Source organism: Nocardiopsis oceani (assembly GCF_054777395.1).
Genome location: NZ_BAAHAR010000024.1, coordinates 1 through 112,171, shown reverse-complemented (window position 1 = coordinate 112,171; position 112,171 = coordinate 1). Strand labels below are relative to the sequence as shown.

Here is a 112,171-nt window from a genome sequence, read left to right as displayed (position 1 = left end):
TCGGCGCTGCCAACACAGTAGCGGCAGCAGTTGTACGCTAACGCCCTGTGTGCCCGGGGGGACCGGAAACGGCCGGACGGGCACAGTGGTCACAGCCGCGGGTCGACGGTGAGAGGTGCGGGTGCCGGAAGAACGGGTCCTGGACGGCCGCTACCGACTCCTCTCCCGCCTTGGCGCGGGCGGCATGGGGGAGGTCTGGCGCGCGGTCGACGAGCTGCTGGACCGCCCGGTGGCGGTGAAGCTGATCCGGCCCGGCAGGGTGGACTCGGCCCAGGTCGTGGCCCGGTTCCGCCGTGAGGCCCGGGTGACCGCACGGTTGGCGGGGCATCCGAACGTGGTGATCCTGTACGACTTCGGCCAGGGCGCCGACGACGGGCGCGGTGCCGGGCCGGTCTTCGCCGTGATGGAGCTCGTGCCCGGCCGTCCGCTGACCTCGGTGCTCCGGGAGGACGGGCCGCTGCCGGTGGGCCGGGCCGCCGCGCTGGTGTCCCAGGCCGCCTCGGGCCTGGGTGCCGCGCACGCAGCCGGGATCGTGCACCGCGACGTGAAGCCGGGCAACCTGATGGTGGTCGAAGAGGGCACGGGTGACGGCACCCTCAAGGTCCTGGACTTCGGGATCGCGGCGTTCACCGCGGCCACCCGCAGCGAGCGCATCACCCGGACGGGGCAGGTGGTGGGCACCCCGCTGTACATGTCGCCGGAGCAGGTGCGCGGCGACCGGGTGGACCGGCCAAGCGACCTGTACTCGCTGGGCGCCATCCTCTACCAGCTACTGACCGGGGAGCCGCCGTTCCGGGACCCCAACCGCCTGGCGGTGCTGCGGATGCACCTCGGTGAGCCGCCGCCCTCGGCCGCGGCTGTGCGCCCCGACATCCCGGCGGACCTGTCCGATCTGGTCAGCGCACTCCTGGCCAAACGGCCCGAGGACCGTCCGGCCGACGCAGAGGAGGTCCGGGACCGGCTGGCCCCGTACCTGCCACCGGTGAACCCCGCCCGCGGCCCCGTGCCGGGGCTGGCCCGCACGCTTCCGTACACGGAGGAAGCGCCGCAGCGGTCCTCCTCGGGCACCGACGCGCACCCGATCCGGCTGCGGGAGCTGGTGGAGGCGGCACGCGAACGGGCGGACGCGGGCGACTACGACCGGGCCGCCGCGGAACTGCGCACCCTGTTGCCGCTCCTCGCCTCCGCCTTCGGCCCGGACCACCCCGACACCCTGCGGGCCCGCCGCCGGGAGGCGTACGCGACGGGAAAGAGCGGTGGCCACGCCCGCGCGGTACGGACCTTCGAACCGTTGGTGGCGGACCTGGTCCGCGTGTACGGGCCCCAGCACCCGGAGTCCCTGGCGGCCCGGTACTACCTGGCCACGAACGCCGGCCGGGCCACCGACCACGGGCTGGCCGCCCGGACCCACGCGGACCTGGTCCCGGACCTGGTGGCCGCGCACGGTGCGGATTCGGACAAGGTGCAGACCACGCGGCTGTACCTGGCCTTCGAGCTCGGCGAGTCCGGCGATCCGCAGCGTGCCGTGGAACTCCTGGAAAAGCTGGTCCCGGACCTGGTCCGGCTGCGCGGCGCCAACGACCCGGCCACCCTGCGCGCCCGCCACTACCAGGCTGCGTATCTGGGCCACTCCGGAAAGGTGACCGAGGCGGTCCGCCACTACGAGGCCCTGCTGGCCCACCACGAGGGATTGCACGGCACAGACGCGCCCAGCACCCGGGGTATCCGCTCCCACCTGCACCGGTGGCAACTACGCGCCCGCCACTGAGTGGGGAATCGGCTGTTTGGCCCCGTACGCCCAACGGGGAGCTCCGGGGCAGTGTGGCGGAGATCTTCGGACGGATGGTCCGAAACGGGTCTGGGTGTCCCTGTCTGGCGCTAGGGTGCTGGCCATGCCGACACGGGACCTGAACGAGATCATGGACAGCGGTTGGGCGAAGGCCCTGGAGCCGGTCGCCCCGCAGATCGCCGCTATGGGCGACTTCCTCCGCCAGGAGGTGGCCGCCGGACGCACCTACCTACCCTCCGGGGACCACGTCCTCCGCGCCTTCCAGCAGCCCTTCGAGGACGTGCGGGTCCTCATCGTGGGCCAGGACCCCTACCCGACCCCCGGCAACGCGGTCGGGCTGAGCTTCTCCGTCGCCCCGGACGTGCGGCTGCCCGCCAGTCTGCGCAACATCTACCAGGAGATGGGCGACGACCTCGGGGTACCCATGCCTTCGAACGGCGACCTCACGCCGTGGGCCCGGCAGGGTGTGCTGCTGCTCAACCGGGTGCTGACCGTCTCCCCCGGCAACGCCGGTTCGCACCGGGGCAAGGGTTGGGAAGCCGTCACCGAGCAGGCCATCCGGGCGCTGGCCGAGCGCGGCACCCCGCTCGTCGCCATCCTGTGGGGGCGCGACGCCCGCAACCTGCGGCCGATGATGCCGGGAATCCCGTGCGTGGAGTCCACGCACCCGAGCCCGTTCTCGGCGCGCAACGGCTTCTTCGGTTCCAAGCCCTTCAGCACCACCAACGAGCTGCTGGCCAACCAGGGCGCCGAACCGGTGAACTGGCAGCTGCCGTAAGGCATCACACGCTCCGTGAGCACCCCTCACCACATGCATTCATAGTCGCGAAACCCCTTCTGACGTGCGGACTCGGCCCTCCCCCCGGTGCCGGGTCCGACCGCGTTCCCCCACCCCTGTCACGTCCCCCCGGATGCGGAAGAGGCCCCGAACCGATGGCGAAACGGCTCAGCTACAGCGACGCGCTGAGGATCCTCGGCAAGAACGACTCGAAGGTGCTGGACCTCGCGGAAAAGGTGGCTGACGGAGGGTTGGGGCTGGTGGGCGTTCCCGGACTGTTCGGGGTGCGCGGGGCGCTGGTGAGCCAGGGACGTAAGGCTCTGGAGGGGTTGGGCGGCAAGCTGAGGGGCGAGAGTCGGCTGTCCCGGACGGAGAGGATCCAGGCGGCACACCAGATCCTGGTGGTCTCGACCTTCTTCGAGGCCGCGGAGGACATATTCGAGGAAGTCGCGATGCCTTTCGGGCTGAACGATCTGGAGATCACTTCGGAGGAGCAGTACTCGCTCTTGCGCGACCACTTGGTCGCGCTCCCCGGACCGCACCCATCGTTTCCGATCACGCACACCGGCAACCGGAAATCACATAGCTCGGTGGCGGTCATGCCGATGAGAGGTGCCGCTGCCTCCTTCACCGACTTCGTCTGTGCACTCGAAGTGACCGAACGGCATCGGATCACCCGGGAACATCCCCTCATGAGGCGCTTCCAGCGTGTCCTGCCCAGTAGGGCTGCCGAACGTCTGGTCGGGAACATGCGACGGTTGGGGGGCGAGGTCCCGGAGTTCGGGATGTGGCTGGACGCGAGCGAACACGAAAACACCCGGGAGGAGATCGGTACCGGCCTCGCGGAGCTACACGAACAACTATCCCGTATCGGTTCCAGACGCCCCGTCTCCCGACGAAGACAGGAACTCGCGGCCTCATACCAGGCGGTACTCAACCGACCTGTCCTGCGCTCCGATGACGTTCCTTCCGGTCTGGCGCTTCCCTCTCTCCGCCAGGCCTATATCCCGCCGCAGGGGCGAATCGCCCTGATCAATGAAAGCAGTAGTCCGGCACGCGATGACTGGTGGCTGGACTTCCCCGTCCAGGGCGACCTCCAGTCGCTCGTGGCGTCCCTGGTTACGCACCCGCGAGCCACTGAGCATCCGCTGGTCATCCTCGGCCACCCCGGTGCGGGCAAGTCCAAGTTCACCGAGATGCTCGCCGCCCAGCTGCCCGCCGAGGACTTCCTCCCCGTCCGGGTGGAGCTTCGAGCGGTCAGCCCCAACGCCCCGCTGCACACGCAGATCGAGGAAGGGCTCGCCGCCGACCTGCACACCTCGGTTTCCTGGCGGGACCTGTCCGACGACGCCGACGGTGCGCTGCCGGTGATCATCCTGGACGGCTTCGACGAACTCCTCCAGGCCACCGGGGTGGACCGCTCCGACTACCTGGAACGGGTCCAGGAGTTCCAGGAGAAGCAGGAGAACATGGGCCAGCCGGTCGCGGTGATCGTCACCAGCCGTACCCTGGTAGCCGACCGGACCCGCTTCCCGTCCCTGACCACGGTCATCCGCCTGGAGCCCTTCGACGACGGCCAGATCGAGCAAATGCTGGCCGTGTGGAACCGGGCCAACTCCGGTGCCCTCGGTGCGTCCGGGCTGAGCCCCCTCACCCCGCAGGTAGTGCTCCGTTACCGCGACCTCGCCGAGCAGCCGCTGCTCCTGCTCATGCTGCTCATCTACGACGCCCACGGCAACGCCCTACTCCAGGCCTCGGAGGCCCTCTCCCACGGCGAACTGTACGAACGGCTCCTCACGATGTTCGCCCGGCGCGAGGTGGACAAGCACCGGCCCCACCTGGGCGGCCGGGACCTGGAGCGGGCGGTCGAGGACGAGCTGCGGCGCCTGGAGGTGGCCGCGATGGCGATGTTCGCCCGGGGGCGCCAGAGCGTGCGCGCCGAGGAGCTGGACCAGGACCTGGCAGTCCTGATGCCCGAGGCCGCCGAGAGCCCGGACCACCCCGACCTGCACGGCCAGATCGCCCCCGCGCACCAGGTGCTGGGCCGGTTCTTCTTCGTCCACGAAGCACGCTCCCGGACCACCGACGGCACCAACAGCGCCTTCGACTTCCTGCACGCGACCTTCGGCGAGTACCTGGTGGCCCGTACGGTGGTCGCGGTGTTGGAGGAGCTGGCCGAGGACCGGTCCCGAGCGTCCCGGCGCCGGAGCCGGGCGGCCGCGCACCTGGACGACGGCGAGCTGTACGCGCTGGCCTCCTTCGCGGCCTACGCGGGCCGGGACAAGGTGGTGGCCTTCCTCGACGAACTCCTTGGGCGGCGCTTCGCCGTGGAGCCCGGACTGGCCGAGGAACTCGGGGAGTTGCTGCTGGATCTCTTCCGGGAGGCGCCCTTCCCCGCACCCAACCGCTCCTTCGCCGAGTACGAACCGCGGCGCCTGCCCGTCACGGAGCGCCAGGCCCGCTACACCGCGAACCTGGTCACCCTGCTGGTCCTGGTTCGGGACGAGCCCATCGAGCTGGCGGACCTCTTCCCCGACCGGCAGGACCCCTGGCAGGACTGGCGGCGCACCGTGTCCCTGTGGCGCGCCCTGCCCGCCGCCCAGTGGTTCGGGGTCCTGGACACCATGCGCCTGCGCCACCTGGGCTACTGGGAGGGCGAGACTCCCGTGACCGTGCTGGAACGCGAGCGGGGCGAGCCCTTCAACCTCGGCGAGTGCGTGGGGTTCGAACTGCGCTCGGACACCGACGGTGAACCGGCCAACATCAACCCGTACGAAGTGACGGTGCCCAGCGGGACGGTCACCGCCCGGCTGCTGCGGTCGATGGCGATGCGCGCCAACGGCACGGCCTCGCGGCTGGCCCTGATCCTCACCCCGTACCTGCGATCCGTCTCCGACGACCTGGCGACCTGGTACTCGGACCGGGAGACCAACCAGTCGTGGGTCGAGGCACACGAGGTGCTGCGGCTGCGTTTGGAGCCGATCGGCCTGGTCCCGGCGGACCGGATCGGTGAGCGGATCCGCGGTTACGAGCGGCTGCTGTCCACCTCCGGGCTGGGCCGGGTCGAGCTGACCGTTCTCCGCCAGGCACTGGAGGACCTGCACCTGTGGCCCGAGGACGGGGCAGGAAAAGATGATCTGAAGCAGGCCGTGACCGCATACCTGCGCGGCTGCGAGCGGATGGTCGAAGGGCCGCAGGTCGACCGGGTCTCCGTGCACACCCTCTTGGAGGCCTTGGAGCCGCACATCGGGATCCCCGCGTGGAAGCTCCTCGGCAAGTGGGAGGCCGCGGAGCGCGCCGCTTCGTCCACGCCCGCCACCGACCCCTCGGTCCCGGTCCGGTCGGAGCGCCTGTCCGAGGCACAGAGCGGCTCCGCCGGGCCCTGAACCGGCCCCGGTGCACGCACCAGCCTCGGGGCCAGCACCCCATACGCACTCGGCTATGGGGTGTATAGGCAGTTTCCGGGTTCCGCGCGAAACCCCTGGCTGTTAGACATACAGCAGGTCAGAGATGACAGCGTTGGGTTTCGCACGGGACCGGACCGGCATTGGCATGAGAATGCCCCTTTCCGTGCGCACCCCCTGGTGAATCCACAGAAAAGGTGCGCGATGCCCGAGAAGTCAGTGTCCGTCAATGGTCGAAACTACCCGTTCCCCACCGCGCCGACCGTGGTGGTCTGCATCGACGGGAGCGAACCCGATTACCACGAGAAGGCGATCGCCAACGGACGCATGCCCTTTCTGGCCGGCCTCCGGGAGCAGGGCGGGACTTTCCTGAACGCGGAATGCGCCATGCCCTCGTTCACCAACCCCAATAACCTCTCCATCGCCACCGGTGTTCCGCCGTCGGTGCACGGGATCTGCGGCAACTACTTCTTCGACTCGGGCAGCGGCGAGGAAGTGATGATGAACGACCCCTCGCTGCTGCGCGCGCCCACGCTCTTCGCGGCCTTCGCCGACGCCGGGAGGTCCGTCGCGGTCGTGACCGCCAAGGACAAGCTCCGCAGGCTGCTCGGCCAGGGGCTCCAGGGCAAGGGGGTCTGCTTCTCGGCGGAGAAGGCCGACACCGTTACCCTGGCCGACAACGGGATCGAAGGGGCACTCGACCTGGTGGGCAAGCCGCTGCCGTCGGTCTACAGCGCCGACCTCAGTGAGTTCGCGATGGCCGCGGGCACCGCGGTACTCGAACGAGACCGCCCCGACCTCACCTACATCTCCCTCACCGACTACATCCAGCACAAGCACGCACCGGGTTCACCGGTGGCCGACGACTTCTACGCGATGCTCGACGTCTACTTCCGCCGGATCCACGAGCTCGGGACGGTCCTGGTGATCACCGCGGACCACGGGATGAACCGCAAGTCCGACGCCGACGGGGTCCCCAACGTCGTGTACGCGCAGGAACTGCTGGACGGGTGGTACGGCCCCGGAAGCAGCCGCGTCATCCTGCCCATCACCGACCCCTACACCGTGCACCACGGCGCCCTCGGCTCCTTCGCCACCGTGCACCTGAGCGGGGCGGCGGCGCAGGACCCCGCCGGGGTGGCCGCCCGGCTGGCCGAGCTGCCCGGAATCGCCGAGGTGCTGGACCGGGACACCGCCAGCACGGCCTTCGAGCTTCCCGCCGACCGCCTGGGCGACCTCGTGCTGGTCGCCGAGATCGACACCGCGATCGGCACCACGCCGGACCGGCACGACCTGACCCAGCTGGACGAGCCGCTGCGGTCCCACGGCGGGCTCACCGAGCAGAGGGTGCCGTTCATCGTAAACCGTCCGGTGGCCGACCTGCCTCCCGGGCACCGCCTGCGCAATTTCGACGCCTACTGGGTGGCCCTGGACCGGGTGGTGGACGCGGAGGCGGCCGCCGCCGGCTGATCCCAGCACGGTCGCACCCCGGCAGCCGCCCACACCGAAAGGCACTCGCCATGAACAGCGCAACCCCCACGGGCCTCCCTCGCCCCTCGGGACGGACGAACGAACCCGACCACCGTGACCGGACCGCCGACGTCGCCGTGGTCGGCGGGGGCATCGTCGGACTCGCCCACGCGCTGGCCGCGGCCCGGTCCGGAGCCCGGGTCGTCCTCTTCGAACGCGACGAGCACGCGGTGGGTGCCTCCATCCGCAACTTCGGCCTCGTCTGGCCGGTCGGACAGCCCGCGGCACTGTACGAGCGGGCCATGCGCAGCCGGGAGACCTGGTTGGACGTGGCCAAGCGCACCGGCATGTGGTGTGCGGAGAGCGGGTCGCTCCTAGCGGTTCGCTCCCCCGAGGAACAGGCCGTCGTGGAGGAGTTCCTGGACACCTCTCCGCACGCCGTGGAACAGGGCAGCCGGATGATGACGGCCGCCGAAGCCGTCGCCGCCAGTCCCGCCCTGCGCCCGGAGGGACTGCGGGGCGCGCTGTGGAGCCCCACTGAGCTCAACGTGGACCCGCGGACCGCGATCCCGGCCGTGGCGGAACTGCTGGAGCGCGAGTACGGGGTGGTGCTGCGCTTCGGCACAGCGGTCACCGGGATCGACCTGCCCGGGATCGAGACCACGGAGGGTACGTGGCGGGCCGACCGGGTCTTCGTCTGTTCGGGGAGCGATTTCCAGACGCTGTTCCCGAAGTCGTTCGACGGCACCGGCGTCCAGAAGTGCAAACTCCAGATGATGCGCACCGCGGCGCAACCCGAGGGGTGGGCCCTGGGCCCGGCCCTGTGCGCCGGGCTGACCCTGCTGCACTACGACTCCTTTACGCATTGCCCGTCGCTGGCGGCGCTGTGCGCCCGGTTCGACCGCGAACTGCCGGTCCAGCGGGCCGAGGGCGTGCACGTACTCGTCTCCCAGACCGCGGACGGGCGGATCACCATCGGGGACAGCCACGATTACGCGATGACCCACGATCCATTCGAGCGCGAGGAGGTGGACCGCGCCATCCTGGACTACTTCGAGGGCTTCGCAGGGGTCCCGCGGCCGCGCGTCACCGAACGCTGGCACGGCATCTACCCGTCGATCCCCGGCGCACGGGCGGACCTGGTGCACCACCCGGCGCCCGGGGTCACCGTGGTGAACGGCCTGGGCGGCGCGGGAATGACGCTCTCCTTCGGGCTGGCCGCCGAGACCGCGGCCGCCGGCTGATCCCGCCCCGGTCGTGCCGCCCGCCGGGCGACGGCCGGGCCACACGTACCCGCCACCAGCCCGCGGAGCACCGCGGGAAACACGGACAGGAGACAGACCGTGCCCGAACACCCCACCACCGCCGAACACGGCGCCTACGAGGCCGACCCGACGTCCCGGCCGCACCTGCTGGGCAACTTCATCGACGGCAGCTGGCGCCCCGCGGAGAGCGGTGGGGCCCGCACCAACACCTCGCCCGCAGACACCGGCGACCGCATCGGAAAATTCGCCGAGTCCGGCGGGGCCGACGCCGAGGAGGCCGTGGAGGCCGCCGCGCGGGCCTGGCCGGACTGGCGCGGCGCGGGACCGATCGAACGCGCCGACTACCTGCGCCGGGCAGAGGGCCTGTTGCGCGAACGCAAGGAGGTCATCGCCCGCGCGCTCACCCGCGAGCAGGGCAAGCGTGTCCGCGAGGCGCGCGCGGAGGTCGACCGCGCCCTGGCCATCCTCGACTTCACCGCCGGGGAGGCGCGCCGGCTCAACGGGGTCACCACCCCGGCCGAGGAGCCGCGCACGTTCGCGTTCACGTTCCGGCAGCCGATCGGGGTGACCGCGCTCATCACGCCGTGGAACTTCCCGTTGGCCATTCCCATGTGGAAGGTGGCGCCGGCGCTGCTGTCCGGCTGCACGGCCGTCCTGAAACCCTCGCCGCTGACCCCGCTGACCGGGGCCCTGCTCACGGAGGTGTTCGTGGACGCGGGCCTGCCCCCTGGCGTGTTGAACCTGGTCCAGGGCGACCGGGCGGCGGGCGAGGCGCTGGTCGACCATCCGCGGACTGCGGGGGTGTCGTTCACGGGCTCGCTGCCGGTGGGCCGGGAGATCCAGCGTGCCGGGGCCGAACGCCTGCTGCGCACCCAGCTGGAGCTGGGCGGCAAGAACGCGGTGGTGGTGCTGGACGACGCCGACCTGGACAAGGCGGCCGACGCGATCGTGCACGGCGCGTTCGGGCAGTCCGGGCAGCGGTGCAGCGCCACCAGCCGGGTCGTGGTGGACTCCTCGGTCAAGGGCGCGCTCCTGGAGCGGCTGCGCAAGCGCGTGTCGGCGATGCGGGTGGGTCCGGGCCAGGACCCGGACACCGACATCGGACCGGTGATCTCCGCCGCCCAGCGGACGGCCTGCCTGACCGCGGTCGACCGGGCCCGGCAGGCGGGGGCGACGGTGGTGTGCGGGGGCGACCCGCCCGCCGGTCCCCTACCGGAGGGGCACTACGTCGCGCCGACCATCCTGGCCGACGTGGCCTGGGACGCCGAGATCGCGCAGGAGGAGGTCTTCGGGCCGGTGCTCTCGGTGATCGAGTGCTCGGGTTTCGACGAGGCCCTGCGGATCGCCAACTCGGTGCGCTACGGGATGTCGGGGACGGTGTTCACGGCGGACACCGCGCGGATCTTCGAGGCCCTGGACCGGTTCGAGGCGGGGATGCTGCACGTCAACCGCCCCGGGGTGGGTGCCTACGCCCACCTGCCGCACATGGGGTCCAAGCTCTCGCAGTACGGTGCTCCCGAGTGTTCTCCTCAGGTGTGGGACTTCTACACGGAGTGGCGGTCGGCCTGCATCTCCTACTGAGGTCGGGCCCGGTTCCGCCGGCGGCAGAACGGGCGGTCCCGTCGGCGGCGCGGCCCGGCGTGCCGCCGTCGGGGTGAGGGAGGCTGGGGACGGTGGCGCAGTTCAATCCGCACAGGCTGGAAGTGTTCCTCAAGGTCGTGGAGGAGGGCAGCTTCTCGGCCGCGGCACAGCAGCTGTACATGAGCCAGCCTTCGGTGTCCACGCAGGTCAAGAAATTGGAGGCGTCGCTGCGGGCGACGCTCGTCGATCGCTCCGGAGCGCGGATCCGGCCCACCGCCGAGGGGGAGGTGCTGGCCCAGTACGCGCGCCGCCTGCTGCTCCTGAGCCAGGAGGCGGTCACCGCGATCGAGCAGGTCCAGGGGTTGCGGGCGGGGCGGTTGCGGGTGGGCGGCACGACGACGGTCGGCACCTACCTGCTGCCGGCCCTGACGGCGGGCTTCCGCGAGGACTTCCCCGAGGTCGAGTTCGACCTGTTCGTCGGCAACAGCGGGCAGGTGGAGGACGCCCTGCTCAAGGGCGACATCGGGCTGGCCGTAGTGGCCGGAGACCCGTCCGACGGCCGCTTGGTGACCGAGCCGGTGCTCTCGGACCAGCTCCTGCTGTGTGCGGCACCGGGGCACCCTCTCGCCGGGACCGCACACCTGTCGCCCGAGCGGCTGTCCGAGGAACGGTTCCTGGTGCGCGAGCCCGGCTCCTCCACCCGCGAGGAGCAGTGGGCCGCCCTGGAGTCCTGGGGTCTGGCCGGGGCCGCCACAGCCGAGATCTGGGGTGCGGAAACCGCCAAACAGGCGGTGCGGGCGGGGCTCGGGCTCGCCCTGATGTCGGAGCACGCCGTGGCCGGAGACGTCGCCGCGGGGCTGCTCAGTGTGCTGGACGTGCAACCGTCGCGCGAAGGGCGGCCGATCACGGCCTGCCACCGCCGCGACCGCGTCCTGTCGCCGGCCGAGTCCGAGTTCCTGGGTCGCCTGCGGGAACTGCCCGGCTGGCCGAAGTGATCCCTCGGCACCCTTTCCCGCGCCCGTGTCGTCACGTATGGCGGACCTGAACCCTCCGCGGGGCTGAGCAGTGACCGCACCCCAGCCGGCGAAGAACGCGCGAACGGGCCCCGGCCCGAGGTTTGGACGGTGACGGCTTCCAGGACCCTTCCTCTAACCCGCCAGGGCCCGCTTGACCAGGGACGGGACGACTTCGCCGATGGGGTCGTGCAGGACGGCGCCGGCGTAGTCGTCGTAGGGCGTTGGCTCGGCGTTCACGATGAGCAGCGACGCCCGCGCCATCATGGCGACGTCGCACAGTCCGGCCACCGGGTGGACGGTCAGGGAGGTGCCCACCGCCACGAAGACGTCGCACTCGCGGGCGGCCAGGGTGGCCCGTTCGATGACCTCGGGGTCCAGGAGCTGGCCGAAGGAGATGGTGTCGGACTTCTGGATACCGCCGCACTCCACGCAGCGCGGGTCGGACTCCTCGTCGAGCCGGTCCAGCACCGTGGCGCTGGGGGTGCGCAGTCCGCAGGCCATGCACATGACCCGCAGCATGGTGCCGTGCACCTCGATGACCTCGTCCTCGGGTACCCCGGCCCGCTGGTGCAGGCCGTCGATGTTCTGCGTGACGAGCGAGTGCAGCCGCCCGGACGAGGCGAGTTCCGCCAGCGCGCGGTGGGCGGCGTTGGGTTCGGCCTCCCAGACCCGGTGGGCGCGGCGGGCCAGCCACGTCTGGCGGCGCACGTCCACATCGCCCATGTAGGTGTCGATGTCCGACATCGCCTGGGCGTTGGGATTGGTGGTCCAGACCCCGTGCGGGCCGCGGAAGTCCGGGATCCCGGAGTCCGTGGACACTCCCGCGCCGGTCAGGACGGTGATGCGTCGCGCGGACGCCAGTAGTTCAGCGGCCTGTTCGAACCCCTCCGGGTCGGCGAACGGCACGGTGTCGTCGGTCATCGAGGCCATACCCCATTCTTACAGCGGCCGTGGCACGGCTTTGCCCTGGCTTGGCCGGAAGCGACCTTCCGGCGGCCATTCCACACCGTAACCTCGGGAAACGCGTGGGACGCACGGGCGGATAGCCCGACCGATGCACACGAGAAGGGCAAAGGGTGCAAAAATCGACACAATCATGAAGCAGCCCTCCTACATCCTCGTGGTCAACGGGACCAAGGTCCAGCGTCCTGTGTTCGTGCTGGGCGCACCCCACTCCGGGGTTCCGGTGATCGCCCGCGCCCTATCCCGCGCGCCCGGCTTCCACATGGGAGCGGGTTCGCAGGGCGTGCTCAACGCCGTCTACGCCGTGGCCAGGCGCCCGTCCCTGGCGCTGGAGAAGGTCTCGGGAACAGCCAGCCTGCTCCGCGAGGCCTACGCCGAGACCTGGCACCTCACCCCCCTGACCTGTCCACAGTGTCCGGGCCCCGGCGCCCGGATCCCCGCCAACACCGCCGCCGAACCGTGCGAGCACAGCGCCGAAGCACGCCGCTACGGTGACGCCAGCCCCGATCTCCTCTACTCGGCGAGCGCCCTGCACGCCGCGTTCCCGGACGCGCTGTTCATCCAGATCATCCGGGACGGCCGCGACGTCGTGGCGGACATGATGGAGGACGAGCGGTCGCTGGCCTGGCTCAAGCCCAGTTTCATGAAGCTGGAGCACGAGTTCCCCAACCACTTCTTCGGGTTGGAGGAGGAGTCGGACCTGAGCGGCTTCACCGAAGGCTCGACCGCGACCAAGTGCGCGATGCGGTGGCGGGGCGCGGTGCGCATGTCCGCGCGGCTGCGCAGGGAGATCGGGACCGACCAGTTGCTGACCGTGCGCTACGAGGACGTCCACGGCGGTGAGGTCGAGACCGCAGGGCGGCTGCGCGAGTTCACCGGTGCCCGGGTGTCGGCGAGCGAGCTGCTCACGGAGGACTCGTGGGGGGTGGGTTCGTGGCGGGAGCGGTTGAGCCGGAGCAACCACAGCGACGTGCACGAGGTGGCACGCAGCGAGCTCTCCCGCCTGGGCTACCTCTAGGACCCTCGCTCCGGTTCCGGCGGCTGCTCCGAGGACACCGGAATCAGGTGCGGGCCCGCTCCCGGATGTCCGCGGGATCTCCGGCGTCCTCGGAAGCGTCGGCGAAGGCGTTGTCGACGTCCTCCACCAGTTCCCGCGACGCGTACCGTGACAGCTCCGCACTGTCGGGCTCGTCCGGGGCCACCGCCGTGCACTCCAGCTCGACCTGGGCACCGTCCTCCAGGAGTTCGGTGACGCCGACGACCGTCATGGGCGGGTAGTAGCGGCCCATGTGACGCCGGTACACCGATCCCAGAGTCTTGAGGTTGACGCGGTAGACGCTGACCGACGTGGTGTACACACGCATGCTGACCACGTGCACGGGTTCGGCACCCGCGGCACGCAGGGCCTCGACCATGTTGGCGAGGGCCCGGTCGAACTGCTGCACCACCGAATCCCCGGTCAGTACCCCGTCGGAGCGGCGGGAGGTCTGCCCGCCCACGTACACGGTGCGGCCGGGGGTGACCACGAGAGCGTGCGAATACCCCACCGGATCGGTCAGGGTGAGCGGGTTGATGATCTGGTGGGGTGTGTCCATGTCGGCCCTTCCCTGTACCTCGCGCTCAGACCGCTTCGAGCTTGCGCGCCGTGCCCCTGGGAGAGCGCCGCCGGAGTGGGCGGCTAAGATGAGCGCATGATCTCTTCCGTGCTGTCCGTCCTGGCCCTGACCGCGGTGGTCGGGCTTGTCCTCGCGATCTTCGTCGGCGGCGGGGTGTACGCCGCCCGCGTCCGCCGCCACGGCATCGACGCCGTGCTGGCCGGCGCCCGTAAGCACCGCGAACTGCGCTGACCGCGGCCGCGCCGGACCGCTGACGGGTGCGTCCCCAGCGGCGGGCACGCTCTCGTGCGGCTCCGGATCACTCTCCGCCGAAGGTGTCCGGATCGGGACCGAACCGGTGGTCCTCGTTGAGTGCACTGATCCGGGCCATCTCCTCCGCTGCGAGTTCGAACTCGAAGATGTCGAAATTGGAGCGGATCCGATCGGGCGTCACCGACTTGGGGATGACGACGTTGCCGAGCTGGATGTGCCAGCGCAACAGGATCTGGGCAGGGGTGCGTTCGAGTGCCCGGGCCAGCTCCTCGATGAGCGGGTGCGTGAGGAGTTCCCCGTGGCCGAGCGGGCTCCACGCCTCGGTGGCGATGTTGTGCTCGGCGTCGAAGGCGCGGAGCTCTTCCTGGGTGAGCAGCGGATGCAGTTCGATCTGGTTCACCATGGGAGCGATGCCGCCCTCTTCCATGACGCGTTCCAGGTGCGAGCGCTGGAAGTTGCACACGCCGATGGCGCGGACACGGCCCTCCGCATAGAGGCGCTCCATCGCCTTCCACGTGGACACGTAGAGGTCGCTCTGGGGCAGCGGCCAGTGCATGAGGTAGAGGTCCAGTTCTTCCAGGCCCAGGCGTTCCATACTGGCGTCGAAGGCGCGCAGGGTGGACTCGTAGCCTTGGTCCGGGTTGGCGAGCTTGGTGGTGACGAACACGTCCCCCCGCTCCAGGCCCGAACGGCGCAGCGCCTCGCCGACGCCTTCCTCGTTGCCGTAGGCGGCCGCGGTGTCGATACTGCGGTACCCGGCCGCGAGGGCGTGTGAGACCGCCTCCACCACGGCGTCGTCGGGTACCTGCCACACCCCGAAGCCCAACTGCGGGATCCGCACCCCGTTGTTCAGTGTGCTTTCCGGAACCGTCATCGTCCTCATCCCCGTCATCCCCCGATCGGCCCCTCCGGACCGTAGTGGGGCGGCCATCACGTCCTCCCCGTGACCGCTCCGCCCGTGCGGCTTCCCCCCGCCCGCCGTGCTCCGGCTCCCCCACCGGTTGCGCACCGCTGCGCGGGGCGACTGTGTGCATACTGCCATGTCGGACGGGGTCGGGTCCTCAGGCTGCGCCGCTGTTGTGCGCGCTTTTTACCCGGTTGGCCGGACTCGGACACGCCCGAGGGGTGCGCGGTAGGCTGCGCGCGCCGGGGCGGAGTGCCCATCGGCGGCCCAGAAGCGGGCGTGGACCGGACGCGGGCGCGGGCGCGGGAAGGAGGGGGCGGATGGGGCACGAGGAGCGGGCCCGGGTCAGCTCCGAGCTGGAGCGGGAGCGCGCGGCGCACGTGGAGCGGATCGTCGCCGAGGTGTACGCGGAGATCCCCGCCTACCGGGCGCTGCACGGCTCCCAGCTGGCGGAGGTCCGGTCGATCACCGGCTGGTTGGTCACCCGGTCGATGGAGTTGTGGGTGCGCGGCGCCTCCCGGCTGCCGCCCGAGGACGTGGAGCGGTTGAAGGGGATCGGCCGGGCCCGGGCCGCCGACGGGCGTTCGATCGGCGCCGTGGTGCGCGCGCACCGGATCGGGTCGGCCGCCGCGGTGCGCCTCCTCCGTGAGCAGGCGGGCGACAGGCTCGACGCGGCGGACGTGTTCGCCCTGGGCGAACTCTGGTTGACCTCCATCGACCAGATCTCCGAAAGCCTGACGGCGGGCCACGCCGAAGCCGTCGACCGGCTGGACGCGGACCGCGAGCGCGCGCGGCGCGCCCTGCTCGACGACCTGCTCATCGGACGCCAGGCCTCACAAGGCGCCATCCGGGACCGGGCCCGGACCCTGGACATCGCGCCGCCCGACCCCGCAGTGCTGGTGGTCGCCGAGCACGCGCGGGAACCGGCTGAGCGGGTGCGGGCCCTGGCGGAGCACGTGACGGTGTCGGTGGGGTTGGAGCTCTTGGCGGAGGCCGCGCCCGCAGGGGCAGACCCCCTGGTGACCACGCGTTCGGGACGGGTGGTGGTGCTGGTGTCGGCCGAGGACGCCGACCGCGTCGCCGGAGTGCTGGTCAACCGGGGATGGCGCGGGTGTGTGCTCGAACCGCGCGGGTTGAGCGACCTGTCCGCCGCCTACCGACTGGCCGACAGCGCTTTGGAGACCGCGCCCCCGCACGCCCACGGAGAGGACGGCCTGCTGCGGGACGCCGACGTGAGCGTGCTGGCACTGCTCAACGGCGGCGCGATCACCCCGGCCGCGGTGCGCGGTGCAGTGTTGGGGCCGCTGTTGACGCAGGAGCACCGGCACCTCCTGGAGACGCTGCGCGCCTACTTCCGAGCAGGGGCGGCGACCACCGCGGCCGACCTGCTGCACGTCCACGCCCAGACCCTGCGCTACCGGCTGAAGCGGGTGCGGGAACTGACCGGGCACGACCCCCACCGGCCGTGGTCGAGGTTCGTCTTGGAGACGGCCTGCGCGATCGCCGCCTAGGACAGTGCTTAGTAGGGACAGCGCCCCGTAAGGACTGCCCCCGATACAAAGCCTTGCCGACGCATGGGGTTCGGTTTCTCTGCCGACAACGGTCGGTGGAAAAGACTGGCGGGCGGAGCTTGTTCATTACCACCGGAGGGGGAACCAGCCGTGACCACTGCCGACCAGAGTGCGAGCCAGACGCCCAAGCCCCGGAGCAGCCAGCCATGGCTTCACCAGAGGGGTACGGAGATCCAGCAGTTCGGGACGGTCCGCCAGCTCCCGATCGGGCTTTCCTACGACGCCCGGATGTACTCGTGTCAGCGACTCAACCAGGTGCTGTGCGACCTGCGGATCCTGCACGACATGTACAAGAAGCACCACTGGCTGATGCGCGGGCACACCTTCTACCAGCTGCACCTTTTGATGGACAAGCACGCCGACGAGCAGACCGCGCTCATTGACACCGTCGCCGAACGGATCCAGACACTGGGCGGTGTGGCGGTCGGCGACCCGAGGCACGTCGCGGAGATCACCAACATCCCGCGCCCGCCGAACGGGGTCGAGGAGGTTCCGGCGATGCTCTCACGGCTGTTGGAGGCGCACGAGACCGTCCTGGAGGAGGCCCATGACGCGGCCGCGCGCGTCCAGGAGATGGGGGACGACGGCAGCAACGACGTCCTGGTCTCGGACGTGATTCGCACCAACGAGCTCGAGGCCTGGTTCGTGGCCGAGCACCTGGTGGACACCCCGCTGGTCCACAGCTGAGCGGAGTTGTGGAAAGCCGGGCGGGCGGATCATCAATGCCGTCGCGCCCGGCCCTCCGTGAATCCTCCTGCGGACAGACAGGCGCCGATCCGGGCATTGGACATCACACCACCTCATGGTGACAATGGCCACACTTCGATGTCATTGCGCAGGGGTAGCCACTCATGACAGCTCGGGCCCCGTGGCTGGGTGACCAGCCCACCCGCCAGCCCGGATCCGCACCTCCCCCCGCTCGCACTGAGCTGACCGGCCACGGCCCCTGCGGCGCCACGACACCCTCACACACCACACCTGTGGGCGCCACACCTGTGTCCATCACACATTTCCCCAGCACAGTGGCGGACGCCACACTCTTCTGCACCACCCCTGCCAGCAAACGTCCGCCCACGCGATCTCGAGGAGCACCCCCCAATTGAGCGCAGCCATCGCACTGCCGCGCGTCATGCGCATCGGCGCCGGAGCCTCGGCCGAACTGCCCGACGTCCTGACCTCCCTCGGCCTGTCCAATCCGCTGGTGGTGACCGACCCCTTCATCGCCGAACAGCCGTTCCTCCTGGACATGTTGGCCGGCCTGCACGCGGCGGGGTTCACCTCGGGGGTCTTCTCCGAGACCGTGCCCGACCCCACCACGACGGTGGTGGAGGCGGGTAGGCGGGCACTGCACGAGGGCGGCTTCGACTCCCTCGTCGGCGTGGGCGGCGGCAGCCCCATCGACACCGCCAAGGCCGTGGCCCTGTTGGGCGCGCACGGAGGGCGGATGCGCGACTACAAGGCGCCTGTGGTCACCGATGCGCCCGCTCTCCCGGTGATCGCCGTGCCGACGACCTCGGGCAGCGGTTCGGAGTCCACCAGGTTCAGCATCATCACCGACGTGGACAACGACGAGAAGATGCTCTGTGCGGGGCTGGCGCTCCTGCCACGGGCCGCCCTGGTGGACTACGAACTCACCATGGGCATGCCTCGGCGGCTGACCGCGGACACCGGGGTGGACGCGCTGGTGCACGCGATGGAGGCCTACGTCAGTGCCAAGGCCAACCCGTTCACCGACGCCCTGGCCCGCGAGGCGATGCGCACACTCTTCGCAAACCTCCGTGCCGTGCACGCCGCCCCCGGCGACCGCGCGGCCAGGGAGGCCATGATGCTCGGCGCCACCCAAGCCGGGATGGCCTTCTCCAACTCCAGCGTCGCCCTGGTGCACGGGATGAGCAGGCCGGTGGGGGCGCACTTCCACGTCGCCCACGGGCTGTCCAACGCGATGCTGCTGCCCGCGGTCACCGAGTTCTCCGTTCCCGGGGCGCCCGAACGGTACGCCGAGTGCGCCCGGGCCATGGGGGTGGCCGCCCCCGACAGCACTGCCGCCGAAGCCACGTCCGCCCTGATCCGGGAGATGCGTCGGCTCAACGCCGACCTGGGGGTTCCGACCCCGAAGGACTACGGGATCGACGCCGAACGCTGGCGGGAGCTCACCCCGCTGATGGCGCGCCAGGCGCTGAGCTCCGGTTCGCCCGCGAACAACCCCCGGGTCCCCTCGGCCGAACAGATCGAGGAGCTGTACCGGACCGCCTACGCGTAGGCCCCGTCAGCCCCGCTCCCCCGCACGCTCCACTCCCCCGCATGCCCGTTCCCTACCCCAGTCTTCCCTGAACCCCGCTCGCACCACCTGAGGAGAGGTCTCGTCATGCTGAGCATGATCGGCCTGTTGACAGCCCTGACGCTGCTCATCGTTCTGACGCTGCGAGGCGTCAACATCATCATCGCCGCCCTGCTGTGCTCGGTCCTGCTCGCCGTGACCGGCGGGCTGAACCTGGAAACGGCGATGTCGGGCTACTACATGGAAGGGTTCGCGGACTACTTCCGGCAGTGGTTCCTGGTCTTCCTGCTCGGCGCGATCTTCGGCGCGGTCATCCAGGACACCCGCTCGGCCGAGTCCATCGCGGACTGGATCAGCCGCCGCTTGGGTCCCGACTGGGCCCTGTTCGCCGTGGTGGCCGCCTGCGCGGTGATGACCTACGGCGGGGTCAGCCTGTTCGTGGTGGGCTTCACCGTCTACCCGATCGCGGTCTCGCTGTTCCGGGTGGCCGACTACCCGCACCGGTTCATCCCGGCGGCACTGGTCTTCGGCTCCGTCTCGTTCACGATGACCTCTCCGGGGTCACCGGAGATCCAGAACATCATCCCCACCGAGTTCTTCGACACCACACCGACCGCCGGCGGCCCCGTCGGGTGGGTCATCGGCCTGCTCATCATGACGGTCGGCGGCCTGTGGCTGCGCACCCTGCTCCAGCGGGCGGTGCGCAGGGGCGAGCGTTTCGAACTGCCCGTCGCGAGTCCCCTGTACGGCACCAACGGGCAGGAGACGGACGAGAGCGGTCGGCGCGACCTGCCCAATCCGGTGTTCGCCCTCCTCCCCCTCGGCGTGGTTCTGGTGGGGCTCAACGTGTTGTCCCAGATCATGGACGCGAAGACCGCAGTGCTGGTGGCGCTCGTCCTCGGGATCGCCGCCACGTGGGCGCTCAACCTCCGTTTCGTCACCGGCTACTGGAAGCCGCTGGGCGCGGGCACGCAGAACGCCTTGGTCGCCATCGCCAACACCTGTGCTGTGGTGGGTTTCGGCAGCGTGGCCGCGCAGACGCCCGCCTTCGACGCATTCCTCGACTTCCTGACGAACATCGCGGGACCGCCGCTGATCGCGCTGGCCATCTTCGTCTCCGTGATCTGCGGTATCACCGGTTCGGCCTCGGGGGGCCTGGGCATCGCCCTGCCGATCGTGGCACCGGACTACATGGCGCAGGGCGTCAACCCGGGCGAGATGCACCGTGTCTCCACCCTGTCGGCGGGCGGCATCGACTCGCTGCCGCACAACGGTTACGTGGTCACCACCATCCGTGTGATCAGCGGAGAGACGCACATGCGGGCCTACCTGCCGATCTTCCTGGTCAGCACCGTACTGCCGACGGCGGCCCTGGGTCTGGCCGTGGCGCTCTACCTGGTGTTCTGATCACGCTCATCGGCGTTGTCTACCTGGTCGGGCTTCTGCGCTGAGGCCGATCGGAGACGTCCGGACCCCGGGAAACGCGGAGGCCGCGCGTGGTGTCACGCGCGGCCTCCGCGACGGGTTCGGGCCCGGCTGCCGGGCCCACGGGCACCCCGCCCAGCCAGCGGGCACCCCGGCTACTTCGTGATACCCCAGCGCTGGCGCAGGGAGCGGTCCGCCCAGTTGAAGAACACGTCGATCATGATGCCGATGACCAGCACGATGATGATGTAGCTGAGCAGGCGCTCGGCGTCGTTGAGTTGTCGGGCCTGACTCAGTGCCCAGCCGATGGAGTTCTGTTGGTTGATGATGACCAGCAGCTCACCGGCCATCAGGGAACGCCAGGCGAACGCCCAGCCCTGCTTGAGGCCGGTGACGAACATCGGGAGGGCGGCGGGCACGATCAGCAGTGTGTAGCGCTGCACCCCGCGCAGGCCCATGACCTGGCCCGCACGCAGCAGGGAGGGCGATACGTAGTCGATACCGGAGGTCAGTCCGCCCGCGATGGAGGGGGCGGCGCCCAGGATGATCACGAACATGATCGCCGACTCGGTGATGCCGTACAGCAGCATCGCGAACGGGAACCACACGATCGACGGCATGGTCTGCAGGCCGGTGATCAGCGAGCCGATAGCCACCCGCAACACCTTGAACTGCGACACCGCCAGACCGATGACCACACCCACGGCCAAGGCCAGCGCGAAGCCGATGAAGGCCCGGCGCATGGTGACCTGCACGGCCTCCCAGAACTCGGGGGTGGTGACCTCGTGGAACAGGACGGGCAGCACCCGGTCCGGGCCCGGGAACACCCACTCGGACCGCCACTCGGTCCACACGACGGCCTGCCAGGCGAGCAGGACGAGGGCGATCGCGGCGAGCTTGGGCCAGGTGGCCGCCCAAATGCCGCCGATGACCTCCAGAACGCTACGGTCGCTGGTGCCGCGCTTGGGCTGGAGTTCGAGGGCGTCCAGTCCCTGGACCGCGCTGTCGCGGTTCTGGGTGTCAGGCATGGCTGGAGACCTCCTGGCGGAGTCGGTCGGTGATGGCTGCGGCCTGCTCGGCGATCTGGGCCGAGTCGATGCGGCGGGGGCGCTCACCGTCCACCGTGAACTCGTCGATGATCCTGCCCGGGCGGCTGGACAGCAGCACGACCCGGTTGCCCAGGCGGACCGCCTCGCGCACGTTGTGGGTGACGAACAGGATGGTCAGCGACTTCTCCCGCCAGATCCGCTCCACCTCGTCGTGCAGGATGTCGCGGGTCATGGCGTCGAGGGCGCCGAAGGGCTCGTCCATGAGGAGGACGTCGGCGTCCTGCGCCAGCGCGCGGGCCAGGGCCACGCGCTGGCGCATACCGCCGGAGAGCTCGTGGGGGCGCTTGCGCTCGAACCCGGTCAGGCGCACCAGGTCGAGGAGTTCGGACACCCGCTGCTTGCGCTCGGCCTTGGGCACCTTGTTGACCTTCATCGGGATCTCGATGTTGGCGCCCACGGTCAGCCACGGGAAGAGCGCGGCCTCCTGGAACATCATGGCGACGCGGTGGTCGCCCACGTCCACGGCCCCTGTGGTGGGCTCCTCCAACCCGGCGACGAGGGAGAGCAGGGTGCTCTTACCGCAGCCGGAGGCCCCGACGATGGCCAGGAACTCTCCGGTTCCGACGGTGACCGACATGCCGTCGATCGCGGTCACGGCTCCCCTGCCGCGCCCGAAGACCTTGGAGATGTCGTCGATCTCCACGGCGTTCGTGCCGGTGCGGCTCTCGGTGATGGTGGTCATGGGGCCTCTACCCTTCCAGCCCGGCGACCGGCTCTTGTCCGGCCTCGGCCAGGATGTCGTTGAGCGGCTCGAGGGCGTAGATACCGGTGAGGTCGACGGGGTCGAGGAGGCCGATGGCCTCGGCGTGCTGTGCACCGGAGTGCAGCGAGGACGCCACCGGGTCGACCGTGAACGTGAGGTTGTCGAAGGCGGCCTCGGCCACCTGCGGGCTCAGTGTGGAACCGGTGAGTTCGGACAGGTGCGCGGTGGCCGCCTCGCGGCTCTGGCCCGGGTGGTCGTTGAGCCAGTCGACAGAGGCCACGTGTGCTTCGAGCAGGGCATCGACCGCGTCGGGATGCTCCTCCAGGAAGTCGGCGTTGACAATGAGGTTCGTGGTGACGAACAGGCCGTCGGTCTCGGGCCACAGATCGGCCTCGTCGATGAGCAGTTCGGCGCCGTGTTCGACGCGCAGGTCGCTCAGGTGCGGTTCGGGGATCCACGCGCCGTCGATGGTGCCGAGCTGTAGGGAGTTCACGGCCTCCGGGTTCTCCTGCGGAATGATGGACACGTCTCCGCCGCCCGCCGTGTCCACGTCCCATCCCTGCTCTTGGGCGAACCAGCGCAGCGCCACGTCCTGGGTGTTGCCGAGCTGCGGGGAGGCGAGCGTGGAGCCCTGCAGGTCGTCGAGGTCGTCGATGCCAGGGCCCACGACCAGCCCGGCGCCTCCCGCGGTGGAACCGGACAGGACCCTCAGCGCCGAGCCCTCGGACTGTGCCCAGCCGTTGATGGTCGGATTGGGCCCGACGAACGCGGCGTCGACCTCCCCGGAGAACAGTGCGTTGATGGCGTCGGGGCCCGCGTTGAAGGTCTGGGTGTCGAACTCCCGGTCTCCCAGGGCCTCGTCGTAGATCCCGTTCTCCACTCCGGCCATGGCGGGGGCGTGGGTGATGTTCGGGAAGTAGCCGAGGGTGACGCTGGAGTCGTCGGAACCGGCACCGTTCCCGTCGCCCGCGCACGCGGTGGCGACCAGCCCCAAGGCCAGGGCAGCCGCTGCGGCCCTCAACGGGGTCGCGGAAACTCGCATCTCGGAGGTCCTTTTCCGGGTGTCTTTCGGGGTGTCTGCGGAGGGGACGGGGAAAACTCTACTTAAGAAGTAGGTTTTGTGGAAGCACCGCCACCCGCACCCCCCAGCGCGATGACCTGGCCGAACCTGCTCCGCCGCCACCCGGGGTGAGTCTCATACCGTGGGAATCCGCAGTTCACCCGGGGATCGACCGCTTTGTTTCAGCGATCGATGACTACCCTGCGCAGCCGGCGTGACCCTGGGGCGACCTGGGACAACCGACAGTGTGTGACCTAGATCATGAGGATCGGGGGGGCAGCGCCCCGGCCCGGGGGCCGCCGACTCTGCGCCCTACGGGCCGGCGGCCTCCTACAGCCCGTCGACCTCGTCGCGGCCGTCCTCGGCGAGGAGGCCGTTGAGCGGGTCGAGCTCGTAGATGCCGTCCAGGTCGACCGGCTCGAGAAGGTCGACGGCCTCCGCGTGGTCCGCTCCGCCCTGGAGCGAGGGCGCGATCGGATCGAAGGTGAAGGTCACGTTGTCGAAGGCGGAGGCGACCACCTCGGGTTCGAGTTCGCCGCCGGTGAGCTCGGCCAGGTGGTCGATGGCCACCTCCTGCGCTTCCTCGGAGTTCTCGTCGATCCAGTCGATGGTCTCGATGTGGCCGCGCAGGAGGTCCTCCACGACGTCGGGGTGCTCCTCCAGGAAGTCGGCGTTGACGATCAGGTGGGTGGTGACGAAGTCGCCACCGGTCTCCTCCCACAGGTCCTGCTCGTCGATGAGCAGCTCCGCGTCGCCCTCCAGCAGCAGACGGCTCAGGTGGGGCTCGGGCACCCATGCCCCGTCGATCTGCTCCAGCAGGAAGGAGTCGATGATCTCGGAGTTCTCCTGGGGCAGGACGGACAGGTCGCCGCCGCCCTCGGTGTCGACGTCCCAGCCCTGCTCCTGCGCGTACCAACGCAGCGCCACGTCCTGCGTGTTTCCGAGCTGGGGCGTGGACAGGGTCGTGCCCGGCAGGTCCTCGGTGTCGTCGAGCCCCGGCTGCACCACGAGTCCGGCGCCGCCGGAGGTGGAACCCGCGATGATGTGCAGGGCGGTGCCGCCCGACTGCTGCCAGCCGTTGATAGCCGGGTTCGGGCCGATGAAGCTGGCGTCGATCTCCCCGGCGAAGAGCGCGTTGATCACGTCGGGGCCGGCGTTGAAGGTCTCGGTGGCGAGGTCGACGTCGCCGAGGGCCTCGTCGAAGGTGCCGTTCTCCACGCCGACCAGCGCGGGGACGTGGGTGATGTTCGGGAAGTAGCCGAGCGTGAAGGTATCCAGATCACCGGAGCTCCCCTCAGCGTCGGAACCCCCGCAGGCGGTCGCGACCATCCCGGTCGCCAGTACCGCGGCGGCGGTCGACAGCACAGACTTACGCATGCTCATGGGGTTCCTTTGCGGGTGGACAGGGATCCGAACGGCAAAACTCTACTTAATAAGTAGGTTTTGTGGAAGATGGCGCGACCGGGTTTTCTGTGATCCAGAACACTTGACGTGCGGCATGCCGCACGGGTGCGCACGAAAAAGGGCGGTGGAGCCGGGGGAAGGCTCCACCGCCCTGAGGGGGTGGGAGAACGCCGGAGTACGGCGCTCGGGTTTACTCGGGCGGGCCTACTCGGAGATCTCGCCGTCGGCGTCGACCGCCAGGACGACACCCTGCCAGGTGCTCTCGATGTACTCGAGGACCTGCTCGTCGTGGAGCAGTTCGGCGAGCAGCTGGACGCGCTCGTCCTCGGTGTTCTCGTCCAGCGCGACGAGGCCGTTGGCGTACTTCTCGACGTAGTCGTCGCCCTCGGGCTCCCAGGCCAGGGTGTTGGCCTCTTCAGCCAGGTCGGCCTCGATGGCGTAGTTGCCGTTGACGATCGCGGCGTCCACGTCGGAGACCGAACGCGGCAACTGAGCCGCTTCCAGCGGGGTGACGACCAGGTCGTTCGGGTTGTCGGTGATGTCGTTCTCGGTGGCGGTTTCACCGGCCTCCGGGTCGACGGTGATGAGGTCCTCGGCCTCGAGGATGGTGAGCGCGCGGTTGAGGTTGGCCGGGTCGTTCGGGACCGCGATCTCGGCGCCCTCGGGCAGGTCGTCGGCGCTCTCGGCGTCTTCGGCGTACAGGCCCAAGCGCTCGATGTGGACGTCGGTGATGTAGGTGAGGTCGGCGTCGGGACCGCTTTCGGTCCACTCGTTCAGGAACGACCGGTGCTGGAAGTAGTTGGCGTCCAGGTCGTCGTCCACGAGCGCCGCGTTGGGCGCGTTGTAGTCCGCGATCTCCACGATGTCCAGCCCGAGGCCGGCCTCTTCGGCGAGGTTCTCGTCGATGAAGGCGAGGATGTCGCCGTGCGGCACCGGGTTGACGCCGACCCGGAGCGGGCCCTCACCGCCGTCGAAGGCGTCGGAGGTCTCGGGGGCCTGCTCGCTGGGCGCACCGCAGGCGGCGAGGGCCAGGGTGAGGGCGGCCGCGCCAATGAGGGTCGGGGGCGTGCGCATGGTGCACTCCTTCGAGATCGAGGGATGTGGGATCGCGGGGGGAGCATCGAGGCCGGGATGTGGTCCGGCACCGATACGGCCCGAGCACCCGGTTGGGGCACTTCTGAGCTGATCAGAGACTATCCCACCACCTTGGTAGGAATTTCCCGGCCAACCCCGCCGCGAGCGTGGCCTTGACCACAGCCGGAAGAATAACCTACTAATCCGGTAGCTTTTAGCGGGAATTCGACGCATCATGGGTGCATGCTCAGCGCACACACCGCCTCACCCAGAGCCGACAACCGCCCCACTCCGACACCGCGACACCTGCCCCCGACCGCTGTGCCCTCCCCCAGCCCCGAGCCCGCCGAAGGCGACCACTCGCTCCTCGGCGTCCTCCCCCTGCCGGAGAACGGGCGGTACATGCTGGTGTACGGCGTGGTGGTGGACCAACCCCAGGAACCGGCCCGCTCGGCACCCGCGGTCAACGGCACCCTGCTCCTCGACCGGGGCTCCCGACGGGTCTGGGCCCGGGGCACCGAGGTCGAACTCACCTACCAGGAGTACGAGCTCCTGGAGTGCCTGACCTCCTCCCCCGGACGCGCGGTGACCCGGGGTGAATTGATGGAGCGCGTGTGGGGAGCCAGCCGCGACCTGCACTCACGCACCATCGACGTCCACGTCCACCGACTCCGCCGCAAGCTCGGCCCAGCCGGAGACCTCATCGTCACGGTCCGCAAGGTGGGCTACATCTACCAGGGCCCCCGAACCTCCGCCTCTGAGCACCCCGAATGAGCACCGCCCCTACTCGCCCTGGGTCAACTGGCGCATCAGGAGCGCGATGTCCGGGGCGACCCATTCTTCGGCGATCCGCCCGTCACGCATGCGGTACATCTCCAGGCTGGGGAAGCTCACGCGGCGGTGGGTGGCCGCGACCCCTTGGAACGCACCGGAGTGCGTGCCGCTGAGGCGCACCCGGACGGCGACCCGGTCTTCCGAGACGAGCAGGTCCTCGATCTCGACCCGCAGGTCGGGGAAGGCTTCGAGCATGGCCTGAGCACCCGCTTTCCAGGCCTCCCGCCCATGCAGCGGCTCTGCCAGGCCGGGCAGGTTGGCGATGAAGTCCTCCGTCAACAGGTCGTAGACGGCATCCAGGTCTCCGCTCTCCAGGACTGCGTAGGCGTCGCGTAGGAGTACTTCCGCCTGCCGGGTACCGGTCGTCATGCCGGCTCTCCTTTGCTCGACTGTTAAAGTAGTGAACATGGTACATGATGAACCAGGTTCACCATCTTCGGGTGAGGCCCTCGACCGCCTGCTGGCCGTGTCCACCCTCATCTCCGACGACATGTCCGCCGGGCTGGGCGAGATCGGACTCACCCGCGCACGGGCCACGGCCCTGTGGGAGATCGCGCGGCACGGCACCGTCACCCAGCGGCAACTCGCCGACCTGCTGTCCGTCACCCCCCGCAACGTCACCAAGCTGCTCGACGCGTTGCAGCGGGACGGATTCGTCTCCCGCACCAGCGACACCGACGACCGCCGGGCCATCCTGGTCCGGCTCACCGCCCAGGGCGAGGAGAGCACGGCGAGCCTCAAGGAGCAGGCGGCCGCCCTGGCCGACGACCTGTTCGGCGACGTCCCCCCGGACGAACTGGCGTCCTTCGTGCACGCCTTGGACCGCGTAGCCGTCTATTTCGCCGATCCCCCGGAAACGACAGGACCCGCCCCGCCGCTTCCCGAGGGGAGCGGCGCGACGGGTCGGGTGAGGAATGAGGACTGTCCGGCCTAGAACACGAAGTCGCGGAACAGCATGATGGCCATGATCAGGCCGACCGCGAGGTTGAACACCGTGGCGGCGGCGAACACGCCGATCGGGCGCCATCCGGCCTCGCGCAGGGAGCTCAGCTTGAACTCCAGGCCGATGCTGGTGAAGGCGGCGATGAGGAACCAGTCCCGCAGCGCCTGTGCCGTGTCCAGGCCCGCTTGGGCATCCGCGGCGGCGTTGTTGGCCCACAGGGTGGCCACGATCGAGGCGATGAGGAAGCCCAGCACGAACTTGGGGAAGCGGTCCCACAGGGCGCGCAGGCCGGGGCGGCCCTCGGCGGAGCCGCCGCCCGCCGGTGCCACCTTGAAGGCGAAGTAGGCGGTGAGCAGGACCGCGACCACACCCATGAGGACGTTCTGGGTGGACTTGACGATGGAGGCGATCTGCAGCGCCTCCTCGCCCACGATCGCCCCGGACGCGGCCACGGCGGCGGTGGTGTCGATGTTGCCGCCGATCCACGCCCCGGCCTGGGCGTTGTTCAGCCCCATCAACTCGACCAGCCAGGGCAACAGGAAGATGGAAGGGACCGCGAACAGGATGACCAGGCTCGCGGTGTAGGCGAGCTGTTCCTTCTTGGCTTGCACGGCCCCGGCGGCGGCGATCGCGGCACTGACACCGCAGATCGAGACCGAGGAGGCGAGCAGCGCCCGCAGCCGGTCGTCCAGGCCGAGCTTGCCGCCGATCCACCAGGTGAACAGGAACACCGAGGTGACCAGGACGAGGGCCTGGAGGACCGCGGGTCCGGCGGCGCGGATGATGACGTCGAAGAGGACGGTCGAGCCGAGCAGGACCAGGCCGGTCTTGATGAAGAACTCGGTCTTGAAAGCCGGGGCCAGCTGGTCGCGGAGCCCGGTCAGGGACAGGACCAGGTTGCCCGCGAGACCGAGCAGGATCGCGTAGACGGGGTACTCGACCGCTTCGGCGAACCCGGCCCACGCGGTGCCCTCCGCTACTGAGGGGACCCAGGACTCCAGGAACCGGGTGCTCGCCGCCAGGCCGAGGACCACCAGCAGACCGAGGGCGGTCCAGCCCCAGAACGAGCCGCGCGAGGCGGTGGCTTGGGGCTCCTCGGGGGTACCGGTGGCGACCTGGGCCCCGGGGGCGGAATCGGTGGCGCTGTCGCCGCTGGGCGCAGCGGTGGTTTCGGAGGTGCTCTTTTCGTCAGGGGTCTGGTCGCTCACGGGATCAGCCCCACGGGGATGACGCCGAGCAGGGACAGGCCGAGCAGTACGAGGCCGGTGATGGTCGCGGTCCAGTCCTCGTTGAGTCTGAACCTGGAGCGTTCGGGCGTGGGTGTGGAGGGTGCTTCGCTCATGTCCTTCTCGATCTCCGGGCGCCGGAGGCGCCCTGGGGGATGGGGATGGCGGGGTACGGACAACGGCCGCGAGGGTGGGCGACTCATTGTCACCTAAACCTACTTATTTAGTATAGATAGAAGGCGCGGGTAGCACCAGGCCTCGGGCGGCTCAGGGTGGCGCCGCCGGGGCCGGTATGGATCAGGCGAGTGGTGTTACGGCTTGGGCAATGGGACGGGCACTGGGCTGGATGGCGGGCCGGTTGCCGGGTTGAGCGCCGACCCGGCTCAGGCGGCCGGTTCGGTCACCGGCAGGCCGGCCTCGCGCCAAGCCCGGAAACCCCCGACGAGGTCGGTCGCCCGGGGCAGGCCCACCTCCTGGAGCTGCACGGCGGCCAGACTGGAGGCGTAGCCCTCGTTGCAGAACAGCACGACGTGCAGATGCTCCGAGTCGGCCTCGGGCACCCGGTCGGGACTGGTGGGGTCCAGCCGCCATTCCAGGACGTTGCGGTCGATGACCAGGGCGCCGGGGATCTCCCCTTCGGCCGCGCGGTTGACGACCGGCCGGGTGTCGACCAGCAGGGCGCCGTCGCGCTGGGCGCGCAGGGCCTCGCCCGGGGTGAGGCGTTCCAGGTGGGCGCGCTTGCTGTTGAGCACCCGCTCGATGGCGCTCATCGGGTCGCCCCCTCGGCGGCCGGCACGTCGTCCAGGGTGGGGACGTCGGGTTCGGGGTCGGTGGTGAGAATGCTGCCGGTACGGCGGAGCGCGTTCTCACCGGTGACCTCGTAGTAGTGCATGGCGGTCAGCGGCGGCGAGTAGGCGTGGACGCTCACGGCGGGGCGGTCCGAGGTGTTGGTGACGTCGTGCACGTGGCCGAGCGGGAACCGGCCGCCGCCGCGTTCGGCGAGGGTGCGCTCGCGCAGCCCGGCATCCCAGTAGTGCTCGACCAGTTCGCCGGTGACGACGGTCAGGGCGCCGAGGGAGCCCGCGTGGTCGTGCAGCCGGGTGGACTGGTCGGGGGTCCAGGAGATGAGCCAGACGTCGGTGTAGTCGTCCGAGTGCAGACGGACGGACCACCGGTTCTCGGCGTCGAAGTGGATTTCGTGGAGTCCCTGGCGGACCTCCTCGGCGACCTTCGCGGTCAACTCGGACAGACGGTCCAAGGTGAGCGGGGTCGGCGCGACGGCGGGCGCGGCGATGTCGTTGACGGTCATGGGCTCTCTTGCTCTCCGGGTGGTGTCGGTGGTCGTGCGGGAAGCGTGATCACCGACAGCGCTCGTCGTAGACGAACGGCCGCCGCCAGGGCCGAAGGTGTGATGATGCGCTGACTGCCATGCCCATCAGTAAACCATATTCCCTACAGGTTTAGTCGGTAGTCCGGCGCCGACACACGTCACACCCGCAACGACACCCGGCCCGGCCCCCGCCAGAAGCCCGCCCCATAAGCCCTCTCCAACCCCTCGGACGAGCGCGTGTTTCCACGCGGCAAACGCGACTCATCACCCTCCGTTCACATTCAACCGCGGCGCGACAAGATTCCCTACTTTTTTGGTTGACAAACTGGGGTTAGGCGGATCAAGGTGGGGATCGAGCCGATCGGAATCGCGGAGCCGGTCGGCGCGGACCCGCCGAACCGCACTCCGTCCGGGCCACCCCGCTGGACGGAGACGGCACCGGGCCGGTCCGCGTTCCGGGCCGAGGAGGCTGCCATGCGCGGAGCCGCCCAGACCTCGGCCCGGACACCCACACTCTCCGGTGCACGCAAGGAAAGGCCGACTGCGATGACCGAACCGAACCGGCCCGAACCGCTGCGTTTCGCCTACTGGGTGCCCAACGTCAGCGGCGGCCTGGTCACCAGCAAGATCGAACAGCGAACCGACTGGGGCTACGACTACAACCGGGAACTGGCCGTACTCGCGGAGAACAGCGGGTTCGACTACGCCCTCTCCCAGGTGCGCTACACCGCCAGTTACGGGGCCGCCTACCAGCACGAGTCCACCGGGTTCAGCCTCGCCCTGCTCCTGGCCACCGAGCGCCTCAAGGTGATCGCCGCCGTCCACCCCGGCCTGTGGCACCCCGGCGTCCTGGCCAAGTTCATCGCCAGCGCCGACCAGCTCTCCGCCGGGCGGGCCGCCGTCAACGTGGTGAGCGGCTGGCTCAAGGCCGAGTTCACCGGCCTGGGCGAGCCCTGGCTGGAGCACGACGAGCGCTATCGGCGCTCGGAGGAGTTTATCCGGGTGCTCCGCGAGCTGTGGACCAGCGACAGCGCCGAGTTCAACGGGGACTTCTACCGGATCCACGACTTCGACATCAAACCCAAACCGGTCGAGGTTCCGGGCCGCCCCCACCCCGAGATCTTCCAGGGCGGCAACTCCACGGCGGCACGACGGCAGGCAGGCCGAGCCTCGGACTGGTACTTCTCCAACGGCAAGGACTTCGAGGGCTTCACCGAACAGGTCGACGACGTGCGTGCGGAGGCCGCCGTGCACGGGCGCACCGTGCGGTTCGGCCTCAACGGGTTCCTCATCGCCCGCGAGACAGAGTCCGAAGCGCGCGCCGTACTGAGGGAGATCGTCGACAAGGCCGACGCCGAAGCGGTGGAGCGCTTCCGACAGGCGGTCGAGCAAGCCGGAAAGGCGAGCGCCGACGGCAAAGGCATGTGGGCCGACTCCGGTTTCGAGGACCTGGTCCAGTACAACGACGGCTTCCGCAGCAAGCTGATCGGCACCCCCGAGCAGATCGCCCGGCGCGCAGTCGAGTACAAGGCCCGCGGCGCCAATCTGCTGCTCCTCGGGTTCCTGCACTACCTGGAGGACGTCGCACACTTCGGCGAGCACGTCCTGCCCGTCATCCGCGAACTGGAGCGGGAGGTGGACGAGCGGTTGGGCAACGGCGCACCCGTGGCCGAAGCGGTCCGGGCAGCACGCGCCTAGGCCGGTCCGACTCGGGCTCTCGGCAGGCAGTACCCGGGCGAAGCGGGGGGAGACCGAGCGAGCACAGCGAAGAGGAGGAACCGGATGAGCACCGACACCGAGACGACCGGCACTACGACGGCGGGCACCGGGCGGGACACCACGGCAAGCCCGGCCGGCGCGAACTGGGCCGACCGCCCCGCCACACCTGAAGACTGGGTGCACCGGGCCGCGCAGGTGAGCGCGCTGTTGGCCACCGACGCCGTGGAACGCGACCGGGCGGGCTCCACCCCGCACGCCGAAGTTCAGCTGCTGAAGGACTCCGGCCTGGTCACCCTGCTCGGCCCCACTGAGCACGGGGGCGGCGGCCAGTCCTGGGAGACCGCCTACCGGGTGATCCGCGAGGTCGCGGCCGGCGACGGGTCCATCGGTCAACTACTCGGCTACCACTACCTGTGGTCCTGGGCGGCCCGGTTGGTCGCCACCCCCGAGCAGATCGCGGCCGTGGAGGAGCTGTACACCGCGAACTCCCTCTTCTTCGGCGGCGCGGTCAACCCGCGCGACGGCGACCTCGTCATCACGGACGAGGGCGACACCATCGTCTTCAACGGCCGCAAGAGCTTCTCCACCGGCAGCAAGGTGTCGGACCTGACCGTGCTGGAGGGGGTCCTGGAAGGCACCGACAAGCACGTGTTCGCGATCGTGCCCTCGGACCAGGAGGGCATCGTCTTCGGGGACGACTGGGACAACATCGGGCAGCGCCTCACCGAGTCGGGCAGTGTCACCGTGCGCGACGTGCGCGTGGACTGGGCGCAGGCCGCCGGGTACGTCGACAAGGTGTTCCGGCCGCTCACCTACAACACGCTCAACGTCCCGGCGATCCAGCTGGTGTTCGCCAACTTCTACCTCGGTATCGGCAAGGGCGCCCTGGAGCGGGCCTCGGTCTACACCCGGGAGCGGACCCGCGCCTGGCCCTACGGCGGGGACGACAAGGGCGAGGCCGCCCAGGAGTGGTACGTCCTGGAGACCTACGGAGACTTGCAGGCCAAGCTGTGGGCGGCCGAAGCCCTGGTGGACCGGGCGGGCTCCGAGCTCTCCGAGGTCCTGCACGACGACCGGGAGGCGCTCACGCCCGGGCGGCGCGGCGAGCTGGCGGTTCTGGTGGCCGCGGCCAAGCAGCGCATCTCCGACACCGCCCTGGAGGTCTCCGCCAAGGTCTTCGAGGTCACCGGTGCGCGGGCGACCGCGTCGTCGGTGGGGCTCGATCTGTACTGGCGCAACCTGCGCACGCACACCCTGCACGACCCGGTGGCGTACAAGCGGCGTGAGGTGGGCAGGTACGCGTTGCTGGGTGCGGTTCCCGAACCCACCTGGTACACCTGACCGCGCCACGCCGACGGTCGGGTACTGACGACCGTCCCGGCCGACCCGTGCTCTTATTCCAGGTAATTCCAGTAGGCATTACGGGTTACCGGTACGGGTCGGCCGCACCCCAGCTCAGGAGGTTCCCCTTGTCCGAGACCGCCACCGGCCACACGCTCGGCGCGCCCGCCGACGAGTTCCCCGTCCGTGTCCTCACCTCCGGCACCGAAGCCGTCCAGGCCGCCCGCGCGCTGGTCCCCCGGATCGCCGAAGGCGCGGCCGAGCGCGACCGGGAGCGCAGCCTCCCGCACGGCCTGGTCCGGGAGGTCTCCCGCGCCGGGCTGCTCGGCGCCACCGTGCCCCGTGAGCTGGGCGGGGCCGCGGTGAACGCCGCCACCGTCGCCGAGGTCCTGCGGTTGCTGGGCAGTGCCGACCTGAGTCTGGCCCAGGTCCTCCAACCGCACTTCGCCTTCCTCAACGCGCTGCGCCTGCGCGGCGGGGCGGAGGCCCGGCGCCGGGTGTTCGACGACGTGCTCGCGGGCGCGCTGGTCAGCAACGCCCAGGCCGAGCGCTCGGGGAAGACCGCGCACACCCACGCCACCCGGATCGAGCGCGACGGGGAGGTGTACAAGGTCGACGGCACCAAGTACTACGCCACAGGGTCGCTGTTCGCCGACTGGCTCGCGGTGGTCGCTCCGTCGGCCACCGCGCGGGGACCGCTCCCGCACATCGCCTTCGTGCCTGCCGACGACCCCGGGGTGCGGATCGAGGACGACTGGGCCGGCATGGGGCAGCGCACCACGGCCAGCGGCACCGTGCACCTCGCTGGGGTAACCGTCGCCCCCGACCTGGTCCTGGAGCAGTACCGGACCTTCGAAGAGCCCACGACCTACGGCGCCCTCGCCCAGCTGCTGCACGCCGCCATCGACGTCGGCGCCGCACGCGGGGCGCTGGAGGAGGCCTCGGAGTTCGTGCGTACCAAGAGCCGCCCCTGGTTCGAGAGCGGTACGGACACCGCCGCCGAGGACCCGCTGCTCGTGCAGCGCTTCGGCGAACTGGAGGTGCGGGTGCGCTCGGCCGAGGCCCTGCTGTGTACCGCCGCCGACCGGGTGGACGCGGCCGACGCGGTGCTGGCGGAGGAGTCCTCGAGCGGGGAGGACGCCACCGCCGAGGCCTCGATCGCGGTGGCCGCCGCCAAGGTTGTCGGCGGCCAGGCCGCGGTCGAGGTCTCATCCGCCCTGTTCGAGGTGGCCGGGACCCGGGCCACCGCCGAGGCGGGCAACCTGCACCGCCACTGGCGGGACGCCCGCACCCACACCGTCCACGACCCGGTGCGCTGGAAGGTCCAGCACATCGGCGCATACTCCCTCAACCACCGCCGTCCCCCACGGCACGGCCAGATCTAGCGGCACAGCTGGAGACACCGATCCACACCGAAGGGATGACACCCTCATGCCCCTGACCTTCCACTGGTTCCTCCCCACGCAGGGGGACAGCAGAGGCGTCGTCGGCCGCGGCCACGGCGCGGACGTCGTGTCCTCCTCTGCCTGGCGGACCCGCGATCCCTCGCTGGAGTACCTCAACCAGATTGCCCAGGCCGCCGAACAGCTGGGGTTCGAGGGCGTCCTCACCCCCACCGGCGCGTGGTGCGAGGACGCCTGGCTGACCACCGCGATGCTGGTCGGGGGCACGAGGCGGCTCAAGTTCCTGGTGGCCTTCCGCCCCGGGCTCCTCTCCCCCACCCTGGCCGCGCAGATGGCCAGCACCTACCAGCGGCTGAGCGGCGGGCGGCTGCTCCTCAACGTGGTGACCGGAGGGGAGTCTGCCGAGCAGCGCCAGCACGGGGACTTCCTCGACAAGGACGCCCGCTACCGGCGCACCGACGAGTTCCTGCGCGTGGTGGACGCGCTGTGGCGGGGCCAGACCGTGGACTTCGCCGGCGAGCACATCACCGTGGCGGGCGCCAAGCTCCAGAAGTCCCCCGACCCGCTGCCGCCCGTGTACTTCGGAGGGTCGTCCCCCGCCGCCCTGGACGTGGCCGCCTCACGCGTGGACACGTACCTGACCTGGGGGGAGCCTCCGGGGGCCGTGGCTGACAAGATCGACCGGGTCAGCGCGCTGGCCGCCAAGCGCGGCCGGGCCCTCGAGTACGGGATCCGGCTGCACGTGATCAGCCGTGACACCGAGGAGGAGGCGTGGGCTCAGGCCCAGCGCCTGCTCGACGGGATCGCCCCCGAGACCATCGCCCAGGTGCAGGACAGCCTGCGCCGGAGCGAGTCCGAGGGGCAGCGGCGGATGCTGGACCTGCACGGCGGGCGCGCGGCCGATCTGGAGATCCACCCCAACCTGTGGGCGGGGGTGGGACTGGCGCGCGGCGGCGCGGGCACGGCCCTGGTCGGCAGTCACGAGCAGGTCGCGGGCCTGATCGAGGAGTACCAGCGGGTCGGTATCAGCGAGTTCGTGCTGTCGGGTTACCCGCACCTGGAGGAGGCCTACTGGTTCGGGGAGGGCGTCCTGCCGCTGCTGCGCGAGCGCGGCCTGTGGCGGCACCCCGACGGCGAGGCCCCCGCCGCCACCGCTTCCCACGTGCCTTTCGCCGCGGGTGCGGCCGCGCCCGCGGCACCTGCACCGGCACCCGCCACGTCCTGACATGTCCCGCCCCGCCCTGACCGACACCGCCCTACCGGAGACACCACCATGAGTACCACCGTCCTCGTCGGGAACCCCCGGCCGAACTCCCGCACCGCCACAGCCGCCCGGGCCGTGGCGCGCCACGCCGCGCACGCCGCCGACCTGCCGGACGGGGCGGACCTGGTGGAGCTGGCGGACCTGGCCCCGCTGCTGCTCACTCCCGGCCCGCCGCTGGACGTGCAGACCGCGCTGGACCGGGTGCGCACCACCGACCTGCTGGTCGTGGCCAGCCCCACCTACAAGGCCACGTACACCGGGCTGCTGAAGGTCTTCCTGGACCTGCTGCCGTCCGAGGGCCTGGCGGGGGTGACGGCGGTACCGGTCCTGGTGATGGGTTCGCCGGCGCACACCCTGGCGGTGGACGTCCACCTGCGCCCGCTGCTGCTGGAGCTGGGCGCCACCGTGCCCGCGTCCGGGCTGGCGCTGCTCCAGGACACCATTCCCACCGAAGGGGATGACGCGCCCCGGCTCGACGAGGTGCTCACCCCCTGGGCCGAACGGTCCGCCCCGGCGCTGCGCGCGGCCGCGCGCCCCAGATCCACCACCGCCTGACCCCTTCCCCACCCACCTGGGAGAGCCTGTTGAGTGTCGCAGAGACCGCTACCCGTACCCACACGCGATCCGAGGCCGACCGGTTCCGCGCGACCATGCGCAACCACCCGGCCGGGGTCGTCGTCATCACCGCGAGCGTCGAGGGGCGGCCCGTCGGACTGACCGCCACCTCATTCACCAGTGTCAGCCTCAGCCCCGCGCTCGTGTCCTTCTATGTCGCCGATTCCACCTCCACCTGGCCGACCCTGCGCCGCGCGGGCGAGTTCGGGGTGCAGCTGCTCGCCGAGGGGCAGTCGGAGCTGGCCGCCCGGTTCGCGAGCAAGGGGGTGGACCGGTTCGCCGAGCCCACGTCCTGGCGGCCGGGGCCGTCGCGGGTGCCGCTGTTGGACGGGGCCTCGGCGCACCTGGTGTGCGAGCGGTTCGACACGCGGCTGGTCGGCGACCACTGGCTGGTCGTGGGCCAGGTGACGCACACCTTGGTGTTGGAGGAGCCGCGCCCGCCGCTGGTCTACCACCAAGGCGCGTTCGGGTCGGTCTCGCCGCTGCGCTGACGGCCGCGGTCCTGGGCTGACAGCCGCCCCCACCCAGAGCTTCCCCTTCGCCCGGGAAGGAGGGCACCCCCGCGTTCGCGGGGGTGCACTTTTCCTGTGCTCGAACCCGGAAGCCTTGACCTCAATATTAGTTGAGATATCAGACTGTTGCCCATGAACACAGACACACGCACACGGGCCGACGACATCGACGCGATCAAGCAGGTGGTCGCCACCATCGAGCACGCACAGAACAACGAGCTCACCGAGGAGTTCCTCAGCCTCTTCAGGGCCGACGCGATATGGACGACCGGGGCCGGAAAGCGTCTCTTCGGCCTGGACGAGATCTCGGCGTTCACCCGCAAAGTGCTTCCGGGAGGCATGGCGGGCGCATCGGTCACCTTCGAGCTGGAGCACGTCCTGTTCCTCCGCCCCGACGTCGCCGCCGTCAAGGTGCGCCAGGTGTACCGGACGTCCGACGGTTCCGACGTCGGCTCTCCGATGTGGGTGATGACCAAGGAGGACGGTCGGTGGCTTCTGACCGCATCCCAGAACACGGGCGTCGTCGACGACGAGGAGGCGTCGCCGAACCACCCAGTCTTCGGTACCGACACCGACTGACGCGCCCCTGATCAGAAGGGCACCCCTGATCCGTCGGGGGTGCCCTTCGCTCGCTTCCGGTGACCCACGGAGTGCAGGGCGCGCGCTGCCGTGCGCCTCAGACCAGTTCGGCGAGGAGCGGGATCTGGTCGGGGGCGGCCAGCGCGGACCCCACCGCCACCATCCGGGCGCCCGCGTCCAGGAACTCCTTGGCGTTGCGTGCGTCGACCCCGCCGGTGGCCACGACCTGGATGTCGGGGAAGGGTGCACGGACGGCTCTGATCCAGTCGGGGCCGAGGTGCGAGGCGGGGAAGGCCTTCACCCAGCGCCCGCCCGCCTTGAGCACGGCCTGGATGTCGGTGGGGCTCGCCACCCCGGGCAGGTGCGGCATGCCCGCGTCCTCGGAGGCGGCCATCACCTCGGCGTCGAAACCGGGGGCGACGGTGAACGCGGCCCCCGCCTGGGACACCGCGCGCACCTGGTCGGTAGTGATGACGGTCCCGGCTCCCACGGCATGCCCGCGTTCGGTTCCGGCCTCGACCGTGGCGCTGAGTGCCGCCATCGCGTCGGGGCCGCGCGCGGGGACCTCCACGGCGGTGATGCCCAATTCCCAGGCTCGGACGGCCAGTTCGACCGTGGTGTCCACCGGCATCCCGCGGAGGATCGCCATCACGTTCCGGCCCCCGAAGAGCCCGTCCAGACCACTGCCCTGCATCACTGCCTCCTTGTCGTCGCGGCGACCGCCGCCGTGGCGCGCTCGCGCCAGTGTTCTTCGGGGGCGGCCAGGAGTTCCTCCAGCACCGTCCCATCGGGCGGGGGCGCCAGGTCGCCCGGAACACGCAGGACCGCGCCCGCGCACAGGTGGCCGAGGCGCAGGCGGGCGGGGGCGTCCAGGCCGCGCAGCAGTGCGGCCAGGTAGCCCGACGCGAAGGCGTCGCCCGCCCCGACGGGTTCGACCACGTCCACGGCGGGCGCCGGTACGTGAACCGCGTTGTCGACCGGGTCCGCGCTGTCTCCGCCGTGGAACTCCGTGGCCCCGTGTTCGGCGTCCTTGACCACCAGGTGCCCCGCGCCGGGCAGGAGCTCTCGCACCTCCTCTGCGGTGGAGGTGCCCCACAGTTCCTCGGCCTCGTCCCGGCCGACGAGGACCACGTCCGCCAGACGGGCCAGCGCGAGCAGGCGCGGGGCCGCGGCTCCAGGGTCCCAGAGGCGCGGCCTGTGGTTGACGTCGAAGCTCACGGTGGTCTCCGGGTCGGCCAGCAGGCTCTCGGCGAGCGCGTCGGCCCGAGGGGAGAGCGCGGGCGTGATCCCGGACAGGTGCACGATGCGGGCGGATCTGACCAGGGGGTGTCCGGCCAGTTCGGGGCCCATGTCCGACGCCGCGGAACCCGACCGGTAGTAGTGGACGGCGCTGCCCTCGGGGTCGGGGTCCTTGGCGAAGAGGCCGGTGGGCCGCTCCGGATCGGTGTGGACGCCAGAGACGTCCACGCCCCGCTCGCGCAGAGTCCGCAGAACCACCCGTCCGAAGGGGTCGTCGCCCACTCTGCTGAGCCAGGCGGGGCGGTGCCCCAGAGCGGCCAGCCCGCAGGCCACGTTGGATTCGGCCCCGGCGATCCCCGTTTCCAAGGTGGACGCATGGTCCAGCGGGGTGGCGGCGGGCGGGGTGAGCAGCAGCATGGTCTCGCCGACGCAGGCGACCTGAGGGGTCATGAGGCTGCCCCGAATGCGTGGGCGGGGGGCGCGGGGACGTCGACGGGCAGGGCGAACACCGCTCCGTCGTGCGCTCCCGGGTTACTCAGTCCGACAGCGGCGGACGTGACGAAGAGCGTCGGGTCCGCCGTACCCACGACGCACACACTGGTCGGTTGGGTGGCAGGCAGCAGCACCCTGCGTTCCAGGGTCCCGTCCGGTGCGTACCGGTGGACGCGGCCCGCCCCCCAAACGGCGACCCACAGGTAGCCCTCACTGTCGACCTGCATCCCGTCGGGGCTGCCTTCCGCTACCCGGGTGAAGACGCGCGAGTCGCCGATCCGTCCGTCCGGGCCCAGTTCGAGGACGTCGATGCGCCCATCGGCGCTGTCGGCGAGATACATCAACGTGCCGTCGGCGGTGAAAGCGGGGCCGTTAGGGATGGTGTAGCCCTGCAGAGCAGCTGTGACCGTACCGCCGGGGTCGACACGGTAAAGGGACCCGGCGCCCTCAGTGCCGTCGTAGGCCATCGAGCCCGCCCAGAACCGGCCGTGCGGGTCGCAGCAGCCGTCGTTCATGCGCATGGGCACGGACGCGGCCCCCTCCGGCTTGGCGAGCCACTCGACGCCCCCGTCATCCAAGACCGCGACCCCGGTCCCGGCCGCCGCCATGTACCGTCCGGGGCGGCCCTGGACCGGTGCGACCGCGCCCAGCGGTGAGTCCAAGCGGTGTACCTCTTGTGCCCGTCCCGGCTCACGAGGATCCAGGCGCAGCAACCGGCCCGCGAGGATATCCACCAGCAACAGCTCGTCGCCGACCCAGCGCGCCCCCTCCCCTAGTTCGAGCCGGTCCGTGCTCCACGGCTCGGATACCGTACTCGTCTCCATCTCTGACCTCCTCGCTCTCGGTTCTCGTGGGCACGGACCGTCTCCCGTGCCCGGGCTACCACTCGGCGAACGATCCGTCGCTGTGGCTCCACACCGGCGGCCGCCAGCGGTGCCCGACCCGGTCCGCACGGCGCACCGCCGCCTCATCGATCTCCACACCCAGTCCGGGAACACCCGTGCGGTCGATATGGCCGTCCGGGAACGCGAAGGCACCGGCATCCAACACGTAGTCGAGCAGGTCCGCGTCGCGGTTGTAGTGGATCCCGATGCTCTGTTCCTGGATGAGGAAGTTCGGCGTCGCGAACGCCACCTGCAGGCTGGCTGCCAGAGCGATGGGGCCCAGCGGGCAGTGTGGTGCCAGCAGCGCGTCGTAGGTCTCGGCCAAGGAGGCGATCCGGCGCACCTCGGAGATCCCACCCGCATGGGAAAGGTCGGGCTGGGCGACGGCGATCCCGGCCTGGAGCGCGGGCAGGAACTCGGTGCGGGAGAAGAGCCGCTCACCGGTGGCGATGGGGACCGGGCTGGCCCCCACCACTCTCTCCAGGAGGTGCCCGTACTCAGGCAGCAGGGGCTCCTCCACGAACATCGGGCGCAGCGGCTCCAGCAGTGGCAGGACCCTGCGGGCGGTGGCGGCGTTGAAGCGGCCGTGGAAGTCCACTGCCACGTCGCGGTCGGGGCCCAACACCTCGCGCACTGCGGCCAAGCGGTCCACCACACCGTCGATCTCGCGCATCGTGGCGGAGCGCCCCATCACCCCCGAGCCGTTCATCTTGACCGCGGTGAGCCCGGACTCGACCCGCTCCGCGACCGCGTCGGCTAGCTCGGCGGGTTCGTCTCCCCCGACCCACCCGTACACTCGCACCGAGTCGCGCACCGGGCCGCCCAGGAGCTGGTGGACGGGCACGCCCAATGTCTTTCCTGCGATGTCCCACAGAGCCTGGTCGAGTCCGGCCACGGCGCTGGACAGCACCGGTCCGCCCCGGTAGAACGCGGCCTTGGTCAGCCGCTGCCAGTGGTACTCGATCGCGGCGGGGTCCTGGCCGATAAGCAGGTCGGAGAGTTCGCCGACCGCGGCGCGAACGGTCTCGGCGCGTCCTTCCACCACGGGCTCGCCCCAACCGACAACGCCCTCGTCGGTCTCCACACGGCAGAACAGCCACCGGGGCGGGACCATGAAGGTCTCAATGCGGGTAATCTTCATCGTTCTTCTTCCAGATCGTCGTGGTTGGGGGCGTCGGCACCGGTGGCCCGCAGGAGGTCGTCCCGGGCCTGGTCGAGCAGGGCCGCCATGGCCGCCTCCGCGGCCGCGGGGTCGGCGGCCGCCACCGCTTCGGTGACCGCTCCGTGGCTCGGGACGGGGTCGCCGTGGACCCCGCTGTGCACGAGCCGGTCCCGTTCGGAGAGGCCAGCGGCGAAGAAGACGTCCGTGCGGGTGAACAGCTCGTTGTGGGTCGCAGCCAGCAACGCACGGTGCCAGCGCAGGTCCGCCTCGGCCGCGGCCTCGGGCGAACCCCCGTCGTCTGCCGCGGCGATGTCGGCCAGCGCCGAGCGCAGGTCGGCCACGTCCTCCGGGGTGCGACGGGCGGCAGCCAGGCGCGCCGCGACCGGTTCGAGGGCCCCGCGCAGCTCAGCGAGGTCGTGGAAGAAGGCCTCTCCGGCCCCCGCGGCGATCTGCCAGCGCACCACGTCCGGGTCGAGCAGGTTCCAGTCGGCGCGCGGGCGCACGAACGTGCCCTTCTTCTGCCTGGAACCGACCAGTCCTTTGGCCGCCAGTACCTTGATCGCCTCACGGACCGCTGTCAGGCTCAGGTCGAGCTCATCGCTGAGCGCGGCGAGGTCGATCGTCTCGCCTTCGCCGAACCGGCCGGAGAGCACGCGCTCCGCCAGCAGCCGGACCGTCTGGCCGTGCACACCGCGCGCCGAGTAGGCCGCCATCAGTTCCTCCGTTCCCAGCGCCGTGTTACGAGGACGCCTTGTAGATACTCCACCCTCCGTCCACGGGCAGGCTCGCTCCGGTGACGTAGGCGGCCTCGTCCGAAGCCAGGAAGGAGATCACGGAGGCCACCTCGTCCGGGTCGCCGAAACGCTTGGCCGCGGTCTGCTCGATGCTCTCTTCGCGGTCCCGCTCGCCCACCCCGTCCCAGGCCGGGGTGAGAATGGGACCGGGCAGAACACAGTTCACCCGCACCCGCGGCCCGTACTCGACCGCCAGCTGCCGGGTCAGAGCGGTCAGTCCGCCCTTGGTGGTGGCGTAGGCGGGGCGTCCGGGCAACCCGAACCAGGCGTGCACGGAGGAGGTGACGACGATACTGCCCCCGTTGGCTTCGAGGTCGTCCAGGCAGGCGCGCACTCCCAAGAACGCTCCGGTGAGGTTGACACTGAGCTGCCGTTCCCAGGAACCGACGGATGTCTCGTGCGCAGGCGAGACTTCGACGGTGTAGGCGTTGGAGACCAGAACGCCCACAGGGCCGAAGTTCTCGCGCGCAGCGGCCACCACACGGCGCCAGTCCTCCTCGTCGGTGACGTCGGCGCGGACCGCCCTGGCCCGTCCCCCGCTCTCGCGCAGACGCTCGGCGGTCTCCTCCACCTTCGGGGACAGGTCGGCCAGGACCACCCCCGCGCCCTCGTCGGCCAGGCGTTGGGCAGTGGCCGCACCGATGCCCTGGGCGGACCCGGTGACCACCGCCGTCACTCCGTCGTGCCGGGCGATTGACATGTCGTGCCTGCTTTCTCTTCTAGGGCTGTGCCTTGGTGAACACGACTCCGGGAGCTCCGTGCGTGTCCTGGGCGGAGCCGGGAACGGCGGCGTCGAGGTCGAACGGTTCGCCGGGGCGGACCGTGGCCAGGTCCGGTCCCCTCCCAGAACACTCGTCGGGCCCGAGGGTCCCCGCGCCCGCGCCCGGTCGGTACCTCAGTGTTCCGGGGTGGTAGGCGGTGAAGGTCCCGGTGACCCGTCGGCCCGTGCTCTCGTGACCGCTCCACCGGGGTGGTGTGCTCCAGAACCCGTCCGGGGTCACCTCGGCCACGGGGCCGGTGCCCGCGCCGAAACCGCACTCGACCGTGAGCGTGGTGGACTCCCCCGGCGCGAGTTCGGTGAGCGGACCGAGCGCCTCGCACTCGACCACGCGGTCTACCGGACACAGTCCGCCCAAGTGTTCCAATGGACGGTCCAACGGGTACTCGAGCCACACCTGCACCCGCGATCCCCCGTCCGGGTAGGGCTCGTTCTCACGCACCGCGAAACGCTGGGTCGCGGTCCCGCTGGCTCCGACGTTGGCCAGCCAGCCGGCGGCCGTGGGGAAACCGACCTTGCCCACCACGTCCTGCGCGGGTACCCGGAGCACCCCGGGAACGTGCTCGACGACTTCGGGGTGGGCATCGCCGCGGACCAGAGGCGCGGTGGCGGGTCCGGTGCCGTCCACGCCCACGTACACACCTTGGGCGCTCTGTCCCTCGACGGGTTCGCCGCTGAGCTGGGTCACGTTCCACAGTGCCCAGCGGCGCGGGACGCTGCCGGTGTTCAGGGCCGACAGGTCCAGCTGGTAGGCGGCGCTGCCCGGGTTCAGGGTCAGACGTCGGCGCAGGCGCAGGCCGCTACGGGGGTCGTTCCCGCTGGTGAGGGTGAGCACGGCTGCCCCGTCGCCCCGGGTCTCCACTTCAGCGGCGTAGGCCCCCGAGTCCAGGACCGGGTCAGGCGGCCCGGCCCACTGGTCGGGACCGTCCCAGCCCTGCGGCGCGGGCCAGGTCTTGTCCCCGCCGACATTGTTCCACTCGCTCATGGGCCCCTCGACGGGTTCCAGGCTCACCCCCTCCACGGGACGCAGGTCCGGACCCAGCAGACGCGGGTTGCGGTAGAGGAACTCGGAGCCCCGGTGGCGGGCGGAAAGCAGCCGCCCACCCAGCGCAGGGGCACAGGTCAGGCGAAGCACGCCGTTGTCCAGGACGATCAGTTCGTGGGGTCCTGAGGTATCGCGTTCGACGGCGACCGAGCCGCTCACCGTTCATCACCGTCCACCAGGCACACCTTGCCGCGGCTGCCTCCGGAGGCCTTCCGGTAGGCGGCATCGGCGTCGGCCACATCGAACCGGTCGGAGACGACCCGCTCCGGGCACAGACCCCAGCGCACCAGGTTCACCGCCAGTTCCGCCATGGCCGGAAGGGACGTCACCCAGGAGGCATAGAGGGTGAGCTGTTTGTGCAGGAGAGTGTCCGAAACCTCTGTGTCCAGGGTTCCACCCTCCCCGACCAGCGATACGCGGCCCCATTCGGCGGCGTTCTCCAGTGCCAGCGAGCGGCCCAGACGGGAACCGGAACAGTCGATGACGGTCGCCGCGCCCCGGCCCCCAGTGGCATCCGCGACCGCTTCGGCCGCCTCCTCGGGAGAGGCAAGGGTGTCGAAGACGTCCAGGGTGGCGGCCCAGTCACGGCGTACCGGGGAAGGTTCGACACCGATGACTCGGGCGGCGCCCATCCCGCGGCCGATCATTCCGGCCGCCAGGCCCACCGGGCCCAGGCCGACGACGAGCAGGTCTCCGTCCCCGTTGACGCCGATCCGCCGCAGCCCTTCGTAAGCCGTGCCGAACCCGCACGCGATGAGGGCCCCGTCCACGTGGGAGAGCTCGTCGGGCAGGGGAACGCACGTGGACTCTTCGACCAGCAGGTACTGCGCGTGCCCGCCGTCGCGCTGCCATCCGTAGGCGGCCCGCCCCGAGGACGTGCAGCTGATCATGAAGCCGCGACGGCAGTTGTCACAGAGCCCGCAGCCCGCGATGTGGTACACGATGACCCGGTCCCCGCCGCCGAACCGTCGGCATCCAGGACCCGCCTTGACGACGGTGCCCGAGGGCTCGTGGCCGGCGATGACGCCCTGGTAGGCGGGGCCGTCGATCCCTCGGTGGGTCTTGTGCTCGTGGTAGATGAAACCGATGTCGCTGCCGCAGATCCCCGAGGCCCCGACCTTCAGCAGTACCTGTCCCGGCCCGGGGTCGGGGACCGGCAGGGTGTCCACCACGGCTGTGGAATCGCCGGGCAGGCGCACTCCGCGCATGGTTTCCGGGAGTGCGCGGGCAGGGTTTGTTGCGTTCATGGTGTGAGTTCCCCCGTTCGGGCTAAGCGAGCCGGTTCGCCGACTCTCGCCTGCTGATGAGCACGTTGATCAGGACCGCGACCACGATGATGAGGCCGCGCACCACGTCCTGGAAGAAGGAATTGACGCCCAGCAGCACCAGGCCGTTACCGATCACGGTGATGAAGATGACGCCTAGGAAGGTGCCCGCGAGGGACCCGCGACCGCCCGCCAGCGCGGTACCACCGATGACCACGGCGGCGATCACGTCGAACTCCAACCCGGCCGCCGCGCCACCGTTGCCCGACCCCAGGCGGGCCGCCAGCAGGACGCCGGTGATGGCGGCGAGCAGCCCGGTGGTGGCAAACAGCAGCACTCGCACACGGGCGACGTTGAGACCGGCGAGCTGTGCGGCGGCCGCGTTGCCCCCGATGGCGTAGACCGAACGACCGTAGGCGGTGTACTTGGCGACGTAGGCGAAGACCGCGAAGAGCACCAACATCACCACGGCCGCGGTGGGGACACCCAGGATCGACCCGCCAAGCACGTCGAAGACCGCGCTCTCCGGCAGGGGGACGGGGAGTGCGTCCGTCATGTACAGCGCCAACCCGCCCAGCACGCTCCACAGTCCCAGGGTGGTGATGAACGCCGGCACGTTGAATCGGGCGCGGAGCCACCCGGCGAGGGCACCCCATCCCAGACCCAGCAGCAGGGTGAGCGTGATGGCGCCGGCCACGCCCAGCCCCCACTCGGCTGAGCCCTTGGCCACGACCACCGAAGCGAAGGCGACCGCTGGGCCGATACTGATGTCGATGTCGCCGGAGATGATGATCAGAGTGACCCCCCACGCGGCGATACCGATGGTCGCGGCGTTGCGCAGGAGACCGAGCTGGTTGTCCACACTCAGGAAGCCGGAGGCGGAAAAGCCCAGGATGACGTACAGCAGCAGGATCGCGGCCAGCAGGCCGATCTCGTTGAGTCGGTGGCCGTACCGGCCGAAGACGTCGCCGCGGGCGGAGACCGCCTCGACGGTGATGGGTTTGGTGGTCATTGCTACCTCGCCGTTCACGCCGCCATCGCGGCGGCCATGATGTTGTCCAGGGTGATGTCGTCGCCGGTGAAGTCACCGCGCAGGCGTCCGCCGCGCATGGCGAGGACGCGGTCGCACACGAGCGGGAGTTCCTCCAGCTCGCTGGAGACGAAGAGGACCGCGGCGCCCTCCGCGGCCAGCTGCCGCACGATCCGGTAGATCTGGGCCTTGGCCTCGACGTCCACCCCTCGGGTGGGCTCGTCGAGGAGCAGGATGCGGCTTCCCGCGTGCAGCCAACGCCCGATGACGGCCTTCTGCTGGTTGCCGCCGCTGAGGTTCACGATCGGGGTGTCCGGGTACGCGGTCTTGATGGACAGCCGCTCGATGAGGCCCCGTCCGATCGAGGACACCTTTGCGGGCCGCACGGTTCCGGCCGTGGACGCGCCGCGGAACCAGGTCATCACCATGTTCTCGGAGACACCCAGGAGGGGGACCACCCCCTCGCCCTTGCGGTCTTCAGGGGTGATGCCCACACCCAGGCGCTTCATCGTTTTGGGGGTCGGTCTGGCCACACGCTCGCCGTCGACCATGACGGTCCCCGTCGAGGGGGTGAACCCCGCCAAGGCACGCAGGAGTTCGGTACGCCCGGATCCCATGAGGCCGCCCAGGCCCAGGACCTCGCCGGGGTACAGGTCGAAGGTGACACGGTCCACCTTGGGCGCGACCGAGAACTCCTGGACCGACAGCAGCGGGGTACCGGAACGCTCCACCCGGGAGACGGGCCGCTGAGCTTCTTCCTGCTCCTCGCCGCCCAGCATGAGCGAGACGATGCGGCGGGTGGTCGCTCCCCGGACCGAGGTGGTCTCCACCACGGCGCCGTCCCGCATCACCGTGACGGTGTCGGCGACCCGGCGGATCTCGTCGAGTCGGTGGCTGACGTAGATGACGCCGACACCGCTGGACGCGATGCGGGTGACCGCGTCCAGTACGGTGTCGGCCTCACTCGCGGCGAGCGCACTGGTGGGCTCGTCCAGGATGAGCAGGCGCGGCCGGGACCGTACGGCCCGGGCGATCTCCACGAGCTGCTGCTGGGCCAGGGGAAGGTCGGCGACGGAAACTGTGGGGTCGATGTCGATGCCGAGCTCGGCGAAGACCTCCCTCGCCCCCGCGCGGATGCGCTGGTAGTCGATACGGCCCGCGGTCCTGGGCCAGTTGCCCAGGTAGAGGTTCTCCGAGGCCGATAGCTCCGGTACCAGGCTGAGTTCCTGGTAGACGGTGCCGACCCCGAGTTCGGCCGCGCGGCGGATCCCGCCCCTGCCCAGGTCACGCCCGCCGATCTCGACCTCGCCCTCGTCGGGGCTCTCGACCCCCGAGAGCAGTCGGATGAGCGTGGACTTGCCCGCGCCGTTACGGCCCAGCAGGGCACGGACCTCTCCCGCGCGGACCTCGAAGTCGGCGCTGTCCAGGGCCCGTACGCCCGGATACGTCTTGGTGGCGCCTCGGGTTGAGGCCACGACGGCGGTGTCGGCCGCGACCTCGGCTGTGTCACTCATGGGTAGCTCCACTGATGGGACGGGAGGGTGTGGGGTACACGGCGCGGGTCACGGGATGCCGTCCGGGTGCTCGTCGAGCCACCGCTCGCCGTCTTCGGGCGTCGTGTAGAGGTCCACGGGTGCTCCGACGACGAATTGGCCGGTGTCCTCGCCCGCGATGATGCGCTCGACCGTCTCCCCGGCCATCTGTCCGACGGCGATCCCGGAGATGTCCACGTTGGCCTTGAGGACCTGGTGGTCGGCCAACTCGCGTGCGGCGTCCGTGGACATGTCGCTTCCGAAGACGACGACGTCGCCGGTGTGTCCCCCGCCGCGCACGGCGCGGACGGCCCCCATCGTGGCTCCGCCCGCTTCCGCGTAGAACGCGTCCAGGTCGGGATGGGCGGTGAGGACGCGTTCGCCCACGTCCACCGCCTCGTCGATAGTGGCGCCCTGCTGGTTGGCAACGATTTCGGCGTCGGGCAGCCGGTCGTAGAGCGCTTCCTCGAAGCCCTCGCGCCGGTGGACGCAGACCTCGACGAACTCGCAGTTGAGCACGCCGATCCTGGGGGCATCGGTGCCTTCGGCCTCGAAATGGTCGGCGGCCGCCTCGCCGAGCTGGCGCCCGAACTCGTGCGGGTCACCGAGGATGTAGGAGGTGACGTACTCTTGGGCGGCCTCGTCCTCGATGCAGGTGTTGTAGCAGACGACGGGGATCCCGCTTTCGTGCGCCAAGCGCACGGCCGGCACGGAGGCGGTGGCGGAGACCGGCGAGAGGACAAGAGCGTCAACGTCCGCGGAGCTGGTCACGTCCACGAAGGCGCTCTCCTCTGAGGCGTCCCCCTGGGCGTTGAGTTCCAGGAGCTGGAGCTGGCGACCGGACTCGTCGGCATGGTCCTGCATGCCCTGGCGGACCCCCGCGTAGTAGCCCTGGGCGTCCATGTAGATGACGCCGATACGGCCGTCCTCACCAAGCCTTGCCGAACATCCGGCGACCACTGCCACGCACAGCGCCACAGCGATTGTGGCGAGGACGCGGCCGCGGACGGCCAACGATCGTCTGCCCATGGGGGACCTCCTTGACGTGAGGGCGCCTGTGCTCACCTGCACGGACGCCTCCTGCGATCAGAAGTGAGCATGTCACTGAGACCTAAGTAACGTCAAGAATAAATACTAATTAATTATTTAAATTCGGCTGGAGGGGCGGCCGGAGGCGCGCGGCTCGGACCGGAACCGCCTAGCGGTGCACCGCCCGTCGGCTACACGGGGTGCGCGCTGGACTCACCGGGACCACCGGATCGCTGTCGGTCGGGTGGCGCCACGGGATGCCGCCCCACAGGCAGCAGTCGGCCCCAAGCGTTCGGCGAACGCCTGGGGCCGAGGGAAGAGCGCGGGCGGGATCCCGGACGGGTGCACGACGCGGTCGGCCCCGGGTAGGGGATGTCCGGCCAGTTCAGGACCCATGCCCGAGGCCGCAGAACCGGACCGGAAGTACCGACAGGACAGTCACTGAGGGGGAACCATGAAGGTCTCGATGCGGGTCCTCCCGATTGACCTCAACAACGGTTAAGCCGCCAGGATGCCGCCCATGGACACGAAGGCGCACACGCACAGCAACGACATCGAAGCGATCACGCACGTGGTCGCCACCATCGAGCACGCCCAGAACAACGAGCTGGCCGAAGAGTTCATCGCCCTCTTCAGGGACGACGCGATATGGACGACGGGCGGTGGAAGGCGCCTCTTCGGGCGCGAAGCGATCGCGGAGCACACCCGGAGGGCACTGCCCGGAAGCATGGGATACGGGTCGTCGGTCACGCTCGAGCTGGAGCACGTCCTGTTCCTCCGGCCCGACGTCGCCGCGGTCAAGGCACGCCAGCTCTCTCGCACGCCCGACGGTTCCGACCTGAGCGCTCCGCTGTGGGTCATGACCAAGGAGGACGGGCGGTGGCTCCTGAGCGCCGCGCAGAACACCGCGGTCTTCGACGGCGAGGAGGCACCGCTAGGCCGCGCCGCCCCTCGCGGGGACTGATGGTTCTGCCCCTTACCCTGGCTGCTCTTCGCGCGGAGGGCCCCGGGACGGGGCAGTCATTCAGCGCGAGAGCAGGGACCGGACGCGGTCGCCGAAGGCGGCCAAGGCGGCACGCAGGCGGCGCGTCCGGGAGGCGGTGCGCAAGCCCGGGCTGACCGGGACCGGGGCAGGGCCGGCGAGCGGGGCGGTGACGGAGAGCCCGTTCGGGCCGCGGCGGACGCTGGGGCGTACGACCGGTGCGTCCAGGGGCAGCCGGTACAGGACCTCGTGGTCCACGGTGTGCACGAGCACGAGCTCGGCATCCTCGTGGCGGACCGCCACCTGCCGGGGGTCGACACCCAGCGCGAATTCAATGTCGATCACGAGGTTCCCCCCGCGCCGACCGGCGTCGACCCTGGCCACGGGATCGGCGGAGAGCTGGGCCCACAGGGCCTCGCCGAACCCCGGGGCGAACCCCGCACCGACACCGTCGAAGACCTCCGACACTCGCATGATCGCACCACTTCCCTCATCCTTGAGTTCTCTTGACTCAAGTTTATTGAACCTATGAGAGATAGCAAGGATGTGTGGTCGGCCCCACCCCCGGCCCGTCCCACCCCGCCGACACGGTCACCCTTCCAACCGCTCCCCCGTCACCGGGGAGAACACGTGCACCTGACCGGGACGGACGCGCAGGTGCACCACCTGCCCGCTGCGCGGGGCGCGGTCCGGCGTCACCCGGACCACCAGGTCGCTGTCGGCCGGGTGCCCCGGGATACCGCCGTACAGATAGCAGTCGGCCCCCAGATGCTCGACCAACCCGATCTCCATAGGGAAGCCGTCGGCCTCACCCACCAGGTCCACCGCCTCCGGACGGAACCCCAGCAGAACCGTCTTTGCGCCCTCCCCCGCCAGGCTGGCCCGCTGGTCACCGCCCAGCGGCAGGTCGACGCCGCCCACCCGTACCGCCTCGCCGGCCAGCGGGAACTCCCGGAGGTTCATCGAGGGCGAGCCCATGAACCCGGCGACGAAGGCGTTGGCCGGGCGCTCGTACAGGCCCATGGGGGTGTCGCACTGCTGCAGCACCCCGTCCTTGAGCACGGCCACCCGGTCACCCATCGTCATGGCCTCCACTTGGTCGTGGGTGACGTAGACGGTGGTGATCCCCAGACGCCGTTGGAGGTCGGCGATCTGGGTGCGGGTGGACACGCGGAGTTTGGCGTCCAGGTTGGACAGGGGCTCGTCCATGAGGAACACCCGCGGCTCGCGCACGATCGCGCGGCCCATCGCCACGCGTTGCCGCTGACCACCGGAGAGCGCCTTGGGCCTGCGGTTCAGCAGCTTCCCCAGGTCGAGGAGCTCGGCGGCCTCCTGGACGCGGCGCTCGCGCTCCGCCTTGCCGACCTTGGCCATCTCCAGGGCGAAAGCCATGTTCTGCGCCACCGACATGTGCGGGTAGAGCGCGTACGACTGGAAGACCATGGCGATGTCGCGGTCCATGGGGCTCTTGTCGGTGACCTCGGTACCGCCGATGCGGATACTCCCCGAATCCACCTCCTCCAGCCCCGCGAGCATGCGCAGGGACGTGGACTTGCCGCACCCGGACGGCCCGACCAGGACGAGGAACTCCCCGTCCTCGATCTCCAGGCTCAGCTCGTCCACGGCGGGGGCGTCCGCACCCGGATAGAAATGGGTGGCCTTCTCGAAACTGACCGTTGCCACGGTTCGTCCCTCCTCTAGAGCTGCGGGTTGACCTGGAGCTTGCGGCCGCGGCCGGCCCGGAACGCCTCGACCGCCGCACCGAAGCCGGCGAGTTCGAAGGAGTCGGTGACCATGGCGTCGGCGTCCACGACCCCCTTGGCCATGAGGTCCACGGCCCGCCCGTAGCTGTGCAGGACGGCCATGCTGCCCACGACGGTGATCTCGTCGTTGTAGATGCGGAACGGCGAGAAGGTGGCGGTGTCTTCGGCCGGGGCCACACCGAACACCTGGAAGGTGCCGCCCCGGGCGACCCGGGTGAGGCCGTCCTCGATCGCCGCGACCACCCCGGTGCAGTCGATGACCACCTCCCAGTCGTCGCGGTCCAGGCCGTCGGCCCCGGTGGCCACGGCGTCCGCGGCCAGGGTCGCGGCGACGGCCAGCCGGTCGGTGTTGGGGTCCACCACGGACACGCTGGCGGCCCCGGCTGACCGGGCCAGCTGGGACATGAGCAACCCCATGGTCCCCGCGCCGTAGACCAGGTAGTGCCCGCCCACGCGGCCGGGCAGCAGGTCGAAGCCGTGCACGGCGCAGGAGAGGGGTTCGATGAGCGCCCCGTGCTCGAAGGGCATGGCATCGGGCATCCGGTAGCAGGAGGCGGCGGGCACCGGCACGAACTCGGCGGCGGCGCCGGGCCGGGTGACGCCCACAGCGTTCCACCGCTCGCACAAGTTGCCGCGCCCCACCAGGCACTTGGCGCACGCGCCGCAGAACAGGGAGGGGTCGACCGCCACACGGTCGTCCACGGCCAGCCCGGTGACCTCGGCCCCGAGCGCCACCACGGTCCCGGCGAACTCGTGGCCGGGGACGATCGGGTACGGGGTGGGTGCGAACTCCCCGTCGATGATGTGCAGATCGGTCCCGCACACGCCGACGGCGGACGGGGCGACGACCACGTCCTTGGGCCCGGGTTTGGGGTCGTCCGCCTCCTGGACGGAGAAACGGCCGGGTTCACTGACGACGAGTGCGCGCATTACTTCACGGCTCCTAGGGAGAGGCCTCGGACCAGCCAGCGTTGGGCGGCCCATCCGGCGAGGATCACGGGCAGGGCCGCCATGGTGGAGGCGGCCGAGAGTCGGGCCCAGTACAGGCCCTCGCCGCTGATGAAGCCGACGAGGAAGACCGGGACGGTGGAAGCCTGGCTGGCGGTGAGGTTGACCGCGAAGAAGAACTCGTTCCAGGCGAAGATGAAGCAGATGAGGGCGGTGGCGGCCAGTCCGGGCGCGATCATCGGCAGGATGACCCGCCGCATCTCGGTGAACCGGTGCGCGCCGTCCATCCGGGCGGCCTCGAGGACCTCCTTGGGCAGCTCGACCAGGAACGAACGGATCATCCACACCGCGATCGGCAGGTTCATCGCCGTGTACACGAGCGTGAGCGTCCGCACGTCGTCCAGGGCACCCAGGTTCTGGGCGATGACGTACAGGGGCAGGATCATCGCGACCGGCGGCAGCAGCTTGGTGGACAGGAAGAAGAACAGCGAGTCCCGCCACTTGGGGATGCGCAGCAGGGACAGGGCGTAGGCGGCCGGCAGGCCCAGGACGACGGCCAGGACCGTGGAGAGCACGGAGGCCTGGAGGGAGTTCAGCAGGTAAGGGACGAAGTCGCGCCCGATGATCGCCGAGTACTGGTCCAGTGTCGGCAGGAAGAGGAACGTGGGCGGGCTGGTGGAAGCCTGCGACTCCTGTTTGAAGCCGGTGAGGAACATCCATAGCACCGGGAAGAAGAACACGAGCCCCACGAGCCAGGCGAGGATCCCCAGACCAGGGCGCGCGGGGCGGCGCCGGCGGCGGCGCGGTCGAGGGCTCGGGCCGGTGGCGGTCGCGGCGGGCCGCCCCGTCGGAGCTGCGGTCACGCGTGTCACGACTCCTCCTCGAACAGGCTGGAGACCACTCGCAGGGCGAACATGGCGATGATCAGCGTCGCGGCGACCACGATCACGCCCGCCGCCGCGGCCTCTCCGACGTCGAAGGCCCGGAAGGCCTGCAGGTAGATGAAGTAGGGCAGGTTGGTGGTCGACTGGCCCGGCCCGCCCTGCGTGATCATGAAGATCGCGTCGAAGGTCTGGACGATGTAGATGGTGCCGAGCAGGAGCGCCAGCTCCACGAAGCGGCGCAGGTGCGGGAAGGTGATCCGGCGGAAGACCGCGAAGGGCCCGGCCCCGTCGACCCGCGCCGCCTCCAGTACCTCCGGGGACTGGCTCTGCAGGCCCGCGAGCATGATGAGCATCATGAACGGGGTCCACTGCCAGGTCAGCACCATGACGATGGACAGCAGCGGGAAGTCGTTGACCCAGTCGGCCTGGACCCCGAACGGTGAGAGCACCCAGTTGATGAGGCCGTACACCGGGTGGTACATCGAGGTCTTCCACAGCAGGGCGGCGGCGACCGGCATGACCAGGAACGGTGTGATCATCAGGGTCCGGACGACCCCCCGGCCGAGGAAGGCCCGGTCGAGGAGCAGGGCCAGCGCCAGACCGAGAACCAGTGAGGCCAGGACGGCGCCGACGGTGAGCAGGACCGTGTTCGTGACGGCGTTGCGGAACAGCGGGTCGCCGAGGACACTGCCGTAGTTGGACCACCCGGCGAAGGCGTCGGTGCCGGGGCGCAGCAGGTTGCTGTCCTGGAAGCTGTAGTAGATCGTGAACAGGAACGGGATCTGCGTCATCGCGATGACGAACAGCAGTCCCGGTAGGAGCGGGCTGCGCCGGACCCACCGCTGGGCCCGGGTCAGGTCCCGTGGTCGGGGCCCGCGCCGCGCCGTGTCCGGCGCGCTCTGAGCGGTCATGGCTTCCTCGGTGGTACTCGAAGGTGGAGTGCTCGAAGGCGTGGAATGCGGTACCGGTGCCGGGCCCGGGCGCGGAACCCGGCACCGGTGGTTCCTCAGTCGCGGTAGCCGCCGGACTCGGCCGTCTCGTCCGCGTACTCCTGGGACTTGGCGAGCGCCTCCTCGACGGTCTGCTGGCCGGCGATGGCCGCGGAGATCTCCTGGGAGACCCGGGTGCCCAGGTCCTGGAACTCGGGGATGGACACGTACTGCACCCCGGTCCACGGCTGCGGGTGCACGCCGGGCTGCTCCACGTCGACGTTGTCGATGGCGTCGTAGGTGGGCATCGCGAAGGCCTCGGCCGCCTCCTGGTACTCGGGGATGCCGTAGGTGGAGACGCGGGCGCCGGGCGGGACGCGCTCCCAGCCCAGCTCCTCGCCGACGAGCTGGTGGTACTCCTTCGAGGTGGCCCAGGAGACGAACTCCCACGCGGCCTCGGGGTCTTCGGAGGTGGCGGGGATCGACAGCGCCCAGGCCCACAGCCAGCCCGCGTGATCGGTCTCCATGGTCGGCGCGGCGACGTAGCCGATCTCGCCGACGACGCTGCTGGACTCGGGGTCCTCCAGGCTGCCCCCGGCGACGGTGGAGTCGTAGAACATGGCGGCGTCGCCCTGCGCCATGGTGGTGAGGCACTCGGTGAAGCCGGCGTTGGGCGCGCCCGACTGACCGTGGTCGCGCACGATGTCGACGTAGGTCTCCACGGCCTCCTGCACCTCGGGCGAGTCCAGGTGCGCGGTCCAGTCCTCGTCGTACCACTGGCCGCCGTAGGTGAGGATCACGGAGTTGAGCGGGGCCAGGATCTCGCCCCAGCCGGGGACGCCGCGCAGGCAGATACCGGCGGTTTCATCGTCGTCGAGTTCGGCGGCGAACTCGGTGACGTCCTCCCAGGTCGGGTTCTCGGGCATCTCCAGGCCCGCCTCGTCGAACAGGTCCTGCCGGTACATGAGGAACGAGGACTCACCGTAGAAGGGCGCCCCGAACATCTCGTCCTCGTAGGACAGTGCCGACCGGACGGTGGGGATGATGTCGTCGATGTCGTAGGCATCGTCGGAGGCGAACTCGTCGAGGCTGAGGATCCAGTCGTTCTCCGCCCAGATCGGTACCTCGTAGGTGCCGACGGTGACGACGTCGTACTGGCCGCTCTGGGTGGCGATGTCCTGGGTGACGCGGTCGCGCAGCTGATTCTCGGGGAGGACCACGAACTCGACCGTGATGTCGGGGTGCTCGTCCTCGAACTCCTCCGCGAGGGCCTCGATGTCCTCCATCTGGGGGTTGGCGACCGTGGCGATGGTGACGACCCGGTCCTCGTCGGCGCCGGTGCCCCCGGCTCCCGCGCAGGCGGTCGCGATCAGGACCAGACCGGTGGCTGCTGCCGCCAGCGGAACCCCTCTGGCCGTAGTGGTGAACATGTCTTCCTCCTGGGGGGATTTCGCAGGGCCGGGACCGGGAGACGATGCGTCTGCGCACGCCCCCGGCCTCCCGCGGACACCTTTTGCTCATATGAGCGGACATCGATACACATGAGCGCCGTCCGGATCATTTAAGTTGTGACAGGTGTCACCGGTCAACCCGTGGTGCAATAATGGGCAATACTCCGCTCATATGAGCGAAACGTCTGGAGGGCGTAGATGAAGCACGCGTTCCGGCCAGCGGAACTGATCCGCGCCACCGCGGTGGCCCGCAGGTACTACCTCGCGGGGGACTCCAAGATCCGTATTGCCGAGGACTTCGGGATCAGCCGTTTCAAGGTCGCGCGCATCCTCGACGACGCCCGCGAAGCCGGGATCGTCCGCATAGAGATCGCCGAACCGACCGAGGTGGACACCGACCTCTCCCACCAACTGAGCACCGCCTACGGCCTCGAACAGGCGGTCGCGGTCGCCCACACCGGGGAAGGCGAGTCCCTGCACCGCAGCCTGGGACGCATCGCGGCCGAGTACCTCACCGAGATCGTCCAAGAGGACGACACCCTGGGCCTGGCCTGCTCCCGTACCCTCAACGCGATGACCCTCGCGCTGGGCGAACTCCCCCGGTGCACGGTCGTCCAGCTCACCGGCGTCCTGCCAGGCGGCGTGGAGGAGAACTCCGTCGAACTGGTCCGCCGCGTAGCCAGCCTCGCCCGCGGCCCCGCCTACCCCATCTACGCCCCGCTCGTGGTCTCCGACCCCGGCACCGCCCGCGCGCTGCGCGCCCAACCCCAGGTGGCCGACGCCATGCAGCACTACGGCGGACTCGACAAGGCCGTCGTCGCCATCGGCTCCTGGTCACCCACCCTGTCCCTGGTCCGCGACGCCCTCACCCCGGCGGAGGGCGAAGCCCTCGAACGCGAAGGAGTCCAGGCCGAGGTGTGTGCCCGCACTGTGGACGTGCACGGCGCCCCCATCGCCCCGGAACTCACGTCGCGGATCATCGCCATCACGCTGGAACAGCTCCGCGCCGTCCCCGAAGTCATCGCCGTGGCCGGCGGCGCGGGCAAGACCCGGGCCATCCACTCCGTCCTCAAGACCGGGGTGGTTTCCTCGCTGGTCACCGACACAAAGACGGCCCGAAACCTCATCGAGTCGGCGGGAACGTAATCTCGACGACAGCTTCGCCCCCTCACCCACACGGAGCAGACATGGCACTGGTTGCCGGAATCGACAGTTCGACGCAGTCCTGCAAGATCGTGGTCTGCGACGCCACGACCGGGAAGGTGGTGCGCGAGGGCCGCGCGCCGCACCCCGACGGCACCGAGACCGACCCGGCCCACTGGTGGTCGGCACTGACCACGGCCGCCTCCGGACTGCTCGACGACGTGTCGGCCGTCTCCGTGGCCGGGCAGCAGCACGGCATGGTCGTGATCGACGAGGACGGCGAGGTCGTCCGGCCCGCCCTCCTGTGGAACGACGCCCGCTCCGCCGGAGCCGCGCACGACCTCGTCACCGAGCTCGGCGGCCCAGGAGCCTGGGCGGAAGCGGTGGGCAACGTGCCCGTGGCCAGCCTCACCGTGACCAAGCTGCGCTGGCTCGCCGAACACGAACCCGACAACGCCGCGCGCGTGCGCGGAGTCATGCTCCCCCACGACTGGCTGACCTGGCGGCTGGGCGGCGCCCGCGGTGAGCCGACCACGGACCGGGGCGACGCCTCGGGCACCGGCTACTGGTCACCCGCAGACGGCGCCTACCGCACCGACCTGCTCGTCCGGGGCTTCGGCCGCGAAATCGACGTGCCGCGCGTGGCCGAACCGGCCGAGGCCGTGGGCCACACCCCCGAGGGCGCCGTGATCGCCCCGGGCACCGGAGACAACATGGGCGCCGCCCTGGGCCTGGGTCTGCGCCCCGGCGACGTCGTCGTCTCGCTCGGCACCAGCGGAACCGTGTTCGCCGCGCACGACCGGGCCACCCACGACCCCACCGGGACCATCTGCGGGTTCGCCGACGCGACCGGCCGCTTCCTGCCCCTGGCCTGCACCCTGAACGCCGCCCGCGTGCTCAGTGCCACCGCCGCGATGCTGGACACCGGACTGGCTGGCCTGGACGCGCTCGCCCTGCGCGCGGAGCCGGGTTCGGAAGGGCTCGTCCTCCTGCCCTACCTGGACGGGGAACGCACCCCCGAGCTTCCGGAGGCCACGGGGTCCCTGCACGGCATGCGCCGCGACAACATGCGGCCGGAGAACGTCGCCCGCGCGGCCGTGGAGGGCATGCTGTGCGGCCTGGCCGACGGCCTGTCCACCCTCGCCGAGCACGGTGTCCCGGTGGAGCGCGTCCTGTTGGTCGGCGGCGGGGCCCGGTCGGCCGCCGTGCGCGCCATCGCCCCCATCGTCCTGGGGGCGCCGGTCGTGGTTCCGCCCGTGGCCGAGTACGTGGCCATCGGCGCCGCCCGCCAAGCCGCCTGGACCCTCGCCGGAACCCCCGATCCCCCGGCCTGGACCCTGGGAACCCCCGAGGAGGAGTCCACCCACGCCACCGACGTGGGCACCCGGGTCCGCGAGCGCTACGCCGAGATCCGCCGCGCCGCCCACGGTCTCTGAACCGGTTCCCCGACCGCCGGTGGCGGGTGGAGGCGTATCCCCGCCACCCGCGCCGGCACCGGCGTCCGGGCCCCTGCGCTGGGCATTTTCCTACCCGCAGCCCTCCGAATTCAGACCCTCTTCACCCGCGCCCGGGCCAGTTGTGGAATTTCGTTCACAAAGACACGGAGGCCCCCGAGTTACCACCGAAACATAACGCGCTTACCTGCACTTATCACCTTCTTACATGGACTCCTGAAACGAGTTTCCGCCAGGCATGGACGCCCCATCGCACGACTCCTAGTATGCCTCCAGCGCCAGCCGGAAGATCCCCCGGAAATCTTCCGGCCAAATGGCGCAACAGGGAAAAGGAGTCCTCATGAAATCCAGACGTGCAGCGCTCTGGGTGGGAGTCGCGGCAGCCGCCGCGATCACCCTGCCGCTGACGACCGGCGCCATCTCCTCCGACCGGTCGACGTCGACCCCCATCGCGACCAACGTCGCCGAAGCCGTGCAGCAGCCCCCCGTCGACTTCCAGCTGCCGTTCGAGTGCGGGCAGGAATGGCGCCTGGACACCTGGGCGCACGCGCCCGCCCTGGACATGGTGCGCGAGCCGGACCAGCACGGCACCGAGGGGGCTCCCCTCCTCGCTGCGGCCGAGGGCACCGTCAACCTGGCCTTCTGGCATGACAACGCCGGGAACGTCGTGCAGATCGACCACGGTTCCGACTACTTCACCACCTACATCCACCTGGAGTCGATGGACGTCGACGTCGGGGACACCGTCTCTCAGGGCGAACGGATCGGGGCCGTAGGCAGGACCGGCGAGGGTGCCAACGACCACCCGCACCTGCACTTCGAGCTCGGCTTCGACGCCAACGGGGACGGGGAGGCCAGCTGGGGCACGGAAGACTCCGAGCGGGTCAATCCGTGGTTGGACGGTGAGGAGTACGGCCAGGGCGACAACCAGACCTGGCGCGACGTCGCCAGCGCCAACTGCTAGGCCCGGTGCTCTCAGTGTCGTTTCCCCGGAAAGGGCTCCGTTCGCCTGACTGTTCGCCTGACCGGTCCCCGTTCCCAATTCCGTTGTCTTAGAGCCTGGTGACAAGGGGGGCTTGGTTACCCTGCCCTTGGTGTGTACCGCTTTCCGCGCGGGTGGGGAGTCCGCGCGGTTGGGAGAGTCCGCGCGGGTGGGAGAGTCCGCGCGGGTGGGAGAGTCCGCGCAGGTGGGAGAGTCCGCGCAGGTGGGAGAGTCCGCGCAGGTGGGAGAGTCCGCGCAGGTGGGAGAGTCCGCGCGGGCTGGGGTTCCCTGCGGGTGCGAGGTTGCCCCGTTTCCTGCCGCTTGATGGTGGCCGTCTCCGCTGCGCGCCTCAAGGTCGTCGCCATCGAGCGCTTCGCGCGTCATTGGCGCTCCACCTTGACCCGCTTCACTGCGACGGCGGGTCGGCGGCAGTCAGGAAACGGGGGGCGTGTGGTCGGGGTGGCGACGGGACCGGCCTTCGGCCGGGAACTGTCCCCGGCCTTCGGCCGGGTCCGGCCGTGGCCGGCCGGATTCCTTCCCGTAGGTCTGGTTGCGTCGGCAGGCGCGTCGCAATCCAGTGACCGGTGGGCGACGAAGGACCCGATCAGGCCGGGCGGGTGGCTGGGCGCGTCCCACCGGTCTGGCGGCTCGGTGGTGGGTGGCCCATACGGGTGCGGGTGGTGCCGGTGAACCGGTCGGGTGTGGGTTCCAGGGCATCGAACCCCCCTGCTGGAGTCATTTTGGGCGCCGAGATTGCCTCCAGGGAGGGGGCTCACCGGCCCCGGGTGCTTCTGGGCGGGGGCTCGGCGCCCCGGGTGCCTCCACCGGGGGTAGCGGCTGCCCCCGGGGCAGCCCCGCTGTCCGAAACTGGCCCGGCGAAGATGACCGCTGCTTCCGAAACCGGTTCATCCCCGATGATCTTGCCCCCAGCTCCACCCTCGACGGCCGAGGGTGGAGCTGGGAGCAAGATCATCGTTGGAAAGAGGGCCCAGGCCTGACCGAAAGACCGGTGGGACGCGCCCAGCCACCCGCCCGGCCTGATCGGGTCCTTCGTCGCCGGCTGGTCACTGGATTGCGACGCGCTGGCCGATGAAGCCAGACGGACGGGCAGGAATCCGGCCGGCCACGGCCGGAGGGCCGGGGCACCCGGCCCGGCCGGGCGAAGCCCGGCCCACCGGGCCGCAGGCCCGGGCCCGAAGGGCCCCTTCAGGCCCCGACCACACGCCCCCGTTTCCTGACTGCCGCCGACCCGCCGTCGCAGCGAAGCGGGTCAAGGTGGAGCGCCTGCGATAGCGCGCCAGCGCTTCGACGGCGACGACCTTGAGGCGCGCAGCGGAGACGGCCACCATCAAGCGGCAGGAAACGGGGCAACCACCCGCACCAGACCACAGACCCAAACCCCAGCGAACCCCACACCCCCACGGGCAACGCCCACCGAGACAACCCCCGAGCCCTGAGCCCCGAACCCCGAGACAACGATGTTGGTCCCCGTTCCCGACCAGGTTGACCGAACCCGGACCGCACGTCTCCGCGCGGGCGCCACCCAACAACTGGGCGATTTCCATGCCACGATCGCCCCCACGGGGTCAGGATTCGGCCGGTCCGCGCCACTTCTTCTCGAGGAATGCGTCGATGTCGTAGGGCATGAGGTTGAGTGGCGGGCCCGGGGCGGGGCTGGAGTTCATCTCGCGGATCTTCTTGTTGAGGCCCTCCAGGAGCTCGCGCACCCGTTTCTCGGTCCTGGCCCCGCTGGCCTCCTCGAGGGTGTCCTCGGCCTCCTTGCGCAGCCGCAGGGTGGGCGGCAGCAGCGAGACGCTCTCGCTCTTGAGCTTCCGCTTGATCCACCAGTTCTCGTCGTAGGGCCGGTCGATGTCGGCGATCGGCTTGCCCTCGCCGGGGAGGTCGTCGAACTCCCCCCGTTCCCTGGCCTGCCGAATCTGGGTGTCGATCCACGACTCGAAACCCGTACCGGGTGGTTTGCGCTCTGTCATCGAACCGTCTCCTCGGGGTTCAGTCAGCGGACACGCACGGGAGGGGGCAAGGCCCTGTCTCCATGATGCACTGGGCCCCTCGGAATCCCGCGTGGCCCCCGGATCCGGGATCCGGCTCCTCTAGCGTGGAGGCGAAGCAACCCCACCCCTCGCGGGGACACACGGAACGGTGAGCATGCACGACACCCACCTGCGCCAGCTCGGCACCTCCGACCTGCAGGTCAGCCCGCTGAACCTGGGCGGCAACGTCTTCGGCTGGACGGCCGACGAGGACACCTCCTTCGCGATCCTGGACGCGTACCGGGAGAGCGGCGGCAACTTCATCGACACCGCCGACTCCTACTCGGCCTGGGTCGAGGGCCACACCGGCGGCGAGTCCGAGCGGGTCATCGGGCGCTGGCTGGCCTCGCGCGGGCACGGCGACACGGTCATCGCCACCAAGGTGAGCCAGCACCCGGACTTCAAGGGCCTGTCCGCCAGCAACGTCAAGGCCGCCGCCGAAGCCTCCCTGCAGCGGCTCGGCCTGGAGACCGTGGACCTCTACTACGCCCACTTCGACGACGCCGAAACTCCCATCACCGAGAGCGCCGAAGCCTTCTCCGGCCTGGTCGACGAGGGCAAGATCCGGTACGCGGGCCTGTCCAACCACAGCCCCGAGCGCATCCGCGAGTGGGTGTCGGCCTGCGACGAGAACGGCTGGCACCGCCCCGTGTGCGTACAGCCGCAGTACAACCTCGTCGAGCGCGGGACCGAGCGGGACCTGGTGCCGCTGGCCCGGGAAGAAGGCCTTGCCCTACTGCCCTACTTCGGGCTGGCCCGCGGCTTCCTCACCGGCAAATACCGACCGGGCAGCACCGCCGACAACAGCCCCCGCGCGGCGAAGGCCCGCGCTTACCTGGACCACCCGCGCGGTGAACGGGTGCTGGCCGCCCTGGACGCGATCGCCGCCGAGCGCTCGGCGGAGCTGTCCACGGTGGCACTGGCCTGGCTCGTAGCGCGCCCCGGTGTGGCCTCGGTGCTCTCCAGCGCCCGCGACCTGGACCAGCTCAAGGGCCTCCTGGCCCTGAACGAACTGCGGTTGAGCCCCGAGGAGACCGCCCGCTTGGACGGGGCCTCGGCCTGACCCCGTACTGATCGGCCCCGGCCGACGCGGGGCGAGCCGTGCGTGCTCACCCCGCGTCGGACAGCAGTTCCTTGACCAGCGCGCCGACCTGGTCGGTCTCGATGAGAAAACCGTCGTGGCCGTGCGGGGAGTCGATCACCCGGGCCGTGCCGGGAACCGGTAGGTGTCTGGCAATCTCCTCCTGTTGCGCGAGCGGGTACAGGTGGTCGCTGGTCACCCCGGCGACGATCGTCCTCTCCGGCATCGCGCCGAGCGCGGCCGCGGATCCACCGCGGCCACGACCGATATCGTGCCCGTTCATCGCCTCGGTGAGCACTGTGTAGCTGGCCGGGTCGAAGCGGCGGGCCAGCTTCCACGCATGGTGGTCGAGGTAGGACTCCACCGCGTACCGCACCTCGGCGGCTGGGTCCTCGCCTTCCTGCGCGGAACGGCCGAAGCGCGCGTCGAACTCCCCCGCGCCCCGGTAGGTGATGTGCGCGATCCGGCGCGCAACCCCCAAGCCGCTCACGGGCGCGCGCGAAGTGGAATGGTAGTCGCCGCCGAACCAGTCGGGGTCCGCTCGGATGGCGTGCAGCTGCGGTGCGGCCCAGGCAATCTGCCAGGCGGTTGTGGCCGCCGGACAGGCCAGGATGAGGGCCCGGCCGACCCGGTCGGGGAAGGTGAGCGCCCACTCCAGTGCCCGCATCCCACCCATGGACCCGCCGACCACCGCCGCCCAGGAACCTACTCCCAGCGTGTCGGCGAGCGCCTCCTCTGCCCGCACGGTGTCGCGCACGGTGATCCGGGGGAACCTGCTCCCCCACGGCCGCCTGTCTGGCGCGGGAGAGGACGGACCGGTGCTGCCCTGGCAACCGCCCAGGATGTTGGGGGCCACCACGCAGTAACGGTCGGTGTCCAGGGCCAGCCCGGGACCGATCAGCCCCTCCCACCAGCCGGGGCTGGGATGCCCCGGACCGGCCGGGCCGGTGAGGTGGGCGTCGCCGGTGAGGGCGTGCAGGACCAGGACCGCGTTGGTGGCGCCGGGGTTGAGCCGCCCCCAGGTCTGATAGGCCAGGCGCACGCCGGGCAGGTGTTCCCCGGACTCCAGTTCCACGGGCCGATCCAGGTGGACCCATAGGCGCTCGCCGACCGGGTCGCCCTCTCGCCAACCTCCGAAGGTCGGACCCAGGCCATGCCCGGGGCCCTGACCTGGGACGGAAGGGCGGTGACCGTCGGTCACTGGTGCTCCTTGGCCGCACGGAAGCCGAGCTCGAGGTCGGACCGGAGGTCGTCGACGTGTTCCAAGCCGACCGCTAGGCGGACCAGCCCCGGGGTGATTCCGGACGCGGCCTGCTCGTCGTCCGCGAGCTGGCTGTGGGTGGTGCTGGCCGGGTGCACGATGAGGCTGCGGACGTCGCCGATGTTGACGAGCTGGCTGAAGAGTTCGGTGCCGTCCACGAAGGCCCGACCGGCGTCCACCCCGCCGCGCAGCTCGAAGGAGAGGACGGCGCCCGCGCCCTTGGGCAGGTATTTCCGGGCCCGGTCGTAGGAAGGGCTGGAGGCCAGGCCCGCGTAGTGGACCCGCTCGACCTCGTCGCGGGACTCCAGCCACTCGGCCAGGGCCTGGGTGTTCTCGACGTGGCGTTCGATTCGCAGGGACAGCGTCTCGATGCCCTGGAGGATCAGGAACGAGTTGAACGGGGCGATGGCCGCACCGGTGTCGCGCAGCAGCTGAACCCTCAGTTTGGCGGCGTAGGCGCCCGGACCGAGCGCCTCCCAGTACTTGAGGCCGTGGTAACTGGCGTCGGGCTCGACGAAACCGGGGAAGCGGTCGCCGTGGGCCCCGAAGTCGAAGGTGCCCGCGTCGACGACTGCCCCGGCCACGGTGGTGCCGTGGCCGCCGAGGTACTTAGTGGCCGAGTGCACGACGATGTCGGCGCCGTGGTCGATGGGGCGCAGGAGGTAGGGGGTGGGCACGGTGTTGTCCACGATCAGCGGGACCCCGGCCCCGTGCGCGGTGTCAGCGACGGTGCGCACGTCCAGGACGTTGCCGCCGGGGTTGGCGAGGGTCTCGGCGAAATAGAGCTTGGTCTCCGGACGGGTGGCGGCCTTCCACGCCTCCGGGTCGTCCTGGTCCTCGACGAAGGACACCTGGATACCCAGCTTGGGCAGCGTGTGCTGGAAGAGGTTGTACGTGCCGCCGTAGAGCAGGGGGCTGGCGACCAGGTGGTCTCCGGCGCCGACCAGGTTGAGGATCGCGGCGGTGGTCGCGGCCGATCCGGAGGCGAAGGCGACCGAGCCGACCCCGCCCTCCAGAGCGGTCAGGCGCTGCTCGAACACGTCCTGAGTGGGGTTGCCGATACGCGTGTAGATGTTGCCGGGCTCGGCGAGGCTGAACAGGTCAGCACCGTGCTGGCTGTCCCGGAAGACGTACGAGGTCGTCTGGTAGATCGGCGTGGCCCGCGCGTTGGTGGTGGGGTCTGGCTCGGCCCCGGCGTGGATCTGCTGGGTCTCGAAGGACCAAGACTGCTCCGGGGTAGTGTCGGTGCTCAAGGAAGGCCTCCCACAGATAAATCAGACCGAAAAGGTAGGAAATACCTGCGAGGTTAACACCTTGCGACCGGGTCCGGCCAGCGGGTCAGCGAGAACGGTCAGAGCAAATCCGCGCTCACCCCCATGACGGGAAGGGCTGCGAACGGCGCGCCCTCAACGCCCCGCTATCCCGGCGGGGGCGGCGGACACACCCTCTTCCGCGGACAGTGCGTCGGGGCCGAGCGCCTGCCCGGCTTCAAACTCCCTCTCGAACCCGCTCTCCCCCAGGTCCGCGCGGATGCGCTCGGCGATCCGGTCCACGTCGCCGCGCTCGGCCTCCGGCAGCGGCGTCCCCACCGACTGCCGGGCCGCCGCGGCGGCGCCCAGCAGGCGCGCGGCGGCTCCGTTCCGGCCGCTGAGCGCCCGCGCCCCGGCGAGCCCTTCCAGCCCGAGGGCGACCGCGCGGGCGTCCCCGGTCCTCCGAGCCGCGGCGAGCCCCTCCGCGTGCGTCCGCAGCGCCTCCTCGGCATCACCCCGCAGCTCGGCGACGAAGCCGAGCTCGGCCAGGGCCAGAGCGGCCCCGGGCAGCCAGTCGACCCGCAGCGACCACGCGGCCATCTCCCGGACGAGCTCCTCTGCCTCGCCGAGGCGGCCCCTGCGCCGGGCGGTGAGCGCGAGCCCCATCTGGGCGTACTGCAGGTTGGCGATGTCGCCGTGCCCCCGGAGCAGTTCCAGTGCCCGGCCGTGCAAGTCGTCCGCGCGGTCGAAGTCACCCTCCAACAGGGCGATCCGGCCGAGCCCGGCCAGCGCCCCGGCGACCTCCACCCACAGCTCCAGCTTCTCGGCGGCGGCCAGGGCGGACTCGCGCAGGAGGGTGGCGTCGGCGTAGTCGCCGCGCGCCTCGGAGAGGACGGCCAAGGTGATCTGGGCGCTCATCCTCCCCCAGGCGTCGCCCGCCCCCTCGAACAGGTCGAGCGCCTCCTGCGCCTGCCGTTCGGAGAGGTCCAGCTCACCGCGGCCCAGTGCGTGTGAGGACTGGGCCACCAGGGCAGCGGCCAGCCCCCAGGTGTCGTCGCGCGCGCGGAAAGTCTCCAGGGCCTCTTGCACCAGATCCTCGCTGACGCTCTGGTCACCCCGGCTCTGGAGCACGAACCCGAGCATCCACGCCGCTCGCGCGCGTTCGAGGGGGATGTCCGCCGCAGCGGTGTCCTCCGGCCCGTCGGAATCCGCCAGCCCGTCGAAGGCACTGAGGGCGGCGCGCGCCCTCCCGACGTGGTCGTCCCGGGTACCGGTGAGGATCGTGAACACCACGACCACCGCCCCGGTCGTCACAGAAAGCACGGGCAGGTCGTCGGCGCCGGTGACGCCCTGGGCGCGGGTGAGGGCCCGGTAACCCTCCCAGTACCTGCCGCGCAGGTACCAGTACCAGGCCAGCGCTCCGGCCAGGCGCAGCGCTGGTTCGGCCGCACCACGGCGGACGGCGTCGTCGAGGGCGGCGTGCAGGTTCGCCCATTCGGCGTCCTGGCGCCACAGGCCCTGCCCTTGGTCGTCGCCGAAGAGGGTGGTCTGTGAGCGTTCGGCCAGGTCGGTGTAGTGGAGGGTGTGCCGGTACTGGAGGTCGTCGGCCTCACCGGCCTCGTGCAGGCGCTGGCAGGCGTACTCGGCGATGGACTCCAGTAGGTGGAAGCGGCGGCCGGTGCGCGGGTCGTCGGCGGCGACCACAAGCGAGCGGTCGACGAGCCTGACGAGCAGGTCGAGGATCTCCTCCGCGGCCAGCTGTTGCCCGGCGAAGCCTCCCCCGCCGGGGCTCTCTGTCCCCTCCGCGTCGGCTCCGGCCCCGTCGGAGCACACCGCCTCGGCGGTTTCGGCGGTCCAGCCCCCGGTGAACACGGACAGGCGCCGCAGTAGGACCCGCTCGTCCTTCTCCAGCAGGTCCCAGCTCCAGTCGATCATCGCGCGGAGGGTGCGCTGGCGCAGCGGCAGGTGGCGCTGTGCGGTCGCCAGGAGGCGGAAGCGGTCGTCCAGCCGTCTCAGGACACCGTCGACACCGAGCGTGCGCACGCGGGTGGCGGCGAGTTCGAGAGCGAGCGGGATGCCGTCCAGGCGCCGGGTGAGCAGGGCGATGTCGGCGGCGTTTTCGTCGGTGAGCTCGAAGCCGGGCGCGGAGGCGGCGGCACGGGCGACGAAGAGCTGGACCGCGCTCGAGTGGCGGACGTGTGCGGGTCCGGCGTCGGCGGGTGGTACCGGGAGCGGGTCGACGGCGTGGAGGACCTCCCCCCGCACACCGAGGGGTTCGCGGCTGGTGGCCAGGATCCGGAGCCGGGGTAGGCGGGAGAGGAGGGCCGTGACCAGGTCCGCCACCGGGGCGGTGACCTGCTCGCAGTTGTCGAGGACCAGGAGGGTCTCCTGGTCGGCCAGGACGTGCACCAGGATGTCGAGGGTCTCGCATGCGCTGTCGTCGCGGACGCCGAGAACGCGGGCGAGGGCCTCGGCGGGGTCGGGGACTCCCGGGGCCGATGCCGCTACGGGATCGCTTCCGGGCTGGTGGCGCTGGGTGGCGTACTCGACCATGTGGACGCCGTCGGCGAGGACCTCGTCGAGTTCGTGGGCCAGGGCAGTGGCCAGGCGCGTCTTGCCTACCCCGCCGAAGCCGGTGAGGGTGACCAGGCGTTCGGTGTCCAGGAGGGAACGGACCCCGCGCACCTCGTCCTCGCGGCCGAGGAGGCCGGTGAGGGGAAGGGGCAAGCGCGGCCGCGGCGGCCGTTCCTCCTCGCGAGCAGGGGCGGGTTCGGTCCCACAGCCGGACCCGTACCCGGGTGCGGGGGCAGGTTCCCTCAGGGGTTCCTGGCGCAGGATCCGGCCGTGCAGCTCCGCCACCTCGGCCCCGGGATCAACGCCCAGCTCCTCCCGCAGGCGTTCGGCGAGCGCGGTGTGCGCGGCCAGGGCATCGGCCTGGCGGCCGTCCTCGTACAGGGCGCGCATGTGGGCGGCGACCAGGCGTTCGCGCAGGGGGTGTGCCGTGACGAGTTCGCGCAGCACGTCGGCGACCTGCCGGTGCTCGCCGAGTTCCAGGCGTGCGAAGGCGTGTTCCTCCACCGCCGCCAGGCGTTCCTCCTCCAGGCGGGTGCGGGCGGGTTGGACGAACTCCTCGTCGGCGAGGTCGGCCAAGGCGGGGCCGCGCCACAGGTCGAGGGCTCCGGCGAGCAGTTCGGCCCGGGTGCGCGGATCGTCGGCGTCGCGGGCGGACCCCACCAGGGTGTGGAAGCGTCCGGCGTCCACGGCCTCGGACGGGACGTCGAGCAGGTATCCGGGTGAGCGGAACCGGATGAGCGCTTTGGCTCCGGGTTCTGCCTCCTCCAGCGCCCGGCGCAACGCCCACACCTTGCGCTGCAGGGCGCGTTCGGGGCTGCGCGGGTGTGCCTCGGCGCCCCACACGTCCTCGACCAAGCGGTCCACGGAGACGGGGCGGCCCCGGCTCAGGACGAGGTCGGCGAGCAGGGCGCGGACCTTGTGTTCGGGGACCGCGACGGAGGTGCCGCCGGGGGTCCAGGCGGCGACCGGGCCGAGCACACCGAAGCGCATGCCCTCACCGTACCGAGTGCGGGCACTGGGCGGGCCGAGTGCGGAGGACGGGCGGGGTGGGTGCGCACCGAGTGCGACACGAGTGTGTACCGAGTGCGGGTGGTCCGAGTCTGGGACCAGCACCGCAGAAGTACACCGCAAGAAGAGGAGTGATCCCCGTGAGCCGCAGCGCGAGCGACAGCAGCGCACCCGTCCGTCTGGCCCTGATCGTCGGCAGCACCCGCGAGGGCAGGTTCGGCCCGACCGTCGCACGCTGGTTCCTCCGGACGGCCCGCGAGTACCCGGGCGTCGAGGTGGAGGTGGTCGACCTCGCCGAGACCGAACTGCCGGACCGCATGGTGGAGGACTCTCCGCTGCCCGAGGCGGTCGAGGAGCTCTCGCCGCGGCTGGCCGCCGCCGACGGCTTCGTCGTGGTCACACCCGAGTACAACCGCAGCTTCCCGGCCCCGCTCAAGACCGCGATCGACTGGTTCCACGACGAGTGGGCCGCCAAGCCGGTCGGTTTCGTGTCCTACGGCGGGGTCTCCGGCGGCATGCACGCCGTCCAGCAGCTGCGGACGGTCTTCGCCGAGCTCCGGGCCACGTCGGTCCGCGACAACGTCTGCTTCCCCAACTTCTGGGACGGGTTCGACGCGGAGGGCGGCTGGCCCAAGGATGCCAAGGCCAGCGCCGAGGCGGCCAACGACATGCTCGACCAGCTCAGCTGGTGGGCGCGCGCCCTGCGCAACCACCGCGCGGCCGAGCCCGAGCACGCCTGATCCCGGCACTCCCCCCCATTGCCCGCCCCGAACCCGAGGGTCCGCCGACCCGAGCGAGGAAACCATGTCCACCACACAGGCACCGAATCCACCGCGCGCGGGACGCACCGCCTGGTTCGGTCTGGCGATCCTGACGCTGCCTATCTTCATGATGGCCAACGACGTCTCCGTCCTCTTCCTGGCGCTGCCCGCGATCGGCGCGGACCTGCAACCCTCGGCCACCCAGTCCCTGTGGATCCTGCACGTGGGCGAGCTGCTCGGCGCGGGCCTGGTGCTCACGATGGGGCGGCTGGGCGACCGGGTCGGGCGGCGGCGCCTGCTGCTGATCGGACTGACCGCCTACGCCGCAGCCTCCACAATGGCCGCGTTCTCGCCCAACCCCGAGACCCTCGTCGCGGCTCGGGCTCTGATCGGTGTGTCCGTGGCGGCCATCTCCCCGTCCACGCTGTCGCTGCTGCGGCAGATGTTCCCCGACCCCAAGCAGTTCTCCACGGCGGTGGCGCTCAACCTGAGCGCTTTCTCGGTCGGTATGGCGCTGGGTCCGCCGATCGGCGGACTGCTGCTGGAGTTCTTCTGGTGGGGTTCGCTGTTCCTCATCAACGTCCCGGTGGCCCTGCTGGCCTTGGTCACCCTGCCGTTCCTGCTGCCGGAGTTCCGTGATCCGGACGCGGGCCGCCCAGACGTGCTCAGTGTGCTGCTGTCCACGGTGGCACTGGTCGCGCTGGTCTACGGGCTGCAGGAGCTGGCCGCCCAAGGCGCGCGGCCCCTGCTGCTGGCCGCGGTGGTACTCGGTTCGGCACTGCTGTGGCTGTTCCTACGGCGCCAGCGGCGGTTGGACGACCCCCTGATGGATCTGGGCATGTTCACCCGGCGGGTGTTCGCGCTGGCGGTGTCCATGGGAATGCTGATGCTGCTGTTCACCGCCGGCACCGACCTGTTCCTGGTGCAGTACCTGCAGTCGGTCCTGGGGATCTCCCCGGGGCTGGTGGGGCTGTTGCTGACCATCCCCGCGGTGGCAGCGTTCGCGGCCACGATGGTCACCCCGGTGCTCATCCGGTTCCTGCCCACCGGCGCGGTGGTCGGCGGCGGAATGCTGCTCGGGGTAGTCGGCATGGTGACCATCGCGATGGCGTCGGGGACCGGCACGGTGTGGGCCCTGGTGCTCGGGACCACGGTGGTCTCGATCGGCGGCGGCCCGGTGATGACGCTCGGCAGCCAGCTGGCCATTTCCAGCGTGCCGATGGAGCGCGCCGGATCGGCCTCGGCAGTCAACGACGTGACCACGGGTATGGGCCAGACGCTGTCCCTGGCGCTGATGGGCAGCTTGGGGTTGGCGGTGTACCGGATCGGCCTGGGCGGTTCCCTGCCCGAGGGGGTGCCCGAGCAGACCGGCGAGGCCGCCGGGAACAGTATCGGCGCGGCGGTCGCGATCTCCGAGGACCTGGGCGGTTCCACCGGGGCCGCGCTGCGCGAGGCTGCCGGTACCGCCTTCGGGCAGGGGCTCCAGGTCACTGCCGGGGTCGGAGCGGCGCTGCTGTTCGCGGCGGCGGTCACCATGATGGTCCTGCTCCGGGGGCACCGGGCCGACCAGCCCCAGGACACGGGCGAGGCACCGCCGGAGCACACCGCGGGGCCGATGGGTTGAGGACTCCGGTCCCCGGGAAGCGGCTCCGGGAGCGGTGCCGGCGGCGGCACGGGTGGGACGGTCCTTCCGTGCCGCCCCCGCGTACGGGAAGGTTCTTGAGTGCGGGGAGGTTGGGGAGGAAGGTGTAGGGATCGGGGGACGCCCTATAATCCCCACACCCGCGGTCATGACCGACCGGCACACCGACATCCAGATACCGTCATCACGCCACTACTCAGGCCTGTCATCACACGGGGGACGACACCAGATGAGCACCGACTTTCCCGACGGCCCGGGCGGGGAGCCCGGCTCCTTCGACGAGTTCCTGGCGCGCTTCCTCAGCGGATCCCGCGGACCCGTCCGACGCGTCGACCTCTCCAAACTGATGAGCCCCGAAGCCCGGCAGGTCGCCGACGCCGCCGTCCGGCGCACCCTGGAGAGCGGCGGCAGCGACGTCGACGCGATCCACCTGCTCTGGTCGCTGCTGCGCTACCCGGCCGTCCGCGAACTCCTCGGACGCACCGACGGCGACCTCAAGCCGCTGGAGGACGTCGTCGACCAGGCGGTCTCCCAGGCTCCCCGCGCGGTGCGCGGCGGTTCGGCCCGGCTTACGCCCTCCGCCAAGCGCGCCTTCCTCGACGCCCTCCAGATCGCCCGCGCCACCGGCAGTTCCAGCATCACGCCCGAGCACCTGCTCTTCGCGCTGGCCGTCAACCCCGACGCGCCGGTGGGTCAGCTCCTGCGCGACTCCGGCATCACGCCGCAGGCCCTGCAGAAGGCGGCCGGTCCGGCGCCCGCCGGGGAGCAGAGCGAGCCGGAGCCGTCGAACACCCCGCAGCTGGACGAGTTCGGCACCGACATGACCGCGCTCGCCCGGGAGGGGCGCCTGGACCCGGTGGTCGGCCGTGAGGCGGAGGTGGAGCAGTGCATCGAGGTGCTGGCTCGGCGCCGCAAGAACAACCCGGTGCTCATCGGCGACCCCGGTGTGGGCAAGACCGCGATCGTGGAGGGTATCGCCCAGCGCATCTTCGACGACGACGTGCCCGAGACCCTGCGCGGCCGTCGGCTGGTCCAGCTGGACCTGTCCGGGGTCGTGGCGGGCACCCGTTACCGGGGTGACTTCGAGGAGCGGCTCAACGCGATCGTCGACGAGATCCGCGCGCACTCGGACCACCTGCTCATCTTCATCGACGAGATCCACACCTTGGTCGGGGCGGGCGCCTCCGAGGGGTCGACCAGCGCGGGCAACATGCTCAAGCCCGCGCTGGCCCGCGGGGAGCTGCACATCATCGGCGCGACCACCGTCGACGAGTACCGCAAGAACGTCGAGAAGGACGCCGCCCTCGAACGGCGGTTCCAGCCGATCCAGGTACCCGAGCCCTCCGTTGAGGACACCGTGGACATCCTGCGGGGGCTCCAGGACCGCTACGAGGCCCACCACCAGGTGCGCTTCAGCGACGAGAGCCTGGTCTCCGCGGCCGAGCTGTCCGACCGCTACGTCACCGACCGGTTCCTGCCGGACAAGGCGATCGACCTCGTCGACCAGGCCGGGGCGAGGGTCCGGCTGCGCCTGCGCTCGTCCAGCTCCGGGTTGCGCGAGCTGGAGACGAAGCTCAAGGGCCTGGAGGAGGAGAAGGAGAAGGCGGTCCAGGAGGAGGAGTACGAGAAAGCCTCCCGGCTGCGCGACGAGATCAACTCCGCCAAGGGCAGCGTGCACCAGGCGCGCGGTACCGGCTCGGCCGTTCCCGAGGTCGGCGCGGCCGACATCGCCGAAGTTGTCTCCCGCAGCACCGGGATCCCGGTCAAGCAGCTGACCCAGGAGGAGCGGGAGCGGCTGGTCAACCTGGAGGAGGTGCTGCACGACCGGGTGATCGGCCAGGACGAGGCGGTCACCGCCGTCTCCGAGGCCATCCGCCGCAACCGCGCCGGTCTCGGCGACCCCGACCGTCCGGTGGGCAGCTTCCTCTTCCTCGGGCCGACCGGTGTCGGCAAGACCGAGCTCGCGCGGGCGCTCGCGGAGTCGCTGTTCGGCTCCGAGGAGGCCATGGTCCGGATCGACATGAGCGAGTTCCAGGAGCGGCACACGGCGAGCCGCCTCACCGGTGCGCCTCCCGGCTTCGTGGGCTACGAGGAGGCCGGTCAGCTCACCGAGGCGGTCCGCCGGCACCCCTACTCCGTCATGCTGCTCGACGAGGTCGAGAAGGCCCACCCGGAGGTGTTCAACCTGCTGCTCCAGCTCCTGGACGACGGCAGGCTCACCGACGGCCAGGGCCGCACCGTGGACTTCCGGAACACGGTGATCATCATGACGAGCAACCTGGGTTCGGAGGCCCTCACCGGCGGCGGCCCCATGGGGTTCAGCGCCGACGGCGGCATGGACCCCGACACCGAACGCCGCGTGATGCGCAGGCTGCGCGAGGAGTTCCGCCCGGAGTTCCTCAACCGCATCGACGAGGTCATCGTCTTCCACCAGCTGGGTGAGGAGGAGATCGGCCAGATCACCCGCCTGATGCTGGAGCAGACCGAACAGCGCCTGAAGGCCCAGAACATCCAGGTGCGGTTCACCGACGAGGCCGTGAGGTGGCTGTCCCGGCGCGGCTACCAGCCGGAGTTCGGCGCGCGGCCGCTGGCCAGGACCATCCAGCGCAACGTGGGCAACCGGCTGTCGAGGATGGTGCTCGACAACCAGGTGGTCTCCGGGGACCACCTGGTGGTGGACGTGGACGGTGACGAGCAGCTGACCATCTCCACCGTGCCGTCGTACTGAACTGGAGGAACATACCGGCCCGCGGTCAAGGTGACGGGCTCGGAGGGGCACCCTCCGGGCCCGTCCCGTTGCGGCCGTTCGCGACTCGGGTGTCCCAGGGGTGGTCAGGCGTCCCGGGGATGGTCGCGGTCCTCTGAGGAGACGTAGTCACCGCGGACGAGCCCGATGGCGGGCGGGATCAGGGTCAAGGAGCCCAGCACCACGACCACCACCCCCAGGATCGGGAAGACCTCTCCCCGGACATGGTTGTAGAAAGCAACTCCCATCAGGATCAGGACCCCGGTGGAGCGCACGGCCAGCGTGGTGGCCAGACGTTTCCTGGTGGGTTTCGCGGGTTCGGAGGAAACCACTGCGCACGACCTCACTCCTGGGACGGCCAGGGGGCGCGCGTTTCGGGGACGGCAGGCCCATCCTGGCCCGGGCTTGCGGGACGGGTGCCCGGCAGCCGAGGGACTACCCGTGCGGCCCCGCGACGAAACGCGCGCGGTTGATCGGCCCGAACACGGACCGGTTGACCGACGCCACGGTACCGCCGCCCTGCCCGTAACAGCGGCACTAGCCTTCGCGCGCGAAACGGTTCCTGAGGTAGACCACCGTGTGGGGAAGCGCCATCACCAGAAAGAGGAACACGGCGAGGACGTAGGCGTAGCCGCTCCTTTCCTGGCCCGCGTATCCGAGCCCGATCGCCATCCCGGATACGAATACCGGCGGCACATAGCTCATGAGCACAAGACCGGGATTGACCATTTCCTCGGGGTTGTCCGGAGGCACTTCGAAGTAGTGCATGAAGGAGAACGGGCTGCTGGACACCAGCCACACGAACAAGGCGTACAACCGCGCCACAGTCCGCCCTCCTGAGGATCTGGGGATAGCCGGTCACGGCCCCCTACCCTTCCCGGCCGCCGACAACTCCTCGGCCATGAGGTCGGGGTAGCGTTGGCCGCACCCGAAGTGGCCCTCCTGGACGTACATGGCCACGCGCATGACGTCGGAGTTCCAGTCGTCGGCGAGCGCGTCCAGGGAGTCGTCGGTGAGGCATTCGTCGAGCCACAGGGGTCCGTGGCTTCTCATCCCGATCAGCTGGACCGGCTCTCTGCCGATGCGTCACGGCGTTCCGGACAGCCCTGAGGGGCACACCCCCGTCGGTGTGCCCCTCAAACCGCGACCCTCGCGGCGGCGTTCATCGGGCATTCAACAGTGCGGCGTCGAGCGGTTGGTTCAGGCCGTCGTCAGGCGGGCTCCGGCTCGGGTTCGGGTCCCGGTTCCGGCGGTGGCGGCTCCGGAACCGGCGTGGGATCCGGTGGGACCGGCTCTGGCGGCATCGGCGTGGGCGGGAACGGGTCCGGCGGCATCGGATCAGGTCGGCGCACGGTCGCGTCACTGCGGCGAGCACTCATGCGGGTTCCTCCTCTCCTGGAGATCCTTCTGTCCGTTTGGCCTTCTCTGTCCTTCTCCCTTCTCCCCCTGTCCTTCCCCCTGCCCATTCCGGCGCTTCCCTCTCCACAGCCCCGCGGTCGGGTCCCCGTCGGAGCTACGACCGCTTGCGGAGCCTGGGCAGGACCTCGGTGGCGTAGAACTCGAAGAACCCGTCCTGGTCGTCACCGACCTGGCAGACGTACACCTCGTCCGCCCCCGCCTCCAGGTAGGGGGCGACGGCGGCGACGTGCGCCTCGGGGTCGGGTCCGCAGGTGACCTGCTCCGCCACCATCTCCGGGGTGACCAGCGCGTCGGTGAGCTGCTCGAAATGGCGCGGCAGCGGCAGCAGCTGCACGGACTCGCCCGGCAGCGCCTCGGTGGGCCAGCGCTCGTGCACGGTCCGCACCGCCTCCTCCTCGGACGCCGCCCAGCACACCTTCAGGCCGCCCTGGACCGTCTTGCCCGCACCGCCCCCGGCACGGAAGTCCGCGACGGTCCCGGCGCTGGGCGCCACCTGGATGAGGCCGTCGGTCGCACGGGCCGCCAACGCGGTGGCCTTGGGGCCGAAGGCCGACATGTACACCTGCGGCGGCTCCTCGGGGAGCGTGTACAGGCGCGCGGTGTCGACGGTGTAGAACTCGCCCCGGTGGCTGACCAGCTTGCCGCCCCAGAGCTTGCGCATGACTTCCAGGGCCTCCTCCAGCATCGCGATGCGCCGTGCGGCGGGCGGCCAGGCATCGCCGAGGATGTGCTCGTTGAGCGCCTCGCCGGTGCCCACCCCGAGCCGGAAACCCCCGTTGGTCAGCAGCGCGGCGGTGGCCGCGGCCTGAGCGGTGATCGCCGGGTGGATGCGCGTGGTCGGGCAGGTCACCGCGGTGGTGACGGGCAGGGAGGTGGTCTGGCCGATCGCCCCGACCACCGACCACACGAACGAGGACTCGCCCTGGGCGCCCAGCCACGGGTGGTAGTGGTCGGAGATCCACAGGGCGTCGAAACCGGCCGCCTCCGCCGCCTTGGCCTGGCGCACCAGCTCCCGAGGGCCGTGTTCCTCGCTGGCGAGGAAGTATCCGAAGCGCGTCATTCTCCCGATTCCTCTCTGCCGCCGCGCGGTGCGCGCGGTTCAGGCCCGACCGGTTTCGGGCCCTTCGGTTCCCGGCGACGGCGCACCCTGGTTCATGCGGCGGCCCGCGCGTTCGTTGAGCACGGTGACCGTGTTGACCAGGCGCCCCACCCTGCTGTCGCCCGCTTCCGAGCCAGGACGTTCCTCCACGTGCTGGGGTGCGTCTGGCAGCAGCCAGGCGACCAGCCGCATGGCCTCCTGGGTGAGGCCCGGCGCGAGCCCGTGCGCGGCCATCCCGATACGGGTCACCGGCGAGATGATCAGGAAGCCGCGCCGCCTGGCAGTGGCGCGCACGATGCTCCGGGCGGCGTGTTCGGCGCTCACGGTCAGCAGCGGAAGCCCCGCGAGCAGCGCGAACCATGCGTACTCGCGTTCGGGGTCGCCGGTGAAGTCCACGCCGCGGTGCGACCCGGTGCGCATCAGGCCCGGCACGACGGTGGTGACCCGTACCCCGGTGCCCGCGGTCTCGGCGGCCATGCCCTCGGACAGGGCGGCCCAGGCGTGTTTGGCGGCGGAGTAGGGCAGCAGGTGCGGCACCGTGAGGTAGGCGCCGACGGAGGTGATGTTGACGATGGTCCCCCGGTGCTCGCGCAGCCGGTCCACGGCGGCACGGGAGAGGTGGTAGGGGCCCCAGAACATGATGTCCATGGCCTGTTCGAAGTGCTCGTCAGTGAGGGCCTCCTGCGGTCCGACCCGCATGATCCCGGCGCTGTTGACCACGGCGTCCAGGCGCCCGAAGCGCTTCACGGCCTCGTCGAGCAGAGTCTCGATCTGTTCGGGGTCGGTGACGTCGCAGACCACGCCGTGCGCCTCCACGCCCCTGCCGTTGAGCTCGGCGACCGCCCGGTCGAGGTTCTGCCTCCCCCGGGCGCAGACGACCACGGAGGCGCCGGAGGCCCCGAACTCGCGGGCCAGTTGGAGGCCGAGCCCGCGGGAGCTCCCGGTGATGAGGACGACCTTGCCGGACATGCGGCTGGCGCGGCGCCGTTCGGACAGCGCCGAGGCGCCGACGCCGAGTGCGGCTCCGGCCGCGCCCCAGGCGAGGAGTTCGAGGTTGCGCTTGTACGCGGGTACGGGTTCGGGCGCGGGCGCGTACCGGCGGCGGACCCGGGACCAGGCCCAGCGCGCCCCGACCAGTGCGAGGGGTGCCTTCCAGCCGGTCACCGGACGCCCCGTTCCGAAGTCGTGTGGGCGGCGGGCGCGTGTTTGGCCTGCGGCATGTGTTCCCCTGTTCATCTCTTCGCCGGATACGGCTTCGTCTGGTGAGGCATGTCGGATGTGGGTGCTCCGGTACCCGAGGTGCGTCAACGGAAAACGGCGCCTGGGAACTTGTGGGAAAACCCGGCACCCGCGTTGGGGTGGGGCGGTCGTCCGGGTGTTCGCCGCGGACGGCGCCCCGGCTCGGGCGGAGCGGCTCGGTCAGAGCGGGTCGGTCAGAGCGGGTCGGGCTCGGGTTCAGGGCCCATCGGGTTCGGGGCTGCTCACGGCACCAGGCCGTGGACCTGGGCGACCTGGTGCCCCCGATAGCCTTGGTACCGCAGCATCGCCACGGCTCCGGGAACCGGGGTCAGGCTGTAACCGCTCTCGTCCCGTTCCCCCAGTTCCCCGAGCTCGTCGTGCGGCACCTCCGCACGCTGGTCGGACAGACCGCTTTCCAGGTCGATTCGGCCGGTACTCCCGTCCCCGGCCGCCCCTTCCCCGAGGGGCGTGACGAGAACTGCGGCCGGTGGAGGATCTCCGGAGGTGAAGCCCCGAGGGGGGAGGTTGTCCGCGTACACGAGCGTGTTCGCGAGGACAGCCCCGGAGCCCACCTGATCGGTCGGCACGGAATCAGGGAGGGCGGTGGTGTCCAGCACGTCGCCGTCAGCGCCGGTGCGGTGCAGCAAGAGAGGCTCATCGGAGCCAGAGGGGTACCACTCGGGGATGAGCGCGCCCTGGCTGTCGGCGTGCCAGGCGAATACCCCGAGTTCGGACGCCAGGGACTCCAGGTCGTCGGCGTCCCGCCCGAGGGCGGCGCTGTCCGCCCCGGTACCGGTGTCAAGGACACGATCGCCGACCTTGACGAGCGGTTCGGCTCCGGGCCGGAGCGGCTCGCTCGGTTCCGGGACCGGAGGGTGGTCGCCGTCCCGGGCCTCCCAGTCACGCCGCCAGTTCTCCTGCCCCGTGGCAACGTCCAGGGCGACCACCGAGTTGGACTCGGTGCCCCCGCCCTCCTCGATCATCGACAGTACGTGGCGGTACCCGTCCGATGAGTGCGCTTCCAGCTCCTGGTCCGTGCACAGCTCACCGAGGATGACCTGGTCCTGGTGGAAAGCGGCACCCTCCGGCCCGAAGAGGCACCCGCGTTCCCCGTCCCAGCCGCTGGCAGGGCGCTCCCAGAGTTCCTCGCCCCCGGGGCCAACGGCGATCAGGTCCCCCTCGGTCCGGAACACGTAGGCGTCCACGGCGCTGATTTCCGGGCCGTGGGCTCCGTCCAGCAGCTCCTCGCCCAGGAACGGGCCCTCCTCGACGACCTCACCCGTGGCCGTGTCCAGGAGCCGACGGTGCAGCTCGCCTCCGTCGCCCGACTCCTCCGCTTCGACGACGACCGCGGCCAGGTCGTTCCGGCCGTCGACGACCCCCATGGCCCACTGGGGAGGGCGGACGGGGTACGGCGACCGGTGGGTCCACAGCTCCTCGCCGGTCTCCCCGTGCAGGCCCACCAAGCCGTCTTCCAGAACGACCACGGGGCCGTGGGTGCCCGCGTCCACCCGAACGGCGGCGGCGTCCAGCGGGGGCGCCCAGGTCCACCCCTCCACTGCGGCGTCGGTCGGAACCGGCGCCGGGTCGGCGGGGGCTTCAGCCAGGTAGTCGTGTTGGACCGAGTAGTGATCGGCCAAGGGCGTCACCGAAGCGGCGGCGAAGACCACGGTCAGCACCGGCTCCGAGGCCGGCCCGGATGCCCGACCAGGGCGCCCAGGTACAGCACGGTGCTGAGCGCGGTCAGGACGGCCGCCATCCACAGGCCGATCGCCCACTCCGACTCATCGAAGCCCTGCGGCAGGGAAGCCAGCGGAACGGACTCGTAGGGGGAGGCCGTAAGGACGAAGAAGACGGCGGCAGTGATCAGGGCGACCAGCTTGTACACGTGCGCGGCAGCCACCTGACCGTCCAGGCCACCGTCCTCGCGTCTGAGCCTCGACACCGCCAGGACCACGAACGCGAGCAAGAGGCCCACCACGAGCCACCACAGCGAGGCCACCTCCGCGTCCGCGTAGGCCCCCTCGTCGTCGTAGAAAGCCATCAGCACCCACACGGCAAAGGGCACCGTGGCGGCCGATACAGCGATTCCGGCCCGGCCGAGGGTCCCCGCCCACCACCGGAGGACATTCGCGCAGAAGGTCCGAGCTTTCTTCGACGGCTTCGTTCGCGGTGTTCCTGACGCTGGCATCGCTTCTGGCACGTGGGGGACGCATTCCGTTTCGAGCGCTCGTGGGTGCGGTTTGGACGGGGCGGTTCGGTGGGGCCAACGGTGGGATACACCGTGCGCGCGCGAAGTTCGCGAACACGCCGCGGTCGGCGGACCGGGCGGACTCACTCATCTAGGGGACCAGTTCTCAGGGCACCAGACCGTAGAGGGGAGCGAGCGGCTCGGTGTCCTCGATATGGGACACCACCGCACCGGGTACCGCGAGGAGGTGGTGGTCGGCCCTCTCCAGTTCGGGGTCCCTCCCCCGCACCCCTGAGCTCTCTTCGGCATCGAAGTCGATCACAAGCAGGTCCTCCTCGGTCACCTCACCTCCTGCGGGGGCCACCGTCACCGTTCGGAACCACTCATCCTCCGCGCTCGGGACCAGTTCCGGAGCGAACAGCGCGTCCTCCAGACCGGAACGGAACCGCGCCTCGCCGGAGAGCGCGTCCCCGGCCTCCGTGCGGTGAACTTCGCCGTCGCCGTCATAGCCGACCCACTGGCGAGGGTCCTCCTCGCTGCGGACGTCGAGAAACCCGGTCTCGGAGAAGACGCCAGCCTGGCGCTCGGCCGTCTCGTACAGAGAGACCATCGGGACGGTCATCTCATCCACGATGTCACCGGTTTCGGTGTCAAGGGTGATCACCTCCTTGTCACCGCCGGGCCGGGGTGTGTGGAGGAGGTGTACGTGCTCTCCCTCGCCCTCGATCACACTCGTCGCGACGCCCCGGGCGTACGGGAGCCGATAGGTCCAGAGCTCCTCCCCCGTGGCCCCGTCCAGGGCCACGAACCCGTCCGCATGCAACACGACCGGGCCCCAAGGCCCCAGGAGTACGTCCTCCACCGGGTCCTCGGGCTCCCAGGTCCAGCCCACCCGGGCCACGTCCCGGGGTACCGGCGCGGGCTCGCCCGGCATGTCGGCGACCGTGTGCTCCACCGTCAGCACGCGGGCCAGAACGGGGGTCAGTGCCGCGACCAGCACCACGGCCAGCACACCCGCACCAGCCCCGGCCAGTGCCCCTCGCCAGCGGCGTACCGGAAGCCCTCGGGCTCCCCCGATCAGCAGGATCAGTCCGAGCGCGATGGTAGTGACCCCGCCCCACACGTCCGTGGTCAGAATCGGTAGCGCGCCATGAAAGTCGACGGGGTCGCCGACCTTCAGGTGCCGGAGCGGGAATGCCTCCCAGACCATCCACAGCCCCCCGAGCGCCAGCGCTACCCGAAACACGGTCCGCCTGAAGCTGGGCCGGTCCTCGGGGCTGGCCCCGGAGCGGGCCCAGGAACCGGAGACCACGTCGACCACGGCCAGGACAGCGAGGAACGGCGACGTCAGAACCGCTCGGGAGAGTGCGTCCCCAGTTGCGTTATCCTCGCCGAGCCCGCCCAGATTGGCACCGACCAGGTACACACCACCGAGCAGTAGCACCGTCCCGGCCCCACCCAGTTCCGCCCTGAACCGTCCGCCCACGGACGCGCCTCCTTTCCCTGGAGCTTCCGGCCCACTGAGACGTGCCCGGAGGCGCAGCGGTTTCGTCGGTGGTCCGTGCGGTTCGGCGGGAAGCTCAAGGGGCAGCCGCGGCCCCCTTCTTCAGCACACTCGCGGCGCCTGCCAGCGCCCCTGTACGCAGCCAAGGCACCCACTGCCCCGGCCCCAACCCCCTCGGACCCGACCGCCCCGGCCAACCGCGAAACGCTCCTGGTTCGATTCCTGTCCGCCTTGGAATCCCCGCATGCCGACCCTTGACCTCAACCAATATTGAGCTCCTAGGTTGAGAGTCCGGACGGATGAGAGTCCGGAACGACCACGAGAGGAGTTCTCATGAGCGTGAGCTGGGCCTACCTGTACCTGCACCCCGGCACCGACCCGGCCGCCGACCGCACCGTGATCGACCGCGCAGGCCATCGGACCACCCTGGTTCCGGTCCCCGACACCGCTGTCGCACCGAAGACCGCCGCCGCCCTGGCCGAGGAAGGCGCCCAACTCATCGAACTCTGCGGCGGCTTCGGCCTGGAAGCGGCCGCCCAGGTGCGGGCGGCCGTCCCCGACGGCGTACCGGTCGGCCAGATGGTCTTCGCCTCCGACTCAGTCCGATCGGCCGCGGCCTTCAGCCAGGCCGCGTCTTCCTGACTAGACCCGGTCCGCGGGAAACCCGCCGGTCGCCACGGGACCCCACCGCTCGGGGGTGACGCGCACCAGTGCCTTGCCCTGGCGGCGCATCGCCTCCCGGTACTCGTCCCAGTCGGGGTGCTCTCCCGAGATCACCCGGAAGTACTCGACGAGGGGCTCGACGGCCTCCTCCCCGTCCCCGTCGAGCACCTCGGCCGTTCCGTCCACCTGTACCCAGGGCCCGTCGAAGTCGTCCGAGAGAACGACGACGCTCACCCGCGGATCCTTGCGGGCGTTACGGGTCTTCGCCCGCTCGGGGTACGTGGAGACCACGATGCGGCCCTCGGCGTCGACCCCGCACACCACCGGCGACGTCTGCGGGCCGTCGTCCGTCCGCCTGGTGGTCAGGAGTGCTTTGTGCCGGGGCCGGAGGAACTCCAGGAGCCCCTCCAGGTCGACCTTGGTGTTGGTAGCGATGTTGGGTGCCATGCGTCCGTTTCCTCAGGAGGTGGTGCAGAAGGGCCGCCAGGCTATCGGCGCCCCGGCCCGGGAAGGAAGCGAAACCACCGCCCGTGCCGGGACCGGCATGCTGGCGGACCGGTGGTGCTTTCGATGGCCGAACAGGGGTGACTAGGCTCACGGGAGACCGCGAATGCAGCGAGCAAGGGAGCACGCATGCCTGAGATCGCCGACCGCTACGGGCGCCTGGCCGATGAGTTCACCAAAGCTGTTGCCGCTGTTCCCCCGGACCGCTGGCAGAGCCCGTCACCGTGTGCGGGCTGGACCGCACTCGACGTGGTACGGCACGTCGTCGACTCCCACGTCATGCAGCTGGGATTGGCCGACCGGGAACCGGGCGCGAGGCCCTCGGTCGACGAGGACCCGCTCGGATCCGTGCGGGCCGTGAAAGCGGCGGTGCACGCCGACCTGGACGACTCCGAGCGGGCCGCCGCGACTGTCGAGGGTCCGGCCGGTCAGACCGTATTCGAGCAGTCGATCGACACCTTCCTGAACTTTGACCTCGTCATCCACCGGTGGGACCTGGCCTGGGCCGCCGGACTCGACGAGCGGATCGCCACCGGCGACGTGCGCTGGGCGGCCGGTGTGGCGGAGTCCTTCGGCGATTTCATCCGCGCCGACGGGGTCTGCGGCCCGGAGCTGACTCCCCCGCCCGGAGCCGACGAGCAGACCAGGATGCTCGCTTACGTGGGGCGGCAGTCCTGGTAGCGACTGCCCTGGCGGCCAAGCGGCCGCTACTAACCTTCGATGACTACCGCTACGTGTTTGCTCTGCTGAGCTCGGAGAGACCATCCCCGCGAGGGTGGGGAGCAGTAGAGGCACTGGGCCGCTGAGGTGATCCCCTGGGGGCCATCCCCACGTGCGTGGGGAGCAGAAGGTTTCGAAGGCGAACCCTTGCTCGGAGTCGGGGCCATCCCCACGAGGGTGGGAAGCAGATTCCTTGAACTGGGAATTTACCAGCAACAAGCACTCGTTTCTGCAGCTTCTTGAAAGCAGTCCCGCACCCGACGACTCACCTCCCTCCAAACCCCGAACCGCCTCCGCTCCCCCGGCGCCTGGAAGGCCACTGCAAGCCCGGCGGCAGGTTCGGCCAGGACTACGCCCTTGCTGGCAAGCGGAGCAGGCCTTCAGACGCTCAGCCGGTGGCAATCAAGGAAGGCCACACCTGCACCCGCAAGATAGTGCGGTCAACCCAGTCCGGTTTCCAGAAGCACCGGTCGGGTAGTATCAATAACGATACTGTCTGTCCATGGCCAGTCTTGAGAAGATCCTCGCGAGGATGCGGCGCCAACCGACCTCCGTCAGGTTCGCGGACCTGGTGAAGGTGTGTGATCACTACTTCGGGGAGCCGCGCAGACGGGGAACCTCTCATCGGGTCTACCGGATGCCTTGGCCGGGAGACCCACGGGTCAACATTCAGAATGACCACGGGCAGGCCAAGGCCTACCAGGTGCGACAGGTGCTCGCCGCGATCGCGCAGCTGAAGGAGGAGCGGTGAACCGATCGGAACACTTCGCCTACCGGGTCCGGTGGTCAGCCGAGGACGAGGCCTATGTGGGGACGGTCGCGGAGTTCCCGTCCCTCTCCTGGGTTGCCCCGGTGAGCACCGATGCGTTCACCGGAATCAGGGAGCTCGCCGCGGACACCGTCGACGACATGCTGGCCTCGGACGAGCAGCCACCCGCACCTATCGCGGAGCGGGACTACTCGGGCAAGTTCCAGGTCCGGGTCCCACCGGAGCTGCACAGACAACTGGCCATCGAGGCGGCGGAACAGAATGTGTCATTGAACCGGCTCGCCACCCTTCGCCTGGCCTTGTGCGCGGGCCCGACCCATTTCTCCAGCCGGGGTTGAAAGCTCACCCTGGACGGAGGCAGTGCCAGGGGTCCTGAGATACGTCGAGCGGCACAATAGAGATGGTGCCCAAACACCCCACCGGAATAATGCCCGCGGACTCGGGGCATCGGGACCGCACCGCGCAGGGGCAGGGCGCCGGGGTCGGACCGTCCCCGCGGGCGCGGGGAGCAACTTCTCTACCTGGGTAATTACCGGTGGCAAGGGATGGTTTTTTCCGACTTCTCAGAAGTCGGACACCGGCAACCCCCTATGCGGGCGTTTCCTTATGCCCTTCACAGGCCTACTCTATTGGCTGACCTGCGGAAAAGGCCACCCCCGGGTGGATCGGGAATGGCCTTTCCGATTAATCTCCGGCCGCGTCCAGCAGAACATCGACCAGGCGCTCGGCCGCGTCCGGCCTGCCGTGGGAGCGGGCCTGCTCGGCGATGGACTCGCGCTTGGCGGAGTCGTCTAGCAGGGGCTCGACCGCCGCTTGCAGGTTCTGCGGGGTGACCTCCTCCAGGAGTGCGACGGCCGCACCGGATTCCTGCAGGTGGCGGGCGTTGTGTGCCTGCTCGTTGCCCGCGGAGGACGCCAGGGGGATGAACACCGCGGCCTTGCCGAGGGCGGTGAGTTCGGCGATGGTTCCGGCGCCGCTGCGGGAGATCACGACGTCGGCGAGGGCCAGCACGTCGGGGAGCTCGGGGCCGACGAAGGCGGTGAGGTGGTAGCGCTCGGCCAACCCCAGCGGCAGGTTTCGGGCACTCTCCTGTAGCCCTTCGAGGTTGGCCGATCCGCACTGGTGCACGACGTTGGCCCTCGCGAGGAGCCAGGGCAGAATCCCCGCGACGTTGTCGTTGATCTGCGCCGATCCCTGGGCACCGCCGGTGATGTAGACGGTGGGCAGCTTCGGGTCGTGCCCCTCGAAGCCGAGGCCCTTGGCGGCCAGGTGGGGCTGTCCGGTGAGGACCTCCGGGCGGACCGGGTTTCCGGTCACCACGGCGTCGTCCTGGGCGGACTCCGGCAGCAGTTCCACGGAGGACTCCGCGGACACGGCGATCTGGGCACCGGCCCGGGCGAGGACCTTGTTGGCCAGGCCGAGGCGGACCGTCTGCTCGTGGACCACGAGCGGGCGTCGGCACATCCGGGCGGCGAGGCCGACGGGCACGGCGACGTAGCCGCCGGTGGCCAGGACCACGTCCGGGGTGAAGTCGGAGACGAGCCTGCGGGCCTGCATGACGCCGCGGGGGACGTTGGCCATGTCCTTGACGTTGGCCGGGGATACGAGCTTGATCGGGTTCTTGGACCGGCGGATCTTTCCGGTTGCCACGTCGGCGAAGTCGATGTCGTTGGCGGTGGCGACCCGCTCTTCGAGGCTGCTCTCCGCACCCACCCACAGCACCTCCAAGGTGTTGCCGGTCGACTCCAACCGGGCTCGCAGTGCGTTGACTGCGGTCAGTGCGGGGTAGGTGTGGCCGCCCGTCCCCCCTCCGGTCACGATCAGGCGCAGGTCCCGGGGCGAGCGGTCGTCGGTGGTGTTCACGCGTGTCCCATCTGGCAGCCCGCGGATGGTCCGCGGACGGGAGAAACGGTCAGGATGAGGGCCAGCGACTGGCGGGGGGAATCATGGCCCAAGAGCACGGTAGCCGCGTTCAGGAGCCCTTGGCACCAGCGCTCGGGGCGAACCGGGGCAATTCCCCGACCGATCCCCTGGTCACACGGCTGCGTTGTGGCCCAGGGCCCGAAGGAGTGTGGTGCGCCGCGCCCGGTGGACCTCTTCCTCGGACAGCGCTCCTTCCCCGCTCTCGACCACCGTGGCGTGACCGATCGCGATGACGGCCGCGACCAGCCAGTCGACCGGCAGCCCGTCATCGAACTCCCCGCTGCGCTGACCGCGCCCGATCACCCGCCTGAGCCGGTCGGCGGTCGGCCCGTGGCGAACGGCGTCGGCCCGTGCTCCCTCGCCCGATGACTCCCCTACCCCCGCCCCCGCGGCCCCGTCGGCCTTCGTTCCGGCCCAGTGCATCAGGTTCGGGTACCGTCCGGCGGTCCTCGCGGCGGCGTCGACCAGCCGCAGCAGCGCGTCGGCGGCGGGCCCGGAGTCGAGGTCGGCGGCGTCCATCGCGGCCACGGCCTCCTCGGTGACGCGGTCAAGGGCCGCCGACAGGAGCTTGGCTCGGGAGGGGAAGTGGGCGTAGACGGTCTGCCTGGCCACCCCGGCCTCGGCCGCGACGGCGTCCATCTTGGCGTGGGGCCTGTCGTTGAGCAGTCGGATCGCGGCGTCGAGGATCGCGGACCGGCTGCGCCGTGCGTCGGCTCGGCGGCTCGGGGTCGAGGATGAGGACATCTCTTACACCTTGTCAAAGTTAAGCGGAGCACATATCTTACATCTTGTCAGAGTTATGTGTTCGCACGCGCCCTGAGGGGCCAGGAGGCAGGAGGCACTATGAGCCCGTACAACGCGACCGATCCCGGGCAGTTCATCGTCGATTTCTTCGGCGGGCTCGAGCACGCGGTCACCGACACGGAGGAGGAGCTCGGCACGATCGTCGACCGGTTCCACACACCGGACATGGTGCAGTACGCCGACGGGCACCGGATGGACCGGGCCAAGCTCATCGAACACCTGCGCCCCGTACGGAAGAAGAAGCCCAGGTCCCGGCTGGAGGTACACGAGGCCACCGCCGACGGCGACCTGCTCGCCGCCCGCTACACCATGCACGTGGTGCGGGGCAGGCGCTCGTTCTCGATCGACGTGCACTACTTCGGGAGGTTCGCCCCCGACGGCCGCCTGCGCGAGGCCCACCAGCTCACCCGCATGGAGAGGAACCCCGCGGGGGCAAGGGACAACGGCAACGAGAACGCTGAGGTGCCGGCATGACCGAGCGAACCTACACCGTGGCCGGTATGGCCTGCGCGCACTGCGAGAGCTTCGTGACCGAGGAGTTGGAGGGCGTCACCGGAGTCACCGCGGTCGCCGTGGACGTGGAGCGGGGGCGGGTGACCGTGACCAGCGAGCGGGCGCTGGAGCTCGCCGAGGTCCGCGCCGCGGTCGAGGAGGCCGGTTACGAGCTCGCCGCCCAGGACCACTGAGCGCCCCCGCCGAACCGGCCGTCCGGCAGCCTTGCCTGACCGCCTACTCCCGGGGGTCTCCATAGGCCGCCAGGAAGATCCGGACGCTCTCCGCGGCGTTGGCGCGGAGCTCCTCGGGAGCGGGGATGGCGCGGTCTCCGAGGAGCATGACCCGGTTGACGGGTTCGGACATCACCAGCCAGTTGAAGCGGGAGGCCGCTTGGCGGGGGTCGGAGACCGCGAGGTGTCCTGAGGAGGAGAGCGCTTCGAAGACCCGGGTGAGGTTGTCGATGGCCCGCCCGGGGCCGTGGTGGTAGAGGGCCTGGGCGAGTTCGGGGAAGCGGGGCACCTCGCCGATGACCAGGCGGCGCACCCGCATCAGGCGCGAGGTGAGCACCACGGTGAGCTGGCGGTGGGCGTAGTCGGTGAGGTAGGCAGCGATGTCCTCTTCGGCGGTGGGCGCGGGGTGTACGTGGACGAGGTCGCCGGCCCCGGTCGTCATGTGTGTGACGATCTCGACGAACAGGCTCTCCTTGCTGCCGAAGTGCTTGTACACGGTCTGCTTGGACACCCCGGAGCGCGCCGCGATCTCGTCCATACTGGTGCCCAGGTAGCTGTCCCGGAGGAAGACGTCCTCAGCCGCCTCCAGGATCGTGCGCCTCTTGCGCTCGGAGCGGCTCTCCACCGGTTGGTCCACCATGTGCTCCTCGTTCCCGGTTGACTCTTGGGTACTGTACCGTCTAGTTTTCAACCATGGGAGTACTGGACGGTCCAGTTTGATTCCATGAGGTTTCCGGAGGCGGCCATGCACCTTCAGTTCGCCGAACTCCCCGTGTCCGACCAGGACCGGGCGAAGACCTTCTACACCGAGAAGCTCGGCTGCCGCGTGGTCGCCGACGCACCCATGGGCGACGACGGATGGCGGTGGATCGAGCTCGGGTTCGAGGGCGCCGACACCGCGCTGCACTTCGTCCCCCGAGCGGACGAGAAGCCCTCCCCCGGCCCCGTGCTGGTGCTGGTCGAGGACGACGTCCGGGGCACCGTCGAGGCCCTGCGCGCGAAGGGCGTGGAGATCGTCACCGAACCCGAGGAGGCCTCCTACATGCCGGGGGTCACCGTGGCTGAGTTCCGTGACAGCGAGGGCAACCGCATGGTCCTCAGCGAGAGGTTGGGGTAACCGCCATGGCAGCAGGCACAGCCGACGAACGCTCCCTGCGAGTGCCCGGCGCCCGCATCCACCACGAGGTCCGGGGTTCGGGCCCGCTCCTGCTCCTGATCCCCGGCGGGCCGCAGGACGCCGGGGTCCTGGCCGACTTGGGCCGGCGCCTGGCCGACCGGTACACCACCGTGGCCTACGACCCCCGGGGCAACTCGCGCAGCGTCCCGGACACAGTCCCCGATAACCGGGCCCCTGAGACCCAAGGGGACCCGAGGCTCGACGCGCACGCCGACGACGCCGCACGCCTCATCCGCGCTCTCGGCGGCGGCCCCGCGTACGTCTTCGGCACCAGCGGCGGCGCCCAGATCGCGCTCGCGCTGGCCGCCCAGAGCCCCGATCTGGTGCGCACGGTCGTGGCCCACGAGCCCCCGTGCGTGATGCTCCTCGACGACCCGTCCGAGGCCCTCGCCCGCGACCGGGAGGTCCACGAGACCTACCTGCGGGAGGGCGTGGAGGCCGGAATGGCCCTCTTCTTCGGCGTCGCCGGCATGGACGGCCCCGACGGGGGCTACCCGGGCTCCGACGGGCCCGGGTCCGGCACGGGTGTGGACGACGCTCACCCGGAGATGAGCGAGGAGGACGCCGCGACCTTCGAGCGGGTCAGCGGGAACTTCGCGTACTTCCTCGCCCACGGCCTGCTGCCGCTCTCGCTGTACCGCCCGGACACGGCCGCCCTGCGGCGGAACGGGACCCGGGTGAGGGTTGCCCTCGGTGAGGGATCGGCCGGCCAGGACATCCACGCCATGGGGTCGGCTCTGGCCCGGGACCTGGGGATCGATCCGGTCTCCTTCCCCGGGGACCATCTGGGATACGAGGCCGCACCCGAGGCCTTCACCGCAGCCCTGCGCCGCGTGCTCGCCGACGGCTGAGCCTCCCGGCCTCGACCCCTCACTTCGAAGCCGTCGCGGCGGACGGGGCCGTGACGCGCCGGTCGAAGTCGACGCGGTAGTCGTTCATCCACGCTTGGCTGCCGAATCGGGCGATCATCGCGAACACCGCCCGCAGCACGAGGTCGCGCAGGAACAGTGCCGCCGGGTGCGCCGAACCCGCCTTCTGGTTGCCGCGCCTGCGGCCCTCCGCGGCCACGCGCTCCACCCGGTCGCGGCGCCCCCGTTCGTAGGCGGCGAAAGCCTCCTCGACCGTGGTCAGGTCCCGCAGACAGGCGGCCAGGACGAGGGCGTCCTCCGCCGCCAGGGAAGCGCCCTGCCCGCTGGAGTTGGACACGGCGTGCGCGGCGTCGCCCAGCAGCGCCACCCGGCCCCGGCTCCAGCGGGGCAGGGACGCCAAGTCGTAGGTGCCCATGGGCCGGAAGCGTTCGGGGCCGGCGGCCTTCAGGATGGTGGTGACGTCCGGGAGGTCGTCGGCGAACAGCGCCAAAGCGTGTTCCTTCCATGCCTCGTCGCCGCGGGCGGCGATCTCTTCACGGGTCAGTTCGGTGTGCCCGAGGTTGGCGAACCAGAACACCTCCCCCGACGGCGCGGTCTGGTACCCGAAGAACGCCCGCCTGCCGAAGACCATCCGCGTGGTCGCCTCCGGGGTGGGCGCGATCCCGTCGGCCCGGACGTACCCGCCGATCCCCAGGAGCCCCGTGTAGGAGGGGCTCGGGGCGTCGGGATCCATGGTGCGCCGCACGAGCGAATGGATGCCGTCCGCGCCGAGGAGCACATCGCCCTCGGCCGTGGTGCCGTCGGCGAACTCGGCGACCACGCCGTTGGCGGTCTCGGTGTAGCCGGTGAAGCGCTTGCCGTACTCGATCCGGATGCCTTGGGCCTGGGCGGCTTCGGCCAAGGCCCGTTGTAGGGCGCCGCGGTTGACGGTGACGGTGCGCAGTTCGGCCGGCCCCTCGTCGGAGCCGTAGGGCAGGGCGCCGAGGCGCCGTCCGGCCCCGTTGACGAACTCGATGCGGGTGGTGGGGAAGGCCGCCGCGTCCCGCGCCGCTTCGAGCATGCCGACGGTGCGCAGGGCGGCCAGGCCGTTGGGGGCCAGGGTCAGGAACGCGCCGATGTCGTCCCCGGGCCCGGCGTGGGCCTCGTAGACGACTGCCTCGAGCCCGGCCCGGCGCAGCGCCGCCGCGGCGACCGGTCCGCCGATACCGCCCCCGATGATGAGTGCCTTCATCGCTGGTCCCTCTCCACTCTCGCTTATAGTCATATTATGACTATACGGAATGGCTATCCTGACAACCCCCGGCGAACGGCCTTAGGCAACGAACGAGTGGAGGCGAACGGGTGGCACATCGGACGCAGCGGCGCTCCCCCCTGGCGGTGCAACTCCTCCTGCTCCTGGCTGAGGAACCGATGCACGCCTACCGGATGCAACAACTGATCAAGGCCCGGCACAAGGACCGGATCGTCAACATCGCGCAGCGCAACAGCGTCTACCAGACCCTGGAGCGGCTGTACCGCGCCGAACTCATCGATGTCGCCGACCGGGTGCGCGCACCGGGACGCCCCGAGCGGACCGTCTACCGGATCACCGAGGACGGGCACGGCACCCTGGACGGATGGCTCCGGGACATGTTCACCACACCCGCCCGCGAGTTCCCCGAGTTCCCCGTGGCACTGGGCGCGCTACCGCACCTCACCCCGGAACGGGCGGCCGAGTACCTGGAAGCCCGGGCACAGGAGTTGCGGGACCGGCTGCGGCAGGCCGAAACCGACGCCGAACGGGCCGCGGAGATGGGGCTGCCCCGGCTGTTCACGGTGGAGGAGGACTACCAGCGCGCGGTCACCGAAACCGAGCTGCGCTGGGTGAACGGCCTCGTGGACGACCTGCGGGCGGGCCGCCTGTCCTGGGACCGGGAGTGGCTGGACGCGGTGTCCGCGCGTTTGGGCCCCGCCGACCCCGATCAACCCGCCGCCCCCGATCGGGAGGCCGCCAGCCATCAGGGTGACCGGTAGACACGGCTGCACCAGGCTTCTACGTCGGAGTTCCGGTGTCGGCGGGCTCGATCGAGAGGGAGTGTCGGAACACGTTCCGGGGGTCCCAGCGGGCCTTGACGCGTCGCAGCTCCGGGTAGTTGTCCTTGTAGTACAGGTCGTGCCACGGCACCCCGGAGGTGTTCCAGCCCGGGTCGGCGTAGTCGGTGTCCGGGTGGTTGACGAACGTCCCGTCCGCGCCGGTACCGGGCGCGGGCACACCGCCGGTCCCGGCGAACACCTCCTGGAACAGCGACCTCGCCCAGTCCAGGTGCCGTTGGTCGTCCTCGGGCTCTCCCCAGGCGACGATGGCCCACACCCGCAGCGGCGAGTCCCGCTGGGCGGAGGCCGTCGCGTCCTCCGCCACCGTGTTGACCCGACCGCCGTAGGTGTCCAGGGCGACCGTGCTGAAGTACGCGTCGGGCGCGTCTTCGGTGAGGTGGCGGTACACCGCGGCGGTCTGACGGTCGTCGAACCCGCGGCGGAGGAAGGCGTCCTTGATCTTGAGGCGCCCGATCTCGCCGTCCTGGCTCCTGAGCGCGAACCCCAGCCAGGTCAGCCGCTCCGTCTCGACCGCGGGCGCGGCGGCGACGCCGGCGCCGATGTCGTCGATGAACCTGCGCACCAGGTGTTCGTCGCCGGCCTCCGGGGACAGGTACTGGCCGTCGATCTGGACCGACCCGAACGAGCGCGCGTGCAGGTAGAGCGTGGCGAAGAGCGCGGCGTAGGGGGAGTCGGCACCGCTGTGGCGCTCGCACCAGTCCCCGAAGTTGCGCACGAGCCGCGCGAACGACGGCTGGTCGAGCTCGGACCAGTCCCAGGTCACGGTGAAGGAGTCCACCGCCTGGGGCGCTGCCGGGAGCAGCCGGGCCGGGTCAGCGCCGGTGGCCTCAGGTGAGCGCAGCCAGTAGCGGGTGACGATGCCGAAGTTGCCGCCGCCACCGCCGGTGTGCGCCCACCACAGGTCGCGGTTCGGGTCGTCGGCCGCCCGCGTCGCGATGACGGGCCGGGCGCGGCCGGAGGCGTCCACCACGACGACCTCGACCGCGTGCAGGTGGTCGGAGGCCAGCCCGTGCAGGCGGCACAGAAAGCCGTAGCCCCCGCCCAGGATGTGGCCGCCCGCGCCGACCTCGGGGCTCTCCCCTGCCGGGACGACCACACCCCAGCCGATGTACAGGGCCCGGTACACGTCGCCGAGCCTGGCGCCGGCCTCCACCGAGAAGGCCTCCATAGCCGGGTCGAAGGAGACGTCGTTCATCAGGGCCGTGTCGATGACGACCCGGACGTCCGGGTCGTCGACGAACCCTTCGAAGCAGTGGCCGCCGCTGCGGACCACCAGCCGCGCGTCCTCGTCCACGGCCTGCTGCACCGCCGCGACCACGTCGTCGGTGGAACGCACCGGGTGGATCCGGTCCGGCGTGCCGGTGAAGCGCCGGTTGCCGCCGGCGCGGGTGGTCAGGTACCGGTAGCGCGGATCCGAGGGGCCGACCGGCTCCGGCCCGGGGTCCGACCCGGTTTCGGCCGTGCCGATGCCGCCACCGGACCCGCTGCCTTCGGCTCCGCTTCGCCCTCCGATGAGATGGTTCCCCATCTGCCGGTCCCCCGCTTCCCCGTCCCCGTTCGCACCGTCCGGGCCCGCGGGGGTCCGGCGGCAGCCGGTCCACCCCTGCTACGGGCACGTGGGCATCAACGTACGGCCGGGGATCCCGGCGGTGTCAAGGACGGCCGTTCTCTTGCGCCGAGGCGGAATAAGTCCGGGACGCGGAGCGCTGAATTACCGCTTCGGTGTGCGGTTCAGGGCGTCGGGGAGGCCGAACAGCGGGAACAGGGTGGTGTCGAAGAAGACCGTGCAGTGGCTGACACCCCCGGGGGACATCTCCAGCACGTGGATACCGAAGGCCCGGTGCATGCCGTCCTCCGCGCGCAGGTACATGCCGAAGGCGGGCTGGCCGTTGGCGGAGGCCGGCTCCATGGCCAGGTCGCCCGGGCCCTCGGCCGGGCAGTGCGAGGCGATGAGGCGGGCGATGTGCCCGGCGCCGCGCACCCAGGTGGCGAACGGCGGCATCTCGAAGGACGCCTCGGCGGTGAAGAGCTCGGTGAGCGCGGAGATGTCGTAGTTCTCGAAGGCGGAGACGTAGCGGGTGAGGGTCTCGCGCTGGTCGGATCGCGGTTCGGGGACGGTTTCCTCGTCCGGGGTGACCCGGTCGAGCTGGGCGCGGGCGCGTTGGAGCAGGCTGTTCACGGCCGGGACCGAGGTTCCCAGGGTCTGGGCGACCTCGGCGGCACTGAAGCGGAGCACGTCGCGCAGGATCAGCACGGCGCGCTGGCGCGGCTGGAGGTACTGGAGGGAGGCGACCAGCGCGAGCCGCACGCTCTCGCGGGTGGTCACCACCGTCCCTGGGTCGTTGGCGCTCTCCCCCACACCCCCGAGGGCGTCCGGCATCGGTTCGAGCCAGGGCAGCTCGGGACGGTCGGCGAGTGCGCCCTCGGGCGCGTCGGTGGGGCCGCCCAGCCCGGTGGGAAGGGGGCGGCGGCCGCGCTTCTCCAGGGCGGTGAGGCAGGCTGTGGTGGCGATCCGGTGGAGCCAGGTGCGCAGGCTGGAGCGGCCCTCGAAACGGCCGTAGCCCTTCCAGGCGCGCAGGTAGGTCTCCTGGACCAGGTCCTCGGCGTCGTGCGCCGAACCGAGCATGCGGTAGCAGTGCGCGTACAGCTCCCTGCGGTAGGGGGCCACGAGCCGTTCGAAGTCCTGGTCGGTCGTCTCCGCCACGTGTTCCGTCACGAGCGTCACGGTACGCCTCCCCTACGACAGAACCCACTGATCGGGCTGAACCTTTGCCAACACTTCGCCCGGGCGGGCCGCAGCGGTCAGGCGGCCCGCCCAAGCACGTGTCAGGAGGCGGCGGCCCCGCCGCTCTCCATGGCGGCGAGGTGCTCCTCGCTCAACTGGATGATCTGGACGTAGTTGCCGTCGGGGTCCTGGGCCGTGGCGAAGTAGCTTCCGTCGCGGTCCTCCAGCGGTGCCACCCACGCGGTGCCGACCTCGTCCATGCGGGCGGCCACGGCGCGGGCGTCGCCCACGTCGAAGTTGAGGATGGCGCGGGTGGGGTCCGCGGCCTTGGGGCCGACGTCGTCGCGCCGGTCGATCATCAGGTAGAAGGTGCCGAACCGGAGGACACGGTAGTGGTCCACGGTGTCGTTCCCGGCGGGGTCGAGTACGGCGGCGTACCAGTCGCGCAGGCGGTCGGGGTCGGTGCTGGCGAGCAGCATGCTGTCGAGTACGGGGCGCTTCATCGTGTCCTCCCGGTGGGATCGGTGCCGTGGTCCTTCGCCCGTACCGACCCGGCCGGTCCGGGGAACTCATCGCGCTCCGGCTGTTCGTCCAAGGGAGCCTCGCCCGCGGCCTCCTCCGGGACCCCGCCCGGGGCATCCCCTGTGGCCTCCGATCCGGCCTCCCGCGCACCGCGCAGCAGGACCAGCGCGAGTACGCCGAAGACGACCATCCCGGTGACGCCGAACCCGGCGGTGACGTTGAGCCCGACGGTGAAGGCCTCGCGGGCCGACTCCAGCAGCCCCGCGGCCTGGGCCGGCGGCAGCTCCTCCGCGGCGGTGACCGCCCCGGCCAGGGTCTGGCCCGCGGCCCCGTCCGCGACCCCCTCGGGCACGTCGACCAGGTTCCGGTAGACGGCGGCGGCAAGGCTGCCGAGCAGGGCCACCCCGATCGCGATGCCGAACTCACCGCTGGTCTCGGACATGGACGCGGCCGAACCGGCCTTCTCCTTGGGGGCGGAACCGACGACGATGTCGGCGATCAGGGCCGCACCCGGGCCCAGTCCCACAGAGGTGAGGAGCAGGCCCAGCACCACCGGAACTGTTCCGCCGTCGGCGGGCACGAACACCAGGAGCGCGAATCCGGCGGCGCTCACGAACATCCCGCCGCCGATCACGTTGGCCCGGCCGATCCGCTGGGCCAGGGGCGCACCGCACATGGTGCTGACGATCATCGCCAGCGCCGGGGGCACCAACCAGAGCCCGGCGACCAGCGGGGAGTTGCCCGCGACCAGCTGCAGGTACTGGCTGAGCAGGAGGAACATGCCGCCCATGGCGACCGCCCCGGCCATCATGGTCGCCAGGGCCGCTCCGAAGGAGCGTTCGCGGAACAGGCGCAGGTCCAAGAGGGGGTCGGGCAGGCGCAGCTGCCGGCGTACGAACCACACCCCCATGGCGGCGCCGAACAGCACCGCACCGAGCGCCGCCGTCCCCGACCCGCCTTCGGCTGCGGTCTTGAGCCCGTACACCACGGGCAGGATCGCGGCCAGCGACAGCGCGACGCTGAACAGGTCCAGGCGGCCCGCGTCCGGGTCGCGGTACTCGGGCAGGAGCAGGGGCGCGCACACCAGGAGCAGCAGCATCACCGGGACGCCGAGGAGGAACACCGACCCCCACCAGAACCACTGGAGGAGTACGCCGCCCACCACGGGGCCGATGGCGGTGCCGCCCATGAAGCAGCTGGTCCACACGGAGATCGCGACCGCGCGCTGGGCGGGCTGGCGGAACATGTTGCTGATCAGCGCCAGGGTGGAGGGCATGAGGGTGGCCCCGGCGACGCCCATGAGGGTCCGGGTGGCGATGAGCATCTCGGCGCTGGTGGAGAAGGCCGCGGCCACGGACGCCAGCCCGAACGCGGTGGCGCCGACCATCAGGAGCCTGCGGCGGCCGATCCGGTCTCCGAGGGTGCCCATGGTGATGAGGAACCCGGCGATCATGAAGCCGTACACGTCCATGATCCAGAGGGTCTGGGCGCCGGTGGGCTGGAGGTCGGCGGCCAGGTGCGGCAGCGCCAGATAGAGCACGCTCATGTCCAAGGACAGCAGCAGCGTGGGCAGGGCGAGCACGCCGAGCCCGAGCCATTCCCGCCCGGTCGCTCGTGCGGGGGCGCCGGGGGTGGGCCGCGCGGGCCCCGGTCTCGTGGTGTCCATGCGGGTCGTTCCTTCTCTCCCGGTCCGTTTCGGTCACGTGTACGGACCATCGGGGAGAGCGGAACTCATCGGGCGGGCACCGTTTTCCTCCGGGGCGCGAACGAGCGGAGCGCGTATGCGCACTTCGCCACCGCGGGTGTGGGCGATGCCGCTGGCCGGCCGGTCAGGCGCGGAGGGCCTCCAGTGCCTGGTCGGCGGTGAGTGTGCCCATGGTGCCGATTTCCAGGTTCGCCAGCGCCGCCTGGTGCGCTGCCTCGTCGGCCGCGGTCACGCAGTCCTTGACCACGTAGACGAAGTAGCCGAGGTCGGTGGCTTGGCGTGCGGTCTGTTCGACGGTCAGGTTGGTGGCCACCCCGGTCAGCAGGAGGGTGTCGATGCCGTTCCGGTCCAACCACTGCGCCAGGTCGTTTCCGGCGATTCCGGAGACCTTCTGGTTGTCCACCACCCGGTCGGCGCCTGTGCGCGCAGGCATCTCCGGAATGATCTCCGTTCCCGGAGCGTCGGGGCGGAACGCGTCCTGGGCCTCGGCCACAGCCGCGATGAGCCCGGTGTTGCGGACCAAGGCGCCTTCGTCCTCGGGGACGGTGAAGCGGGTGTAGACGATCGGCACCCCCGCCTCCTGTGCGGCCCGGTGGAACCGCGCGGCCCGTCCCACCACGCCGCTGGCGGCCACGGGGCCGCTGAGCATGTCGGCGAAGAAGCCTTCGGGTTTGATGACGTTGACGACCCAGTGCAGCCCCAGGACCGCCGTACGCGAGGGCTCGATGCTCATACCCCGACCCTCGCACACGGGGCCGTCGGGTGTCAGTCCCCTGTCGGCCAGGGCACTGCCGGTCAGGTGGTCGGCTCCGATGGCCGGCGGCCCGTGGGCGTACTTTCGAACGGCCGGGGTGACGGCGGGGGAACACGCGTCACACGTGTCAGAATGTCGCCGAGTGACCGATTCCTGCCCGCCGCTTCCCACCAGCCACGAGGGACCAGCCATGACCTACGTCGCCGCTCCGACGCGTTACGACACCATGCCCTACCGCCGTTGCGGCCGCAGCGGCCTGCGCCTGCCCGCCCTGTCCCTGGGGCTGTGGCACAACTTCGGCGGAGACCGGGGGTTGGACGTGCAGCGCGACATCCTGCTGCGCGCCTTCGACCTGGGTGTGGTCCACTTCGACCTGGCCAACAACTACGGTCCCCCGCCCGGGTCCGCGGAGGAGAACTTCGGCCGGGTGGTCGCCTCCGACCTGCGGCGGTACCGGGACGAGTTCGTCGTCTCCACCAAGGCGGGGCACCTGATGTGGCCGGGTCCGTACGGCGAGTGGGGCTCGCGCAAGGGCCTGCTGGGCAGTCTGGACCAGAGCCTGGGCCGCATGGGCCTGGACTACGTGGACATCTTCTACTCGCACCGGCCCGACCCGGACACGCCCTTGGAGGAGACCATGGGCGCTCTGGACACGGCGGTGCGGCAGGGCAAGGCGCTGTACGCGGGCGTGTCCAACTACGCGCCGGAGCAGACCCTGGAGGCGGCCCGGATCCTGCGTGAGCTCGGCACACCGATGCTCATCCACCAGCCCTCGTACTCGATGTTCAACCGGTGGGTGGAGGAGGGACTGCTGGACGTCCTCGACGAAGTGGGGGCGGGTTCGATCGCCTACTCGCCGCTGGCGCAGGGGCTGCTGACCGACCGGTACCTGCACGGTGTCCCTGAGGGCTCCCGCGCGGCCGGTGCGAGCCCGTTCCTGAGCGCTGAGGGGATCACCGACACCGTGCTGGAGCGGGTGCGCGAACTGAACGCGATCGCAGGGAAGCGCGGCCAGACCCTGGCGCAGATGGCCCTGGCCTGGGTGCTGCGCGGCGGCCGGGTGACCTCCGCCGTGGTGGGGGCGAGCAGCGTGGCCCAGTTGGAGAACAGCGTGGCGGCCGTCGGGAACCTGGACTTCTCCGAGGAGGAGCTCGCCGGGATCGACCGGTACGCACCCGTGGACTGATGTCTGGGGGTGCCCGCCCGGTCCCGGCGGGCGCCCCGGCCCGGTTTCGCCGCGGTCCCCGCGGCCGCGCTCCGGCAGCTTTTCCCGTGGCGCGGGCTCACTCCTGGATGACGCCGACGATGTTGCCCGCGGGGTCGGTGAACCAGGCGACGAAGGGTTTTCCGTCGCGCACAACCCCCTTCTTGTCGTGGTCGAAGCCCGCGTAGCGGAGCATGGTGATCCCTCGTGCGACGAGCCCGTCCACCGCGGCGTCGATGTCGTCGACGGTGATGTTGAGGACGGTGAACACGGCGGGCTCGTGGTCGGGCTTCGGGTACACGAGGATGCCCCGGTCGTTGCCGAGGTCGATCTCCAGCAGACCGTGTTCCTCCATGCCCGGCACGTCCTTGACGTCCAGGCCGAGGGTGCCGGTGTAGAAGGCCCGGGCGGCCTCGGTGTCGGGGACCGCGAAGGACCCGAAGGCCCTGGTGGTGTCGAACATGGCGTCCTCCGTTGCCGGTCGGTGCGGCGGGTGTGCCGCGCTCACCCCGTACCGACCTCGGCCTGGTCGGGAAATCATCGCGCGGACGAGGGGAAACGGGTCAACCGATCCGGACGGATCCGTGCACACCTCTTGGGCGACTGGCGCGACCGGCGGGTGTTAACTTCGCGTGTTCAGCGAGGCACGTTTCGTGCCCCGCCCTCGGTGCCTCGACCGGGGCGCCGTGCCGCACGCGAGGGAGACCGCACATGCGCGCAGTCGTGTTCGAGAACTACGGGGAGTTCCCTTCCCTCACCGACGTGGCCAAGCCCGAGCCGGGCCCCGGAGAGGTCCTGCTCCGGGTCGCGGGGGCGGGCGCCTGCCACTCCGACATCAGCGTCTACCGGGTGTTCGAGGAGGGGCAGCCGGGGGCGCAGAAACCGCCGTTCGTCCTGGGGCACGAGAACGCCGGCTGGGTCGAGGCGCTCGGCCCCGGTGTGAGTGACCGCGTCCGGGTCGGCGCCGCCTACATGGTGTACGGGCCGATCGGCTGCCAGCACTGCCGCAAGTGCGCCGAAGGACTCGAGACCTACTGCGAGAACGCCGCGACCATGCCCTACCTGGCGGTGGGACTGGGCCGCGACGGCGGTATGGCCGAGTACATGACCGTGCCCGCGCGCCACCTCATACCGCTGGACGACGCCGACCCGGTGGCCGCCGCGCCCTTGGCCGATGCCGGACTGACCCCCTACCACGCGGTCAAGCAGGCGCTGCCCCACCTGAACAGCGGCGGCCGGTACGCGCTGGTGATCGGCCTGGGCGGGCTCGGGCAGATCGGGGTGCAGATCCTGCGGGCGCTGAGCGGGGCGACGGTGATCGCCACCGACGTCAAGGAGGAGGCCCGCGCCCGCGCGGAGGCCAACGGCGCCGTCACGGTGGATGCCGGGGAGCAGCAGGCGGAGCGGATCCGGGAGCTCACCGGCGGCCGGGGCGTGGACGCGGCCTTCGACTTCGTGGGCGTGGGACCGACCGTGTCGACGGCGGCGTCCAGCGCGGCCCAGGGCGGCCGGGTGAGCATCGTCGGTATCGCGGGCGGCACCCACGAGTTCTCGTTCTTCACCAACCCGTACGAGTCCTACGTGACCAACACCTACTGGGGTTCGGTGCCCGAGCTGTGGGAGGTGGTGGACATGTACAAGGCGGGGCAGATCCGCCCGGAGATCGAGCGCTTCGGCATGGAGGACGCCTTGGAGGCGTACCGGAAGCTGGAGGCGGGCGAGGTCAACGGCCGGGCGGTCGTGGTCCCCAACGAGCGCTGAGGACCGCGGACGTGGCGTGATCGCGTCAAGCCCTGTTCTCAGGCCGTCCGGTCGGCCCGTTCGCGGGCGTGGTGCCGGGCGGCCTTCGCGCGATTGCCGCAGCCCGACATGGAGCACCAGCGGCGGGTGCCGTTCTTCGACGTGTCGAAGAAGTACAGGACGCAAGGGAGGTTGGCGCAGCCGCGGATGCGGTCGGGGCGTTCGCGCAGGTCCAGGAAGTCTGCGGCGGCGGTCCAGGCGGGCCCCCAGGCCGGGGTGTCGAACTCGACGGTGCTGGCGGGATCGCCTTCGTCGAGGTGGCGGACGACCCTGCCGTGCACCAGGGCCGCGTTGAGGTCGGCGGTGGCCACGCGGTCCCGGGGATCGTCCACCAAGCGTGCGAGGGCGCCCCTGACGCCCACGAGGTGGTCGAGGGCATCGGGGTCAGCCTGGAACCGGGGGGCGAGGCCGCTCTCGTCGAACCACTGGGCCAGGCCGTCGAGGGAGTCGAGCAGATCGTAGTGGGCTTCGCCCTCCAGCCAACGGGTGTTGACCAGGTCGATGGAGACCGGCTCGTTCAGGAGCGGGCGCCGTCGAGGTGCCTCCCCCGGCATCGGTTCCCCTCTCGATGTCACTCCCCGGCCTGCGTGCAGGGACTGGCGGGAGCTTATCAAGTCCACCACCTAACCTTTGAAAGTTATTTCAGTGGCTGACCGGTGGGAGTGACCGCTGCGTCCGAAACCACTTGACCCCAAGCCGTCGAGGGTGGAGCTGGGAGCAAGATCAACTTCGAGAAGAGGGCCCAGGCCTGACCGAAAGCCCGGTGGGACGCGCCCGGCCACCCGCCCGGCCTGATCGGGCTCTTCGTCGCCTGCTGGCCACTGGATTGCGACGCGCTGGCCGATCAAGCCAGGCGGACGGGCAGGCATCCGGTCGGCCACGGCCGCCGACCCGCCGTCGCAGCGAAGCGGGTCAAGGTGGAGCGCCACCGACGCGCGCCAGCGCTTCGACGGCGACGGCCTGGAGGCGCGCAGCGGAGACGGCCACCATCAAGCGGCAGGGAACGGGGAAACCACCCGCACGCGACAACAAACCCCAGCCCGCGCGGGCTCCCCCACCCGCGCGGACTCCCCACCCATGCGGAAAGCGGCGCACCCCAAGGGCTGGGCAACCAAACCCCCTTTGTCACCAGGCTCAGAGCACCACTGGCCCGGTCACCACCAGTAGACGGGATAGCTGCGGCCGGAGGCACGGTTGCCGGCCAGGCCGACCAGCACCAGCACCACTGCCGCGACGGCGAGCAGCCCGAGGAAGGGCCAGAACGGGGGTGCCTCCAGGGCGACGATGAGGGCGGTGGCCGCGGCCGGTGAGTGCGGCACCCGGGCCAGGGCCATCACACCCAGGGCCAGTCCGCCGGCGACGGCGGCGGCCCAGGGGCCGGGCGCGGCGACGAGCAGCACGGCGAAGCCGGTGAGCGCGGACAGCAGCTGGCCGCCCACCACGCTGCGGGGTTGGGCCAGGGGCAGGTGCGGGGCGCCCGCGACCAGCGCCATACTCGCGGCGAGCGGCGGGATGAGCAGCGGTACGTCGAGCGCCACCATCCCGGCGGCCAGCACGAGGAGGGCGGCCACGCTGGTCGCCGTGGCGATACCGACCACGCGCGGGGCAGCGGGGGCCGGGGCGCGCCCGGCGAGGAGAGAGCGGATCCGGGACGTGGGAGTGGGCGGCGCGTTGGGCGTCTCCGTGGTCATGTTCCTCATCGGGTCGAGTCGGACGCTCGTGGCTTACTAACGCATTGATAAGAGCACAAGCGTTATCTGTCACTCTAAGCGAGTGTCGCAGGCGACCTAACGAGTCACAAGATTCGGTACCGTTAGGTGATGAGCGTCTCAGGGAACGTGCAGGACATGCCGGTGGTGGACGAACACCCTGCACTGGACCTGGTGAATACCGTGTTCATCCGGGGCGGGCTCCGCGGCCAGCTGGTCGATGCCCTCTCCACCCCCGCGGACCTGGCCGACTGGATCGCCGCGCACGCCAAGACCCTGGGCCCTCTCGGCACCGATACGGTCGCCGACGACGGCGCGGGCCGGGCCGCCCGCACCGCCTTCGTGGAGCTGCGCGAACCGCTGCGCCGCCTGGTCTCCGCCGCCGCCTCGGGGGTGCCCGCCGCGCCCGGGGACGTGGCCGCGGTCAACGCCGCCGCCCGAGCCCACCGCGACACGACCGAGCTCCCGCCGACCGGGTACGGCTCCGCTCGCCTGGGCACCGACGCCCCCGACACCCCGGCCGCGGTCCTGGCCAGGGTGGCTCGCGCGGCCGTAGACCTGCTCACCGGGCCGGACCTGGAACTGTTGCGCGCCTGCCAGGCGCCCGGCTGCGTGCTCTTCTACCTGCGCACCCACCCCCGGCGGGAGTGGTGCTCCAAGGGCTGCGGGACCCGGGTGCGCGTGGCCCGGCACAGCCGACGGCACGGCGAACACGCCTGATCTCCCGGGCGAGGGGCGCGGCATTCCCGTGCAGGGAACCCGAAACCGGGCCACCCCGGGTGGCCCAGGTCTCATCGGACCTGCCAGGATGCCGTGAACACTGGTAGGAAGCCTGAGGAGTGACATGGATCTGGGAATCGCTGGCAAGGTCGCGCTCGTGACCGCCGCCAGTTCCGGGCTGGGCAGGGCGATGGCGGTCGCCCTGGCCGCGGAGGGCGTTCGCGTGGCGGTGACCGGCCGCAACGAGGAACGCCTCGACGCGACCGTCGCGGCCTGCCGCGAGCACGGCGTGGACGCCATCGGTATCGCCTGGGACCTGGCCGACCACGGCCGTGCGGGCGAGGTCGTGGCGCGGGTCGCCGACGAGCTCGGCCCGGTGGACATCCTGGTCAACAACACCGGCGGCCCGCCGCCCACCCCTGCACTGGGTCAGGAGCCGGGGCTGTGGGAGGACATGTACGCGTCGATGGTGCTGCCGGTGATCCAGCTGACCGACGCGGTGGTCGGCGGGATGCGCGAGCGCGGCTGGGGCCGGATCGTGACGAGCACCTCGGCGGGGCCGATCGCGCCCATCCCCAACCTGGGTGTGTCGAACACGCTGCGCGCGTCGCTGCACTCCTGGTCCAAGACGATCGCGGCCGAGATCGCGGCCGACGGCGTGACGTCCAACGTGATCGTGCCGGGCCGGATCGCGACGCCGCGGGTGGACTCGCTGGACCGGGCCCGCGCCGAGCGGGAGGGCCTGCCGTTGGAGGAGGTCCAGAAGCTGGGCCGCGGTTCCATCCCGGCCGGCCGTTACGGCGACCCGGACGAGTACGGTGCGGTGGCCGCGTTCCTGGCCAGCCAGCAGGCCGCCTACGTCACGGGGTCGACCGTCAGGGTCGACGGCGGTCAGATCCCGTCGGTCTGACTCCGGCACTCTGATCCCGCCCCCGGGCGGTACCGCCGCACAGCCGGTACCGCCCGGGATGCGGGGCCTACCGGATCTCCCGCCCGGCGCCGTCCAGGTCCAGCACCATCCGGTAGTTGGTCATCTCCACGCCCTTGACGACCGGGTGCCGCTCCTCGACCACCGCGAAACCGTGCCGGGCGAAGAACGGCTTCGCGGTGATGCTGGCGTGTGTGCTGAGTTCGCTGTTGCCCCGGGACAGGGCCCGCTCGCGCACCTGGTCGAGCAGGGCCGTGGCCACGCCGCGCCGACCGGCCCGCGGACTCACGAACACCATGTCGACGTAACCGGTCTCGGACACGTCGGCGAAGCCGGCGACGGTGCCGTCGATCTCGGCCACGAACGTCTCCAGCTTCTGCCGGGCCGAGTTCCACCGGTCGAGGTCGGGCCTTTCCGGTCCGGCCCAGGCCGCGATCTGCTCCGGTGAGTAGTCCGCGCTGGCGGTCTCGGTGACGGCGCCGACGAACACGTCCAGGGTGGCGGCCGCGTCCCGCTGCTCGTAACGGCGGATCAGCACTGGGGGCTCCTTGCTTCTAGGGGCTCGGGACGTCCCGTTTCGGGGGCAGCGGGAAGAACCCGCTGGTCCTGGCCGCGTACTCCTGCCATCCGGGCCGCCGCGACATGTGTTCGTCCAGCAGGCGCTGGCCGGATCCCTTGGTGAGCAGGTAGGTCATCACCAGGGGTGCGGGCAGGGTGAGCAGCACCCACCAGGAGCCTGCCGCCACCAGGAACAGGCCCCACCATACGCAGGCGTCGCCGAAGTAGTTCGGGTGCCGGGTCCACGACCACAGGCCCCGGTCCATGATCCTTCCCTTGTTGGCGGGGTCGGCCTTGAACCGGGCGAGCTGGGCGTCGCCGACGGTCTCGAAGGCGAAGCCGACCAGCCACAGCAGGACGCCGAGGAAGGCCACCCAGCCGAGGGCGCCGCCGGTGTAGGCGGCGACCTGGACGGGCATCGAGATCAGCCAGACCAGAGCCCCTTGGAGCAGGTAGACCTTGCGCAGGGCGTTCAGCTGGGGGTTGCCGGGCGCGTCGGCGAGGAACTTCTCGTAGCGGGGGTCCTCGCCCTTGCCGCGGCTGCGCAGGCCGATGTGCACGGCCAGGCGCAGGCCCCACACGGCGATCAGGGCGCAGAGCAGCCAGTTCCGCCAGGGGTCGCCGTAGCCGGTGGCCGTGGCGGTGGCCGCGGTGGTCGCGGCGGCGACGACGAAGCCGAGGCCCCAGGCGACGTCCACGACGCTGTGGCGGCCCAGGCGCACCCCGAGGGCGAAGGTGACGAGCATGAGCGCCAGCACGGTGGCGGCGGTGAATCCGAGGTTGAGCAGGAAGGCGGCGGTGACGGTCATCGGGCACCCTCCGAGCTCCGGGCCGTGTCCACGGTGTGCCCGGTCGTCTCCCAGGGGCGCGGCGCCGCCTCTACGGGCCGCCGGGCGATGATCTGGTCCACGCCCATGCGGCCCTCTTCGAAGGCGAGTGCTCCCCCGGCCAGGTAGAGGCGCCACACCCGGGCCGACTGCGGGCCCGCGATCCGCACCATCTCGTCGAAGCGGCGCTCCAGCACGTCCGACCACGACCGGGCGGTGCGCACGTAGTGCTCGCGCAGGGCCTGCACGCCGCGCACCTCCAGTCCGGCGTCCTCCAGCAGGCCGACGGTCTCGCCGAGCGGGCGCATGTGCATGTCCGGGGCGACGTAGCGCTCGATGAACGGGCCGCCGCCGGGGTGGGCGCCGCGCCGGGACATCTGCTGGACCAGCACGGACCCGCCGGGCCGCAGAAGGTCGTGGAGTTGGCGGGCGAAGGGGGCGTAGGCGTCGCGGCCCACGTGCTCGCCCATCTCGACGGTGGCCGCGGCGTCGAAGGGGCCCGGCCCGAAGGTGTCGGGTGCGACGTCGCGGTAGTGCAGCAGGCGCACGTCAACGAGGTGTTCGAGGCCCTCCTTTTCGGCGCGCTCGCGCACGTGGTCGCGTTGGCGCTCGGAGAGGGTGACGGCGGCGACCCGGGCGCCGTACCGTCCGGCGGCGTGCAGGGTGAGCGAACCCCAACCGCAGCCGACGTCGAGCAGCCGGTCGCCCTCGGTGAGGCGGAGCTTGTCGCAGATGAGGTCGAGTTTGGCGCGCTGGGCGTCGGCCAGGCTCTGTCCGGGGTCGCCGGCGTCCCAGTAGGCGCAGGAGTAGGCCATGGTCTCGTCGAGGAGGAGCTCGTAGAGGTCGTTGCCCGCGTCGTAGTGGTGGGAGATCGCGGCGGCGTCGCGTTCCTTGGAGTGGCGGCGTCCGCCCATGCGGGCTTCGGTCACGGGCGGGGGCAGCGGCGGTCCGGCCACGCCCAGGACCAGGGCCGTGTGGGCGATCCCGGCCAGGGTCCGGGGACCGGGGGCCGATGTGCCGTACGCGTTGACGGAGGCCCACACGTACCGCAGGGCGTCGGTGAGGTCGCCCTCCACGTCGATGCCGCCGGTGACGTAGGCGCGGGACAGGCCCAGTTCACCGGGGCTGGCGAGCACATGGCGGAGGGCGTCGCGGTCGCGGACCGTCACGCGCGGGGCGTCCTCCGGGCCGGTCTCGCTGCCGTCCCAGGCGCGCAGCCGCACGGGCAGCACCCCGTTGAGGAAGGCCGCGACCAGGGGGCCGATGAAGTGGGCGGCACCGCGGGGGCGGAAGGTCTGGACGGTCATGCGGCACGCTCCATGGTGATCTGCTCGACGTCGATGATTCCGGACCGGAAACCGGCCTCGCAGTAGGCCAGGTAGAAGGTCCACATGCGGCGGAAGGTGTCGTCGAAGCCCAGCGCCCTCACCTTCTCGGCGGCGCCGGTGAAGCTGTCCCGCCACAGGCGCAGGGTGTCGGCGTAGTCCTGGCCGAAGGCGAGGCGGTCGGTGATCCGCAGTCCGGTGCGTGCGGAGAGCTGTTCGCGGACGGCGGTGACCGAGGGGATGAGCCCGCCGGGGAACACGTACTTGTGCATCCAGGTGTAAGCGGTGCGGGAGGCCCGCATCATCTGGTGCTCCATGGTGATGCTCTGCAGGGCGACCTTCCCGCCGGGGCGGACGAGTCTGTCCAGGGCCGCGAAGTAGGCGGGCCAGTAGCGTTCGCCGACCGCCTCGATCATCTCGCAGCTGACCACGGCGTCGTAGGAGCCGGTGGCGTCCCGGTAGTCGCACAGTTCGACGTCGACGAGGTCCGTGAGCCCTTCGGCGGCCACGCGTTCACGGGCGAGGTCGCGCTGCTCGGTGGAGAGGGTGATGGAGGTGACGCGGGCGCCGCGCCGGGCCGCGCGGACGGCCAGCTCGCCCCAGCCCGTTCCGATCTCCAGCAGGGTGGTGCCTTCGGCCACGTGCGCCGAGTCCAGGAGGCGGTCGATCTTGCGCTCCTGGGCGCGGACGAGGCTTTCCTGGTCGCGCGGGTCGTCGTCGGCGAACAGCGCCGACGAGTAGGTCATGGTGCGGTCCAGGAAGAGCGAGAAGAGGTCGTTGGACAGGTCGTAGTGGTGGCTGATGTGGCGCCGGGACCCGGACCGGGTGTTGCGGTCCGAGGCCGGGCGTCGCGGCAGGGTGATGTGCCGGAAGGGTTGGAGGGGCTTCGGGATGAGTTCCTCGTAGTGTTCGGCGAACCGGGTGAGTGTGGCGACCGGGTCGGGTGCGTCCCACTCCCCCGCCATGTAGGACTCGCCGAACCCGATGAGGCCGTCGTGGGCCAGGCGGGCGTGGAAGGCGTCGGGGTCGCGCAGCCACAGGACCGGGGCGTCTGCCTCGGTGAGCTCCGCCGGAGGCGCCTCGGGCCCGGTGTGCACGCGGATACCGACCGCGGGGATGGCGCGGGCGGCGAGCAGGCGCGCCACGGCGGTGCGCAGTCTCCCGGACGGGACGCGGGCCACGTCGGGCCAGCGCTGCGGGTCGACGGCGGCGGGCGGGATCGGGGCGGTGGTGGTCATGGTCGTGTTCCTCGTGGTTCGTGGTGGCCGGGGCGGTCCTGCACGGGGAGTCCGCGCAGGTAGAGCCAGACTCCGTGGGCTCGGATGCGGACAGCGTTGACGAGCGGTGCCAGCGGCTGCCGCAGGGACAGGCGCAGTAACTGCCCTGCGGTGGCGGGTCGGCGCAGGCCGCGCACGGACGCGGTGAAGGGCGGCCGCCCCTCCCGGTGGAGCGCGACGGTGAGTGCGAGCCGTGTGCCGGGTTCGGGCAAGCTGAGCCGGTAGTCGCCGTCGACCCGGTTGAACGGGGATACGTACAGGGCCTTCTCGACACCGGCCCGGCCGCGACCGTCGGGGTGCAGCAGGTAGCGGTGGCGGCCCCCGTAGGTGTTGTGCACCTCGGCGACCACTACGCGCGGGGACCCGTCGGGGTCGTGGCACCAGTAGACGGTGAGCGGGTTGAACACGTAGCCGAACACGCGCGCGTGCGCGAGCATCAGGACGCGGCCGCCGCGCAGGTCGATGCCCCGGTCGCGCAGGAAGGCGTCCAGGTCGGCGCGGAGCGTGGGCGCGGTACCGGTGCCGTGGTCGGCGGGATGGAACCCGGCCAAGGCTCCGAGCGGCCAAGGGAACCGGGGCGGCCGGTCCAGGTCGATCAGCCAGTAGTGGGTGCGGTGCGCGAAGGCGTGCCGGACGGGTTCGGCGCGCGCGTGGTGCACGGTCGCCTCGTACAGGGCGGGAGCCGTGGTGGTGTCCGCGCGCTCCGCTTGCCCCGTCGTGGTTTCCGCGCGCTCCTCCTCCCCAGTGGTCCGGGCCTTTCGGTGGTCCTGGGTCACCACTGCCTCCCGAGTGCAGCCGCGGCCTCGACCCCGGCGCGGCAGCCGTCCTCGTGGAAGCCCCAGCCGTGGTGGGCGCCGGCGAAGGCGAGGGTGGGGCCGTCGAGTGCGCGCAGGCGCTTCTGTGCGGCGACCGACTCCGGGGTGAAGACGGGGTGGGCGTAGTCCATGGCGGCCACCACCCGGTCCGGGTCCACGCTGTCGGCCGCGTTGAGCGTCACAACGAAGTCCCTACCCGCTGGGAGGCCTTGGAGACGGTTCATGTGGTAACTGACCCGCACGGGGTCGCCGTCGGGCTCACAGGAGGTGAGCCGGTGGTTCCACGAGGCCCAGGTGTCGCGGTCTTCGGGCAGCACCGAGGTGTCGGTGTGCAGCAAGGTGCGGTTGCGCGAGTAGGTGAAGGCGCCGAGGACGTCGAGTTCGTCGAGGGTGGGCACGTCGAGGAGGGCGAGGGCCTGGTCGGCGTGGGTGGCGACCACGGCGCCGTCGAAGTCCAGCTGCTCGGTGTCGGTGCGCAGCAGGACGCCGTTCTCGGTGCGTACGAGGCCGCGCACGGGAGTGCCCAGGCGCACGGAGTGCAGGTTCTTGGCCACGCGCTCGACGTAGGTGTGCGAGCCGCCCTCGACCGTGCGCCAGCTCGGTGAGCCCCAGATCCCGAGCATGCCGTGGTGCGCGAGGAAGGCGAACAGGTGGCGGGCTGGATAGTCCAGGGCGGTGCCGGGCGGGCAGGACCAAACCGCTGAGACCAGCGGCAGCAGGAAGTGCGCGGTGAAGTACCGGGAGAAGCCGTGCCGCTCGACGAAGGCCCCGAGGGTGGGGCCGACCGCGGTCTGCTTGGTGTCCGAGGTCCCCTTGGTGTCCGGGGCGCTCCGCGCGTCCGCCGTGTCCTTGGCTTCCACAGCCTCGGCGGTGCGCAGTAGGCGGCGGGCTGCCCGGTGGAAACGGGGGATGTCGACGAGCATCCGCAGGTAGGCGGCGCTGCGCCGGGAGCGGTGGGGCCACAGGGCTCGGAGGCCGCGCGCGCCCGCGTACTCCAGCCCGCACCCCTCGCAGTGCACCGAGAGACTCATCTCGGTGGGGCCGGTGGTCACGCCTAGCTCGTCGAAGAGCCGTAGGAGGTACGGGTAGGTGCGCCGGTTGTGGACGATGAAACCGCTGTCCACGCCGACTTCGCCGCCGTCGCCCCCGCTGAGGGAGTGGGTGTGTGCGTGCCCGCCCAGGCGGTCGTCGGCCTCGAACAGGGTGACGTCGTCGTGGCGGTGCAGGACGTGTGCGGCGGTCAGTCCGGAGACGCCGCTGCCGATGACCGCGATCTGCCGACGCCCGGGGATGTGAGTGTTCATTCGCCCTCTCGCGAAACCGGTGTGCAGGTGACACGGGTTATTCGGAGCGGAGAGGGCGGCGGATTGGTGGTAATTGGCGAAAAAAACTTCACGGAATCCGAGTGTCTACGGGAGGCGCTCCGACGCCGGGGCCGCGCCCAAGACCATTGTCTTAGGGCTTGGGCGTGGAGGGTGCCACGGGGGGTGCCTCGGAGGGTGCCACGGGGGGGTGCCTCGGTGGTGCCACGGGGGATGCCCGTGGGGTCCACAGGGGTTTGCCCGTGGGGGTTTGGGGTTCGCTGGGTTTTGGGCCTGTGGTCTGGTGCGGGTGGTTCTCCCCCTTTTCCTGCCGCCCGATGGTGGCCGTCTCCGCTGCGCGCCTCAAGGTCGTCGCCGTCGAAGCGCTGGCGCGCTATCGCAGGCGCTCCACCTTGACCCGCTTCGCTACGACGGCGGGTTGGCGGCTATCAGGAACGGGGGAGGTGTGGGCAGGGGCCCAAACGGCCCCGAGGGGCCTGAAAGGCCCAACGGCACGGCCTGGCGGCCGTCAGTTGCCACTTCGCCGGAGCGTTGACGCCTGGTGGTGTCGCGGCCGGTCAATCTCTGCTGCGAACCCCGAACGGCACGGCCTTCGGCCGGAGGGCCACTCCGCCGGAGCGTAACGGGTCGGGTGTCGCGGCCGGTCATGGTGGGCGGCGTCCTCGGGGGGACGTCCGGGTGCCTGGGCATGGGCGTGTGCGGGTAGGGGCCCGGCGGTGACGGGGTGTTTGGTGGGGTTGGGGGGGGTTGGGGGGTTGGGGGTGGCCGGTTACGGGTTCGGGTGTGGGGCTGGGTCCCCATCCCCACCCGAGTCCGCATTCCCGCCCCGGCCCTGAGTGCGGCCTCGGTTGCGGCCGGACCACATCCGGCGGTCCTTGCGCACTGACCACCGGTGCTTGATCTGGTTATGGGTCGCGCACAGCGGCTGGATGTTGGCGGCGCTGGTGGTGCCGCCCTGCCAGAACTCCACGATGTGGTCGGCCTGGGTCCAGGGCAGGGGTACGTCGCACCCGTGCTGCCAGGCGCAGCTGGTGTGGCCGTGGAAGGCGGCCGCCCGGATGCGGGGCGGGGCCAGCCGGCAGGAGCGGCCCACGTCCAGGACCTGGCCGTTCTTCTGCTCCACCACCAGGCGGCGGATCCAGCTCTCACCCAGCAGCTCGCGCACCACGGAGATGGGCACGACCTGCCCGGTGTCGGTGGTGGCCGGGCCGGCGTCTTCGGCTTCCTCGTTGCCGGCCAGGCTGGTGGCGGGCACGGTGATGTTGATCAACGCCGTGGCCGTGGTGGGGGTGTCGCACCCCTGGTGGGACTGGGCGAAGCCCAACGCGGCCATGAGGGCGTCGTAGGTGCGCTCGTACTTGGACAGCCCGTCCTCGGGGTGGAAGGGCACCTGGTAGTTGTCCAACGCCACCTGGACCTTCAGGGCGTCAGCGGGCGAGCCCCAGACCTGGAACAGGAAGGTTTTGTCGAAGGTGGTGACGAGCTGGGCGCCCCGGGCGGCGTGGGCGGCCGCGTGGTCTTTTTCCACCTTGTTCGGGTTGAGCCGCATCGCCAGGGCGTGGGCGAAGCGGGTGATCTGGCCCACCGACATGTTCGGGCGCGACTCCTTGAACCCCAGGATCCCGAACTCCATTTTCGCCCGGAACAGCTCCGGGTCGGGGTGGTCACCCTTCTCCCTTTTCTCCACACCCGCGTCGGCGCCCTTGATGACGGCGGCGGCCTCGCCCACCGACAGCATTCCTTGCGCCAGTGCTTCCCGTGTGGGGGTCATTTCCTGACGGAATTCGGCGCGCCCGATCAGGGCCAGGTCATTAGCTTGCGCGGCGGGGATGCCGAAGGCGTGGCGCAGCCACGCTTCCAGGTTCTTCTGCCCGCCCTGCTCCAGCAGCTGCCCGGTGGCCTCCAGCTGGGCCAGGCGGGCGGCCATACTGACTTTGATCTGATCGAGCTGTTCCCACACCCGGGTGACCTGGTCCAATACCTCACCCGCCGCCCCGAGCGGCACGTCCCGGCCGAAGAAGCCGGCGCTCTCTTCCCGGGCAGCGTCCACCGCAACATCCACCGGGGTGAACCCGGTGGGGGTGGGTACTGCAGGAGAGATCGTCATTCTTCTATTGTAAGCGAAAAGACCAAAGAAAGGAAGCGTTGCCTTCGGCAACTTAGGAAATTCTTCCCCTCGAGAGGCTGGCCGGCACCCTTTTCGGGTGCCCTTTTTCGGCCATCCCCCAGGGCCTTTATGTCCGCGCCTGTCCTGGTGTTTATATCCACCTGGAATTCCAGGTCGCTGATAGGGGATGACCTTGCCCCTGTCTCCACTCTCGACGGCCGAGGGTGGAGACAGGGGCAAGATCATCGGGGAAAAGGCCGCCGAGAGGTGTTCGCCGCACACCATGACCGGCCGCGACACCGCCAGCCGTCACAGCGCCGGCGGAGTGGCAGGTATCGGCCCCCAATACCGTTGTTTTAGGTTGTTGGTGCTGGTGGGATGAGTCGCCAGATATGGACCCGGTGCCGAACTCTGTATGAGGCGGGTGTGCCGCGCTTGCGGGTGGGGAACCGGAAAGAGCGCCGGGTCACTTCCCGGGGTGCGAACCGGCAGCGCCGTGGGGGCAACAGATCATCCATCAGCTCGCCGAACGCCCATACGTCCAGGGCCACCAGATGCTCAGGGGGAAAAACGCCCACCGGTCTG

General features: G+C 70.7%; 105 protein-coding genes. 43 read left to right on the top strand and 62 right to left on the bottom strand.

Features of this window, described 5'->3' with window-relative positions:
* Positions 1–121 precede the first annotated feature (121 nt).
* The 7 genes from ACYVDG_RS16030 (at position 122) to ACYVDG_RS16000 (ending at position 11,282) form a co-directional block, all read left to right on the top strand.
* A complete protein-coding gene (locus tag ACYVDG_RS16030; RefSeq protein ID WP_460752454.1) occupies positions 122–1,768 on the top strand; it encodes a serine/threonine-protein kinase in 1,647 nt (548 codons plus the stop codon).
* A 124-nt stretch (positions 1,769–1,892) separates the two neighbouring features.
* Positions 1,893–2,567 carry a uracil-DNA glycosylase gene (locus ACYVDG_RS16025; RefSeq protein ID WP_460752451.1) on the top strand — a complete coding sequence of 225 codons (675 nt, stop codon included), beginning with the start codon at positions 1,893–1,895 and terminating at the stop codon, positions 2,565–2,567.
* Between the two features lie 155 nt (positions 2,568–2,722).
* Positions 2,723–5,953: an NACHT domain-containing protein gene (locus ACYVDG_RS16020; protein WP_460752448.1), complete on the top strand. Its 3,231-nt coding sequence runs from the start codon at positions 2,723–2,725 to the stop codon at positions 5,951–5,953.
* Positions 5,954–6,175: 222 nt separating this feature from the next.
* Positions 6,176–7,441, top strand: coding sequence for a phosphonoacetate hydrolase (gene phnA / locus ACYVDG_RS16015; protein ID WP_460752445.1), 1,266 nt, complete (start codon positions 6,176–6,178; stop codon positions 7,439–7,441).
* A 50-nt stretch (positions 7,442–7,491) separates the two neighbouring features.
* Positions 7,492–8,685, top strand: a complete 1,194-nt coding sequence (locus tag ACYVDG_RS16010) for a TIGR03364 family FAD-dependent oxidoreductase (RefSeq protein ID WP_460752442.1) — start codon at positions 7,492–7,494, stop codon at positions 8,683–8,685.
* 99 nt (positions 8,686–8,784) lie between these two features.
* On the top strand, positions 8,785–10,287 hold the full coding sequence (locus ACYVDG_RS16005; RefSeq protein WP_460752439.1) for an aldehyde dehydrogenase family protein: 1,503 nt from the start codon (positions 8,785–8,787) through the stop codon (positions 10,285–10,287).
* A gap of 92 nt (positions 10,288–10,379) precedes the next feature.
* Complete coding sequence (locus tag ACYVDG_RS16000) at positions 10,380–11,282, top strand: LysR family transcriptional regulator (protein ID WP_460752435.1); 903 nt, start codon at positions 10,380–10,382, stop codon at positions 11,280–11,282.
* A 153-nt stretch (positions 11,283–11,435) separates the two neighbouring features.
* Here ACYVDG_RS16000 and ACYVDG_RS15995 read toward each other — a convergent pair whose 3' ends face one another.
* Complete coding sequence (locus ACYVDG_RS15995; protein WP_460752432.1) at positions 11,436–12,233, bottom strand: SIR2 family NAD-dependent protein deacylase; 798 nt, start codon at positions 12,231–12,233, stop codon at positions 11,436–11,438.
* Positions 12,234–12,399: 166 nt separating this feature from the next.
* Between ACYVDG_RS15995 and ACYVDG_RS15990 the strand changes: the two genes are divergently transcribed.
* On the top strand, positions 12,400–13,284 hold the full coding sequence (locus ACYVDG_RS15990) for a sulfotransferase family protein (RefSeq protein ID WP_460752428.1): 885 nt from the start codon (positions 12,400–12,402) through the stop codon (positions 13,282–13,284).
* Between the two features lie 43 nt (positions 13,285–13,327).
* On the opposite strand, the gene ACYVDG_RS15985 is transcribed toward ACYVDG_RS15990, so the two are convergent.
* Positions 13,328–13,861: a RidA family protein gene (locus tag ACYVDG_RS15985; protein ID WP_460752425.1), complete on the bottom strand. Its 534-nt coding sequence runs from the start codon at positions 13,859–13,861 to the stop codon at positions 13,328–13,330.
* A gap of 96 nt (positions 13,862–13,957) precedes the next feature.
* On the opposite strand from ACYVDG_RS15985, the gene ACYVDG_RS15980 reads away from it, so the two are divergent.
* Positions 13,958–14,113 (top strand): hypothetical protein, encoded by a 156-nt coding sequence (locus tag ACYVDG_RS15980; protein WP_460752422.1) that lies wholly within the window; start codon positions 13,958–13,960, stop codon positions 14,111–14,113.
* Between the two features lie 67 nt (positions 14,114–14,180).
* Here ACYVDG_RS15980 and ACYVDG_RS15975 read toward each other — a convergent pair whose 3' ends face one another.
* Positions 14,181–15,008, bottom strand: coding sequence for an aldo/keto reductase (locus ACYVDG_RS15975; protein WP_460752419.1), 828 nt, complete (start codon positions 15,006–15,008; stop codon positions 14,181–14,183).
* Positions 15,009–15,358: 350 nt separating this feature from the next.
* Here ACYVDG_RS15975 and ACYVDG_RS15970 point away from each other — a divergent pair, with 350 nt between their 5' ends.
* The 4 genes from ACYVDG_RS15970 (at position 15,359) to ACYVDG_RS15955 (ending at position 20,294) form a co-directional block, all read left to right on the top strand.
* The gene (locus ACYVDG_RS15970) at positions 15,359–16,549 is read left to right on the top strand and encodes a PucR family transcriptional regulator (protein WP_460752415.1); all 1,191 of its coding nucleotides are present in this window, start codon (positions 15,359–15,361) and stop codon (positions 16,547–16,549) included.
* A gap of 150 nt (positions 16,550–16,699) precedes the next feature.
* On the top strand, positions 16,700–17,296 hold the full coding sequence (locus tag ACYVDG_RS15965) for a Dps family protein (RefSeq protein WP_460752412.1): 597 nt from the start codon (positions 16,700–16,702) through the stop codon (positions 17,294–17,296).
* 412 nt (positions 17,297–17,708) lie between these two features.
* Entirely contained in the window at positions 17,709–18,869 is a 1,161-nt protein-coding gene (locus ACYVDG_RS15960; RefSeq protein ID WP_460752409.1) for an iron-containing alcohol dehydrogenase, read from the top strand.
* A gap of 105 nt (positions 18,870–18,974) precedes the next feature.
* Positions 18,975–20,294, top strand: coding sequence for a GntP family permease (locus tag ACYVDG_RS15955; protein ID WP_460752406.1), 1,320 nt, complete (start codon positions 18,975–18,977; stop codon positions 20,292–20,294).
* Between the two features lie 173 nt (positions 20,295–20,467).
* Here the strand turns inward: ACYVDG_RS15955 and ACYVDG_RS15950 are convergent, their stop codons facing one another.
* From ACYVDG_RS15950 to ACYVDG_RS15930, 5 genes are all read right to left on the bottom strand, one after another.
* Positions 20,468–21,340, bottom strand: coding sequence for an ABC transporter permease (locus ACYVDG_RS15950; protein WP_460752402.1), 873 nt, complete (start codon positions 21,338–21,340; stop codon positions 20,468–20,470).
* On the bottom strand, positions 21,333–22,103 hold the full coding sequence (locus ACYVDG_RS15945; protein ID WP_460752399.1) for an ABC transporter ATP-binding protein: 771 nt from the start codon (positions 22,101–22,103) through the stop codon (positions 21,333–21,335). Before ACYVDG_RS15945 ends, ACYVDG_RS15950 begins: the two co-directional genes overlap by 8 nt.
* Before the next feature lie 7 nt (positions 22,104–22,110).
* On the bottom strand, positions 22,111–23,166 hold the full coding sequence (locus ACYVDG_RS15940) for an ABC transporter substrate-binding protein (protein WP_460752396.1): 1,056 nt from the start codon (positions 23,164–23,166) through the stop codon (positions 22,111–22,113).
* Between the two features lie 348 nt (positions 23,167–23,514).
* On the bottom strand, positions 23,515–24,567 hold the full coding sequence (locus tag ACYVDG_RS15935; RefSeq protein ID WP_460752393.1) for an ABC transporter substrate-binding protein: 1,053 nt from the start codon (positions 24,565–24,567) through the stop codon (positions 23,515–23,517).
* 225 nt (positions 24,568–24,792) lie between these two features.
* Positions 24,793–25,662, bottom strand: a complete 870-nt coding sequence (locus tag ACYVDG_RS15930) for a MetQ/NlpA family ABC transporter substrate-binding protein (protein ID WP_460752390.1) — start codon at positions 25,660–25,662, stop codon at positions 24,793–24,795.
* Between the two features lie 243 nt (positions 25,663–25,905).
* On the opposite strand from ACYVDG_RS15930, the gene ACYVDG_RS15925 reads away from it, so the two are divergent.
* Complete coding sequence (locus ACYVDG_RS15925; protein ID WP_460752385.1) at positions 25,906–26,436, top strand: winged helix-turn-helix domain-containing protein; 531 nt, start codon at positions 25,906–25,908, stop codon at positions 26,434–26,436.
* A gap of 9 nt (positions 26,437–26,445) precedes the next feature.
* Here the strand turns inward: ACYVDG_RS15925 and ACYVDG_RS15920 are convergent, their stop codons facing one another.
* Positions 26,446–26,865, bottom strand: a complete 420-nt coding sequence (locus ACYVDG_RS15920) for an ester cyclase (RefSeq protein WP_460752382.1) — start codon at positions 26,863–26,865, stop codon at positions 26,446–26,448.
* Between the two features lie 37 nt (positions 26,866–26,902).
* Between ACYVDG_RS15920 and ACYVDG_RS15915 the strand changes: the two genes are divergently transcribed.
* Complete coding sequence (locus ACYVDG_RS15915; RefSeq protein ID WP_460752379.1) at positions 26,903–27,430, top strand: MarR family winged helix-turn-helix transcriptional regulator; 528 nt, start codon at positions 26,903–26,905, stop codon at positions 27,428–27,430.
* On the opposite strand, the gene ACYVDG_RS15910 is transcribed toward ACYVDG_RS15915, so the two are convergent.
* The 4 genes from ACYVDG_RS15910 to ACYVDG_RS15895 all read right to left on the bottom strand — a co-directional run bounded on the left by ACYVDG_RS15910 (position 27,427) and on the right by ACYVDG_RS15895 (position 29,974).
* Positions 27,427–28,647, bottom strand: coding sequence for a YeiH family protein (locus ACYVDG_RS15910; RefSeq protein ID WP_460752376.1), 1,221 nt, complete (start codon positions 28,645–28,647; stop codon positions 27,427–27,429). The genes ACYVDG_RS15915 and ACYVDG_RS15910 overlap by 4 nt on opposite strands.
* Positions 28,644–28,781 carry a hypothetical protein gene (locus tag ACYVDG_RS15905; protein ID WP_460752373.1) on the bottom strand — a complete coding sequence of 46 codons (138 nt, stop codon included), beginning with the start codon at positions 28,779–28,781 and terminating at the stop codon, positions 28,644–28,646. Before ACYVDG_RS15905 ends, ACYVDG_RS15910 begins: the two co-directional genes overlap by 4 nt.
* Before the next feature lie 267 nt (positions 28,782–29,048).
* Positions 29,049–29,435, bottom strand: a complete 387-nt coding sequence (locus ACYVDG_RS15900; RefSeq protein ID WP_460752370.1) for a rhodanese-like domain-containing protein — start codon at positions 29,433–29,435, stop codon at positions 29,049–29,051.
* The gene (locus ACYVDG_RS15895) at positions 29,432–29,974 is read right to left on the bottom strand and encodes a cysteine dioxygenase (RefSeq protein WP_460752366.1); all 543 of its coding nucleotides are present in this window, start codon (positions 29,972–29,974) and stop codon (positions 29,432–29,434) included. The genes ACYVDG_RS15900 and ACYVDG_RS15895 overlap by 4 nt, the downstream gene beginning before the upstream one ends.
* A gap of 567 nt (positions 29,975–30,541) precedes the next feature.
* Between ACYVDG_RS15895 and sfnG the strand changes: the two genes are divergently transcribed.
* The 7 genes from sfnG (at position 30,542) to ACYVDG_RS15860 (ending at position 37,428) form a co-directional block, all read left to right on the top strand.
* Entirely contained in the window at positions 30,542–31,693 is a 1,152-nt protein-coding gene (gene sfnG, locus ACYVDG_RS15890) for a dimethylsulfone monooxygenase SfnG (RefSeq protein ID WP_460752363.1), read from the top strand.
* An 84-nt stretch (positions 31,694–31,777) separates the two neighbouring features.
* On the top strand, positions 31,778–33,055 hold the full coding sequence (locus tag ACYVDG_RS15885; RefSeq protein ID WP_460752358.1) for an acyl-CoA dehydrogenase family protein: 1,278 nt from the start codon (positions 31,778–31,780) through the stop codon (positions 33,053–33,055).
* A gap of 128 nt (positions 33,056–33,183) precedes the next feature.
* Positions 33,184–34,440 (top strand): SfnB family sulfur acquisition oxidoreductase, encoded by a 1,257-nt coding sequence (locus tag ACYVDG_RS15880; RefSeq protein WP_460752354.1) that lies wholly within the window; start codon positions 33,184–33,186, stop codon positions 34,438–34,440.
* Positions 34,441–34,486: 46 nt separating this feature from the next.
* Positions 34,487–35,683 (top strand): LLM class flavin-dependent oxidoreductase, encoded by a 1,197-nt coding sequence (locus tag ACYVDG_RS15875; RefSeq protein WP_460752351.1) that lies wholly within the window; start codon positions 34,487–34,489, stop codon positions 35,681–35,683.
* A 48-nt stretch (positions 35,684–35,731) separates the two neighbouring features.
* Complete coding sequence (locus tag ACYVDG_RS15870; protein WP_460752347.1) at positions 35,732–36,277, top strand: NAD(P)H-dependent oxidoreductase; 546 nt, start codon at positions 35,732–35,734, stop codon at positions 36,275–36,277.
* A 29-nt stretch (positions 36,278–36,306) separates the two neighbouring features.
* Positions 36,307–36,828 (top strand): flavin reductase family protein, encoded by a 522-nt coding sequence (locus ACYVDG_RS15865; protein ID WP_460752342.1) that lies wholly within the window; start codon positions 36,307–36,309, stop codon positions 36,826–36,828.
* A 153-nt stretch (positions 36,829–36,981) separates the two neighbouring features.
* On the top strand, positions 36,982–37,428 hold the full coding sequence (locus ACYVDG_RS15860) for an SgcJ/EcaC family oxidoreductase (protein WP_460752337.1): 447 nt from the start codon (positions 36,982–36,984) through the stop codon (positions 37,426–37,428).
* Positions 37,429–37,525: 97 nt separating this feature from the next.
* On the opposite strand, the gene ACYVDG_RS15855 is transcribed toward ACYVDG_RS15860, so the two are convergent.
* The 11 genes from ACYVDG_RS15855 to ACYVDG_RS15805 are packed head-to-tail and all read right to left on the bottom strand — an operon-like array spanning position 37,526 to position 48,678.
* Positions 37,526–38,122: a bifunctional 4-hydroxy-2-oxoglutarate aldolase/2-dehydro-3-deoxy-phosphogluconate aldolase gene (locus ACYVDG_RS15855; RefSeq protein WP_460752334.1), complete on the bottom strand. Its 597-nt coding sequence runs from the start codon at positions 38,120–38,122 to the stop codon at positions 37,526–37,528.
* Positions 38,122–39,117 (bottom strand): sugar kinase, encoded by a 996-nt coding sequence (locus ACYVDG_RS15850; RefSeq protein WP_460752328.1) that lies wholly within the window; start codon positions 39,115–39,117, stop codon positions 38,122–38,124. Before ACYVDG_RS15850 ends, ACYVDG_RS15855 begins: the two co-directional genes overlap by 1 nt.
* Positions 39,114–39,983 carry an SMP-30/gluconolactonase/LRE family protein gene (locus ACYVDG_RS15845; RefSeq protein ID WP_460752325.1) on the bottom strand — a complete coding sequence of 290 codons (870 nt, stop codon included), beginning with the start codon at positions 39,981–39,983 and terminating at the stop codon, positions 39,114–39,116. The genes ACYVDG_RS15850 and ACYVDG_RS15845 overlap by 4 nt, the downstream gene beginning before the upstream one ends.
* Positions 39,984–40,038: 55 nt before the next feature.
* On the bottom strand, positions 40,039–41,184 hold the full coding sequence (gene dgoD / locus ACYVDG_RS15840; RefSeq protein WP_460752322.1) for a galactonate dehydratase: 1,146 nt from the start codon (positions 41,182–41,184) through the stop codon (positions 40,039–40,041).
* The gene (locus tag ACYVDG_RS15835; RefSeq protein ID WP_460752319.1) at positions 41,181–41,918 is read right to left on the bottom strand and encodes a FadR/GntR family transcriptional regulator; all 738 of its coding nucleotides are present in this window, start codon (positions 41,916–41,918) and stop codon (positions 41,181–41,183) included. The genes dgoD and ACYVDG_RS15835 overlap by 4 nt, the downstream gene beginning before the upstream one ends.
* Before the next feature lie 25 nt (positions 41,919–41,943).
* Positions 41,944–42,699 (bottom strand): SDR family NAD(P)-dependent oxidoreductase, encoded by a 756-nt coding sequence (locus ACYVDG_RS15830; protein WP_460752315.1) that lies wholly within the window; start codon positions 42,697–42,699, stop codon positions 41,944–41,946.
* Between the two features lie 19 nt (positions 42,700–42,718).
* Positions 42,719–43,981 carry a DUF4380 domain-containing protein gene (locus ACYVDG_RS15825; protein ID WP_460752312.1) on the bottom strand — a complete coding sequence of 421 codons (1,263 nt, stop codon included), beginning with the start codon at positions 43,979–43,981 and terminating at the stop codon, positions 42,719–42,721.
* On the bottom strand, positions 43,978–45,069 hold the full coding sequence (locus ACYVDG_RS15820; protein WP_460752308.1) for a zinc-dependent alcohol dehydrogenase family protein: 1,092 nt from the start codon (positions 45,067–45,069) through the stop codon (positions 43,978–43,980). The genes ACYVDG_RS15825 and ACYVDG_RS15820 overlap by 4 nt, the downstream gene beginning before the upstream one ends.
* A 22-nt stretch (positions 45,070–45,091) precedes the next feature.
* Positions 45,092–46,099 carry an ABC transporter permease gene (locus tag ACYVDG_RS15815; protein ID WP_460752304.1) on the bottom strand — a complete coding sequence of 336 codons (1,008 nt, stop codon included), beginning with the start codon at positions 46,097–46,099 and terminating at the stop codon, positions 45,092–45,094.
* A 14-nt stretch (positions 46,100–46,113) separates the two neighbouring features.
* Positions 46,114–47,631, bottom strand: coding sequence for a sugar ABC transporter ATP-binding protein (locus tag ACYVDG_RS15810; protein ID WP_460752300.1), 1,518 nt, complete (start codon positions 47,629–47,631; stop codon positions 46,114–46,116).
* Positions 47,632–47,679: 48 nt separating this feature from the next.
* Entirely contained in the window at positions 47,680–48,678 is a 999-nt protein-coding gene (locus ACYVDG_RS15805; protein ID WP_460752297.1) for a substrate-binding domain-containing protein, read from the bottom strand.
* Positions 48,679–49,198: 520 nt separating this feature from the next.
* Here ACYVDG_RS15805 and ACYVDG_RS15800 point away from each other — a divergent pair.
* Entirely contained in the window at positions 49,199–49,642 is a 444-nt protein-coding gene (locus ACYVDG_RS15800) for an SgcJ/EcaC family oxidoreductase (RefSeq protein WP_460752294.1), read from the top strand.
* A 60-nt stretch (positions 49,643–49,702) separates the two neighbouring features.
* Here ACYVDG_RS15800 and ACYVDG_RS15795 read toward each other — a convergent pair whose 3' ends face one another.
* The 6 genes from ACYVDG_RS15795 to ACYVDG_RS15770 all read right to left on the bottom strand — a co-directional run bounded on the left by ACYVDG_RS15795 (position 49,703) and on the right by ACYVDG_RS15770 (position 55,614).
* Positions 49,703–50,134, bottom strand: a complete 432-nt coding sequence (locus ACYVDG_RS15795) for a hypothetical protein (protein ID WP_460752291.1) — start codon at positions 50,132–50,134, stop codon at positions 49,703–49,705.
* 117 nt (positions 50,135–50,251) lie between these two features.
* Positions 50,252–51,343 (bottom strand): ABC transporter ATP-binding protein, encoded by a 1,092-nt coding sequence (locus ACYVDG_RS15790; protein ID WP_460752288.1) that lies wholly within the window; start codon positions 51,341–51,343, stop codon positions 50,252–50,254.
* Between the two features lie 14 nt (positions 51,344–51,357).
* Positions 51,358–52,353 (bottom strand): zinc-dependent alcohol dehydrogenase family protein, encoded by a 996-nt coding sequence (locus ACYVDG_RS15785; protein WP_460752285.1) that lies wholly within the window; start codon positions 52,351–52,353, stop codon positions 51,358–51,360.
* Positions 52,353–53,234 carry a carbohydrate ABC transporter permease gene (locus ACYVDG_RS15780; RefSeq protein ID WP_460752483.1) on the bottom strand — a complete coding sequence of 294 codons (882 nt, stop codon included), beginning with the start codon at positions 53,232–53,234 and terminating at the stop codon, positions 52,353–52,355. The genes ACYVDG_RS15785 and ACYVDG_RS15780 overlap by 1 nt, the downstream gene beginning before the upstream one ends.
* Before the next feature lie 5 nt (positions 53,235–53,239).
* Positions 53,240–54,166, bottom strand: coding sequence for a carbohydrate ABC transporter permease (locus ACYVDG_RS15775; protein ID WP_460752280.1), 927 nt, complete (start codon positions 54,164–54,166; stop codon positions 53,240–53,242).
* Positions 54,167–54,261: 95 nt separating this feature from the next.
* Positions 54,262–55,614: an ABC transporter substrate-binding protein gene (locus ACYVDG_RS15770; protein ID WP_460752277.1), complete on the bottom strand. Its 1,353-nt coding sequence runs from the start codon at positions 55,612–55,614 to the stop codon at positions 54,262–54,264.
* 219 nt (positions 55,615–55,833) lie between these two features.
* Here ACYVDG_RS15770 and ACYVDG_RS15765 point away from each other — a divergent pair, with 219 nt between their 5' ends.
* From ACYVDG_RS15765 to ACYVDG_RS15755, 3 genes are all read left to right on the top strand, one after another.
* Positions 55,834–56,781, top strand: a complete 948-nt coding sequence (locus ACYVDG_RS15765; protein ID WP_460752274.1) for a sugar-binding transcriptional regulator — start codon at positions 55,834–55,836, stop codon at positions 56,779–56,781.
* Positions 56,782–56,822: 41 nt separating this feature from the next.
* Positions 56,823–58,214 (top strand): xylulokinase, encoded by a 1,392-nt coding sequence (xylB, locus tag ACYVDG_RS15760; protein WP_460752271.1) that lies wholly within the window; start codon positions 56,823–56,825, stop codon positions 58,212–58,214.
* A 358-nt stretch (positions 58,215–58,572) separates the two neighbouring features.
* Positions 58,573–59,196 (top strand): M23 family metallopeptidase, encoded by a 624-nt coding sequence (locus tag ACYVDG_RS15755; RefSeq protein WP_460752267.1) that lies wholly within the window; start codon positions 58,573–58,575, stop codon positions 59,194–59,196.
* A 1,604-nt stretch (positions 59,197–60,800) separates the two neighbouring features.
* Here the strand turns inward: ACYVDG_RS15755 and ACYVDG_RS15750 are convergent.
* On the bottom strand, positions 60,801–61,205 hold the full coding sequence (locus ACYVDG_RS15750; protein ID WP_460752264.1) for a DnaJ family domain-containing protein: 405 nt from the start codon (positions 61,203–61,205) through the stop codon (positions 60,801–60,803).
* A gap of 175 nt (positions 61,206–61,380) precedes the next feature.
* Between ACYVDG_RS15750 and ACYVDG_RS15745 the strand changes: the two genes are divergently transcribed.
* Positions 61,381–62,328, top strand: a complete 948-nt coding sequence (locus ACYVDG_RS15745; protein ID WP_460752260.1) for an aldo/keto reductase — start codon at positions 61,381–61,383, stop codon at positions 62,326–62,328.
* Between the two features lie 46 nt (positions 62,329–62,374).
* On the opposite strand, the gene metX is transcribed toward ACYVDG_RS15745, so the two are convergent.
* From metX to ACYVDG_RS15730, 3 genes are all read right to left on the bottom strand, one after another.
* Positions 62,375–63,496 (bottom strand): homoserine O-acetyltransferase MetX, encoded by a 1,122-nt coding sequence (gene metX, locus ACYVDG_RS15740; RefSeq protein ID WP_460752480.1) that lies wholly within the window; start codon positions 63,494–63,496, stop codon positions 62,375–62,377.
* A 47-nt stretch (positions 63,497–63,543) separates the two neighbouring features.
* Positions 63,544–64,860 (bottom strand): bifunctional o-acetylhomoserine/o-acetylserine sulfhydrylase, encoded by a 1,317-nt coding sequence (locus ACYVDG_RS15735; RefSeq protein WP_460752256.1) that lies wholly within the window; start codon positions 64,858–64,860, stop codon positions 63,544–63,546.
* A gap of 153 nt (positions 64,861–65,013) precedes the next feature.
* Positions 65,014–68,421, bottom strand: coding sequence for a BTAD domain-containing putative transcriptional regulator (locus ACYVDG_RS15730; protein WP_460752253.1), 3,408 nt, complete (start codon positions 68,419–68,421; stop codon positions 65,014–65,016).
* A gap of 149 nt (positions 68,422–68,570) precedes the next feature.
* Here ACYVDG_RS15730 and ACYVDG_RS15725 point away from each other — a divergent pair, with 149 nt between their 5' ends.
* The 3 genes from ACYVDG_RS15725 to ACYVDG_RS15715 all read left to right on the top strand — a co-directional run bounded on the left by ACYVDG_RS15725 (position 68,571) and on the right by ACYVDG_RS15715 (position 73,570).
* Positions 68,571–69,179: an NADPH-dependent FMN reductase gene (locus ACYVDG_RS15725; protein WP_460752250.1), complete on the top strand. Its 609-nt coding sequence runs from the start codon at positions 68,571–68,573 to the stop codon at positions 69,177–69,179.
* A 64-nt stretch (positions 69,180–69,243) separates the two neighbouring features.
* Positions 69,244–70,824 (top strand): MFS transporter, encoded by a 1,581-nt coding sequence (locus tag ACYVDG_RS15720; protein WP_460752246.1) that lies wholly within the window; start codon positions 69,244–69,246, stop codon positions 70,822–70,824.
* A gap of 247 nt (positions 70,825–71,071) precedes the next feature.
* Positions 71,072–73,570 carry an ATP-dependent Clp protease ATP-binding subunit gene (locus tag ACYVDG_RS15715; RefSeq protein ID WP_460752242.1) on the top strand — a complete coding sequence of 833 codons (2,499 nt, stop codon included), beginning with the start codon at positions 71,072–71,074 and terminating at the stop codon, positions 73,568–73,570.
* Positions 73,571–73,674: 104 nt separating this feature from the next.
* On the opposite strand, the gene ACYVDG_RS15710 is transcribed toward ACYVDG_RS15715, so the two are convergent.
* The 8 genes from ACYVDG_RS15710 to ACYVDG_RS15675 all read right to left on the bottom strand — a co-directional run bounded on the left by ACYVDG_RS15710 (position 73,675) and on the right by ACYVDG_RS15675 (position 81,022).
* Entirely contained in the window at positions 73,675–73,920 is a 246-nt protein-coding gene (locus ACYVDG_RS15710; protein ID WP_460752237.1) for a hypothetical protein, read from the bottom strand.
* A gap of 205 nt (positions 73,921–74,125) precedes the next feature.
* Positions 74,126–74,413 (bottom strand): hypothetical protein, encoded by a 288-nt coding sequence (locus tag ACYVDG_RS15705; protein WP_460752232.1) that lies wholly within the window; start codon positions 74,411–74,413, stop codon positions 74,126–74,128.
* Positions 74,414–74,446: 33 nt separating this feature from the next.
* Positions 74,447–74,641, bottom strand: coding sequence for a hypothetical protein (locus tag ACYVDG_RS15700; protein WP_460752229.1), 195 nt, complete (start codon positions 74,639–74,641; stop codon positions 74,447–74,449).
* Positions 74,642–75,101: 460 nt separating this feature from the next.
* Positions 75,102–76,067: a TIGR03557 family F420-dependent LLM class oxidoreductase gene (locus ACYVDG_RS15695; RefSeq protein ID WP_460752226.1), complete on the bottom strand. Its 966-nt coding sequence runs from the start codon at positions 76,065–76,067 to the stop codon at positions 75,102–75,104.
* 39 nt (positions 76,068–76,106) lie between these two features.
* The gene (locus tag ACYVDG_RS15690) at positions 76,107–77,270 is read right to left on the bottom strand and encodes an SDR family NAD(P)-dependent oxidoreductase (RefSeq protein ID WP_460752223.1); all 1,164 of its coding nucleotides are present in this window, start codon (positions 77,268–77,270) and stop codon (positions 76,107–76,109) included.
* Between the two features lie 317 nt (positions 77,271–77,587).
* The gene (locus ACYVDG_RS15685; protein ID WP_460752220.1) at positions 77,588–79,024 is read right to left on the bottom strand and encodes a hypothetical protein; all 1,437 of its coding nucleotides are present in this window, start codon (positions 79,022–79,024) and stop codon (positions 77,588–77,590) included.
* Positions 79,018–79,389: a hypothetical protein gene (locus ACYVDG_RS15680; RefSeq protein ID WP_460752217.1), complete on the bottom strand. Its 372-nt coding sequence runs from the start codon at positions 79,387–79,389 to the stop codon at positions 79,018–79,020. The genes ACYVDG_RS15685 and ACYVDG_RS15680 overlap by 7 nt, the downstream gene beginning before the upstream one ends.
* A gap of 313 nt (positions 79,390–79,702) precedes the next feature.
* On the bottom strand, positions 79,703–81,022 hold the full coding sequence (locus ACYVDG_RS15675) for a hypothetical protein (RefSeq protein ID WP_460752213.1): 1,320 nt from the start codon (positions 81,020–81,022) through the stop codon (positions 79,703–79,705).
* Between the two features lie 351 nt (positions 81,023–81,373).
* Between ACYVDG_RS15675 and ACYVDG_RS15670 the strand changes: the two genes are divergently transcribed.
* The gene (locus ACYVDG_RS15670) at positions 81,374–81,682 is read left to right on the top strand and encodes a DUF6506 family protein (protein WP_460752210.1); all 309 of its coding nucleotides are present in this window, start codon (positions 81,374–81,376) and stop codon (positions 81,680–81,682) included.
* Here ACYVDG_RS15670 and ACYVDG_RS15665 read toward each other — a convergent pair whose 3' ends face one another.
* On the bottom strand, positions 81,683–82,150 hold the full coding sequence (locus ACYVDG_RS15665; RefSeq protein ID WP_460752207.1) for a PPOX class F420-dependent oxidoreductase: 468 nt from the start codon (positions 82,148–82,150) through the stop codon (positions 81,683–81,685). It abuts the gene before it with no gap.
* A 186-nt stretch (positions 82,151–82,336) separates the two neighbouring features.
* On the opposite strand from ACYVDG_RS15665, the gene ACYVDG_RS15660 reads away from it, so the two are divergent.
* The 3 genes from ACYVDG_RS15660 to ACYVDG_RS15650 all read left to right on the top strand — a co-directional run bounded on the left by ACYVDG_RS15660 (position 82,337) and on the right by ACYVDG_RS15650 (position 84,034).
* Positions 82,337–82,888, top strand: coding sequence for a TIGR03086 family metal-binding protein (locus tag ACYVDG_RS15660; RefSeq protein ID WP_460752203.1), 552 nt, complete (start codon positions 82,337–82,339; stop codon positions 82,886–82,888).
* 541 nt (positions 82,889–83,429) lie between these two features.
* Positions 83,430–83,678, top strand: a complete 249-nt coding sequence (locus tag ACYVDG_RS15655; RefSeq protein WP_460752200.1) for a toxin HicA — start codon at positions 83,430–83,432, stop codon at positions 83,676–83,678.
* Positions 83,675–84,034 (top strand): type II toxin-antitoxin system HicB family antitoxin, encoded by a 360-nt coding sequence (locus ACYVDG_RS15650; protein WP_460752195.1) that lies wholly within the window; start codon positions 83,675–83,677, stop codon positions 84,032–84,034. Before ACYVDG_RS15655 ends, ACYVDG_RS15650 begins: the two co-directional genes overlap by 4 nt.
* A 346-nt stretch (positions 84,035–84,380) precedes the next feature.
* On the opposite strand, the gene ACYVDG_RS15645 is transcribed toward ACYVDG_RS15650, so the two are convergent.
* On the bottom strand, positions 84,381–85,559 hold the full coding sequence (locus tag ACYVDG_RS15645) for a UDP-N-acetylglucosamine--N-acetylmuramyl-(pentapeptide) pyrophosphoryl-undecaprenol N-acetylglucosamine transferase (protein ID WP_460752192.1): 1,179 nt from the start codon (positions 85,557–85,559) through the stop codon (positions 84,381–84,383).
* A 171-nt stretch (positions 85,560–85,730) separates the two neighbouring features.
* A complete protein-coding gene (locus ACYVDG_RS15640; RefSeq protein WP_460752188.1) occupies positions 85,731–86,363 on the bottom strand; it encodes a TetR/AcrR family transcriptional regulator in 633 nt (210 codons plus the stop codon).
* A 99-nt stretch (positions 86,364–86,462) separates the two neighbouring features.
* Here ACYVDG_RS15640 and ACYVDG_RS15635 point away from each other — a divergent pair, with 99 nt between their 5' ends.
* Positions 86,463–86,897: a nuclear transport factor 2 family protein gene (locus tag ACYVDG_RS15635; protein WP_460752183.1), complete on the top strand. Its 435-nt coding sequence runs from the start codon at positions 86,463–86,465 to the stop codon at positions 86,895–86,897.
* Positions 86,894–87,109, top strand: coding sequence for a heavy-metal-associated domain-containing protein (locus ACYVDG_RS15630; protein WP_460752180.1), 216 nt, complete (start codon positions 86,894–86,896; stop codon positions 87,107–87,109). The genes ACYVDG_RS15635 and ACYVDG_RS15630 overlap by 4 nt, the downstream gene beginning before the upstream one ends.
* Positions 87,110–87,152: 43 nt before the next feature.
* Here ACYVDG_RS15630 and ACYVDG_RS15625 read toward each other — a convergent pair whose 3' ends face one another.
* Positions 87,153–87,788, bottom strand: a complete 636-nt coding sequence (locus ACYVDG_RS15625; RefSeq protein ID WP_460752175.1) for a TetR/AcrR family transcriptional regulator — start codon at positions 87,786–87,788, stop codon at positions 87,153–87,155.
* Between the two features lie 105 nt (positions 87,789–87,893).
* Between ACYVDG_RS15625 and ACYVDG_RS15620 the strand changes: the two genes are divergently transcribed.
* Both ACYVDG_RS15620 and ACYVDG_RS15615 read left to right on the top strand, forming a co-directional pair.
* The gene (locus ACYVDG_RS15620; RefSeq protein WP_460752477.1) at positions 87,894–88,265 is read left to right on the top strand and encodes a VOC family protein; all 372 of its coding nucleotides are present in this window, start codon (positions 87,894–87,896) and stop codon (positions 88,263–88,265) included.
* 5 nt (positions 88,266–88,270) lie between these two features.
* Complete coding sequence (locus ACYVDG_RS15615) at positions 88,271–89,176, top strand: alpha/beta fold hydrolase (RefSeq protein WP_460752172.1); 906 nt, start codon at positions 88,271–88,273, stop codon at positions 89,174–89,176.
* Between the two features lie 19 nt (positions 89,177–89,195).
* Here ACYVDG_RS15615 and ACYVDG_RS15610 read toward each other — a convergent pair whose 3' ends face one another.
* Positions 89,196–90,458 (bottom strand): FAD-dependent oxidoreductase, encoded by a 1,263-nt coding sequence (locus tag ACYVDG_RS15610; RefSeq protein WP_460752167.1) that lies wholly within the window; start codon positions 90,456–90,458, stop codon positions 89,196–89,198.
* Between the two features lie 77 nt (positions 90,459–90,535).
* Between ACYVDG_RS15610 and ACYVDG_RS15605 the strand changes: the two genes are divergently transcribed.
* Positions 90,536–91,207: a PadR family transcriptional regulator gene (locus tag ACYVDG_RS15605; protein WP_460752163.1), complete on the top strand. Its 672-nt coding sequence runs from the start codon at positions 90,536–90,538 to the stop codon at positions 91,205–91,207.
* Positions 91,208–91,226: 19 nt separating this feature from the next.
* Here ACYVDG_RS15605 and ACYVDG_RS15600 read toward each other — a convergent pair whose 3' ends face one another.
* From ACYVDG_RS15600 to ACYVDG_RS15580, 5 genes are all read right to left on the bottom strand, one after another.
* A complete protein-coding gene (locus tag ACYVDG_RS15600; protein WP_460752160.1) occupies positions 91,227–92,816 on the bottom strand; it encodes an FAD-binding oxidoreductase in 1,590 nt (529 codons plus the stop codon).
* A gap of 183 nt (positions 92,817–92,999) precedes the next feature.
* Positions 93,000–94,013, bottom strand: a complete 1,014-nt coding sequence (locus ACYVDG_RS15595; RefSeq protein ID WP_460752157.1) for a sigma-70 family RNA polymerase sigma factor — start codon at positions 94,011–94,013, stop codon at positions 93,000–93,002.
* Positions 94,014–94,114: 101 nt separating this feature from the next.
* Positions 94,115–94,516, bottom strand: a complete 402-nt coding sequence (locus ACYVDG_RS15590) for a VOC family protein (protein ID WP_460752152.1) — start codon at positions 94,514–94,516, stop codon at positions 94,115–94,117.
* Positions 94,513–96,201: an MFS transporter gene (locus tag ACYVDG_RS15585; protein WP_460752147.1), complete on the bottom strand. Its 1,689-nt coding sequence runs from the start codon at positions 96,199–96,201 to the stop codon at positions 94,513–94,515. The genes ACYVDG_RS15590 and ACYVDG_RS15585 overlap by 4 nt, the downstream gene beginning before the upstream one ends.
* Before the next feature lie 163 nt (positions 96,202–96,364).
* Positions 96,365–96,973, bottom strand: a complete 609-nt coding sequence (locus tag ACYVDG_RS15580) for a cysteine hydrolase family protein (RefSeq protein ID WP_460752143.1) — start codon at positions 96,971–96,973, stop codon at positions 96,365–96,367.
* Positions 96,974–97,184: 211 nt separating this feature from the next.
* On the opposite strand from ACYVDG_RS15580, the gene mgrA reads away from it, so the two are divergent.
* Positions 97,185–98,180, top strand: coding sequence for an L-glyceraldehyde 3-phosphate reductase (gene mgrA, locus ACYVDG_RS15575; RefSeq protein WP_460752140.1), 996 nt, complete (start codon positions 97,185–97,187; stop codon positions 98,178–98,180).
* Positions 98,181–98,277: 97 nt separating this feature from the next.
* Here the strand turns inward: mgrA and ACYVDG_RS15570 are convergent, their stop codons facing one another.
* A complete protein-coding gene (locus ACYVDG_RS15570) occupies positions 98,278–98,661 on the bottom strand; it encodes a VOC family protein (RefSeq protein WP_460752137.1) in 384 nt (127 codons plus the stop codon).
* A gap of 248 nt (positions 98,662–98,909) precedes the next feature.
* Between ACYVDG_RS15570 and ACYVDG_RS15565 the strand changes: the two genes are divergently transcribed.
* Positions 98,910–99,959, top strand: a complete 1,050-nt coding sequence (locus tag ACYVDG_RS15565) for an NAD(P)-dependent alcohol dehydrogenase (RefSeq protein ID WP_460752133.1) — start codon at positions 98,910–98,912, stop codon at positions 99,957–99,959.
* A 38-nt stretch (positions 99,960–99,997) separates the two neighbouring features.
* Here the strand turns inward: ACYVDG_RS15565 and ACYVDG_RS15560 are convergent, their stop codons facing one another.
* The gene (locus ACYVDG_RS15560) at positions 99,998–100,552 is read right to left on the bottom strand and encodes a CGNR zinc finger domain-containing protein (RefSeq protein WP_460752130.1); all 555 of its coding nucleotides are present in this window, start codon (positions 100,550–100,552) and stop codon (positions 99,998–100,000) included.
* Between the two features lie 600 nt (positions 100,553–101,152).
* Positions 101,153–101,689: an HPP family protein gene (locus tag ACYVDG_RS15555; protein WP_460752127.1), complete on the bottom strand. Its 537-nt coding sequence runs from the start codon at positions 101,687–101,689 to the stop codon at positions 101,153–101,155.
* Between the two features lie 129 nt (positions 101,690–101,818).
* Between ACYVDG_RS15555 and ACYVDG_RS15550 the strand changes: the two genes are divergently transcribed.
* Positions 101,819–102,427, top strand: coding sequence for a CGNR zinc finger domain-containing protein (locus tag ACYVDG_RS15550; RefSeq protein ID WP_460752123.1), 609 nt, complete (start codon positions 101,819–101,821; stop codon positions 102,425–102,427).
* Positions 102,428–102,551: 124 nt separating this feature from the next.
* Positions 102,552–103,337 carry an SDR family oxidoreductase gene (locus ACYVDG_RS15545; RefSeq protein ID WP_460752119.1) on the top strand — a complete coding sequence of 262 codons (786 nt, stop codon included), beginning with the start codon at positions 102,552–102,554 and terminating at the stop codon, positions 103,335–103,337.
* Positions 103,338–103,404: 67 nt separating this feature from the next.
* Here the strand turns inward: ACYVDG_RS15545 and ACYVDG_RS15540 are convergent, their stop codons facing one another.
* From ACYVDG_RS15540 to ACYVDG_RS15510, 7 genes are all read right to left on the bottom strand, one after another.
* Entirely contained in the window at positions 103,405–103,893 is a 489-nt protein-coding gene (locus ACYVDG_RS15540) for a GNAT family N-acetyltransferase (protein ID WP_460752114.1), read from the bottom strand.
* 16 nt (positions 103,894–103,909) lie between these two features.
* On the bottom strand, positions 103,910–104,722 hold the full coding sequence (locus tag ACYVDG_RS15535; protein ID WP_460752110.1) for a DUF1295 domain-containing protein: 813 nt from the start codon (positions 104,720–104,722) through the stop codon (positions 103,910–103,912).
* Positions 104,719–106,047: a class I SAM-dependent methyltransferase gene (locus tag ACYVDG_RS15530; RefSeq protein WP_460752106.1), complete on the bottom strand. Its 1,329-nt coding sequence runs from the start codon at positions 106,045–106,047 to the stop codon at positions 104,719–104,721. The genes ACYVDG_RS15535 and ACYVDG_RS15530 overlap by 4 nt, the downstream gene beginning before the upstream one ends.
* A complete protein-coding gene (locus tag ACYVDG_RS15525; protein WP_460752101.1) occupies positions 106,044–107,303 on the bottom strand; it encodes a class I SAM-dependent methyltransferase in 1,260 nt (419 codons plus the stop codon). Before ACYVDG_RS15525 ends, ACYVDG_RS15530 begins: the two co-directional genes overlap by 4 nt.
* Positions 107,300–108,016 carry a DUF1365 domain-containing protein gene (locus ACYVDG_RS15520; RefSeq protein WP_460752474.1) on the bottom strand — a complete coding sequence of 239 codons (717 nt, stop codon included), beginning with the start codon at positions 108,014–108,016 and terminating at the stop codon, positions 107,300–107,302. The genes ACYVDG_RS15525 and ACYVDG_RS15520 overlap by 4 nt, the downstream gene beginning before the upstream one ends.
* Positions 108,017–108,114: 98 nt before the next feature.
* Positions 108,115–109,461, bottom strand: a complete 1,347-nt coding sequence (locus tag ACYVDG_RS15515) for an NAD(P)/FAD-dependent oxidoreductase (RefSeq protein WP_460752096.1) — start codon at positions 109,459–109,461, stop codon at positions 108,115–108,117.
* Between the two features lie 787 nt (positions 109,462–110,248).
* The gene (locus ACYVDG_RS15510; protein WP_460752093.1) at positions 110,249–111,586 is read right to left on the bottom strand and encodes an HNH endonuclease signature motif containing protein; all 1,338 of its coding nucleotides are present in this window, start codon (positions 111,584–111,586) and stop codon (positions 110,249–110,251) included.
* Positions 111,587–112,171 lie beyond the last annotated feature (585 nt).

Bases quoted from the DNA above. Each gene is read 5' to 3' on its own strand.
- ACYVDG_RS16025 (WP_460752451.1), top strand. From the start codon at position 1,893: ATGCCGACACGGGACCTGAACGAGATCATGGACAGCGGTTGGGCGAAG.
- ACYVDG_RS16020 (WP_460752448.1), top strand. From the start codon at position 2,723: ATGGCGAAACGGCTCAGCTACAGCGACGCGCTGAGGATCCTCGGCAAG.
- phnA (WP_460752445.1), top strand. From the start codon at position 6,176: ATGCCCGAGAAGTCAGTGTCCGTCAATGGTCGAAACTACCCGTTCCCC.
- ACYVDG_RS16010 (WP_460752442.1), top strand. From the start codon at position 7,492: ATGAACAGCGCAACCCCCACGGGCCTCCCTCGCCCCTCGGGACGGACG.
- ACYVDG_RS15995 (WP_460752432.1), bottom strand. From the start codon at position 12,233: ATGGCCTCGATGACCGACGACACCGTGCCGTTCGCCGACCCGGAGGGG.
- ACYVDG_RS15990 (WP_460752428.1), top strand. From the start codon at position 12,400: ATGAAGCAGCCCTCCTACATCCTCGTGGTCAACGGGACCAAGGTCCAG.
- ACYVDG_RS15985 (WP_460752425.1), bottom strand. From the start codon at position 13,861: ATGGACACACCCCACCAGATCATCAACCCGCTCACCCTGACCGATCCG.
- ACYVDG_RS15980 (WP_460752422.1), top strand. From the start codon at position 13,958: ATGATCTCTTCCGTGCTGTCCGTCCTGGCCCTGACCGCGGTGGTCGGG.
- ACYVDG_RS15975 (WP_460752419.1), bottom strand. From the start codon at position 15,008: ATGACGGTTCCGGAAAGCACACTGAACAACGGGGTGCGGATCCCGCAG.
- ACYVDG_RS15970 (WP_460752415.1), top strand. From the start codon at position 15,359: ATGGGGCACGAGGAGCGGGCCCGGGTCAGCTCCGAGCTGGAGCGGGAG.
- ACYVDG_RS15955 (WP_460752406.1), top strand. From the start codon at position 18,975: ATGCTGAGCATGATCGGCCTGTTGACAGCCCTGACGCTGCTCATCGTT.
- ACYVDG_RS15950 (WP_460752402.1), bottom strand. From the start codon at position 21,340: ATGCCTGACACCCAGAACCGCGACAGCGCGGTCCAGGGACTGGACGCC.
- ACYVDG_RS15945 (WP_460752399.1), bottom strand. From the start codon at position 22,103: ATGACCACCATCACCGAGAGCCGCACCGGCACGAACGCCGTGGAGATC.
- ACYVDG_RS15940 (WP_460752396.1), bottom strand. From the start codon at position 23,166: ATGCGAGTTTCCGCGACCCCGTTGAGGGCCGCAGCGGCTGCCCTGGCC.
- ACYVDG_RS15935 (WP_460752393.1), bottom strand. From the start codon at position 24,567: ATGAGCATGCGTAAGTCTGTGCTGTCGACCGCCGCCGCGGTACTGGCG.
- ACYVDG_RS15930 (WP_460752390.1), bottom strand. From the start codon at position 25,662: ATGCGCACGCCCCCGACCCTCATTGGCGCGGCCGCCCTCACCCTGGCC.
- ACYVDG_RS15925 (WP_460752385.1), top strand. From the start codon at position 25,906: ATGCTCAGCGCACACACCGCCTCACCCAGAGCCGACAACCGCCCCACT.
- ACYVDG_RS15920 (WP_460752382.1), bottom strand. From the start codon at position 26,865: ATGACGACCGGTACCCGGCAGGCGGAAGTACTCCTACGCGACGCCTAC.
- ACYVDG_RS15915 (WP_460752379.1), top strand. From the start codon at position 26,903: ATGGTACATGATGAACCAGGTTCACCATCTTCGGGTGAGGCCCTCGAC.
- ACYVDG_RS15905 (WP_460752373.1), bottom strand. From the start codon at position 28,781: ATGAGCGAAGCACCCTCCACACCCACGCCCGAACGCTCCAGGTTCAGA.
- ACYVDG_RS15900 (WP_460752370.1), bottom strand. From the start codon at position 29,435: ATGAGCGCCATCGAGCGGGTGCTCAACAGCAAGCGCGCCCACCTGGAA.
- ACYVDG_RS15895 (WP_460752366.1), bottom strand. From the start codon at position 29,974: ATGACCGTCAACGACATCGCCGCGCCCGCCGTCGCGCCGACCCCGCTC.
- sfnG (WP_460752363.1), top strand. From the start codon at position 30,542: ATGACCGAACCGAACCGGCCCGAACCGCTGCGTTTCGCCTACTGGGTG.
- ACYVDG_RS15885 (WP_460752358.1), top strand. From the start codon at position 31,778: ATGAGCACCGACACCGAGACGACCGGCACTACGACGGCGGGCACCGGG.
- ACYVDG_RS15875 (WP_460752351.1), top strand. From the start codon at position 34,487: ATGCCCCTGACCTTCCACTGGTTCCTCCCCACGCAGGGGGACAGCAGA.
- ACYVDG_RS15870 (WP_460752347.1), top strand. From the start codon at position 35,732: ATGAGTACCACCGTCCTCGTCGGGAACCCCCGGCCGAACTCCCGCACC.
- ACYVDG_RS15860 (WP_460752337.1), top strand. From the start codon at position 36,982: ATGAACACAGACACACGCACACGGGCCGACGACATCGACGCGATCAAG.
- ACYVDG_RS15855 (WP_460752334.1), bottom strand. From the start codon at position 38,122: ATGCAGGGCAGTGGTCTGGACGGGCTCTTCGGGGGCCGGAACGTGATG.
- ACYVDG_RS15850 (WP_460752328.1), bottom strand. From the start codon at position 39,117: ATGACCCCTCAGGTCGCCTGCGTCGGCGAGACCATGCTGCTGCTCACC.
- ACYVDG_RS15845 (WP_460752325.1), bottom strand. From the start codon at position 39,983: ATGGAGACGAGTACGGTATCCGAGCCGTGGAGCACGGACCGGCTCGAA.
- dgoD (WP_460752322.1), bottom strand. From the start codon at position 41,184: ATGAAGATTACCCGCATTGAGACCTTCATGGTCCCGCCCCGGTGGCTG.
- ACYVDG_RS15835 (WP_460752319.1), bottom strand. From the start codon at position 41,918: ATGGCGGCCTACTCGGCGCGCGGTGTGCACGGCCAGACGGTCCGGCTG.
- ACYVDG_RS15830 (WP_460752315.1), bottom strand. From the start codon at position 42,699: ATGTCAATCGCCCGGCACGACGGAGTGACGGCGGTGGTCACCGGGTCC.
- ACYVDG_RS15820 (WP_460752308.1), bottom strand. From the start codon at position 45,069: ATGAACGCAACAAACCCTGCCCGCGCACTCCCGGAAACCATGCGCGGA.
- ACYVDG_RS15815 (WP_460752304.1), bottom strand. From the start codon at position 46,099: ATGACCACCAAACCCATCACCGTCGAGGCGGTCTCCGCCCGCGGCGAC.
- ACYVDG_RS15810 (WP_460752300.1), bottom strand. From the start codon at position 47,631: ATGAGTGACACAGCCGAGGTCGCGGCCGACACCGCCGTCGTGGCCTCA.
- ACYVDG_RS15805 (WP_460752297.1), bottom strand. From the start codon at position 48,678: ATGGGCAGACGATCGTTGGCCGTCCGCGGCCGCGTCCTCGCCACAATC.
- ACYVDG_RS15800 (WP_460752294.1), top strand. From the start codon at position 49,199: ATGGACACGAAGGCGCACACGCACAGCAACGACATCGAAGCGATCACG.
- ACYVDG_RS15795 (WP_460752291.1), bottom strand. From the start codon at position 50,134: ATGCGAGTGTCGGAGGTCTTCGACGGTGTCGGTGCGGGGTTCGCCCCG.
- ACYVDG_RS15785 (WP_460752285.1), bottom strand. From the start codon at position 52,353: ATGCGCGCACTCGTCGTCAGTGAACCCGGCCGTTTCTCCGTCCAGGAG.
- ACYVDG_RS15775 (WP_460752280.1), bottom strand. From the start codon at position 54,166: ATGACCGCTCAGAGCGCGCCGGACACGGCGCGGCGCGGGCCCCGACCA.
- ACYVDG_RS15770 (WP_460752277.1), bottom strand. From the start codon at position 55,614: ATGTTCACCACTACGGCCAGAGGGGTTCCGCTGGCGGCAGCAGCCACC.
- ACYVDG_RS15765 (WP_460752274.1), top strand. From the start codon at position 55,834: ATGAAGCACGCGTTCCGGCCAGCGGAACTGATCCGCGCCACCGCGGTG.
- xylB (WP_460752271.1), top strand. From the start codon at position 56,823: ATGGCACTGGTTGCCGGAATCGACAGTTCGACGCAGTCCTGCAAGATC.
- ACYVDG_RS15755 (WP_460752267.1), top strand. From the start codon at position 58,573: ATGAAATCCAGACGTGCAGCGCTCTGGGTGGGAGTCGCGGCAGCCGCC.
- ACYVDG_RS15750 (WP_460752264.1), bottom strand. From the start codon at position 61,205: ATGACAGAGCGCAAACCACCCGGTACGGGTTTCGAGTCGTGGATCGAC.
- ACYVDG_RS15745 (WP_460752260.1), top strand. From the start codon at position 61,381: ATGCACGACACCCACCTGCGCCAGCTCGGCACCTCCGACCTGCAGGTC.
- ACYVDG_RS15730 (WP_460752253.1), bottom strand. From the start codon at position 68,421: ATGCGCTTCGGTGTGCTCGGCCCGGTCGCCGCCTGGACCCCCGGCGGC.
- ACYVDG_RS15720 (WP_460752246.1), top strand. From the start codon at position 69,244: ATGTCCACCACACAGGCACCGAATCCACCGCGCGCGGGACGCACCGCC.
- ACYVDG_RS15715 (WP_460752242.1), top strand. From the start codon at position 71,072: ATGAGCACCGACTTTCCCGACGGCCCGGGCGGGGAGCCCGGCTCCTTC.
- ACYVDG_RS15700 (WP_460752229.1), bottom strand. From the start codon at position 74,641: ATGAGAAGCCACGGACCCCTGTGGCTCGACGAATGCCTCACCGACGAC.
- ACYVDG_RS15695 (WP_460752226.1), bottom strand. From the start codon at position 76,067: ATGACGCGCTTCGGATACTTCCTCGCCAGCGAGGAACACGGCCCTCGG.
- ACYVDG_RS15680 (WP_460752217.1), bottom strand. From the start codon at position 79,389: ATGGCTTTCTACGACGACGAGGGGGCCTACGCGGACGCGGAGGTGGCC.
- ACYVDG_RS15670 (WP_460752210.1), top strand. From the start codon at position 81,374: ATGAGCGTGAGCTGGGCCTACCTGTACCTGCACCCCGGCACCGACCCG.
- ACYVDG_RS15665 (WP_460752207.1), bottom strand. From the start codon at position 82,150: ATGGCACCCAACATCGCTACCAACACCAAGGTCGACCTGGAGGGGCTC.
- ACYVDG_RS15660 (WP_460752203.1), top strand. From the start codon at position 82,337: ATGCCTGAGATCGCCGACCGCTACGGGCGCCTGGCCGATGAGTTCACC.
- ACYVDG_RS15655 (WP_460752200.1), top strand. From the start codon at position 83,430: ATGGCCAGTCTTGAGAAGATCCTCGCGAGGATGCGGCGCCAACCGACC.
- ACYVDG_RS15640 (WP_460752188.1), bottom strand. From the start codon at position 86,363: ATGTCCTCATCCTCGACCCCGAGCCGCCGAGCCGACGCACGGCGCAGC.
- ACYVDG_RS15635 (WP_460752183.1), top strand. From the start codon at position 86,463: ATGAGCCCGTACAACGCGACCGATCCCGGGCAGTTCATCGTCGATTTC.
- ACYVDG_RS15630 (WP_460752180.1), top strand. From the start codon at position 86,894: ATGACCGAGCGAACCTACACCGTGGCCGGTATGGCCTGCGCGCACTGC.
- ACYVDG_RS15625 (WP_460752175.1), bottom strand. From the start codon at position 87,788: ATGGTGGACCAACCGGTGGAGAGCCGCTCCGAGCGCAAGAGGCGCACG.
- ACYVDG_RS15620 (WP_460752477.1), top strand. From the start codon at position 87,894: ATGCACCTTCAGTTCGCCGAACTCCCCGTGTCCGACCAGGACCGGGCG.
- ACYVDG_RS15615 (WP_460752172.1), top strand. From the start codon at position 88,271: ATGGCAGCAGGCACAGCCGACGAACGCTCCCTGCGAGTGCCCGGCGCC.
- ACYVDG_RS15610 (WP_460752167.1), bottom strand. From the start codon at position 90,458: ATGACTATAAGCGAGAGTGGAGAGGGACCAGCGATGAAGGCACTCATC.
- ACYVDG_RS15600 (WP_460752160.1), bottom strand. From the start codon at position 92,816: ATGGGGAACCATCTCATCGGAGGGCGAAGCGGAGCCGAAGGCAGCGGG.
- ACYVDG_RS15590 (WP_460752152.1), bottom strand. From the start codon at position 94,516: ATGAAGCGCCCCGTACTCGACAGCATGCTGCTCGCCAGCACCGACCCC.
- ACYVDG_RS15585 (WP_460752147.1), bottom strand. From the start codon at position 96,201: ATGGACACCACGAGACCGGGGCCCGCGCGGCCCACCCCCGGCGCCCCC.
- ACYVDG_RS15580 (WP_460752143.1), bottom strand. From the start codon at position 96,973: ATGAGCATCGAGCCCTCGCGTACGGCGGTCCTGGGGCTGCACTGGGTC.
- mgrA (WP_460752140.1), top strand. From the start codon at position 97,185: ATGACCTACGTCGCCGCTCCGACGCGTTACGACACCATGCCCTACCGC.
- ACYVDG_RS15570 (WP_460752137.1), bottom strand. From the start codon at position 98,661: ATGTTCGACACCACCAGGGCCTTCGGGTCCTTCGCGGTCCCCGACACC.
- ACYVDG_RS15565 (WP_460752133.1), top strand. From the start codon at position 98,910: ATGCGCGCAGTCGTGTTCGAGAACTACGGGGAGTTCCCTTCCCTCACC.
- ACYVDG_RS15560 (WP_460752130.1), bottom strand. From the start codon at position 100,552: ATGCCGGGGGAGGCACCTCGACGGCGCCCGCTCCTGAACGAGCCGGTC.
- ACYVDG_RS15555 (WP_460752127.1), bottom strand. From the start codon at position 101,689: ATGACCACGGAGACGCCCAACGCGCCGCCCACTCCCACGTCCCGGATC.
- ACYVDG_RS15550 (WP_460752123.1), top strand. From the start codon at position 101,819: ATGAGCGTCTCAGGGAACGTGCAGGACATGCCGGTGGTGGACGAACAC.
- ACYVDG_RS15545 (WP_460752119.1), top strand. From the start codon at position 102,552: ATGGATCTGGGAATCGCTGGCAAGGTCGCGCTCGTGACCGCCGCCAGT.
- ACYVDG_RS15535 (WP_460752110.1), bottom strand. From the start codon at position 104,722: ATGACCGTCACCGCCGCCTTCCTGCTCAACCTCGGATTCACCGCCGCC.
- ACYVDG_RS15530 (WP_460752106.1), bottom strand. From the start codon at position 106,047: ATGACCGTCCAGACCTTCCGCCCCCGCGGTGCCGCCCACTTCATCGGC.
- ACYVDG_RS15525 (WP_460752101.1), bottom strand. From the start codon at position 107,303: ATGACCACCACCGCCCCGATCCCGCCCGCCGCCGTCGACCCGCAGCGC.
- ACYVDG_RS15515 (WP_460752096.1), bottom strand. From the start codon at position 109,461: ATGAACACTCACATCCCCGGGCGTCGGCAGATCGCGGTCATCGGCAGC.
- ACYVDG_RS15510 (WP_460752093.1), bottom strand. From the start codon at position 111,586: ATGACGATCTCTCCTGCAGTACCCACCCCCACCGGGTTCACCCCGGTG.